This window comes from Novosphingobium sp. BAM6, assembly GCF_057784955.1.
Map to the genome: position 1 here is coordinate 1 of NZ_JBYNTR010000004.1, position 112,569 is coordinate 112,569.

Genomic DNA, 112,569 nt, shown 5'->3' on the forward strand with positions numbered 1-112,569 from the left:
TCGAGCGCAGTCGAGACACGGTAGCGCGGGGTGTCTCGACTGCGCTCGACACGAACGGACCGGGGAAGCGATAAGGTCCTACGAAAAAGGGCGCGCCGTTAGGCACGCCCTTCTTTTAATCCGGTATCGGTAAGGATCAGCGCGGTAGTTCGCTCGCGCCGACCAGCGCCTCGTCGACCGCGCGGGCGCACTGGCGGCCTTCGCGGATCGCCCAGACCACCAGCGACTGGCCCCGGCGCATGTCGCCACAGGACCAGATCTTGTCGTCGCTGGTGCGATAGTCGTTGGTGTCGGCCTTGACGTTGCCGCGCGCATCGAGCGCGACGCCCGACTGGTCGATCATCCCGGCCTTGCGGGGGCCGACGAAGCCCATGGCGAGGAAGATGAGGTCGGCCTTGAGCGTGAACTCGCTGCCCTCGACCTCGACCATCTTGCCGTCCTTCCACTCGACGCGGACGCATTCGAGGCCGGTGACGTCGTTGTCGCCCAGCACGCGCTTGGTCAGCACGGCCCAGTCACGCTCGGCGCCTTCCTCGTGGCTCGACGAGGTGCGCAGCTTGAGCGGCCAGAACGGCCAGCTCATCGCCTTGTTCTCGTGCAGCGGCGGCTTGGGCATGATTTCCAGCTGCGTCACCGAAGCGGCGCCCTGACGGTTCGAGGTGCCCACGCAGTCCGAGCCGGTGTCGCCACCGCCGATGACGATGACGTGCTTGCCGGTGGCGGTCAGCGAACCGCGCGGCGCGGCGCGCACTTCGTCGTCGCCCGCGTTGCGCTTGTTCTGCTGGGTCAGGAACTCCATCGCGAAGCGCACGCCGGGCAGCTCGAAGCCGGGGATGTTGAGCGGGCGCGGATCTTCCGCACCGCCCGAGAACACCACCGCGTCGAAGTTTTCCTTGAGCGAGGCCACCGACACCGAGACGCCGACTTCGACCGAGGTGCGGAACTCCACGCCTTCGGCCATCATCTGCACCATGCGGCGGTTGATGAGGTGCTTCTCCATCTTGAAGTCGGGGATGCCGTAGCGCATCAGCCCGCCGACGCGATCGTTCTTCTCGAACACCGTCACCGAGTGGCCGGCGCGTGCCAGCTGCTGCGCGCAGGCGAGGCCTGCCGGGCCCGAGCCGACCACGGCCACCGACTTGCCGGTCTTCTTGGTGGCGGGGCGCGGCGTGATCCAGCCTTCCTGCCAGCCCTTGTCGACAATGGCGCATTCCACCGACTTGATGGTCACGGGCTGGTCGATGATGTTCAGCGTGCAGGCCGCCTCGCACGGGGCGGGGCAGATGCGGCCAGTGAACTCGGGGAAGTTGTTGGTCGAGTGGAGCACTTCCAGCGCGCTGCGGAAGTCATCCTCGTAGACCAGGTGGTTCCAGTCCGGGATGATGTTGTTCACGGGGCAGCCCGTGTGGCAGTGCGGCACGCCGCAGTTCATGCAGCGCGAGGCCTGCGCCTTGAGCGTCTCCGCAGGAAGCGGAACGACGAACTCCTTGTAGTTCTTGAGACGACCCTCGACCGGACCGTACGTGCGGTCCTGGCGGTCGAGTTCGAGGAAGCCGGTTTCCTTGCCCATAGTCTTGTCTTCCTAAATCTTATTCTGCTGCGACCGAGGCGGCTTCGAGGCGTTCGGCCTCCTGCTGGCGCAGGGCCTTCGCATAGTCGCGCGGCATGACCTTGATGAACTTGCCCAGAGCATTGCCCCAGTCGTCGAGGAGCGCGCGGGCGCGCTTCGAGCCGGAATGCAGGTGGTGGCGTTCGAGCAGGATCTTGAGGCGTTCGGCGTCGTGGCGCAGCATGTCGCCCATGCCGAGGTCGGTGACGCCGTTGGTGCGCTGCTGCGGACGACCGGCACCCTCGTCCTCGTCGGCTTCTGCCGAGATCGGCAGCAGATCGACCATCGAGGTGTTGCACAGCTTCGCGAACAGGCCGTCCTCGTCATAGACGTAGGCGACGCCGCCCGACATGCCGGCCGCGAAGTTGCGCCCGGTGCGGCCGAGCACCACCACGGTGCCGCCGGTCATGTATTCGCAGCCGTGATCGCCGCAGCCTTCGACCACCGCGATGGCGCCCGAGTTGCGGACCGCGAAACGCTCGCCGCCCACGCCGTTGAAGAACGCCTCGCCGCTCACTGCGCCGTAGAGCACGGTGTTGCCGACGATGATGTTCTCGGTCGGCTCGCGATCGACGTGGCCGGGCTGGCGCACGATCACGCGGCCGCCCGACAGGCCCTTGCCGACATAGTCGTTGGCATCGCCGGTCAGGTCGAGGGTGACGCCGTGGGCCAGCCAGGCGCCGAAGCTCTGTCCGGCAACGCCCGTCAGCTTCACGCTGATGGTGTTGTCGGGCAGACCCGCATGGCCATAGCGCTTGGCGACTTCGCCCGAGAGCATCGCGCCGACCGTGCGGTTGACGTTGATGATCGGACGCTCGATGCGAACTGCCTCGCGGTTTTCCAGCGCAGCCGAAGCGGCGGCGATGAGATCGTTGTCGAGCGCGAGTTCGAGGCCGTGGTCCTGCGTCTCGCTCCAGTTGAGCGAGGGGCCGTCACCCAGCGGTGCCTGATAGAGCACCTTGGAGAGATCGACGCCCTTGGCCTTCCAGTGCGAGATCGCCTTCTTCATGTTCAGGCGATCGACGCGACCCACCATCTCGGCGATGGTGCGGAAGCCCAGCTCGGCCATGATCGCGCGCAGCTCTTCGGCGACGAAGAAGAAGTAGTTCACCACGTGCTCGGGCTGGCCGGTGAAGCGCGAACGCAGCACCGGGTCTTGCGTTGCGACGCCGACCGGGCAGGTGTTGAGGTGGCACTTGCGCATCATGATGCAGCCCGCGGCGATCAGCGGCGCGGTGGCGAAACCGAACTCGTCGGCGCCGAGCAGCGCGGCAATCGCCACGTCACGCCCGGTGCGCAGGCCGCCGTCGGCCTGCACCGCCACGCGGCTGCGCAGGTTGTTGAGCAGCAGCGTCTGCTGGGTTTCGGCCAGACCGATTTCCCAAGGCGAACCCGCGTGCGTCAGCGAGGTCAGCGGCGAAGCGCCGGTGCCGCCCTCGTAGCCCGAGACGGTGATGTGGTCCGCGCGCGCCTTCGAGACGCCCGCCGCGACCGTGCCCACGCCCACTTCGGACACCAGCTTGACCGAGACGCGGCTGGTCGGGTTCACGTTCTTGAGATCGTGAATGAGCTGCGCGAGATCCTCGATCGAGTAGATGTCGTGGTGCGGCGGCGGCGAGATCAGGCCGACGCCCGGCGTCGAGTGACGGGTCTTGCCGATGGTCTTGTCCACCTTGTCACCCGGCAGCTGGCCGCCTTCGCCGGGCTTTGCGCCCTGCGCCATCTTGATCTGGATGTCGTCGGCATTGACGAGGTACTCGGTGGTGACGCCGAAGCGGCCCGACGCGACCTGCTTGATCGACGAGCGCATCGAATCGCCGTTTTCCAGCGGCGTAAAGCGGACAGGGTCCTCTCCGCCTTCGCCGGTGTTCGACTTGCCACCGATGCGGTTCATCGCCAGCGCCAGCGTGGTGTGCGCCTCCCACGAGATCGAGCCGTAGCTCATCGCGCCGGTGGCGAAGCGCTTGACGATATCGGCCGCCGTCTCGACCTCGTCGAGCGGAACCGACTGGCCGGGCACGAAGTCCATCAGGCCACGGATCGTGAGCATGCGCTCCGACTGGTCGTTGATGGTCTGCGCGAATTCGCGGTACTTTTCGGGCACGTTGCCGCGCACGGCGTGCTGGAGCAGGCCGATGTTCGTGCTGGTCCAGGCGTGTTCCTCGCCGCGCACACGCGCGCCGTAGATGCCGCCGACGTCGAGCATGTTGGCGTAGATCGGGTTGTCGCTGTACGCCGCCGTGTGGCGACGCACGGTCTCTTCCGCGATCTCGGCCAGACCCGCACCCTCGATAGAGGTCGCGGTGCCGCTGAAGTAGGCGTTCACGAAGGCGGTCGACAGGCCCACCGCGTCGAAGATCTGCGCGCCGCAGTACGACTGGTAGGTCGAGATGCCCATCTTGGACATGACCTTACGGATGCCCTTGCCGATGGCGTAGATGTAGTTCTTCGCCGCCTGCTCCGCCGAAACGGGCAGGTTTTTGCGCACCCGGATTGCCTCGATGGTCTCGAAGGCGAGGTAGGGGTTGATCGCTTCGGCGCCGAAGCCCGCCAGCGCGCAGAAGTGGTGCACTTCGCGAGCCTCGCCGGTCTCGACCACCAGGCCGGTCTGCATGCGCAGACCCTGACGGACGAGGTGCTGGTGAACGGCAGCGGTCGCCAGCAGTGCGGGCATGGCGATGCGGTCCGGGCCGACGGCGCGGTCGGACAGGATCAGGATGTTCTTGTCTGCCAGCACCGCTTCGGTCGCGGCCCAGCACATTTCCTTGATCGCCATTTCGAGACCATCGGCCCCGGTCGCGGCGTCCCAGGTCATGTCGATCGTGCCGGTGCGGAAGGCACCGTCGAGCGCGGCCTCGACCGAGCGGATCTTGGCAAGGCCGGTGTCCGTCAGGATCGGCTGGGCGACTTCGAGGCGCTTGTGCGTGCCCGCGTCATGGCCGAGCAGGTTCGGGCGCGGGCCGATCATCGAGACCAGGCTCATCACCAGTTCCTCGCGGATCGGGTCGATCGGCGGGTTCGTGACCTGCGCGAAGTTCTGCTTGAAGTAGTCGTAGAGCAGGCGCGACTTGTTCGACAGCACCGGGATCGGCGTGTCCGTGCCCATCGAGCCGAGCGGATCGTCGGCATTGACGGCCATCGGCTCGAGGAAGCGCTGGGTGTCTTCCTGTGTGTAGCCGAACGCCTGCTGGCGATCGAGCAGCGTGCCGGTGGGGTTGGGCAGTTCGGCCAGTTCCGGCTCGATCACGTCGAGGTCGGCCAGCTTGTACTGCGCCTGCTGCAGCCACTTCTCGTAAGGCTCTTCCTTGGCCAGCTTGGCCTTGATCTCGCCGTCCTCGATGATGCGACCTTCCTCGAAGTCGATCAGCAGCATCTTGCCGGGCTGGAGGCGCCACTTGCGCACGATGTTGTCTTCCTTGATCGGCAGGACGCCGCTTTCGGAAGCCATCACGCAGATGTCGTCGTCGGTCACGAGGAAGCGCGCGGGGCGCAGGCCGTTGCGGTCCAGCGTGGCGCCGATCTGGCGGCCATCGGTGAAGGCGACGGCGGCGGGGCCGTCCCACGGCTCCATCAGCGCGGCGTGATATTCATAGAACGCGCGGCGCTCGGCATCCATCAGCGGATCGCCGGCCCAGGCCTCGGGGATGAGCATCATCATCGCGTGGACGAGGCTGTAGCCACCGGCCAGCAGCAGCTCCAGCGCGTTATCGAGGCAGGCGGTGTCCGACTGGCCGTGCGGGATGATCGGCCACATCTTGTCGAGATCGGCGCCGAGCAGCTCGCTTTCCATGGTGCGGCGGCGGGCGTTCATCCAGTTCACGTTGCCGCGAACCGTGTTGATCTCGCCGTTGTGCGCCATGAAGCGGTACGGGTGGGCCAGCTTCCAGCTGGGGAAGGTGTTGGTCGAGAAGCGCTGGTGCACGAGGCCGAGCGCCGAAACGCACGCGGGATCGCGCAGGTCGTCGTAGAACGAGCCGACCTGCGTCGCCAGCAGCAGGCCCTTGTAGACCACGGTGCGGCTGGAGAAGCTGGGCATGTACAGCTCGGTCAGGCCGGGCAGGTCATGCTTCACCGAAAGCGCTTCGAGCGGGTTCTGGGTCTGCTTGCGGATCGCCAGGATCTTGCGTTCGAACGCGTCCTGATCGGCGCAGTTGTCGCCGCGGCCGACGAAGCACTGGCGGATAACCGGCATCGATTCGAGCACGGTCTTGCCAAGGCCGTCCAGCGTCAGCGGCACGTCGCGCCAGCCGAGGAGGATCTGCCCTTCCTTCTTCACGAATTTCTCGAAGGCCGAGACCACGAAGTCGCGTGCGGCCTCGTCCTGCGGCAGGAAGCACATGGCAACGCCGTAGTGGCCCGGCTGCGGCAGTTCGATACCCGCGCCCTCGGCCCAGCCACGATAGAGCTGGTCGGGGATCTGGATCAGGATGCCCGCGCCGTCACCCAGCAGTGGGTCTGCGCCCACCGCACCGCGGTGGTCGATGTTTTTCAGAATCTCCAGGGCCTGACTAATGATCGCGTGGCTTTTCTGGCCCTTGATATGGGCGACGAAGCCCACACCGCAGGCATCGTGTTCATTGCGCGCATCGTAAAGGCCTTGGGGTTCAGGAAATCCCATCGATAGTATCCGTCCTGTCAGTTTTGTCGGGGGACCACCGCTCATCGCATCGATATGCACGAATCGTGCATCTGCGATCTGCGAAGAGGTGGGTCCTGCGGCCCCCATGACGACAGACGGGCGAATTTGCAACTAGGAAGGCAAATGTCGCGTCAGAAAATTTGCTATTCGGACTTCAAGAAGTCATTTTGTTGCGAGTGATGCGCGTTTAATGGCCGCCGATGCCGTCTTGGAAACCGTTTGGAAATTCGCGAAATGCGAATTTCGCGGCACCGGCCCCATTTTGCTTTTGGGCCCCCACCCTACCACCCGCAGGATACTACCGTTGGGTGGTAGGGTGGGGGCGTGGGCCGGTGCCGCTACGAAAATGCCCTTTACGGCATTTTCCAGACAGACTCTTACGGGATCAGCGGCCAATGACGCGTATCAGGCCGTGCCGCTCATCCGCTGGAGCGTAGCGAGCGCGGCGCGCAGGGCGCGTTCGGTCTCTTCCGGGTCGGCATGACCGCCGGCGCCGAGCGTGCGCGGGGCATCGAACGGGCGTGGTGTCGAGGCTGCCGGAGGCGTTGTCGAGAGCGCTTCGTCAGGTTCACCCGAATGAACCGGTTCAAACGGTCCCTCGAAAGGCGCCGGTTTCGAAGGCTGCTCATGGCCGGGAAAAACGACTGCGGGCAGGGGCTCCAGCGCCTCCGTTTCGCTGTCTTCGATCCGCACGAACGCGCGGGGAGCACGCGCAGGGCGCGAGAGGTTGAGAAGCGAGGAGTAGCCGTCCTCCAGAACCGCGTCTTCCGCCTCGTGGCTTTCTGGCGCCGTTCCCTCGGCCATCTGCCCGGTCATGGCATGGGGCATGCCGAATGGTGCGGGAGACATATCCTCGGTGAGGCCGGTGCCAGCGAGAGAGGCGGTGTGCGGCCATTCGGATGGAACCGAGTGGAGCGGCGGAAAGCTTGCGAGCGGCGTAGCCTCGTCGTCCTGCCCTGTCTCCTCGATGGGGTCGAGAGTGACCGGACGCAGTGCCGTGGGAATACGGGTGATCGGCATAGGAGCATCGCCGGCGAAGACGGGCGCCTGCGGTTCATCGTCGCGCTGCTCGACCGCAAAGTGAGAGACTGGGGCGGGAAAGGCCGGGGACGGAGAAGCCGGGGTGGTTTCCGCAGCGTGCCATTCGGGGGCAACAGCCTCGGCACCGCTCTCCTCCTCGGCATGCCAGGCCGAGGTGTTCGACGGATAGCTGACGAAGCCGGGGCGGGTGAAGTCGCTCGAAGATGCCGGTTCGATGCGCTGGGTGCTGACGTGGAAATCGGCTTCCGGTGGGGTCGGTTCGGATTGCGGCGCGACCGGTGCCACTGGCGGAGGGACGAATGCCGTCACGATCTGCATGACGGGCGGGGCAGGCTGCGGCGTGGATTGCACCGGTGCGAGACGGGCTGCAGCCGCCTCGGCGACGCGGGCCTGGGCTTGCGCCTTGCGCTGCTCATCCATCGCCATGGCGAGGCGTTCGAGCAGTTCGACCGGCGAAAGGTCATCGAGATCGCTGGCGGCGATGCGCGTGGCGGCGCTACCTGCAACAGTGGGGGCGGCAAAAGCAGGGGCCGGCACGATATCGGCGGCAAACGGATCGACAGGCGCGCCATCGTGGTGTTCCGACAGGTCGCCCTTTGCGTGGGCATTTTCGTTCACGCGGTTTTCGTTCGCCAGTTCCTCGGTCGGCAAGGTGAACGGAGGGACAACGAAGCGGTCGGCATCCTCGTCCGCGCCGGGCAGCAGCGAGAAGCCTGCTTCCGGTTCGGGCGGCAGGGCGATGCTTTCCGCCGCGGGGGGAGCTCCCGCGGTGACGAAGCTGGCGAACAGGCGGTTGGTCTCGCGATGTTCGGTCATCTCGGGTGCTGCCGGCCCGTGGTCCGCCGTTGCCTGTTCCGGTGCGGGTTCGGCTTCGACTTCGGGTTCGACGGGCGAGAAATCGGCATGCAGGGATGCGCCGGGGGCCTCGAACGGTTCGATCGGCGTTGCCATGGCGCTGGCGGTGAAGATCTGGAACGGATTGGCGCCGGAGGTGTCGACGCGATGTTCGCCCAGCATGTCATCGTCGAAAGCCGCATCCTCGCGACCGATGGTGATCGGCGCGGGCAGGTCTTCGGGATGGTGGGCATCGAAAGCGGTCAGCGCATGGGCTTCGCTCTGGAAATCGTCGCTGACGATGATGTGATCGTCATGGACCGAGACGAAGTGGGATTCGGCTTCGACCTCTTCCGTATGAGGCGCGGTTTCTTCGAGCGCTTCAAATGGCGCGGTTTCAACCGTGCTTTCGGTTTCATGCTGGAAGAAAGGCGCGGCAGGCACGTCTTCGTTCTGCATCGGCTCTGCCACAGGTTCGATATCGCTGAGCGCAAGCGCGCGGCGACGGCGCTGGACCGGCATGTCGAGCGGCGGCGCGAAGGCGGGGCGGCTGATCTCATCGGCAGCGGATTCGGAGAAATCCCCCTCGATCGCGGGCTCGTCGAAGAACGATTCGGGCAGAACCTCGTTGGCGGCGGCAGTCGCCTGTCCGCGACGGGACAAGGGACGACGGCCCGGCGTGGCAACCACCGGCGGCACGATGCGGCGCGCCAGCACGAACCCGATCAGGCCGCCGAGGCAGGTCAGCCCCAGAGCTACCAGAATGCGGGCGGTGGCACCGAGCGGCGGCGCGGCCTTCGGAATCACCGTGTCGAGATGGGTCGCCAAGACTGCGTGCTCCACCACCGTGACCGGCAGCACCAGACTGCCCACGCCGAAGGCGGCTGCGCACCACAGGGCGACGATCGCCGGAAACAGCGGGTGCCGGGTGATGGGCTGGCCGTTGGGCTGGCTTGTGCCCGAGGAATTGCGCCCCGAGGAATTGCCTGTGGAATCCGCCACGATTATGTTTCCCGTTCAGTGGTCGCGAATCGGATGCGTCCTTCAGATGGTCACATTCGGCTCTGCGTGAGCATCGCTTGTAAGAATGTTTTGGTAAACTGTTTGATAACGCCGAACGTTGCGTGCCCAGTCGTGCGCTTCGGCAACATGCCGATGCCCGGCGGCACGCAGGGCGGGCCAGCGGTCGCGCTGTTCGAGCAGGTCAGCTAACGTGGCTGCCGTGGCCGCCGGATTGTCGGCGGCGAACAGCGCGCCGGTCACGCCATCGGTGACGAGTTCGCGATGGCCGCCGACATCGCTGGCGGCGACGATCTTGTCCTGCGCCATGGCTTCCAGCGGCTTGAGAGGGGTGACGAGATCGGTCAGGCGGCTGCGTTTGCGCGGATAGGCCATGACGTCGCACAGCGCATAATAGCGCTCCACCTCGTGATGCGGCACCCGGCCGATGAAGCGGATCGCATGGGCCGCGCTGGAGGCTTCGGCCTGCGCGCGCAAGGCCTCGGCACGCGGGCCGCCGCCGACCATCAGCAGGCGCGCATCGGGCTGGCGGGCAAGCAATGCGGGCATCGCCGCAATCAGATCGTCGAGGCCTTCGTAATCGTAGAAGCTGCCGATGAAGCCGATCACCGGACAGGATGAGCCGTTGGCCTTCACGAAGCCGAGGTCACGCGCCAGCACCTCGTCGCGCGGCGCCGGGTCGCCGAACAGCGAGAGATCGACGCCGTTGGGCGAGATGCTGATTCGCGCCGGATCGTTGCCGCGCGCGATCAGATCGTCGCGCAGCCCTGCGCAGATGGTGACGACGGCATCGGCCTGCTTCACGACGCGATCCTCCAGCCAGCGGGTGAGGCGGTACTTGAGCGAGCCTTCGCGTCCGGTGCCGTTGCCGACGGCGGCATCTTCCCAGAAGGCGCGGATCTCGTAGACCAGCGGAATCCCGTGGCGACGGGCTACCTTCAAAGCAGCGTGGCCGCACAGCGCAGGCGAGTGGGCGTGGAGGATATCGGGCTTCCACTTGGCCACAGCAGCCTCGATGCCTTGCGCGAACAGGGCGATCTCGCGCCATTCGCGAAGGCCGGGCGGGCCGGACACGGTGCCGGGCGTGCGATGGAAGATCAGGCCTTCCTGAAGCTCGCCATCGGCCTCGTTGTTCACCTTGAAGTCCGCGCCCGAGGCGCTCTGGCGCGGCCCGGTGACGCCGCGCACCTCGTAGCCCAGGCCCTGCTGCGCTTTCAGGATCGAGCGGGTGCGAAAGGTGTAGCCGCTGTGGATCGGCAACGAATGGTCGAGGACGTGCAGGATGCGGGTCATGAGGGCACACCTATCGCAGAACGCTTAACGCCCGATCAACCCATGGCTATTAGGAGAAACAGCCATGGTCGATCTCCTCGCACTTTCCCTCAGCCACGCGCTGCTGGCCTTTGCCTTGTGGCAACTGCTGCGCCGGGGCGATCTCGATGTGGAATCGACCGTTCGCACGGAGCGCGATGATGTGGAAGCCGGGGCACCGGTTTCGGCACGTCAGCCCGTGCGTCGCGGCGTGGTCTGGCCCGGTGGTCAGGGCGAGGGCGGGGCTGCCGAACAGGATGCTTAACCTCGCGCTCACCGGGTTCCTCGCCTGCTTCCTGATCGTCGGCTTCCAGCGCCCGTTCCTGTGGGTGCTGTGCTATCTTTATGTCGATATCGTTCAGCCGCAGCTGCTGACCTGGGGCTTCCTCAGCCATATCCCGATCTCGCTGCTGACGTTCGTGGCGGCGTTCGGCGGCTGGCTGGCCTTCGACGACAAGCGCGATTCGCGCTTCACCTTCCGGCAGGGGCTGATGGTGCTGCTGCTGGCCTATTGCGCGGTCAGCACGCTGCGTGCGGACTACCCGGCAGAAGCGCTGGAGAAGTGGGCCTGGGTGTGGAAGGCGCTGGTCTTCGCGATCTTCCTGCCGCTGACGCTGCGCACGCGGCTGCGAATCGAGGCTGCGGCCCTGACGATGGTGCTGGCGGCCAGCGCACTGATCGTCGACGGCGGCCTCAAGACCGTGGGCGGCGGTGGCGGCTACGGCGAACTGCATATCTTCATCGAGAGCAACACCGGCCTGTTCGAGGGCTCGATCCTGTCGTGCGTGGCCGTGGCGATCATTCCGCTGGTGATCTGGCTGGCGAAGCACGGCACGATCATGCCCAAGACGCCGCTGGTCTGGGTCTATGTGGCGGGACTGATCTTTGCCTGCGCACTGATCCCGGTGGGCACGCAGGCGCGCACCGGCCTTGTCTGTCTGGGCATCCTGTGCGTCTTCTATCTGCGCACCGCCAAGCACCGCGTACTGATCGGCGCCGGCATGGCGCTGGCCTGCATGATCGCGGTGCCGTTCCTGCCGCAGTCGTATCTCGCACGCATGAACACGATCGAGGATCACCAGGCCGACCAGTCGGCCAGTACCCGCCTGGGCGTGTGGAAATGGACCTGGGGCTATGTGAAACAGCACCCGCTGGGCGGTGGTTTCGAGGTCTATCTGTCCAGCAAGGTTGCTTACGATACCGTGGTGGCCGATACGACCGGCGGCGTGACCACGATGACCTATACCCCGGTGGTCGAACAGGGGCGCGCATTCCATTCCAGCTACTTCGAGATGCTGGGCGAACAGGGCTTCCCCGGTTTCGCGCTGTGGATACTCCTCCAGATCTCGGGCATCGTCCAGATGGAGATGATTCGCCGCCGCTGGACGAGGCATGGCGGGCCGGACGACTCGTGGGTGGGGCCGCTGGCGGTATCCCTCCAGCTTGCGCATGTGGTCTATATGATCGGTTCGCTCTTCGTGGGAATCGCGTTCCAGCCCTTTATCCTGATGCTGATCGGCATCCAGTGCGGTTTGTGGAGCTATCTCAAGCGGATCGGTCTTCCGGCCCGGCAAGTTCACGCGAATCGCCGGAATCCGGAGCTTGCAAGCCGCCCGGCTGCTCTTGCATCGATGAAAGTCGCACGGGAAACCCCCTAAAGGTTAACGCCGAGAGGCGTTCGGTCTCTCGCATTTACGGCAAATTAACCTTTATCGTTCATTCCTCCTATGGTTAATACTTGGCACGAAGCGATGTGCGCTACCGGCGCCGTGCGGCCAAAGGGCGAAGAAGGGGACCACCCAAATGCGAGTGCTGTTGATCGAGGACGAACCGACCACCGCACGGGCGATCGAGCTCATGCTGACGGCGGAAGGATTCAATGTCTATTCGACGGATCTGGGCGAGGAAGGCCTCGATCTGGGCAAGCTGTATGATTACGACATCATCCTGCTCGACCTGAACCTGCCCGACATGCATGGTTACGACGTGCTCAAGAAATTGCGCGTCGCCAAGGTGCAGACCCCGGTGCTGATCCTTAGCGGCATTTCGGAAATGGACAGCAAGGTGCGCTCGTTCGGCTTCGGCGCCGACGATTACGTGACCAAGCCCTTCCACCGCGAAGAGCTGATCGCCCGTATTCACGCTGTGGTGCGCCGCTCGAAGGGCCATTCGCAGTCGGTCATCCGCACCGGCAAGCTGATCGTCAACCTCGACGCCAAGACGGTCGAGGTCGATACCGCCCGCGTGCACCTGACCGGCAAGGAATACGCGATGCTGGAGCTGCTCTCGCTGCGCAAGGGCACCACGCTGACCAAGGAAATGTTCCTCAACCACCTCTACGGCGGGATGGACGAGCCTGAACTCAAGATCATCGACGTGTTCATCTGCAAGCTGCGCAAGAAGCTGGCGCATGCCTGCGGCGGATCGAACTACATCGAGACCGTGTGGGGCCGTGGCTACGTGCTGCGCGATCCCGAAGAAGTGGTCGAGGCGGCCTGATCTTTCAGGCCTCCTGTTACGGAAACGAAACGCGGCTCGCCTTGCAGGCGGGCCGTTTTCGTATCTGGACGATTGACCGCGCGGCGGCTTGCTGTCAGGGGCGCGCGCCATGACGGCACATAAATCCGGCGATCCCACGACTCTCAACCGCCTCTACGGCCGCTCCAAGGGCAAGCCCTTGCGCGCGGGCCAGCAGGGGCTGGTCGACAATCTCCTGCCGCAGATCGCGGTTCCGCTCGAAGGCGAGGTGACGTCGGCGGGGTTGTTCGGCGACGATCGCCCGCTTCATTTCGAGATCGGCTTCGGCGGCGGCGAGCATATGGCCTACCGCGCCGACATGCTGCCCGATCACGGCTTCATCGGTGCCGAGCCCTTCGTCAACGGCGTGGCGCAGGCGCTGCTGCATGTCTCGGGCGATAACGGCGAACACGCGCCGATCCCCAACGTGCGCATCCATCACGGCGATGCGCTGGAAGTGCTGGCGCGCATTCCCGACGGCTCGCTCTCGTTCGTGTACCTGCTGCACCCCGATCCCTGGCCCAAGGCCCGCCACGCCAAGCGCCGGATGATGAACGACGGCCCGGTCGACATGATCGCGGCCAAGCTCAAGCCCGGCGGCGAATTCCGCTTCGGCACCGATCACGCGATCTACGTGCGTCACGCACTGATGGTGATGCAGCGCCACACCCACCAGTTCGACTGGCTGTGCGAAAAGCCCGGCGACTTCCAGGTCCGCCCCGGCGGCTGGCCGGAAACGCGCTACGAGCACAAGGCCCGCACCGTCTACGGGCACGAGGTCTGGTACTTCCGCTATCGCCGCAAGGCGGACTGAACTTATACCAAGGCGCTGAGATGCTGACGCATCACGCCTTGGACATGTTCAAGCGCCACACGGGCTTTGGGCTCAATCGGCCTTGGCGCGGGCGCTCTTGCGGGCGTCGCGCTGGATCGAGGTGGCGATCTGGTTCGTCTTGCTGGCGGCCTTCAGATCGGCAGCGCCGCTGTAGAAGGCTTTGAGATAGCTGCGGTCGAACGGGGTCATCGCGCCGGGTGGCGTAGTGCCCGGCTGGAACAGCGTCAGGATCGTGCCATCCTGTTCGGATACCGGCGGTCTGGCCCCGCCCAGCACGCGCATCGCGGCATAGTCGGCGATCTGGTCGATGCCCAGCCCCACCAGCGCCTCGCGGTCGATCAGGATCACGGCGTACTGCACCTCCCGCTTGGTTTCGGCGCGCAGGCGCGAATTGGTCTGGATCGAGAGCATTGCCGGATCGGTGGCCGAGCCGGGCTGAAGCGGCTTGCCGTCGCTGCTGCGCACCTGCGTGATCCACCAGGTGTGGACCGGGCCGGGCTCGCGGACGATCGCGCGGATGTCTTCAGGCTTGAGATTGCCGAACAGGCGGCTGCCGTGAAGGCGCAGGCCTTTCAGATCGGTCGCCCCGTGATCGACGAAGAGCACGGCGACGTTTGGCTGGCAGTCCTTCCCCGCGAGCACGATCCCGGCGTCCTTGGCATCGTCGACCATGCGATTTGCGATGGTGACGAGCATGTCCTGTGGCAAACCTGCCGACAGGAAGCACACCGGATCGGCGAAGCGCGCCAGCGGATCGCGGTAGTCTGCCCTGGCCGTCACCGCGTGCGAGAGGCTGACGATCCGGTCACGATCGGGATAGGCGCCGCCGGTCACGACGATATCGCTGCCGGATGCCGGTTCGGCTGCGACGGTGCATGATGGCCACCACGCCACAACCATCGTCAGGGCGAGGATGTGCGGCAACTTGAGGCTCGGCATCAGGTTCCTCCGGATCGAGCAATGCAGGATGCACGCAAACGACCGGAATGCCGATTAAAATTTCGTCATGTTCGGTAGAACGCAAGAGGGCCGGCGTTGCCGCCGACCCTCCCGTGTTCATCGAGGTGCAGTCGCTCAGCCCAGCACGCCTGCCGCCGCCAGCACCGCGCTGGTCAGCACGTCGGGCACCGCAGCGGTCATCGGCAGCACCTGCACCGGCTTTTCCATGCCGATCAGCATCGGGCCGATGGTGGTGGTCCCGCCGATCTCGCGCAGCAGCTTGGCCGAGATGTTGGCCGACTGCAGGCCGGGCATGATCAGCACGTTGGCCGGGCCGCTCAGGCGGCAGAACGGATACTGTGCCATGACCTTGGGATTGAGCGCGGCATCGGGGGCCATCTCGCCTTCGTACTCGAAGCCGACATCGCCCATCCCGTCGAGCAGGTGGACGGCATCGCGAGTGGCATCGAGCCACTTGCCCGAAGGATTGCCGAAAGTCGCATAGCTCAGGAACGCGACGCGCGGTTCATGGCCGAGACGACGCGCCACGGCGGCGGTCTCCTGTGCGATGACCACCAGTTCCTCGGCGCTCGGACGCTCGTTGATGGTGGTGTCGGCCATGAACACCGTGTGGTTCTTGCCCACCATCATGTGGATGCCGAACGGCAGCTTGCCGCTGGCCGGGTCGAGCACGCGGCGGATTTCCTTCATCGACTGCGCGAAGGGGCGCGTCACGCCCGTCACCATCGCATCGCCGACGCCCAGCTTGAGCAGGCCCGAGGCGAAGACGTTGCGATCGGTGTTGACCATGCGCACCACATCGCGCTGCAGGAAGCCGCGACGCTCCAGACGTTTGTAGAGCATCTCCACCATCGGGCCGACATGCGGCGAGACGGCGGAATTCTCGATCTGGTAGCTCTCGGGATCGTGGACGCCCAGGTTCGCCATCGTCTCGTGGATCGCCTGGGTGCGACCGACGAGAACCGGCTCGCCATAGCCGAACTCGCGATACTGGATCGCGGCGCGCAGCACCACTTCGTCCTCCGCTTCGGCGAAGATCATCCGCTGCGGATTGGCCTTCACTTCGGCATAGACCTTGGTCAGCGCCGAGGTGGTCGGGTTGAGGCGGGCCTTCAACTGGTGGCGATAGGCGTCGAAGTCCTCGATCGGGCGCTGGGCAACACCCGAATCCATCGCCGCCTTGGCGACGGCGGAAGAGACGACTTCCATCAGGCGCGGATCAAACGGCGCAGGGATGATGTACTCACGCCCGAAGGTCTGCGTGGCGCCATAGGCTGCCGCGACTTCCTCGGGCACCTGTTCGCGCGCCAGTTCGGCGATGGCCTGTGCGGCAGCGATCTTCATCTCTTCGGTGATCGCGGTGGCCGATACGTCGAGCGCGCCGCGGAAGATGAAGGGGAAGCCGAGCACGTTGTTGACCTGGTTCGGATAGTCCGAACGGCCGGTGGCGATGATCGCGTCGGGGCGCACCGCCTTGGCCTCGTCCGGGGTGATTTCCGGGTCGGGGTTGGCCATCGCGAAGATGATCGGTTCGGGCGCCATGGCCTTGACCATCTCTGGCGTCAGCGCGCCCTTGGCTGAGAGGCCGAGGAACACGTCTGCGCCCACCAGCGCTTCGGTGAGCGTGCGCTTGTCGGTGGTGACGGCATGGGCCGACTTGAACTGGTCCACGCGCTCGCGGCCGGGATAGATCACGCCGCGCGTATCGCATACCAGCACGTTTTCGTGGCGCACGCCCAGCGACTTGATCAGCGCGGTGCAGGCCAGCGCCGAGGCACCGGCGCCGTTCACCACGACCTTGATCTCTTCCAGCTTGCGCCCGGTCAGGTGGCAGGCGTTGATGAGACCGGCGGCGGCGATGATCGCGGTGCCATGCTGGTCGTCATGCATCACCGGAATGTTCATGCGCTCGCGCAGGGCCTGCTCGATGATGAAGCATTCGGGCGCCTTGATATCCTCAAGGTTGATGCCGCCGAAGCTCGGCTCCATCATCGCGATCGCTTCGATCAGCGCGTCGGTGTCTTCGCTGGCCAACTCGATGTCGATCGAGTCCACGTCGGCGAAGCGCTTGAACAGCACGGACTTGCCTTCCATCACCGGCTTGGAGGCCAGCGCACCCAGGTTCCCCATGCCCAGGATTGCCGTGCCGTTCGAGATCACCGCGACGAGGTTGCCCTTGGCGGTGTAGTCGTAGGCGGCCTGCGGATCGTCGGCGATGGCCTGCACCGGCACCGCGACGCCGGGCGAGTAGGCGAGGCTGAGATCGCGCTGCGTCGCCATCGGCTTGGAGGCGATGATCTCGATCTTACCGGGGCGGCCCGTGTTGTGATAGAAAAGCGCCTCGCGCTCGGTGAACTGGATCTTGGGTTTATCGGACAAACGTAATCTCCCGGCTGTCGCGGCTCGGCCTAACCAATATGGTCGTCGCATGGTAGGGGAAAGCGTGCGGCCTTGCGCTTTTCCTATGGCCGGTACGCGGCTATCGCCTTGCCCCATGGTTTCCGCGACTGCTTCTGGTTCTTCTGCGCCTTCTGCGCCCACGCCGATGATGGCGCAGTACCTCACCTTGCGGGAGGAAGCGGGCGACTGCCTGCTGTTCTATCGCATGGGCGATTTCTTCGAGCTGTTCTTCGAGGACGCGAAGACCGCGAGCAGCATTCTCGATATCGCGCTGACCACGCGCGGCGAGCATCTGGGCCAGCCGATCCCGATGTGCGGCGTGCCGGTGCATTCGTCCGAGGCATACCTCGCACGGCTGATCAAGGCGGGCTGCCGCGTCGCCATCGCCGAGCAGACCGAGACGCCTGCCGAGGCCAAGGAGCGCGCGCGCAAGGAAGGCCGGGCGTCGAAGTCGCTGGTGGCACGTGGTATCGTGCGCTTCGTGACGGCAGGCACGCTGACCGAGGAAGCGCTGCTGGAGCCGCGCCGCGCCAATGTGCTCGCCGCCGCCTGCGACCTTCGCGGCACGATCGGGCTGGCCGCCTGCGATATCTCGACGGGGCGCATGGTGCTGGAGGAATGCCCGGCGGACGGTCTTCCCGCCGCGCTCGCGCGCCTGGGCGCCAGCGAGCTGGTGGTGCCCGATGGCTGGGAACTGGCCCCCGAAGGCGCGATCGGGCGTTCGGGTCACGAGTTCTCGTCCGAAGGCGGCGAGGCGCGGTTGAAGGGCATCCATGCCGTCGCCACGCTCGATGGCTTCGGGGCGTTCACCCGCGCGATGCTGGCGGCGGCTTCCGGGCTGATCGCCTATCTCGATCATGTGGGCCGGGGCGCACTGCCGCTGCTGCTCCCGCCCGAGGCGCGTGCGGGCAATGCCGCGTTGGCGATGGACGAGGCGACGCGGGCCAGCCTCGAAATCCTCGAATCAAGTCAGGGCATGCGCAAGGGCAGCCTGATCGACGCGGTGGACCGCTGCGTGACCGGCGCCGGGGCGCGCCAGCTGGCCGAAGACCTTTCCGCGCCGCTGACCGACCGCATGGCGATTGCTGAGCGCCTCGAACTGGTCGGCTGGCTGCATGAGGATGCGCTGCTGCGCGAGGATCTGCGTGCGGCGCTGCGCCAGTTGCCCGACATCGGTCGCGCGCTGGGGCGTGTCGTCGCCGGGCGCGGCAGCCCGCGCGATCTCGGGCAGATCCGCGATGGTCTGGCGGGGGCACGCACCCTGTCCGAGCGCTTTGCCGCGCGTGAGGTGCCGGGTCTGCTCGCGGCCCTGCTGCCGCTGCTCTCGGGCCATGCGGCGCTGGTCGACCACTTCGCACAGGCGCTGGTCGCCACGCCGCCGACCGAGCGCGGACAGGGCGGCTATATCGCGTCGGGCTACGATGCGGCGCTTGACGAACTGCGTGTGACCTCGGGTAACGCTCGCCGCGCGATTGCCGCGCTGGAGGCGAAATATCGCGAGGAAACCGGCGTTTCCGCGCTCAAGATCAAGCACAACAACGTGCTGGGCTATTTCATCGAGGTGCCCCAGCGCCATGCCGACCGGCTGCTGGAGCCCGAAAGCGGCTTCACCCATCGCCAGACGATGGCAGGCGCGATGCGCTTCAATGCGCTGGCGCTGCACGAGGAGGCGAGCCGGATCACCGAGGCGGGCGCCCATGCCCTCGCTGCCGAGGAGGCGCATTTCGAGGGGCTGGTGGCCGAGGCCGTCGCCGCCCGCCGCGAGATCGCCGCGACCGCTGCGGCGCTCGCCCGCATCGACGTCTCTGCCGGGCAGGCCGAGCGCGCGGCAGAAGGTGGCTGGAGCCGTCCCGAAGTGGTCGAGGGCCTCTCGCTGGATATCGAGCAGGGCCGCCATCCGGTGGTTGAGGCGGCTCTCGCGGTGCGCGGCGAGCGCTTCGTCGCCAACGACTGCCAGCTGGCCAGCCATGACCGGCTGTGGCTGATCGGCGGCCCGAACATGGGCGGTAAGTCGACGTTCCTGCGGCAGAATGCGCTGATCGTGCTCTTGGCGCAGGCGGGCGGTTTCGTGCCCGCGAAGGCAGCGCGGATCGGCATGGTCGATCGCCTCTTCAGCCGCGTCGGCGCGTCCGACAACCTCGCGCGCGGACGTTCGACCTTCATGGTCGAGATGGTGGAAACCGCCGCGATTCTCTCACAGGCGACCGAGCGCAGCTTCGTGATCCTTGACGAAGTGGGGCGCGGCACCTCCACCTACGATGGCCTCGCGCTCGCCTGGGCGGTGGCCGAGGCGGTGCACGAGACCAACCGCTGCCGCTGCCTGTTCGCCACGCACTATCACGAGCTTTCGCGCCTTGCCGAAACCTGCGAGGCGCTCTCGCTGCACCATGTCCGGGCGCGCGAGTGGAAGGGCGATCTGGTGCTGCTGCACGAACTGGCGACCGGCCCTGCCGACCGCAGCTATGGTCTGGCCGTGGCGCGGCTGGCCGGAGTTTCGCCCAAGGTCATCAGCCGCGCGAAGTCGGTGCTCGACAAGCTGGAGAAGGGTCGGGCGGAGACCGGAGGGCTGGCCGCAGGCCTCGGAGAACTGCCGCTTTTCGCCGCCGTCGAGGCCCATGCGGAAGCGCCGAAGGACACCCTTCGCGACACCCTGCGCACGATGGATATCGACGCGATGAGCCCGCGCGATGCGCTGGAAGTGCTCTACGATCTCCAGCGCGAGGCGGGTACGGATAGTTAAGGATTGAGGCGTAGCAGGGCTGCATGTTCGGCCCCAAGATCAGAACCGTCTTTCGCAGCCGCTGGAACGCGCTGTTCTGGTCGGCCAGCGTGCTGCTGACCGCCTATTGCTCGATCCCCTCGCCTGACCAGACCTCTGATTCGTCGGCGAAATCCGATGCGGCGGACGCCCGGAAGGTCGCGGCCGCTGTACAGGGTACGAGCTTCGATGCCGGGCCGGATTCGGATACGAAATCAGGTTCCGACAACACCAACCCCTGGGCTGTCAGCACGGACAAGCCCCCGCCGGTAAAGGTTCAGGGCGAGTAAGGCCGAAACCGGCTCAACGGGGGCTAAAGGGCGACAGAGACGGGCTAGAGGCAGGCTAAACCCGATCTGGCAGAGCTAGGGGCCTAGCTGTCGTCGTCCGAGAAATCCTCGTCGGCCACTTGCGCGCGGCCATAGCGGTTTTCGAGATCGTCCATCGTCTCCTCGCCGCGATAGGCGCTCATGTCGACGGTGCCGCTGCGGTCCATCTGGACCATGTGGTCGACCAGATCTTCTTCATCCTCGTCAACCACCGCGCCGCGATTGGAGGGGCTCTTCTCGCTGTCCTCGTCGAGCGCGGCGTTGGTCGGTTCGCGACCGCGTGCCTCTTCGGACACGGCCTGCGCTTGGGTGTCCTGCTCGTCCTGTTCGGTGTTGGTGTTCTCGTGCGCGAGATCGTCGTTCGGGTTGGCCATCGCATATCTCCTTCAGAAGAGACAACGGCCATCCCGGCAAGGGAGTTCCGATCCTTTACCGGGTTGGAACCGGCACCTCGCCTGCATAGTCGTAGAACCCGCGCCCGCTCTTGCGGCCCAGCCATCCGGCCTCGACATATTTGCGCAGCAGCGGGGCGGGGCGATATTTCGGATCGCCGGTGCTTTCGACCAGCACGTTCATGATCTCCAGCAGCGTGTCGAGGCCGATGAAGTCCGCCAGCGTCAGCGGGCCCATCGGGTGGTTGGCGCCCAGCTTCATCGCCGCGTCGATATCCGCGATAGAGGCGGTGCCCGCGCCCAGCACGCCGATCGCCTCGTTCAGCATCGGGCACAGCACGCGGTTGACCACGAAGCCCGCCTCGTCGCCGCACAGCACCACCGTCTTGCCCAGCGACTCTCCGAAGGCCTTCATCTGCGCGACCGTCTCCTCGCTGGTGGCAAGGCCGGGGATCACCTCCACCAGCCCCATCAGCGGCACCGGGTTGAAGAAGTGCAGCCCGCAGAAGCGCGCCGGATCGGGCGAGACGGCCGCCATGCGGGTGATCGGGATCGAGGAGGTGTTCGAGGCGAGGATCGCGTCTGCCGCCAGCACCTTGCCCACGCTCTCGAAGATACGCGCCTTGATGTCCTCGCGCTCGGTCGCGGCCTCGATCACGAGATCGCAATCGGCCATCGCGGCGGTATCGCCCACGGGGGAAATCTTCGTGAGCAGCGCATCGGCATCGCCCTGCGTTACCTTCTCCTTCGCCACCAGCTTGCCGAGCCCTTTGGCGATCCCGGCCTTGCCCGCTTCTGCGCGCTCTGCCGAAATGTCGGCGAGCACCACCTCGATCCCCTTGCCCGCCACCGTCTGGGCAATGCCGGACCCCATGATCCCGGCCCCGATGATTCCGACCTTGCGCATGTAAGTATCCTTTTCCCGAGTAAGCCTCCTGCATCCGCAGAAGGCTTGCGGCACCGGCCCACGCCCCCACCCACCACCCGACGAGAGTATCCTGAACGGGTGGTGGGTGGGGGCGTGGGCCGGTGCCGCACCGTACAAGCTCTTTCCAGCTTGTACGAAGACAATTCACCGGTTCGCGCCGGGCACCCAGAGCACGTCGGCGCGGCCCTGATCGTTGGCGACGCGGGCGAGCACGAAGAGCAGGTCCGACAGGCGGTTGAGATAGGCGATCGCGGCGGGATTGACCGCCAGTTCCTTGGCCAGCGCAGTGGCGCTGCGTTCGGCGGCGCGCACGCTGGCACGGGCGACGTGGACGCGCGCGGCCGCCTCGCTTCCGCCCGGCAGCACGAAGCTGCGCAGCGGTTCGAGCGCCTCGTTCAGCGCGTCGATCTGCGCCTCCAGCCATGCGACCTGCGCCATGGTCACGCGCAGCACCATTTCGGAGGGCGCGAAATCGTCGCCGGGAGCCGCAGGCGTGGCAAGATCAGCGCCCAGGTCGAACATGTCGTTCTGGATGCGGGTGAGGATTGCGGCCCCACCTGCAACATCCCCGGTATCGAGTTCGCGCACCGCCATGCCGATCGCGCAGTTCGCCTCGTCCACCCGGCCGATGGCGTCCATGCGCGGGTGATGCTTGGGCAGGCGCGATCCGTCGACAAGGCCGGTGGTGCCGGTATCGCCGGTGCGGGTGTAGATGCGGTTCAGTCGGACCAAGGGAAATCCCGTGAGCTGGGGAGGAAAGGAGCGATCAGCGCGCCATCGCCAGCAGCAGCGCAACGACGACAACCGCCGCCGCCTGATACTTGATCCGCGCGAACATCATGCGGTTCTGGTGCAACTGGTTGGGAGAAGGCTGGCCGGCAGGAGTGGGATGCTCCAGCTCCTCGCGCGAGGCGCGCAGGAACGCCACGATACCGCGCACCAGACTGACCACCGTCAGCACGACCAGAACGATCAGCACGGGCACGAGCAGCATACGCATGAGGGGAGTGTACGCCTGTGGGCAGGGGATGGCTAGGCAGGGCGGACAAATTTGACGCCTGCGAAGCTGCCGTCGCGCAAGGCTTGGGAACGCAGTGACCTGGCCGGACGGGGTGGGTGAACAGCAATGTCTGTTATAGGTGGGGAGTGGACGTTCTCATAATGCCGTCATCCCAGCGAAAGCTGGGATCGCTCTCGGTCAAACGAGACGGTCGAACAGATCGCACCATCCGGGATTGTGCTTTTCGATGAGTTCGATTTTCCACTCACGCTTCCATGCCTTCATTGCCTTCTCTCGGGCAATGGCGGCAATTATCTCGGCGTGTTCCTCCACCAACACCAAGCGTGTAACGCCATACTTCCGGCAAAATGCTGATCCGCTTCCGGCACGGTGCTGCATCATCCGCAACGCTAGATTGCTGGTCACTCCGATGTACAGAACGCCGTGCGGCTTGTTTGCAAGAATGTAGGTCCAGCCTCCCATCCCGCTATCGTTACATAATGCCGAAAGCGATCCCAGCTTTCGCTGGGATGACGACAGGATTTTAACGGCGGCTACGGGGCGTCTCCAGACCATTCGAATTTGTCCGTCCAGCCTGGTGCATGCTCCCGTGAGCTCATTCCGCATTTCGGCAAGCCATCGGGTGTGCGATCCTGTCTTGCCCAAGCTGGAGGGACGGCTAAGGGAGGCGATGCAAATTGCGGCTGTGTCTGGCGGCGATGCGCGCCTGTTGATAGGGAAATAGCCGGTCTGTGATGCCTTTTTCTGCTTCTGCCATCCGGTACTGGCTGCTGTGTCTGGTCGTCTGCATGGCCGTGTCGGGGGTCGCGTTCGTACATTTCGATCTGGCGATCGAGCGGTATTTCCACCATGTCTCCAAGAGCGTGAAGGGGCTGGAATCGGGTCTCGCCGGGACCGTGCTGATGGCTCTCGAATTCGCGATGATCGCCGCGATGCTGGGGCTGCGCCTGTTCCGGCACCGGTCCTCGAACTTCGAGAAGGCGGTGATCCTGGCCTGCGTGACCTCGATCCTTGCCTACGACGTCAATTCCAACATCCTGAAAGTGGTGTTCGGCGTCCCCAATCCCGCCGATGTGCTGCACGGGGCATGGCACGGCTTCTACTGGTTCGCAGGATCGGAGCATAGCAGCTTTCCGTCGGGACACATGGCGCTGGCCGGGGCTTTCGCGGGTGTGTTCATGCAGCGCTATCGGTGGAGCGCGTGGCCGCTGGGTGCTCTGTTGGCGATCGCCGCGGTCACGCTGGTGGTCGGAGGATGGCACTTCGTGAGCGATGTTCTCGTTGGGACGTTCGTTGGTGTGACGGCGGGTCTGGTGGCCGCAGTCGGCGCGAGCCGCTATCGGTTTCTGGCGCCGACGGGAACGCCTGAGTAGTCAGATACCGCCAGCCCTTCCGGCAACCTTCCTGCTCTCAGCGCCTCGGCCAGCGCGGGGCCGTCTTCCCCTGTGGCGCGGCGGTCGGCCAGCGCTGGAGAGCCGCGCCGCTTGGCCAGTTTGCGGCCATCGGGTTCGACCAGCAGCGGGTGATGGTGCCAGACCGGCACCGGCAGATCGAGCAGCGCCTGCAACAGGCGGTGGATGTGGCTGGCGGCGAACAGGTCCATCCCGCGCGTAACCAGCGTGATGCCGTCCGCCGCATCGTCGAGCGTCGCGGCGAGGTGGTAGCTGGCGGGCAGATCCTTGCGCAGCAGCACGACGTCTCCGAACATCTGCGGCGTGGCGATCTGCGGCCCGGCGACCTCGTCGATCCATTCGAGCTGTCCGGTGAGCGCGACGGCGCGGGCCATGTCGAGGCGCCATGCCGCGCCTTCGGGCGACACCTCGCGGTGGCGGCAGGTGCCGGGGTAGATCGGGCCATCGGGGCCGAGGATGGCGCCCTGTTCGGCAATCGCGGCGGCGATCTCGGCGCGGGTGCAGGTGCAGGGATAGAGCAGTCCCATCGCCTTCAGGCGCTCGCCCGCCTCGGCAAAGCGGGTCAGGTGCGCGGACTGGCGGATCACCGGGCCGTCCCACGAAAGGCCCAGCCATGTCAGGTCGGCAAGGATGTCGGCCACGAAGTCCTCGCGGCTGCGGGCGCCGTCGATATCCTCGATCCGCAGCTGGAACGCGCCGCCGCGCGCCCGCGCCAGATCGTGCGCGACCACGGCGGCATAAGCGTGGCCGAGGTGCAACTGGCCGTTGGGACTGGGGGCAAAGCGGGTGCGGATCACCCGTGCGGGCCTAGCGCGCGGGGGGGAATGGGGGAAGGGGCCTCGCACGCAGCCTTGCCTGTGGATTGTAATCGCGGCGTCATCGCGGTTCGGCTTGACGTGGAGTCCGCCAAGTGCTGGAAAGTGTGCATGCACTGCCATCATACAGTCATAGCGGTCTGCGACAGGAGGCCATGCTCAGATCGGAGCTGATAGAGCGCGCGGCCCGGTTCCGCAGCGCGGAGGATGATCCCTCCCGAAGTCTTTCCGACTGTCCTGCCCTCGTTCTCAATGCGGATTACACGCCGCTCTCGTATTATCCTTTAAGTCTCTGGCCCTGGCAGACCACGATAAAGGCGGTGGTCCTCGAAAGGGTCGATATCGTTTCCAGTTACGACCGGGCGGTGCGCAGCCCCAACTGGACCATGCAGATCCCTTCGGTGATCGCCTTGCGCGAATATGTGAAACCTTCGGAATTTCCGGCCTTTACCCGCTTCAACCTGTTCCTGCGCGATCGCTTTTCGTGCCAGTACTGCGGGTCTCCCCATAATCTGACCTTCGACCATGTGGTGCCGCGCCGGCTGGGCGGGCGCACCAGCTGGGAGAATATCCTCACCGCCTGTGCGCCTTGCAACCTGAAGAAGGGTGGGCGCACGCCACGGCAGGCGCATATGCCGCCGCTGGTCCAGCCGATCCGGCCGACCAACTGGCAGTTGCAGGAACGCGGCCGCGCCTTCCCGCCGAACTACCTCCACGAAACCTGGCGCGACTGGCTTTACTGGGACGTCGAACTGGAAGCGTGAGACGGGAGAGGCCGGGCGATCCGGCGCTCCCCCATCCGAACTCACCCCAGCCCGAAACTTACCCCAATAAGGCTTTCGCCCAGTCCTCGATGGCATCGCCGCTGCCCATCTTCGCATCGATCAGTCCGTCGAGCATGAAGGTGGGCGAGACGTGGATGCCGTTCTGCCGTGCATACTTGCAGTGCCACTTGATCGCCTTCTGGAGATCGGGCTCGGCGAAGGCCTCGGTCACCCGCACGCCGGAATAGGCCTCGATCCGGGCGATGATGTCGTCCGGCGTCGCCTGACGGTTGGGGCCGGTGGCGTGGTGCTCGAACTCGAATTCCTCGCGGTGGTCGGCAACCGCCTGCATCACCTTCTTCGCGGCGGCCTTGCCCTCGGGCAATGTCGAGGCGGCGAGGATGCAGCGCACGATCACGCCCGAGAACATGTGCCAGGGCTGCGATTGCAGGCGGATCTTCACCGTCGCCTTGTCCTCGCCCACCAGCGCCAGGAACGCGTCGAGCTTGTTGAACGCGCGCACCGAGAACGGGCAGGTGGGTTCGAGGAACACCTCGAACGTATGCGGGCCATGGCCCCATTCGAGCGGATCGGCGACGGGCGAAGCGGTCATGCGGGAAGTCTCCTGTGAAGGTCTCCCCATGAGATAAGCATCACCGCGCGAATACAACCCTTTGGTTTAGGGGTATTATGCTTGTGAAAATGCCGGATGGCATTTTCAATTCGGCACCGGCCCACTCCCCCACCCACCATCCGGTCAGGATACTCTCGTCGGGGGGTGGGTGGGGGAGTGGGCTGGCGCCGCAAAATTCGCCTCAGCGAATTTTCAGACAAGCCTCATATCCCCAGCATGTCCGGGCGGAACAGGTGGCGGCGCGAGACGCGCTTGCCCGAGAGCATGAACTCGCCGTCGCCCACGTAGTGTGCGTATTCCGGGGCTCTGGGATGTTCGCGCGCGTCGATGTGCAGCACTTCGAGGATGAACAGGTTGTAGCGCTCCGCCGCGCGATCGTCATGGATACGGCATTCAAGGCTGGCGTGGCACTGCGGCAGCGACGGTGCGGCGACCTTCTGCGAGGTGCTGCGCTCCAGCCGGAAGCGCTCGAACTTGTCGCCTTCCGCGCCGGACACGTTGCCGACGCCGACCACGGTATCGAGCATGTCGGCGGTGGGCACATTGATGACGCATTCGCCGCTGGCGCGCAGCATCTCGTGGCTCCGGTTGCCCTTGGCGACCACGCAGCTGACCAGCGAGGGGGTGAATTCCAGCACCTGATGCCAGCCCATGGTCATCACGTTGTCAGCCCCGCCTGCATGCGTGGTGAGCATCACGACGGGGCCGGGTTCGAGGAACTGGCGGGCATGCGAGGCGGGAACAGCGGTGCGGGTGGCAGTGGTCATAGGGGCGGGATCTCCTGTCCGGGAAGCACCCGGTTCAAGCGATCGCGACGGCACCGGTTTCGCAGGGCAGCGGCCAGCCGGTAGGAGAGCAGGGCGATCCGAATCGGCGCGGTCGCCAGTGCCTTTCAGTGTCCCATTTCAGTGCACCTTCACGTTTCAGTGCACCGTTTCGGGACGTACTTCCCCGCTCTCGCCTTCACCGTCGTTCACGCCGCGGTCGATGGCGGCGGTGATCGCGGTGTCCATCGTCACGTTGCCGACGGTGCGCATGATGTCGGGCAGCATCTCCACCGCCACCAGAATGCCCAGCGGCCACAGCGGCACGCCCATCGCGGCGGCGACCGGCGCGATGTTGAGAATATAGGTGATCGTGCCCGGCAGCGAAACCGATCCGAACGTGGTGATGAAGGCGACGACGACGCCTGCCGCCAGAGCGCCCGCCGAAAGGTGGACGCCCGCGATATGGGCAGCGAACACGGCGGCGCCGACGTTCATCGCCGGGCTGGTCGCGCGGAACAGCGTGACGGCCAGCGGCAGCACGAACTCGGCACTGGTCGCGCGCAGCTCCAGTCGGCGGCACGCGGCGAGCATCGCGGGCAGGCTGGCGAGCGAGGACTGGGTGGAGATCGCCACCACTTGCGCAGGCAGCACGGCAGCGGCAAAGGCGCCCAGCCGCTTGCGCCCTGCCACCATCGCCACCGGATAGGCCAGCAGCAGCATGACAAGGCCGCAACTGGCGACCAGCACGATATACTGCGCCAGCGCGCCGATCGCCTGCATCCCGCTGTTCGCCGCGAGCGTCAGCCCCAGCGCGAAGACGCCGAGGGGCGCCAGCCACAGCACCCAGCCGATCACCACCATCATGGCGCCGGCAATGCCTTCGAACAGCAGTGCTAGCTGGCGGCGCGGCGCTTCGGCCAGACGGGTGGAGGCCAGCGCGAACAGCGCGACGAAGATGATCACGGGCAGCATCGCGTCGTTCGCGGCGGAAGAGACCACGTTGGTCGGCACGATGGTTCGGAAGAAGTCGGCCATGCCCGGCACCTGCTGGGGCACCGTGGAATGGGCAGGCTGGACGAAACTGCGCGGCGGATCGAACGTGGCAACAAGCCCGGTCATCACGCTGGCGCCCACGACGGACGACAGCGCCAGCGTGCCGACGATCCAGCTGAGGGTGCGCCGGGCGATGGCGCCGGTGCTGGCCGCGGCGGCGGTCTCGACGATGCCGGTGAACAGCATGCCCGCCACCAGCGGCAGGATCGTCATCTGCAGGCCCTGCAGCCACAGCGCACCGATGGGCGCGGCGATGGCGGCCAGAGGCGCGATCAGGCTGGTCTTCGCCAGCGCGAGACCGAGTACGAGGCCTGCGGCCAGGCCCGCCAGCGTCAGCAGGCCGGGCACCTTGATCTCCGGCATGCGCCCCGCACTGTTGGAGACGTCCCCGTTCGAGGTGGCGCCGTTCGAGGTCGCGCCATTTTGCGTCGCACTGGTATCGGCGGTCATGCTGGTCCTTCAGGTGCGGTAAACGATCGGTCTGCTTGAGGCCGCCAGCGCATTCTTGGCATCAAGGGGCCCCGTCCCTGCACGGCAACCTTAGCAAGCTTGCGCGCATTGGCAATTTGCCTGAAGGGGCAAGTTGATAGACAGGGGCTATGGACCATCGAAGCGCGTGCCGTTTCGGTGCGCAGGGGCTCTGGCGAGGATCGGGAAGGCGCAAGGTATGGCAAAGCAGTTCTTCGGCACCGACGGCATCCGCGGCCGCACCAACAAGGGTGCGATGACCGCAGCCACCGCGATGAAAGTGGGACAGGCGGCGGGCAAGCGCTTCCTGCGCGGCGCCCATCGCCACCGCGTGGTGATCGGCAAGGACACCCGCCTGTCCGGCTACATGATCGAGAACGCTATGGTCGCGGGCTTTACCAGCGTCGGCATGGACGTGGTGCTGCTGGGGCCGATGCCGACGCCCGGCGTCGCGCTGCTGACGCGCGAGCTGCGCGCCGATGTGGGCGTGATGATCTCGGCCAGCCACAACCCTTACGAGGACAACGGCATCAAGCTGTTCGGACCTGACGGCTTCAAGCTCTCCGACGAGGATGAGTTCGCCATCGAGGCGATGCTGGGGCAGGAACTGGCGCTGGCCGAGAGCGAGGAGATCGGCCGGGCCCGCCGCATCGACGACGCGCGCGGGCGCTATATCCACGCGGTCAAGCGCTCGCTGCCCGAACAGATCCGCCTCGATGGCCTGAAGATCGCGGTCGATTGCGCCAATGGTGCGGCCTATCAGGTCGCCCCTTCGGCGCTGTGGGAGCTGGGCGCGGAGATCGTCGCGGTTGGCGTCAATCCCAACGGCAAGAACATCAACAAGGCCTGCGGCTCGACCCACCCCTCGCTGCTGCAGGAGACGGTGGTGTCCTCGGGCGCGGATATCGGCATCGCGCTCGATGGCGATGCGGATCGCCTGATCGTGGTCGATGAAAAGGGCAAGGTGGTCGACGGCGACCAGATCATGGCGCTGATCGGCAGCCAGTGGGCGATGCAGGGCCGCCTGCGCGGCGGCGGCGTGGTGGCGACGATCATGTCGAACCTCGGCCTCGAACGCTTCCTCAATGGACAGGGCCTGACGCTGGAGCGGACCGCCGTGGGCGACCGCCATGTGCTGGAGCGCATGCGCAAGTCGCAGTTCAATGTCGGCGGCGAGCAGTCCGGGCACATGATCCTGCTCGACCATGCGACCACCGGCGACGGCACCGTGGCGGCGCTGCAGGTGTTGGCGGCACTGGTGCAGAGCGGCAAGCGCGCGAGCGAACTGCTCCACTTGTTCGATCCGGTGCCGCAGCTGCTGCGCAATGTGCGCTTCTCGGGCGGCAAGCCGCTGGAGGCCGAAAGCGTGAAGGCCGCGATCGCCGATGTCGAGGCATCGCTCGCCGGGCGCGGGCGTCTGGTGATCCGTCCCTCGGGCACCGAGCCGGTGATCCGCGTCATGGCTGAGGGCGACGATGCCGCGCAGGTCGAGGCGGCGGTCGCGCAGGTCTGTTCGGCGGTGGAGCAGGCGGCGGCCTGACCGGACACGACCTGAAACGCGCCAGCCGCGCGGGCTACCTGTTGCCCAATGTCCCGCCCCGGCCCGAAAACGTCAGGCCGGGGCAGAGGCTGCGGCTTGCCTCTGGCATAATCGCGAACAATCCGGCAAAAGCGCGCGCTCATGGGCTGCTGCGAGCCTTGACGTGCCGGAGTGCCCTGATGCTGGAAATGAGACCCGATTGCGAACGCTGCGGCACGGCGCTGCCGGCCGAGGCGCCGGGCGCGTTCATTTGCAGCTTCGAATGCACCTACTGCACCGAATGCGCCGATGCGCTGGACGATCTTTGCCCCAACTGCGGGGGTGAACTGGTCGATCGGCCGACGCGTGCGAAGCGGCATCATGATTCGGCGCCGCCGTCAAAGGAGCGTCGTTTCAAGGGGTAAGCTGCTTTCTGCATTGCGTGCGAAAGGTCCGATACGGTCTTTCGCACCAGGCAGGACTATACCTGAGGCTCATGTTGCCATAAAAGTTTCACGGCTGGTCGTACCCGGAAGGGTGCCGTTCAGATTTCCCGTTTTAATGGTTTTTGCCTTGTAGTGTGTTTCGACCGGTTTCGCCGCGGTGGTGGACCGGCCATGATCCTGGCCTTTCCCGACCGCAGGAAAGGGCGGAAGTATCTGTAGAGAGCGGTGTTTCGAGGTCACGCGTGCCTGCCGTCAGTCCCTTCTCTCCTCCTCCGCTCAAGAATGACCCGTCCGAGCCGCCGCGTCTTTCCCTCGTCGTCGCCGAGCCGCGCGAGATCCAGATGATCTCCTCGCGCATGGTGCTGTCGCTGCTGGCGGGCGGTTGCGTGCTGCTGGCGCTGCTGCTTCATGCCGCCGACGTGGAGATCGCCGCCAGGGCGCCCGGAACTCTGCTGTATACCGCGATTTTCGCGGTGCTCGGCCTGTTCCGCTGGCGTACGCGCGGGACCACGCACCGCATCCTGCGGCCGCTGGGCGACATGGTGGAATATGCGGCGCTGTTCATGGTCGTCACGCTGACTTGCGCGATCGCGAGCTATCCGGTCGCGGCGCTCAGCCGTGGCTTTGCCGATGCCGCGCTCCAGCGTGCCGACATGGCGCTCCATTTCGACTGGCTGGCCTGGTATCGCATGGTCGCCGCGCATCCGCTGCTGCAGGACGTCAGCCGCAGCGCCTATGCGATGATCTACGTATCCCCGGCGATCCTGCTCGGCTGGCTGGCCTGGACCGGCCAGCGGCGCGTGGCGCATGACTTCATCGTGGCCGTGTGCCTCGCCGCGTGGATCACGCTGTTCGCCTTCTGGTTCATGCCCGCCGTCGGCCCGTTCGCCTATCTGTGGCACGGGGCGATCCCCTATCTGCCGGTGAGCGACCTGTGGCAGCCGCAGGTGATCCCGCAACTGCGCGCGCATGTCTTCACCGAAGTCGATCCCGGCCATCTCGTAGGCCTCGTTTCCGCACCCAGCTTTCATGCGGCGGCAGCGACGCTGCTGATCACGTTCGCGGCGCGCCAGAAGGTGATCCGCTGGCCGCTGATCGCGATCAACCTGGCGATGCTGCTGTCCACGCCGGTCGAGGGCACGCACTATCTCACCGACATGATCCTGGGCGCGGTCGTCGCCGGGATCGCGCTGCAATTGACCGTGCTGCTGCGCGAATGGGTGGGGGTGCGCGTGCGGATCGGCACGCAGGCCCGAAAGTCCGGCGCGCTGGCGTGAGTGTCGGGGGCGTGAGCGTTCGGGCATGACCGTTCCCCGCGTCCTCTCGATTGCCGGGTCCGACAGTTCGGGCGGCGCTGGTATTCAGGCCGATATCCGCACGATCACGATGCTGGGCGGCTATGCGATGACCGCGATCACCGCGCTGACCGCGCAGAACTCGCTGGGCGTGAGCGCGGTCGAGGTGATGCCTGCCGATTTCGTGATCGCGCAGGCCCGCGCCTGTATCGACGATATCGGCGTGGACGCGGTGAAGATCGGCATGCTGGGCAGCGCCGACATCGCCCACGCCGTGGCCGATCTGCTGGAGCGGACAAGCGTGCCGGTGGTGTTCGATCCGGTGATGATCGCCACCAGCGGGGCGGTTCTGGCCGATGCCGATACCGTCGCCGCGTTTAACCGGCTGATGGCGCGGGCTACGCTGACGACGCCGAACTACAACGAACTGGCCGCCCTCGGCGGCGCACAGACGCTGGTCGCGCGAGGTGTTACTTTCCTTGCCAAGGGTGGTGATGCGCCCGGCGACGTGGTGGAGGACCGACTGGAACGCCCCGGTTTGCCGGCAAAATGCTGGCAGGCGCCGCGTATCGAGACGCGCCATACCCACGGCACCGGCTGCACGATGGCCAGCGCCATCGCCACCGGACTGGGGCAGGGGACGGCGCTGGACGTGGCGATCGAACAGGCGCGCGCTTTCGTTCGTGCCGCGCTGCTGGCCGCGCCCGGCTTTGGCGCCGGGCACGGCCCGCTGGGGCATCAGGCGGTGCGGGGCGTCTCGAACTTGATGTCGTAGAAGTCGCAGACGCGCTTCCAGCCGTCTTCGGCGGTCTCGCACCAGGTGAACAGGTTGAGGTCCGCCTTGTTGATGACGCCTTCCTCGGCCAGTGCCTCGAAGTTGACCACGCGCTCCCAGAACTCGCGCCCGTAGAGCAGGATCGGGATCGGTTTCATCTTACCGGTCTGGATCAGCGTCAGCAGTTCGAAGAACTCATCGAACGTGCCGAAGCCGCCGGGGAACACCGCCACGGCGCGGGCGCGCAGCAGGAAGTGCATCTTGCGCAGCGCGAAGTAGTGGAACTGGAAGGCCAGGCGCGGGGTGACGTAATGGTTGGGCGCCTGCTCGTGCGGGAGCACGATGTTCAGGCCCAGCGATTCCGCGCCGACATCGCTGGCGCCGCGGTTGGCCGCTTCCATGATCGACGGGCCGCCGCCCGAGCAAACCACGAACTGGCGCATGCCCTTCTCGACGATGGCGCGCTGGCTGGCGAACTGGGCGAGGCGGCGTGCCTCGTCGTAATACTTGGCCTTGGCGGCGAGCTTTTCGGCCACCACGCGGCGTTCGTCGCTGTCGGCGGCGGCGACCAGCGCCTCGGAAGTTTCGGGGGAGGGGATGCGGGCAGAGCCGTACATCACCAGCGTGGAGCCGATGTTGGCCTCTTCCAGCAGCATCTCGGGCTTGAGCAGTTCCAGCTGGAAACGCACCGGGCGCAGTTCGTCGCGCAGCAGGAACTCGGTGTCCTGGAAGGCGAGGCGGTAGGCGGGGTTGCGGGTCTGGATCGTACCGCTCTGGGCATCGGCAAAGCCGGCTTCCTGTTCGGCCTTGTAGAAGCGGCGGTTGGACAGGCTCTGCTGTTCGTCTTCGGTCATCGTCTTTTTAGTCATTACCCCTTCATGGCCTTTCCCCGGCGGTTTGCAAATACATCTTTGGCGGTTCGTGAAAGGCGCAGCGGAAATAGGGGCTCGCACGAAGGATGGTCGCTCGTTAGGCTGCTGCCGTCATGACCTTTTCCGCGCTCCCCCGCCGTTCCGCCCTCGGGCTTCTTGCTGCCGCGCCTGTGATGATCGGTGCGCGCGGACTGGCCCGTGCGGCCTCGACGCCTTCGTCGCCGTCTTCGCTGCCCCGCCCGCCGCTGCGCAAGCCCAGGGCGTTGAAGGCGGGCGATACGCTGGGGCTGGTCGCACCCGCAGGGTTCATTGCCGACCGCTTCGGGCTGGAGGAGATCATGGAGGCGGTGCGCGCGATGGGGCTGGAACCCAAGCCTGCCGCGCACATGCTCGACCGCAACGGCTATCTGGCAGGCTCCGACAAGGACCGTGCCGACGACCTCATGAAGATGTTTCGCGACGATGGCGTGGATGCGATCATGTCGGTGCGCGGGGGCTGGGGATGTGCCCGCATCCTGCCGCTGCTCGACTATGCCGAGATCGCCCGCCATCCCAAGATCTTCTGCGGTTTCAGCGACAACACCGCGCTGCATCTGGCCTTCGCGGCGTATACCGGGGTGCCGAGCGTGCATGGCCCGAACGCCTCGGCATCGTGGCCGCAGGATGCCTGGGATTCGTTCCATGCGCTGGCCTTCGAGGGCGCGACGCCCACCTACAAGGTGCCCGCCAATGTCGGCACCAGCCTGTCCGCGCAGACCAACCCGGTGCGCACCTTCCATCCCGGCACTGCGCGCGGGCGGCTGCTGGGCGGCAATCTCACCGTGCTTTCGGCGCTGGTCGGCACGCCCTACCTGCCCGATTTCACCGGCGCGATCCTGTTTATTGAGGATACCAACGAGTCCGAATACCGGATCGACCGGATGCTGACGCAGCTCTCCTTGGCCGGGATCTTCGACAAGGTGGCGGGCATCGTGTTCGGGCAGTGTACCAACTGCGTCAACCCGGATGGCGGCTGGGGCAACTTCACGATCTACGAAGTGCTCGACCGCCAGTTCGCTTCGCTGGGCAAGCCCGCGTTCCAGGGCGCGGCGATCGGGCATATCGCCCATCAGGACAGCATTCCGGTCGGTATCCCGGCCGAGATCGATTCGAGTGCAGGCACGATTCGCGTGCTGGAGTCGCTGACGGCCTGATCTGTGCCGTGAAACCGGTGCCGTCCGGTTACGGTTTCGGAAAAACGCCAACTGCCTGCACTTAGGCTTTGCCCTTTCTTACGGAAAAGCTAGGGTTTTATACCGGGGTCGCGGGGGCGCGAAACCTGTCGTTAACCATTGTCTGCGATCCAGAGTTAGAAACATGGTTCGTAGAAATACGGAAAATACGGAAGGGTTTTGCGATGCGCGTCGATGCCAAGGCTCTGCTCGACCGGTTGGGCAAGCAGGAATTCGGCTACAAGGAGTTTGCCGATCGCTTCAGCGAACTGGAGCTGTGGCCGCTGTTCGAGGCGCTGCTGAAAGATCCGCGCCTCGCCAGTCTCGACGATTCCGGCGAGACGATCAGTGCCGAGGAGATCGAGGCGGCAGCAGCCATGGCGGCTTCCGCTGCACCGGCGATGCCGGCCTTCGCGACGGCGGCGCCAGCGGCTCCTTCTGCCCCTGCGCTCAGCGCTGCGCAGAACGAGGCATTCAGTTCCCTGTTCGCGCGCTACGAAAACCCCGAAGCGGCTCGTGCCGCATCCTCTGTCCCCGCGCCCGCGCCGCAACGCCCCAAGCAGGACGTGCGGGCGATGCTGCGCGAACTCTCGCAACTCAACCAGAGCGGCAAGCTCTGATGAGGCGAAGCGACCGATTCGGAGCGAAAACCCCGTTTCGCGACCTGTTTCCGGCAAGGGTGTCGCAAACGATTTTAGGAGGCGCTTCTGCGCTCGTGCAGCCGTGCCGGGATGCAGGGGGCTTCACGGTAACGTCATACTGCAATCAGATTAGCATTCTGCGACAAGGCAAAGGCAGTGCAGGACATAGTTTCCGGCGCGATTCCGGTAACTTGCGGAAGGCGATTGGGGTCTGTCCCGTTAAGGAACGTTTCCGCAATGCAGCAAAACTGGATCTACCTACGTATTCTAGGAAATTCGTATCGATAGTACACGGCGGGAAGAAAGTTCCGGGGGAACTTCTCGTTAACCATTATCTGCGAGATATTTCGTAGAAATACGGAGAAACTGCCGTGCGCGTCGATGCCAAGAAACTGCTGGCCAGAATGGGCAAGACCGACTTTGCCTATCAGGCATTTACCGATCGCTTCAGCGAGCTGGAGCTGTGGCCGCTGTTCGAGCAGGTGCTCGGCGATCCGGCGATGGCGCAGCTTGCCGAGGAACCCGCCCACGATGTGGCCGAGGCATTGTCGACGCAAGCAACGGAAGCTGCCAACGCATCGCAGCATGGCGCTCCGATCCATGCGCTCTTCGCGCAATACGCCGCACTGCCCGTGCAGAGCGGCGATGTCATCGCATCCGCGAACCTTTTCAGGGACAGGTCCGCGCTGAACGGTGTCTCCCGTCCCACTCTGCACGGAGCCGGATAATGGCCCTTATCGTCTGTCATTCGCCCAAGGGCGGCACCGGCACCACTTTCGTTGCCGCACACCTCGCCCAGGGTCTCGTCGCGCAGGGAGCGGAAGTCACTGTGCTGACCACCGCAACCTTCGATCCGCTGCCGCTGCACTTCGCGCTGCCGCCGACCACGCGCTTGCCCTCGCTGCTGGCGCCCGCCGACCAGGCGGTGGTGGTCAACGGCATCGATCTGCGCAAGATGACCCGCGCCGAACACGAGCCCGATTTCGCGGCGATGATCGGCGATCTGGGCTTTCTGGAAGCGGGTAACGAGCGGGTGATGATCGTCGATGCGCCCTCGGGTCAGCTCGGCTTCGCGCGCTCGCTGCTGGAGATCGCGCAACTGCACCTGTGCACGCTGACCGCCGCACCGGAATGTCTCTCGATGATCCCGCGCCTGATCGATGGCGAGGATGGCGTGTGGGGCGCGCAGAGCATGCTCGTGCTCAACCGGCTTGACGAAACCCGGCGCCTGTCGCGCCATTCGGCCGCGTTCCTGCGCGAACTTGCCGGATCGCGCCTGCTGGGCCGTGTACGTCTGGACGAAGCGGTTCCCGAGGCGGGCGCCATGCTCCAGCCGCTGGACCGTTATGCGCCCACCAGCGCAGCGTTGACGGACCTTGTGCAGATCGCCCAGGCGGTCGGCGTGCGTCTCGAAGCAGAGGGCGTGGCGTTCGATACTTCCGCCGTCGACACGTCTGCGGTCGATACGAGACAAGGCGCGGCGGACGTGCGTCAGCCTGCTAAGCAGAGCCGCGTCGCATGAAGGATCGCCTGCTCTCTCCCGGTATCATGCGCCTTGTGGCGGTGGTGCCGATTGTGCTTATGGCTGCGCTCGTCATTGGCGTGCCGCTGGACAACAAGGCACAGTGGGTGTTTGCAGGCGTCACCATCGCCGGCTGTCTGGTGCTCAAGCGCTGGAAAGGCCAGAAGGGCTCGCTTGCCCTTGGCATTCTCGCGGTCATCGTCTCGACGCGCTACATGTTCTGGCGCACGACCGAGACGCTGTCGTTCTCGACCCTGCCCGAATTCCTGTTCGGTTCGTGCCTCTACATCGCCGAGGCCTATGCCTGGATCATCCTGATCCTGGGTTTTATCCAGACCAGCTGGCCGCTCAACCGGCCTGTCGTGGAACCGATCGGGCCCTCGGACGTGTGGCCCACGGTCGATATTTACATTCCAACCTACAACGAAAGCCTCGAGATCGTGCGGAACACGGTCTTTGCGGCGATGGACGTCGATTATCCGGCGGACCGTGTGCGGGTGTTCATTCTCGACGACGGCAAGCGCCCGGATTTCCGTGCTTTCGCCAAGGAAGCGGGCTGCGGTTACATCACGCGTGACAATAACCTGCACGCCAAGGCCGGCAACCTCAATGCGGCGATGAAGAAGACCGATGGCGAACTGATCGCCATCTTCGACTGCGATCACGTGCCGACCCGCGCCTTCCTGCAGCTGACCGTCGGCTGGTTCCAGCGCGACCCGCGTCTCGCGCTGCTGCAGACGCCGCACCACATGTATTCGCCCGATCCCGTCCAGCGCAACCTCGCCTCGACGATGGGCGATATGCCGGGCGAGGGCGATCTGTTCTATGGCGCGGTGCAGGGCGGCAACGACCTGTGGAACGCCACCTTCTTCTGCGGCTCCTGCGCGATCATCCGCCGCGAGGCGCTGATGGAGACCAACGGTTTCGCGGGCGAGACCGTGACCGAGGACGCGCATACCGCGCTCAAGCTGCAGCGCACCGGCTGGAACACCGCCTATATCTCGGCGCGTCTTTCGGCAGGCCTCGCGACCGAGCGTCTGGTCCTGCATGTCGGCCAGCGCATCCGCTGGGCGCGCGGCATGACGCAGATCCTGCGCATCGACAATCCGCTGCTGGGCCGGGGCCTCACGATCCAGCAGCGCCTCTGCTACCTGAACGCGATGCTGCACTTCCAGTATCCGCTGCCGCGTCTGGTCTTCCTGACCAGCCCGCTGGCGTATCTGATCTTCGGGCAGAACATCATCCAGGCTTCGGCGGGGCTGATCTTCTCTTATGCCGCGCCGCATCTGTTCTGCTCGTCGGTCGCCAACGAGCGCACGCAGGGCGGAGAGCGCCGTCCGTTCTGGGGCGAGGTCTACGAGACGATCCTGGCCTTCCACCTCGTGAAGCCCACCGTCGCTACCTGGTTCCAGCCCCGCAAAGGCAAGTTCAACGTGACCGACAAGGGGCAGTTGCTCGACCGGACCTTTTTCGACTGGGGCATCGTGCGCCCGCACCTGATCTGTATCGGCGTGATCGTCGCCGGCATCACGATGGGTATCGTGAAGCGCGTGTTCTTCCCTTACATGTTCAACATCCAGACCGACTCGCTGGTGCTGAACGTCGCCTGGGCCAGCTTCAGCCTTGCGATCCTGCTTGCCGCCGTCTCGGTCGCCCGAGAGACGCGCCAGGCCCGCCAGGACATCCGCGTGCCGGTGCAGCTGCCCGTTACCGCCTATCTCGAAAGCGGCCACACCGTGCCTGCGCGCACCATCGACATCTCGATGGGCGGCGCGGGTATCCAGTTGCCCGCAGAACTGCCGACCAAGGACCGTACCCTGCGACACATTACCATGGCGATGGGCGATGAAGTGCTCTCGATTCCGGTGGAAACGGTGCGCGTTGCCAACGGCAATGCCTTCGTGCGCTTCCTTGAACTCGATACGCTGGCCGCACGCCATCTCGTTCGGGCGGTGATGGGCCGTGCCGATGCATGGGAGCCGACCGGCAAGCCCAGGCCGGTCAGCGGTCTGCGCTCGCTGGCTGACATCATCCGCGTCGATATGGTGACGATCCGCCGTCTGATCGGCCTCAACCGCGCCGAGCGCCGCCGTATCCGCGAGATCGAGGGCGAGGCGATGGCCCGCGTCAAGGCGGAGAAGGAAGCGGCTGCCAAGCATACCGCCGACCGCCGCTCGCTGGCCAAGGCGGCCGCGCTGATCGGTGCAGCTGCATTGACGGCGGCCTTGCTCGCCTCGGGGGCGATCCCTGCTTTCGCCGCCCCCGCCCCGCGCGCGGCACAAGTTGCGGCTGCCGATCCGGCAGCACCCGCCGAAGACGCCGCCGCAGCGCCCTCGCAGGCCAGCACCGTGCGCGAGCGTCTGACGCTCAAGGATCTGCGTGTCAGCCAGCCGATCCGGTTGCAGGGCACTCACGGCGAGATCGGCATCCCGTTCGGCATGCGCCAGGACCGCGTGGTTACATCCGCCACCATGACGCTGCGCATGGCCTGGTCGCCGGCGCTGCTCGAAGGGCTGAGCCAGATCGTGGTGCTGGTGAACGGCGAGGTCGTGCAGACGATCCCGCTGACCCGTGCGATGTCGGGTGGCCAGTCGCTGACCATCCCGGTCAACCCGGCGTTGTTCCTGCCTGGCGACAACCGGCTGAACCTGCGCCTGATCGGCCATTATACCCGCGATTGCGAGGATCCGTTCCATTCCTCGTTGTGGGCCAACATCTCGAATACCGGCAGCTATCTGGATGTCAGCTACGCACCGCTCGGCTTCAGCCGCGATCTTTCGCGTCTGCCGCTGCCGTTCTTCGACAAGGGCCAGAACCTGCCGCTGAACATGCCGTTCGTCTTTGCGGGACAGCCGCACAAGGGCGAGCTGGAAGCGGCTGCCAGCGTCGCGTCGTGGCTGGGTGCGCTCGCCAGCTATCGCGGTTATGATTTCAAGCCGGTCTACGGTTCGCTGCCGCGTGGCAATGCCATCGTCTTCCTGAAGACCGGGCAGTCCATCCCCGGCCTCAATGTCGACACCTCGGGCGGGCCGTCGGCAGCCGTGGTTGCCAACCCGATCGATCCCGACGGGACGCTGCTGGTACTCACTGGCGGGAATGACGGCGATCTGCGGCTTGCCGCTGCGGCCGTTTCGCTGGGTCGCGGTGTGTTCGGCGGCGCGCGCATGACTTTCGACGGCGTGCGCATTCCCACCTGGGCGCCTTACAGTGCGCCGCGCTGGATCAGCACCGAAAAGGCCGTGAAGCTGGGCGATATCATGCCCGACTACGCGTTGCAGGGGATGGGTATTCCGCCCGGACCGTTGACTGCCGCGTTCCGCGTCGCGCCCGATCTGTTCTTCTGGCCGCGCCAGGGTGGCAGCCTCAGCCTGGGCTATCGCTATCCGGTGGCTGACTGGCTCGACAAGCGCGCCTCGCGTCTCGATGTCTCGATCAACGGGCAGTACCTGCGCAGCCTGCCGCTGGGCGGTGGCCTGTGGCAGCGCCTGTTCGGCTGGGGCGGCGTGAGCACGGCGGATTCTAGCGCTACCGTCACGCTGCCGCGCTACAACCTGTTCGGCCAGAACCAGCTGGCGATGGACTACAACCTGGTCCTCGCCGACAAGAAGAAGTGCACTGGCACGCTGCCCGACAATGTGCGCGTGGCGATCGATCCCAACAGCACGATCGACCTGACGCATGCCTATCACGCGCTGCGGATGCCCGATCTGGCGACCTTCGCAGGCGCGGGCTTCCCCTTCACGGTCAATCCCGACCTTGCCGGCACTACCGTTATCATGGCGCCGGATCCGCAGCCTGCAACGGTCGAGGCGTTCCTGATGCTGATGGGCCGCTTCGGCGATTCAACGGGGGCACCGGCGACGGCCGTTACCGTGGCCTCGTCTGCGGATGCCGATCAGTTGCGCGATCAGGATGTGCTGGTGATCGGGCCGTCTTCCCTCGCCGGGGACGATGCGCTGTTCGCAGGCGCCCCTGTCCACTTCGAAAATGGCCGCCTGCGGGTGGCGGAGCGTACCGCGCTGCAGAACGTTACGGCGCTGTTCGGCGGCACCGACACCGATGATCCGGACGATGCGGCACCGGTGGTCTACAACGCACGCGGCTTTGCCGGGATCGTCAGCTTCCGTTCGCCGTTTGCATCCAAGCATACAGTGGTCGCCGTGCTGGCCGATGACCGCGCGGCTCTGCCCGGCATCGTTTCGGGCATGGCCGACACCAAGATCAATGCCACCATCCAGGGGGATCTTTCGGTGACGGACGGCGACGGGATGACCAGCTTCCTACTCGGCAACACCTATTGGGTGGGTTCGCTGCCCGCGTGGATGAAGATTGCCTACTGGTTTTCGGGCCGTCCGCTGCTGATGGGGCTGGCCACATTGCTATTGGCTGTCGTACTGGCTGGACCTGCGTATTTCTACTTCCGCCGACAGGCGGAGCGCCGTCTCGCCAACAAGGACGGTGTCAACAAGGACGGCCATTGATGAACGACTGCCCTGCGCCCCGTAACCGTCGCCGCGCCCGCCTTGGGTTGACGCTGCTGCTGGCGGGGGCAGCCTGTTCGGTGGTGCCGACGGCACCGGCCCTTGCCGCCGATCCGGCGGTGGCGGCGCTGCTCAAGCAGGTGCAGTACTGGCGTTCCAAGGGACGTGAGGATCTGGCGCAGCAGGCGCTGCGTCGCGCCCGTGCATTGGCGCCGAACGATCCGGCGGTGAAGGGAGCGACGAACGCCCCTGCCCCCAAGCCCGCCCCTGCCCCCAAGCCGCAGCCGGCACCCAGAGCCCAGCCTGCCTCCCGTCCTGCTGCTGTGCGGGAAAGCGCGCCGATGCCTGCGCCCCGACAGGCCCCCGCCCCGGCACGACCAGCACCGGCCGCGCCTGCTCCGGTTACTGCCGCCAACCGGGCGGGCACGGCGCGCGTGGCGGGCTTCGATGCGCTGGACGACAACGATCTGGCGAAGGCGGGGGCGCAGTTCCAGCGCGCGCTCGATGTGAACGCACACGATGGCGATGCGCTGGGTGGCCTTGGTCTCGTGCGTCTGCGCCAGAGCCGTTTTGCCGAAGCGGCGGACCTGCTCGAGCAGGCCTCGCGCTACGGCAAGGCGGCGCAGTGGTCGCAGGGGCTGGCCTCGGCGCGCTTCTTTGCCGGGCTCGACGATGCGCGCTCGTTGCAGAAGCAGGGGCGGCTCTCCGATGCGCAGGCCGAGACAGAGGCGCTGGTGCGTTCGGGCTATCCCGATCCCGCGCCCGCTGTCGAGCTGCTGGCCGATATCTATGACGCGCAAGGCCGCCATGCCGACGCGGCGGACCTCTATGCGCAGGCCGCCAACGGAGACAAGGGCGGAGCGCAGGACGAGAACCGCCTGCAACTGCGCGCCATCCGCAGTCGCGCGCTGGCTGCCGCTGCCAATGGCGATGACATGACCGCGCAGCGCGAGTTCCAGACCGGGCTCGTCGCCGATCCCAACGATCCGTGGATCCGCTACGAATTCGCGCGTTACATGATTTCGCGCGGGCGCGTGCCCGAAGCGGAATCGTTGCTGCGTTCGCTGGAGAGTACGGGGCGTGCGGATTCGCTTTATGCCGCCGCGCTGATCGACAACGAACTGGGTCGGGTGACTGCTGCCGATCAGCTGGTCGATCGCATTCCCGAAGCACAGCGTACCCCGCAGATGCGGGCGTTCTCGCTCGGCGTGAAGACCGATGCGGCGATCGTGCGCGCGCAGTACATGGCCAAGAGCGGGCAGAAGGCGCAAGGTATCGCCGCGCTCCAGCAGATCGGCTCGATCCCGAACCTTCCGGCGGGCAAGAAGGCCGCCGTCGCCACCGCGCTGATCGACCTTGGCGATACGCAGGACGCGCTGCAACTGGCGCAGTCGACGATGGCGGGCAACATCACCGAGGTCGGCGATTACGAAGGCCTGATCGGCGTGTTTACGCGCGCAGGGCGCGATGATCTGGCGCAGCAGGCGCTTCAGCGCGCAAGCCAGATGGTGGGCACCTCGCCCGATGGCCAGAAGGCCTATGCCCGCATGAATGCGCAGCTGATGATCGGACAGGCCGATCGCGAGCGTCTTTCGGGCCAGTATGCGCAAGCCTTCGACACGCTCCAGTCGGCGTGGAACGCCGCGCCGGATAACGTGGAAATCCTTGCCGGGCTCGCGCGGCTCTATCAGGGCGGCAATATGCCCGGCCGTGCGGCGCAGACCTGGCAGCTCTATCTCCAGAAGAAGCCGGGCGACCGCGATGCGCTGCTGGGCCTTGCCGAAACAGCGCAGGCGGCTGGCGACAAGCAGCTTTCGCAGCAGGCCGAGGATCAGGTGCTGCGCGGTTTCGCGCAGGACTATCAGGTCTACCTGACGCTGGCCCGCGTGGAGCAGGCGCGCGGCAATCAGGGGTCGGCGGTGCATATGCTGAAGGAAGCGCGCGAGCTTTACGCCCGCAGCGCCGGGCTCGGCGGTCTTTCCGGCAACAACCCCTTCGCGACGATGCAGGGCAATGCGGGCAATCCGTTCGCATCGCAGCAGGTCGCCATGGCGCCCGCACCGGTCAATCCTTTCGCGCTGGGCAACGGTGCGCGGGTGCCGTCGAACGGCGGCTATGCGCCGGTTCAGGGCGGTTATGCCCAGGGAAGCTATGGCCAAGGAAGCTACGGCCAGAGCGGCGCGACGGGCTATGCCGCGCCGGTCGCCTACAACGCCAATATGGGGGGCAATGCCGGAGGCAACTTCGGTGGCGGCTTTGGCGGTGGCAGCCAGGTGCCCGCCGCCTCGGCAGCGTCTTCCGGCGCTTTCGGTGCGCCGTCCTATCCGACGCAGGCGCCACAGAGCTTTGGCGGCGGCATGCAGGCTTCTCCCATGCAGGGCAATGCCATGCAGGGAACTGCAGCCTTCACCGACGCTGCCCAGACCGCGCCAGTCGGCGCGGGCTATTCCGCCGATCCGGTGATGGCGCAGATCCAGTCGCAGATCGCCCAGCTTTCCAGCGACAATGCCCCGCAGGCCGAAGTCACCACCGATTTCCGCCAGCGCGCGGGCGAGACGGGCCTCAGCAAGCTCTCGGCAATCAAGGGCTCGGCCAAGCTTTCAACCGGCGTGCTGAAAGGCCGGGCTTATGTTCGGGCGGATGCCACGGTGATCGACGCCGGGCGCCCGACCGGATCGGCGCTGGCACGCTTTGGTTACAACGCAACCGCCGAAGCGGAAGGCATCGTTGCGGCGGAGCCTTCAGCGCTCACCAACGCGCAGACGCAGAACGATTCGGGCGTCGCCTTCGCGGCGGGCTATGAAAGCGATGCGGCCAAGGCGGAGATCGGCACCACGCCGATCGGCATGGGACAGACCAAGCTCACCTTCCATGCCGAGGCGAACCCCAAGGTCAGTCAGGACGTGCGCCTGAGCGCCATGGTCGAGCGCCAGCCGGTGACGGACTCGATTGTTTCCTACGCCGGCACGCTCGATCCGGTGACGGGGGAGCGCTGGGGCCAGGTGATGCGCACGGCGGGCGGCGCGGGCTTTTCGTACGATCACGAAGGCACCGGCGTCTACGTGCAGGGCCGCTATTACAGCTTCCGCGGCGACAACACGCCCAACAACAGCGGCTATGAGGGTAATGTAGGTGGCTACGTGCGCGCCTATCGCGATTCCCATTCGTCGCTGACGGTGGGTCTGAACGTCAATTATCAGTCCTACGACAAGAGCCAGAACTACTTCACGTTCGGCAATGGTGGCTATTTCAGCCCGCAGCGCTTCATCTCGGTCGGCTTCCCGATCAACTACAAGTACAACAACGACAAGTTCGACGTGTCCGCCTCGCTGACGCCCGGCTTCCAGAGCTACAGCCAGGACGAGAGCGCGTTGTACCCCACCGATGTCACCGCGCAGGCCGCGCTTGAGGCATTGAAGGCGCAGGATAACGACGTTCGTGCCGACTACGACAGCCTGTCTAGCACCGGCTTCGCGCTGTCGGCGGCGGGTTCGATTTATTACCGCGTCAGCCCGAACACCCGCATCGGCGGCGAGGCGAGCTACAACACCTTCGGCAGCTATGACGAATTCCGCAGCATGCTGGGCGTTCGCCAGAGCTTCGGGAGTTCGAGCAAATGAAGGTGAGCGCCTTTCCCAGCCCCCCCGACGACCCGGACAGCGACAGCATGGCGGGATTTGCCGCCTTTGCCCTCGCCACGGTGAACGAGGCGTTCAACGCGGTTCCCGAAGCACAGGCCCGTGGTTTTTTCCGCAGCGTGGGCAAGCGGCTGGCGGGCATGGAACATCTCGATGGCGTCAACGATGTTTCAGGGCTCAGCGTGCGGGTCAATGCGCTGTGGCAGCGGCTGGGCTGGGGCGAGGCCGACTTTGCGGTCGGACGCGAGGCGATCATCGTGCGCCATCGCGATGCGCCGCTGGTCGCCGATGATCCCGAAGACGATCCCAACTGGCGCATTGCGCTCGGCGCGGTGCTGGAAGGCGCGTACGATGCGTGGTTCCGGATGCTGGGTTCCGGCCCGGTGCTGAAGACCGAAAGCCACTGGACCGCCTCTACCCTCGAATTGCGACACGGCCGCTGACATGATGAACCTCAATCGTCGCACGTTCTCGATCGGCATGCTGCTGGCGATGACCGCCGCCTGCAACACCGGCACCCAGAGCCATGCCGAGGGGCGCCCGTTCACCGGCTCGCTCGCAGGCAACTGGTGGCCGCTCTATCGCCAGCGCTTTCTCGCGCCCGAAGGTCGCATCGTCGACAATGGCAACGGCGGGATCAGCCATAGCGAAGGTCAGGGCTACGGGATGGTGCTCGCCGCGCTGGCGGGAGACCGTGCCTCGTTCGCCAAAATGGCGGACTGGGCGGACCGCACGCTGCTGCGCAAGGACATGGCGCTCTATTCCTGGCGCTACGATCCCAAGCTGGCGAACCCGGTCAGCGATCCCAACAACGCCACCGACGGCGACGTGCTGATTGCCTGGGCGCTTTCCATCGCGGCGGCGCGCTGGGGCAATTCGGCGTGGCGCCTTCGCTCGGCCGCCGTGCGCGCCGATATTCGCGCCAAGTGCGTGGCGACGCGCTATGGCCGCGAAATCCTTGTCCCCGGTATCGCCGGTTTCGTCGAGATGAACGGCATCACCATCAATCCCAGCTACTTCATCTGGAGCGCGATGGAAGCCTTCGCGAAACTGGATGGCGAGGCGGCGTGGCGCGGGATCATCAACGATGCCGATGCATTGCTGCGGCTCTCGCGCTTCGGCGCGCATGGGTTGCCGAGCGACTGGATTCTCGTCAGCGGCCGCGATCAGGTCGCTCCGGCGCCCGACAAGCCGCCGCGCTTCGGCTTCGATGCGATCCGCGTGCCGCTCTATGCGACGATGGCGGGCCGCACGGGCCTCACCGACAATATCGCCGCCTACTGGCGCGGCTGTCTGGCGCAAGGGCGCCCGATCCCGGCGTGGGTGGACGTGATGACGGGCGAGGAGGCGAACTATGCGGTGTCCGAAGGCGGCGCGGCGATCGTCTCGCGCCTGCTGAATACGGTGGCCCCTTCGCAACTCTCGAACGACTATTTCGCGGCCTCGCTCCAGATGCTGGCGCAGGCGCGGCCCTGATTACCCCCGATGACGCGGCAGGGCGAATCCACAGCGGATCGCCCCGCCGCGCAGCAGGAAGCCTGCTGCCGTCGCGGTGAGCGAGGCGGCGGTGTTCGACAGGCCAAGCCCCGTTAGCCCGACGTAGGTTCCGGCGGCCAGCACGGCGGCGGTGATATACAGTTCGTTGCGCAGCAGGATCGAGGGCGCACCTGCCACCACGTCGCGGATCACGCCGCCCATGCAGGCGGTGACGACGCCCATCACGGCGGCGGGCAGCGGCGGGATGCCGTAGTTCATCGCCTTGCCCGCGCCGAACACGGCGTAAGCCGAAAGTCCTGCCGCATCGAACCAGTCCAGCGCGCGTTCGGGCCAGAAACGCGGCGGCACCAGCCAGACGACGACAGCAACGCCAAGGCAGATCGCCAGCGGTGCGGGCGCGCGCATCCAGAACACCGGGGCGCCGATCAGCAGGTCGCGCATGGTGCCGCCGCCGGTCGCGGTGACGATGGCGAAGAAGGCGGCGGCGATCAGGTCCAGCCGCTGCCGCGCCGCCCGGATCGCGCCCGAGACGGCGAAGACCGAAAGCCCGGCAATGTCCAGCCAGCGCAGGATCGGTTGCAGCGTCGTCAGCGTGAGATGTTCGTGCATCGCGCTAATCCCCTGACCTGCCGCGCCTTGTCGAACCTATGCGGCGAAATCCGGGGGCCGGTCAATCATCCGGGGGGCGGCAATCCGCAGACAGGCTCTCGATGGCAATGCTCTCGCCGCACAGCGCCAGTGGCGCCGGGCGGTGCGAGACCAGCAGCAGGCCGGTGCCGGTGGCATCGAGCCAGGCCTCCAGTGCCGTCACCAGCGCGCTTTCCGTCGCGGTGTCCAGCCCTTCGGTGGGCTCGTCGAGCAGCAGCCACGCGCGGCCCGCCAGCAGCGCGCGGGCGAGCGACAGGCGCTTGCGCTCGCCGCCAGACAGGGTGCCGCCGCTTTCGCCGAGCAGGGTGTCGAGCCCGGCGGGCATGCGCTCCACCCGCTGGCGAAGCTGCGCGACGTCCAGCGCCTGCCACATCTGCGCGTCGGTCAGGCCGGGGCGGCCGATCCGCAGGTTGTCGGCAATCGTGCCGACCAGCATTGCGGCGTCCTGCGGCGAGAGCGCGAACTGCGCGCGCAAGGCATCGGCGGCGTGCCGATCCAGCGCCATGCCGTCCAGCGCCAGTGCGACGTGTGCCGGATGAACCCCTGCGAAAGCATCGAGCACGCGGGTCTTGCCCGATCCCGAGGCGCCGGTCAGCGCTATGCGGCTGCCGGGCGCGAAAGTGCGCGTGCCCAGCGTGATCGCGGCGGGGGTGGCCGGTGCGGGTGTCGGCTCGGGCGTGCCCTCCAGCGCATGCAGGATGCTCAGCCGCTCGATCCCGGCGTTCAGCGAGGCGCGGCGCAGCAGGCTGCGCGAAAAGCCGCCCATCGCCTCGATGGCGGAGGCGGTCGCCAGCATCGCCAGCGCCACCATCGGCGCATGGGCGTGGCCCGAGGGGGCGAGCAGCAGCACGCCTGCCACGGCGAGCGCGCCGTAGATCGAGAGCAGCGCGCCTTGCAGCGCTTCGGCGCGGACCAGCCGGGCGCGGGCCGCGTTCAGGCGCGTGATCAGCGGGGCGAGTTCGGCCTCGGCCTGCGGGGCCAGACCATAGGCCGCGATCTCGGCGCGGGCGGCGGCCAGTTCGATCCAGCCGCTGCGAAGGTCTCCCAGCGCCTCTGCCAGATCGTGTGCCGGTACGGTGGTCAGGCGCTTGGAAACGCGGGTGAAAATCACCGGGAGAGCGGCCATCACGGCGACCAGCCAGAGTACGGGCAGAGCGCCGCAGAACGCGACCAGAAGCACGCTGACCAGCGCCGAGGCGATGGCGGCATGCCTGGCGGGCTGGCGGATCACCAGATCCTCCAACGCCTGCACATCGTCGATCAGGCGGCCTGCCGCTTCGCCGGGCGAGGTGTCCGGCGCGCGGCGGCTGTCCTGCGCGGAGAGCCTGTCGAACAGCCCGCCGCGAAACTCTGCCATGCCTTCCAGCGCGACCTTGTGGCCGACGATCCGCTCGCCATAGCGCGCCAGCGTGCGCACGATCGCCATCAGGCGGATCAGCGCGCTGGGGATCAGGTAGTTGAAGGCGCTGGCGGTGGCGAAGCCGCCTGCCCCTGCGATGGCCGCGCCGGTCAGGAACCAGCCCGAGACGCCCAGCAGGCCGATGGCGGCGATGGCGGCAGCGACCGCGCACAGGCTCGCCCAGAGCAGGCGCCTGCGGCCCAGTCCGGCAATGTCGAGGATACCTGTGCTCCCGTTGTTGGCCTTCACAGCGCAATCTCCCGGTCGGCGGCAGCGACCAGCGCGGCATCGTGGGTGGCGACCAGCAGGCAGCGCTCCTGTGCCAGTTCGACGAGCAGCGCGGTGACTGTGGCGGCGCTGTCGGCGTCGAGATCGGCGGTGGGCTCGTCGCAGAGCATCAGCGGGCGGCCGGAGAGGATCGCGCGGGCCAGGCCGATGCGGCGACGCTCTCCGCCCGACAGGCCCGATCCGGCGTGATCGAGGTGGAGGTCCAGCCCGCCGCGCGCGTCCAGCAGCGGGCCGAGGCCGACGCGTTGCGCCGTGGCGAGGATCGTTGCCTCGTCAGCGTCCGGCGCTGCAAGGGCGAGATTGCGGCGCAGGCTGCCGGTCAGCAGCAGCGGGCGCTGCGCGGCCCAGGCGATCAGGCCGGGGGCAAGCGGCTGGCCCTGCGCGTCCGTGACCGTGCCCTGCGCCAGCGCGATCTGTCCGGCGATGGCGGCGAGGGTCGAGGTCTTGCCGCTGCCGGTCGGTCCGGTCAGCGCGCCGAAATCGTGGGGCGCCATCGTGAAGCTCAGCGGGCCGATCGCGGTGCCGGGAAGATCGAGGTGCAGGCCGTCGGCGACGAGGCCGGTGAAGGTCGCCTGCGGCATCTGCACCGGCGGTTCGGGCGTTTCCTCCCACGGTTCGAGCGCGGCCTCGGCGGCCTCGCCCAGCTGCTTTTCGTGATAGGCGGCGGCAAGGCGGCGCATCGGCAGGTAGAATTCAGGCGCCATCGCCAGTACGAAGAACGCGCGCTCCAGCGTCAGGTGCTCGGGCGCCGGGAAGGGCAGCAGGCCGAGCAGCGAGAACCCGCAGTAGACCGCGACGAGCGCGATCGCGAGCGCGGAGAAGAACTCCAGCACCGCGCTCGACAGGAAGGCGGCGCGCAGGACGGTGACGGTGCGCGCGGCGACTTCGCTGGTCGCCTGCCGGACCTGCTTGGAAAGCCGCTGTTCGGCGCCGAAGTGGCGGATCAGCGGCAGGTGCGTCACCCGGTCGACGAACAGGCCCGACAGCGCCGCGAGCGCGGCCAGCTGGCGGTCCGAGGCGCGGCGCGCGGCGGTGCCCGCCAGGATCATGCCGACCACGAAGAACACCAGCGTTGCCAGCATGATCGCGCTGGCGACCCAGCTGGCAGGCGCAATCAGCAGCGCCACCACCAGCGGGCCGATCCCGGCGGCCATGCGCACCGGCTGGAAACGCAGGTCGCGGTTCTCGATCGCGCCGACATGGTCGATGGCGAGCGTGGCACTGGTGCCGCTGGCGAGCGGGGCGGGGAGAAGGCCGCCCAGCAGGCGCGGCCAGAGCGAGGCGCGCAAGGTGCCTGCTGCGGCCTGCGCGTCGATCACCGCCACCCGGTCCACCGCATAGGTGCCGAGTGCGCGCAGCAGCGCGCCGCCCACGATCATCGCTGCCGGGCCGAGCAGCTCGAAAGCGTCAGCCCGCGCGGGTGCGAAAGGCGTGTGGGCCAGTGCGTGGCGGGCGAACGTGGCGACGGCAAGGGCGATGCCGAACGAGAAAAGCGCAGCGCCGGCAAGATCCAGCAGCCAGCAGCCCAGGTATTTGATGCGTGTCAAATCGCGATGCCGAGCAGGAGTATATGGCCAGCCGCAAGGGCCGGGACTCGGCGCGACCCTTACGTTTTCAACCTTGCCGGCGCAACCTTTGAGGGCGCGCCGACCCCGACACCAGAGCAGGATCGAACATGATCGACATGGCCGTGGTGGAGTTATCCCGCCTGCAGTTCGCCTTGACGGCGCTGTACCACTTTCTTTTCGTGCCGCTGACGCTCGGCCTTTCCTTCATGCTGGTCATCATGGAGAGCGTCTATGTGATGACCGACAGGCCCATCTGGCGGGACGTCACCCGCTTCTGGGGCAAGCTGTTCGGCATCAACTTCGTCCTCGGCGTCTCGACCGGCCTGACCATGGAGTTCGAGTTCGGCACCAACTGGGCCTATTACTCGCACTACGTGGGCGACATCTTCGGCGCGCCGCTCGCCATCGAGGGGCTGATGGCCTTCTTCCTCGAAGCGACCTTCGTGGGCGTGATGTTCTTCGGCTGGGATCGCCTGTCGAAGCGCAAGCACCTGTTTGTCACCTTCATGGTAGCGCTGGGCACGAACCTGTCGGCACTGTGGATTCTGGTCGCCAACGGCTGGATGCAGCACCCGACGGGCGCGAAGTTCGACCCCGCGACGATGCGCATGGAAGTGACCAACTTCGCCGACGTGATCTTCAACCCGGTGGCGCAGGCCAAGTTCGTTCACACCGTCAGCGCCGGGTACGTCTGCGCCAGCGTGTTCGTGCTGGGCGTCTCGGCGTTCTATCTGCTCAAGGGTCGTCATATCGAACTGGCCAAGCGCAGCTTCACCGTGGCTGCCGCGTTCGGTCTGGCCGCCTCGCTTTCGGCGGTCGTGCTGGGTGACGAGAGCGGTTACACGCTGACCGACAACCAGCAGATGAAGCTGGCCGCCATCGAAGGCGCGTGGGAAACCGCCAAGGCGCCTGCCGGGATCGCCGTGTTCGGCCTGCCCTCGGTCGCCGAGCACAAGACCAAGTACGAGATCGAAGTGCCTTACGTACTGGGCCTGATCGCCACGCGAAGCCTGACGGGTCAGGTCAACGGCATCCTGCCGCTGGTCGCCAGAGCGGAGGATCGCATCGAGCACGGCATCGTCGCCTATGATGCGGTCGAGAAGCTGAAGGTCAACGAGAACGATCCCGTCGCGCGCGAAGCGTTCGAGCGCAACAAGGACGATCTGGGCTATGCGCTGCTGCTCAAGAAGTACGTGGCAGACCCGCGCAAGGCCGATGCGGCGACGATCCAGAAGGCGGCATGGGATACCGTTCCCAATGTGCCGGTGCTGTTCTGGCTGTTCCGCGTGATGGCCTTCATCGGCTTCTTCCTCGTCGCCTTCTTCGCCACCGCGCTGTTCTTCTCGGTCAACCGCCGGTTCGACAAAAAGGCCTTCCTGCGCCTTGCCCTGTTCGCGATGCCGCTGCCGTGGATCGCGATCGAGTTTGGCTGGGCGGTGGCCGAGCTGGGACGCCAGCCCTGGGCGGTCGACGGTGTGCTGCCGACGTTCCTGGGCGCCTCCAGCCTCACCGTGCCGCAGATCTGGGCGACCATCGCCGGTTTCACCGCGATCTATGGCGTCATGGCCGTGATCGAGGTGCGCCTGATGCTGTCGGCGATCAGCCATGGTCCCGAACCCTACGTCGAATGGCGCGGCAAGGAAGAGGCGAGCGACGAGGCCGCCCACTTCACTGCCGTACCGGCCGAATAAAGCCCTCCACCGAAAGGCATTTCCAATGTCCATTCCCTTAGACTACGAGACGCTGCGGGTGATCTGGTGGGCGCTGCTCGGCGTGCTGCTGATCGGTTTCGCGCTGACCGACGGTTTCGACCTCGGCTCCGCAGCGCTGCTGCCCTTCGCCGGGCGCACCGATGCCGAGCGCCGCATGGTGATCAACGCCATCGGCCCCACCTGGGAAGGCAACCAGGTGTGGTTCATCCTGGGCGGCGGTGCGATCTTCGCCGCCTGGCCCTTCGTCTATGCCGTCAGCTTCTCGGGCTTCTACCTCGCGATGTTCCTGGTGCTCGCCTCGTTCATCCTGCGGCCCGTGGGCTTCAAGTACCGCTCCAAGCGGCCCGACCCCAAGTGGCGCAAGCGCTGGGACTGGGCGCTGTTCGTCGGCGGCTTCGTGCCTGCGCTGGTGTTCGGCGTCGCGGTCGGCAATGTCCTTCAGGGCATTCCCTTCCGCCTCGATAGCGACCTTCGCTCGTTCTACGAAGGCTCGCTGCTGGGCCTGTTCAGCCCCTTCGCGCTGCTGGCGGGGCTGGTCTCGGTCTCGATGCTGGTGCTGCACGGCGCGGGTTGGCTGACGATCAAGCTGGAGGACGGCCCGGTGCGCCAGCGCGCGCAGGCCTATGGACAGGTCGCCGCCGTGCTGGCGCTGGTGCTCTATGCCATCGGCGGGATCTGGCTGGCCAAGGGCGGCATCGGCTATCACATGGTGAGCGCCGCCGATCCCTTCGGCCCGTCGAACCCGCGCCTGACCGAGACGGTGCGCGCGGGCGGCGCCTGGATGGACAACTACGGCGCCCATCCCTGGATGCTGATCGCACCGCTGCTGGGCCTTGCCGGGCCGGTGCTCGCCTTCCTCGGTATCCGCACCAAGGCGGACAAGCTGGTCATCACCGGATCGGCGCTGACCAACGTGGGCGTGATCGCCAGCGTGGGCCTTTCGATGTTCCCCTACATCCTGCCCAGCTCGATCGACCCGGCTTCCAGCCTCACCGCGTGGAACGCCTCGTCCAGCCACGGCACGCTGTTCACGATGCTGATCGCCACCGTGATCTTCCTGCCGCTGATCCTGCTCTACACCGCCTGGGTCTACAAGGTGATGTTCGGCCGGGTGACGATGCGCGAAGTCACGCTCAACCCCGATTTCTACTGAGGAGATAACGCCATGTGGTACTTCGCCTGGATTCTGGGGACCGGCCTCGCCGTGGGCTTCGGCATCATCAACGGCGTGTGGCACGAGTTCCACACCGACCCCAGCGAGGAACGCACCGTCCTCGACTGACACCCCGACGGGTCGCACCTGAAGGAAACCCCGGCGCTGGCAGGAAGCTGGCGTCGGGGTTTGGTGTTTGGGAAGTAGAGATAAGTTAAAGGCAGGGGAGCTAAGCCCCCCTGCACCCCCTTAATGTCTCCCGACGCAGGCGTTGGAGCGTGGGGAGAGGCTGTCTCGCATCCAGCCGTATGGACACGAAGTGCGTTGGCCTCGGTTAGAAGGTTAGCGCCGGAAAGACGTAACGGGGTCTGGGGCCTCTGGCCCCGGAATCCTCCCCTTTCAAACCTTCAAGCCTACCTCAAACCCCCGCAACGCCCATATTGTCGATCAGCCGCGCCTTGCCGATCCGTGCCGCGACCAGCAGCCGCATCGGCGCATTCCCGCGCTCTGAAAGCACCTCAAGGCTCTCGGCATCGCGCAGTTCGGCGTAGTCGACCGAGGCGAAACCGGCATCGACCAGCGCGTGGGCGAGGAGGTCGAGCGTTGCGGGCACCGGGGCGCCGCTCTCGATCGCGCCGATGGCGTGCTTCATTGCTTCGGGCAGTGCGGCGGCGCGGCTGCGGTCGTCTGCGGAGAGGTAGGCGTTGCGCGAGGAGCGGGCGAGGCCGTCCGCCTCGCGCACGGTCGGCACGCCGAGGATGGAATCCACGTGCGGCAAGGTCAGGTCAAGATCACGCGCCATGCGGCGGATGACGGCGAGCTGCTGCCAGTCCTTCTCGCCGAACAGGGCGATGTCGGGCTGCACCTGATTGAACAGCTTGCAGACCACGGTGGCAACGCCGTCGAAGTGGCCAGGGCGCGAACCCCCGCACAGCCCTTCGCTGACGCCTGATACGCTGATGTTGGTGGCAAAGCCTGCCGGGTACATCGCCTCGACCGAGGGTGCCCAGACGAGCGCGGCGCCCGCGCCTTCCACCAGTTCGCAATCGCGCGCGAGGGTGCGGGGATAGGCGTCGAGATCCTCGCCGGGGCCGAACTGGCGCGGGTTGACGAAGATCGAGACGACGACGTGATCGGCGCGCTTTTTCGCCTCGCGCACCAGCGTCAGGTGGCCTTCGTGCAGCGCGCCCATGGTGGGCACCAGCGCGATGGTGCCGCTCTGGCGCAAGTGGGCCACTGCACGCCGCAGTGGATCAGTCTCGTGGAGAGTTTGCATTGCCTCTGCGTGCTCCGGTATGAAGGGCCATGTCCAGCCCACGGATGCGGCCTTTAGCCGGGTGCCGGGGGATGGGGCAAACGCTTTGCAAACCGATCGTTTCGTCAACCTTGAAAGAGCCGCGACCCGTGACTGCGCATCGTATCGTCTTCGCCAACGAAAAGGGCGGCACCGGCAAGTCCACCACGGCGGTCCACGTCGCCATCGCGCTTGCCTATCAGGGCGCCAGGGTCGCCGCGATCGACCTCGACCCGCGCCAGCGCACGTTCTACCGTTACATGGAGAACCGGCTGGAAACCGAGCGTCGCCGCGAGATCGCGCTGCCCGGCACGCGCTTTGCGGTCTATGACGGCAACGAGACCGCCGAACTCGACGACATGGCCGAGGCCATCGCCGAGGATTACGACTTCCTGATCTTCGACACGCCGGGGCGTGACGACGATTTCGCCCGCCACGTCGCCACCACGGCGGACACGCTGGTGACGCCGCTGAACGACAGCTTCATCGACTTCGACCTGATCGGTCAGGTCGATTCCGAGAGCTTCAAGGTGAAGCGCCTGTCGTTCTATGCCGAGCTGATGTGGGAAACCCGCAAGAAGCGCTCGATGGCGACGATCCAGCAGGGGCGCCGCGAACTGGACTGGGTGGTGGTGCGCAACCGCGTCCAGCATGTCGAGGCACGCAACATGCGCCGCATCAACGAGGCGTTGCAGGAGCTGTCCAAGCGCGTCGGCTTCCGCATCTCGCCCGGCCTGTCCGAGCGCGTGATCTATCGCGAACTGTTCCCCTCGGGACTGACGCTGCTCGACAAGGGCCATCTGGGCGAGCTGGGCACCAGCCATCTGGTGGCGCGGCAGGAACTGCGCGGCCTCGTCGCCGGGCTGAATCTCCCGATGCCTGCCGCGCGCCCCACCGATTCGGCCCCCGATTTCGAGTTCGCGGCCGGCGCATGAGCAAGCTGATCCTGATCGCGGTGCTGGCCTGCGTCGTGTGGAAGATGGTGTCGGGCCGCTGGCCGTGGGAAAAGAAGGCACTGCCCCCGCGCGGCGGCGATGCGGCGAATGGGCAGGGCGCTTTCGCGCTGGCGCAGGCCCGCGCGCTGCTGGGCGTGCCCGACAGCGCCGGTCGCAAGGACATCCTCGACGCGCACCGCCGCAAGCTGGCCGAGGTCCACCCGGACCGGGGCGGCAGCAACGAGCAGGTCCACGCCGCCAACGCCGCGCGCGATACGCTGCTCGCCGCGCTGGAGCCGGGCGCGCAGGGCTGATCCCGATGGCCAGACCACGGTCCGACCTGTGGGTGCTGACCGCCATCTGGATTGCCGGATTGCTGATATCCGGCTGGCACCCTTTCGACCGCACGACGTGGGCGATGGAAGTCGCCCCTGCGGTGATCGCGCTGCCGGTGCTCTGGGCCACGGCACGGCGCTTCCCGCTGACCCGCCTGGCGCTGGTGCTGATTGCCGTTCACGGGCTGATCCTGATGCTGGGAGGGGCCTATACCTATGAGCGGGTGCCGCTGGGGTATGTGCTGGAGCAGTCGCTTGGCCTTGCCCGCAACCCCTACGACCGCATCGGCCATTTCGCTCAGGGCTTCGTTCCCGCGGTCGTGTTCCGCGAAATCCTGATCCGGCTGGGGCGCCTGCCGCGCGGGTTGCTGTTGACCGGGCTGACGCTCGCCTGCTGCCTTGCCGTCAGTGCGCTGTACGAACTGATCGAGTTCGGCGCGGCAATGGCGATGGGGCAGGGCGCCGAGGCGTTTCTCGGCATGCAGGGAGATCCGTGGGATACCCAGTGGGACATGCTCACCTGCCTGATTGGCGCGGTGGTGAGCGTGCTCGTGCTTGGCGGTGTGCACGACCGGGCTCTGGCACGAGCGGGCTTTCGGGTGGCATCGTAACCCTTGTCGCGCGATATCTGCTACCGGGAGATTGCAGCCGGGAGATTGCAGCTTTTCGCCGGGTGCGTAGTCTTGCCGTCATGAAGGCCGCCGTCCCCTTGCGAGATCGTCTGCTCCGGCAGGATACCCGGATTCTGACCAACACGCTGCGCGCGACGTTCTCGCGGTGGCACGATCGCGCGATTGCCGTGCTGATGCTTCTCGCGGCGGTGGTGGCGATCAGGGCGTGGCTCGCAGACCATGGCTGGGTCATCGCGGCGTGGGCGGTGCTGGGCATCGGCATCGCCGTCGGCTTTGCCGCAGATCGGACGATCAGGGAGCGTCTGGCGTTCCATGCCCTGCATGGTCTGCTGGCCGCCGATGCCCTGCAGGGGCCAATGCGCAAGCGATACGCGATGGCGTGGCATGGCATCGCCATGGTCGTGCTGTCCGGCGTGATTGCGATTGCCAGACCATCGCTGCTGCCGGTCGCCTTGGGAGGCTATCTTGTCGGAGCGCTGGCTGCGCGCCTGACGGACGGCGCCGGTACGGGGCTGGGACTGGGGCTGGGACTGGCGATTACCGAAAGGGTGAACCCTGGCCGTGTGCTGCGGCTCTGGCTGGCGCGGCCTCTGGCTGGAGGGGCCTTCGCGATACTTCTGCTGCTGGCCGAACTCTTGCTGCGCGGGCTGGAGGCGAATGCGCAGATGGCGATTGCGGGAGGGGCGGGCATCCTGCTCGGCCTGATGTTGACCCGGGTCGATGCCGATACGTGCCGCTTCATGGCCATCGCCGGGCAAGGCGCACTGCGCACGGTGTGGCATCATGCCAGAGCGGTGCTGACGTTTGCCGCCATCGCGGTGCCGGTAAGCTGGATCGCGTCGGGCGCAGGAGTGGGCAGTATCGTTGCCGCCGTGTCGGCAGGACTCCTGTTCCTGCTCTCGCTTCGCGTTCTGGCCTATCGAACCCATGGTCGGCGATTTGCCGATCTGCTCGTTTCCATTTTCACGGGGGTGTTGATTTTGACCGCGGTCTCGTTGCCTCCAGCCCTGCCGTTCGTCGCCATCGCCATCGTCTGGCAGTCGTATCGCCGGGCGCAGGCATCGTCATGGCTGCTGGCATGACGAACCCGGCTGTCCGGCTTGCCGGTGCGGTGGTCGAACGGGGCAGGCAAGCCGTGGTCCGGGGTGTCGATCTGGAGGTTTCGCAAGGGGCCTGGTTCGGTCTGATCGGTGCGAATGGCTCGGGCAAGACCAGCCTGCTGCGCGCGCTGGCAGGCCGTCTGCCCTTCGCTGCCGGGGCCTGCCGGATCGCCGGAGAGGATCTGGAAGCCGATCGCGCCGGACGGGCGCAGCGTTTAGGCTTCGCACCGCCAGCCGATATGCTGCCCGATGCCCTGCGAGGACGCGATATCCTGGAGCTTGTCGGCGGGGATGTGGACGCATTCCGTACCACTTACGCCGGGTTGCATGCCGCACTGGGACTGGAGCCCTTGCTGGATCGCTGGGTCGGGGACTGTTCGGCCGGGATGCGGCAACGGATCGCGATTGCTGCGGCCTTTGCGGACGGCAAGCCGATCGTGATCCTGGACGAGCCGTTCAACTGGCTGGACCCGGTCGCCATCTTCGACTTACGCGAAACATTGCGGGCGATGGTCGATGCAGGTCTTACGCTGATCACGGCGCTGCACGACCTCGGCACGCTGGCGTCGGTTTGCGATGCGGGCCTGATGCTGGCAGAGGGCAAAGTCGCGCTGGACCTCGACGAAGGGATGCTGCGAACCGCCTCGCGCGATCCCCTCGCCTTCGAGCGGCGCACGATCGACCTCCTTCGATCCTGAAACGGCGCTTTCGGGCGATGCGCGGTTTCAGGCGATCCTGGCGCCGGTGATGCTGGCTCCTTCACGCACGGCTTGCTATCGTATCGGCCACGACCTTTCGCTCCAGCGTGGGCGGGCGGCACGTGATGGAGCGGTTGCACAGCGTCATCCCGGGCCTGTCTCTGTCCGCGCCTCTTTATCCTACGCGCTTCCCGATGCCGCCAGACCGGAGACTTTCCCGATGTTGCGCCGTGCCTTCCTGCTTGCCGCTCCGTTGCTTGCCATCGCTGCTCCGGCCCATGCCGAGAACGCGGAGAGCATCGACATTTACGCGATCCCGTCGCAACCGATCATCGATACGGTGGCAAAAGTCAGCGATGATCTGACTGCGCAGGGCATGACGACGTTCTACCGGCAGGGCCATGCGGTCCATGCCACGCTCTATCTCACACGCTATCCGGTCAGCGCCGAGCCGGCGCTCAAGGCGGCGATCCGCAAGTTGGCGAGAGGGCGCCAGGCGTTTCCGCTCACGGTCGAAGGCCTGCAAGTCACGCCCAGCAACTGGCTGTTCCTCGGCGTGGACCGCTCGGCCGACCTTCAGCGTCTGGCCGATCTGGTGACGGTGACAGCCGAGCCTTTGCGCGACCATGACGTGAAGGCGCCGACGTGGATGTCCGCCTATCCGGCCAAGCTGCCTGCGTTTCAGCGTTATGGTTCGCCCAACGTCTTCATGCAGTTCGATCCGCATCTGACCTTGCTGGCGAACGAGACCAACCCGAAGCTGGCCGATTTCGTCGCGAGCGCCTCGGCCACCCCGCCAGCAGCCGGCGGAACGGTGGAGGGAATTGGTATGGCCGTGGTCGACGAGAACGGCCAGATCGTGAAGACGCTGGCGGAATATCGTTTTGCGGGCCTGCGCCACGGACATTGAGTTGGGTGGGCGATCGAGCGTGAGCGTGAGCGTGTCATGAATCCGATCGCAGCACCTGTGAATGTCGAGTGACCGACCGGTCATGTCCGGGTTCAGCATCGGGCCGATAGGAGCGATGATTTCCAAGCCTGGAGGACGCTTGTGAGCCTGCCAAGAACCGTCGCTTTCGCGCTGGGCGCCGGGCTTCTTGCCCTGCCGGGCGCGGCAGCTGCGCACGTACCGTCAAAAGCCGGTTCTCCGGCTCAGCGGGTGATCGATCTGCCGCTCGGGGCCGGTATGCAGCGTGTCCTCTATGTCGCGCCGCCCCGCCCCCGCGCCACGCTTGTCATGCTGCCGGGAGGAACGGGAGAAGTCGGTATCGAGCGCGATGGCGGGCTGCGTCATGGCGACAATTTCGTTGTGCGAACGCGACTGGCCTGGGTGACGAGAGGCTATGCCGTCCTGATCCCGGACAGCATCGACCAGGCCAATATGCGCGGCGCGCGAAGCGCTGCGGCTTATGGCAGGCTGGTGGACGATCTGGCGCGCTATGCGCGCAGGCAGGCGGACGCGCCGGTGTTTCTGCTCGGCACGAGCCAGGGCACGATTGCCGCAACGAACGCGGCATCGCGCGCAGAGCCGGGCCTGCTTTCCGGGCTTGTCCTGACCGAAAGCGTCGCCGTTCCGGGGCGGCGAAGCACGGAAACCGTGTTCGATGCCGATCCGGGCAAAGTACGGGTTCCCGTTCTGGTGGTGGCCAACAGGGATGACGTTTGCGATGTCGCTCCCCCTGCGTTGGCGCCGCAAATCGCAGCTGCAATGGTACACGCACCAGGCGCTCGGGTCTTGACGGTCAGGGGCGGTGTGCAGCGTTCACCGCAGGCCTGCGGGTCGCTGTCGCCGCATGGCTATTATGGCATCGAGGCACAGGTCATCTCGAGAATCGCGGCCTGGATGCATCAGCACGGGGGATGACGTGATCGAATGAGGCTTGCCCGCTCCCTCGAACCCGCCTCTCTGGAACGTGGCTGGCGGCTTCGCGCCAGATAAGGGGGCAGGGTGGCGATATGCATCTGCCCGATATGGGAAGGCGCACATCGACGCCTTGCCCTTGCCCTTGCCCGAACGGGCAAATGATGGAACGGATCGGGCCATGACCGGACACAGTTTTCACCCGACCCTTCTTCGCGAATACGATGTGCGTGGCGTAGTCGGCGAGACGCTTCACGAGGCCGATGCATGGGTGCTGGGGCGTGCTTTTGCAGTTATGGTGGCCGAGGCGGGGCTCTCCAACGGCAAGATCGCCGTGTGTCGCGATGGCCGTCTCAGTTCACCGATGCTGGAGGCGGCGCTGGTGGAGGGCTTATGCGCCGGCGGGATCGATGTGGTGCGCATCGGCATGGGGCCGACGCCGATGCTCTATTTCGCCGAAGCCTCAACGCAGGAGGTGGTAGGCGGCATTCAGGTAACTGGCAGCCACAATCCCAAGGATCACAACGGTTTCAAGATAGTACTTGCGGGAAGACCGGTCTTCGGGGCCGATCTCCAGCGGATCGGTGAAATCGCGGCTTGCGGCTTCGGCATGGCGGCCTTCGGGGGTGCCGGGCAGCGGCTCGAATGCGCCGGGGGCTGTGTAAGCGAGGATATTCTCCCACGCTGGATCGAAGCGATCCTGAGGCGCCTCGGCCCCATGGAGCGCGAGGCCATGGCGGAGCTGCGGATCGGCTGGGATACCGGAAATGGCGCAGCCGGCCCCGCCATCGAGCTTCTGACCAGTCAGCTTCCCGGTGAACATCATCTGCTTTTCACCTCTGTCGATGGGACTTTCCCGAACCATCACCCGGACCCTTCCGAGGTGGAAAATCTGGCAGACCTGCAGGCGCTCGTCGTGGCCAAGAGCCTCCATTTCGGCTGCGCTTTCGATGGCGATGCCGATCGGCTGGGTGTGGTGGATGCTGCCGGGCGCTCGCTGGCAGGGGATCAGCTGCTGGCGATCTATGCGCTCGACCTGCTGCGGCGGCATCCCGGTGCGCAGATCGTCGCCGATATCAAGAGTTCTGCCGGGCTGGAGAGCCTGATCCGACAGGCCGGCGGACGCCTTGACCTGTGGAAGGCAGGTCATTCGCACATCAAATCCAGAATGAAGGCAACCGGCGCATTGCTGGGAGGAGAGACGACCGGGCACGTCTTTCTGGTCGAGAACTGGTACGGCTTCGACGACGGCGTTTGTGCAGCGGTGGAGCTTATCGCGGCACAGGCGCGGCTGGGGGAGAGCCTGACGCAGCTTCACGATGCGATGCCCATCAGCTTCGCGACGCCCGAGATCCGCGTACCGGTAACGGCCAGCCGAAAGTTCGCCATCGTTGACGAGGTTCGCGCGCGGCTGGAAGCCGGCGATACCGCGATGGTCGCGATCGACGGTGTGCGTGTGAACCGTGGCACGGGATGGTGGCTGCTGCGCGCCTCGAATACGCAGGAAGTCCTGTCTTTGCGGGCCGAGGCGACAGCGCCTGAAGGGCTGGAGGCGTTGCTCGCGGAAATCGAGGACCAGCTGGCGCTGTCCGGCTTGGCCGTAAATCTGCCGCGTATTTGATGTAAAAAGGGGAGCCGCAGGGGGCTCCCCCTTCTGCCGTCGTCACGATAGCGGTGGCGACAAGACCGGTATGATCAGGCGCCTACAGTAGTACTGCCGCCCGTACCGCCTGTCGCCACGCGCAGATTGTTCTGCACGTGCTTCACGCCTGAGACGTTGTCGATCACGTCTTCGGCGCGTCGCTTGGCCTGACGGCTCTCGACCGTACCGCTGAGCGTCACCTCGCCTTCGGCCACCGCCAGCGCGATGTTGCTGGCATCGAGCATCCAATCATGGGTGAGCGCATCGTTGGCATCTTCGCGGATGCGTTCGTCGGAGCGGGTATAGTCCGAGGGGCCGCGCCCCCTGTGATTGATGCTCTGGTCGGCTCTCTGGTCGCTGCGGTGGTCCTGCTGGCGCCGGGCGGCGGCATCGCGATCACCGAACCAGCTGGCGATCTCGTCACCCGCCCGCTCGAAAAAGCCGCGCTGCTCGCCATAACGCCGCCAGGAGCCATAGCCTTCATCGTTATCGTCGCGCGCCGAGCCGTAGTAGTCGCTGCGCATCAGACCGCCGCCGTAGTCGGGGCCGTAGGTGGGCCGGTAGCTGTAGCTGGGTGAGGCGCCGCCGACCGGGCGGCGCGAGGCGTAGAAATCGCGCCCGCCGTAATCTTCGCTGGTGAAGTCCCGGAACTCGTTGCCGAATCCGGCATCGTAATTGCGCATCGGATATACGGGCTCGCGGCGCGATGCTGTGTCTTCGGGCTCTGACCAGCGATCGCGGTGCGATTCTTCGCGGATCAGGCGATATTCGCCATCGCGCGGGTTGCTCAGGCTTTCGCTGCGGGTCTCGCGCGAGGGCGGCAGGTCGGGCGAGGCGCTGCCCTGACCCCAGCCGCCACCGGCCTGACGTTCTCCGGCCTGTCGTTCTCCCGCCTGTCGTTCACCGCCGGAGTGCAGCTGGTTGGCCTGTCGCGGGCTGTCATAGCCTTCGCTCTGGTTGCCGGCGCTTCCGGCGTAGGACTGATGGCTGCGGAAACGGCTGTCGATGTCGCGTCGGTTCATGACTCTCTCTCCACGTTTCGAGATTGGCTGATCGGAGCCGGTGCCCTCGAAAGGGCTCTTGCGGCCCCCCATGCTGTTTCAACGTGAAGGACCGCGAAGCGATCCACGGCTCGCCGCGTGCCGATGAAGGTTGAGCGCAAGGGCAGCGCTTCGGCAGGCTCTTGTCTTGCCCCGGAGGGCTTGCCACTTTCCCTGTGATGACCGATCCCGCGATCCTGTCTCCGGAAATTGCCGACTGGTTCGCCGCAAGAGGCTGGCAGCCGCGCCGTCACCAGACCGGCGTGCTGAAGGCTGAAGCAGCCGGACGCCACGCGCTGGTCATGGCCGATACCGGCGCAGGCAAGACACTGGCGGGATTCCTGCCGACACTGGCGGCGTTTTGCCCCTCGATGCTCGGCGATGCCGGACGCCCGGAAGGCCTGCACACGCTCTACGTGTCGCCGCTCAAGGCGCTGGCCCATGACGTCCAGCGCAACCTGCTGACGCCTGTCGCCGAAATGGGGCTCGACATGCGGATCGAGGCGCGCAGCGGCGACACGCCGAGCGAACGCAAGGCCCGCCAGCGTGCCCGCCCGCCGCATGTCCTGCTGACCACGCCCGAATCGCTCTCGCTGCTGCTGACCTATCCCGAGGCGCCGGAGCTGTTCGCGGGCCTCAAGCGCGTGGTGATCGACGAGATCCATGCCTTCGCCACGGGCAAGCGCGGCGATCTTCTCGCGCTCGCGCTCGGGCGTTTGCAGGCGCTGTCGCCTGACCTGTTGCGGGTCGGGCTGTCGGCGACGCTGGCCGATCCCGAAGGCTATCGCGGCTGGCTGGCGCCGTGGGGCGATATCGACACGGTGCAACTGGTCGAGGGTGACAGCGGCGCGCCGCCCGAGGTCGAGATCCTGCTGCCCGAGGAGGCGCGCATCCCGTGGAGCGGCCATGCCGCGACCTGGGCGATCCCGCAACTCTACCGGCAGATCCGCGATCACCGCACCACGCTGCTCTTCACCAACACGCGCTTTCTCGCCGAATATATCTTCCAGTCCTTGTGGGACGCCAACGACGATAACCTGCCGATCGCCATCCATCACGGTTCGCTCTCCAAGGAGGCGCGGCGCAAGGTGGAAGGGGCGATGGCGCGCGGTGAGCTGCGGGCGCTGGTCTGTACCGCCAGCCTCGATCTGGGCGTGGACTGGGGCGATATCGATCTGGTGGTGCAGATGGGCGCCCCCAAAGGTTCGTCGCGGCTGCTCCAGCGGATAGGGCGCGCCAATCACCGGCTCGACCAGCCGAGCCGGGCGCTGCTGGTGCCGGGCAACCGTTTCGAGTTCCTGGAGGCCTTCGCGGCGCAGGCGGCGGTCCATGCCGGGCAGCGCGATGGCGAGGGATTCCGGCCCGGTGGTCTCGACGTGCTCGCCCAGCACGTGATGGGCTGCATCTGCGCCGGGCCGCAGCGCGAGGGAGACCTGCTGGCCGAAGTCCGCTCGACGCTGGCCTATGCCTGGGTGGACGAGGGCGTGCTGGCGCGGGTGCTCGATTTCGTGGCCACCGGTGGCTATGCGCTGCGCGCCTATGATCGCTTTCGCCGGATCGTGCGGGAGCGGGGAGGGGATGGGGGAGAGGCCGTCTGGCGTCTTACCCATCCGGACCATGCCGCGCGACATCGCCTGAACGCGGGCATCATCGTCGATGCCGAAATGCTCGACGTGCGGTTTCGCAACGGGCGCTCGCTCGGCAAGGTCGAGGAAAATTTCGGGGCCAGCCTGAAGCCGGGTGATACCTTCCGGTTCGCCGGGCTCGATCTGGAAGTGGAAAGCCTGCGCGATCTCGAACTGGTGGTGCGTGCGGCAAAGCGCTCCGCGACGATCCCCAGCTACATGGGCGCGCGCATGCCGATCTCCACGCATCTGGCCGATCGCGTCCGGGCGATGCTGGCCGACCGGGCGGGCTGGGCACGCTTCCCCGACGATGTGCGCGAGTGGCTGGAAGTGCAGGACTGGCGCTCGCACCTGCCGGCACCGGGGCGCCTGCTGGTGGAGAGTTTCCCCCATCGCGGCCTTGCCTATACGACCTACTACACGTTCGAGGGCTGGAACGCGAACCAGTCGCTGGGGATGTTGATTACCCGGCGGATGGAGGATCGGGGGCTGGGACCGCTGGGCTTCGTCGCGACCGACTATGCGCTGTCGGTCTGGAGCCTGCACGTGGTCGACGATCCGGCCGCGCTGCTGTCGCCGGACATCCTGACGCACGAGTTCGTCGACTGGGTGCAGCAGTCGCACCTGTTGCGGCGGGCGTTCCGCGAGGTGGCGGTGATCTCCGGCCTCGTCGAGCGCCAGCAACCCGGCGCACGCAAGTCCGGGCGACAGGTGACGTTCTCGACCGACCTGATCTTCGATGTGCTCCAGCGGCACGAGCCCGATCATCTGCTGATCGAGGCGGCCTGGGCCGATGCCCGCCTGCGGATGACCGACGTGGCGCGCGTGGCGGACGTTCTCGACCGGGCGGCGCGCGAGGTCGATCATATCACGCTGGAGCGGATCAGTCCGCTGTCGGTGCCGGTACTCTCGATGATCGGGCGCGAGACGCTGCCGTCGGGCGCGGCGGATGAGGATCTGCTGATGGAGGCGGAAACGCTGGCCGGACTGGCGATGCGGATCGATCCTGTGGAGGTGCCGGAGGAGGGGTGAACCTCGGAGACGGTGGCCACCCCTGCGAAAGAAAAGGGGCGGATCGCTCCGCCCCCCTCCCACCTTGGACAAAGAAAAAGGGGCGGATCGCTCCGCCCCCCTCCCGCCTTGGACAAAGAAAAAGGGGCGGATCGCTCCGCCCCTTGATCTGCTTTCCGAAAGAAAAGCGCCGGATCGTTCGGCTTACTTGCCGAAGACCTGGTACTGTTCGTTACCCACGAAGCCGAACTTCGTGACGCCCGAAGCCTTGATGACCTGCAGCGTCTTGGCCGACAGATCGTAGCTGGCTTCTGCTTCCGGCTGGTACTGGAGCTCGGGCTCCGGGTCCATCCGGGTGGTGTCCGCCAGCGTCTTGGCGAGGGTGGGGCCGTCGATCGGGGTGCCGTTCCAGAGGATACGGTCGTCCTGGGTCAGAACGATCTTGTTCTTCACCGGGTTGATCGGCGGGGGGGTCGTCGTCTGGGAATTGACCGGGAGATCGATGTTGATCGAGTTGGTCGCAACCGGGATGGTGATGATGAACATGATGAGGAGCACGAGCATGACGTCGATCAACGGCGTCGTGTTCATGTCCATCATCGGCGATCCATCATCCTTGCCGCCTGACATTGCCATGAGATGTTACTCCTGTTCCGTCCTGCGGGGTCAGCCGTTCGGATCGACGGGGTTCGAAACGAAGCCGACGGTCGGATAACCGGCGAGCTGAACGTTGTAGATCGCACCTGCGACGCAGCGCCAGGGGGCCTGTACGTCGCCGCGGATCTGAACCTGCGGGATCCGTTCCGGATCATCCTTGAGGGCTTCGGGGCCGCCAGCGGCCTTGACGATGGCATCGAGGCGATCGAACGCCTGCTTCTGCAGCTCGTCCGAAGTCACCGGAACGATGTTGTTGATGTAGACGCGGCACTGGCCGTTGCGCGATGCACCCTCGAAACCGGGGTCGCTTGCGCTGCGACCGGAGTCGTCCGTGGTCGATACCGTCAGCAGCAGATTCTCGTTCTTGTCCTTCGATTCGACGGACTTGATGATCGGAATGTGCAGCTTCTGGATGGTCTGAATCGCGACCGGAACGGCGATGAGGAAGATGATCAGAAGCACCAGCATGACGTCAACGAGTGGCGTCGTGTTGATGTCGGACATCGGTGTTTCGGCACCGCCCCCGCCCGTGGAAATCGCCATAGTCTTATCCTAATCCTTGCGTTGCCTCGGGGAGAGGGCGACGGCTCCGCATGCATGGAGAGCCGTCGCTTCCTTCCCGTGGGGCCGGTTTGCGGAGCCTTGCTCCATCCCCGGCCCCCGGGTCGGCCTTACGACTTTGCCGGGGTCGAACCGGGCTTCGCCGGAGCCGCTGCGGGCTTCGGAGCAACCTTCGCCGGAGCAGCCGGGAGGGTCGGCTTGACGACGCCCTTCGAGGTGATGTTCGCGAGCACGTCGGTCGAGAAGCCGGTCAGCAGCTCGGCGATGCGCTTGTTGCGGCTCTGCAGGTAGTTGTACGCAAGAACGGCAGGAACGGCGACGATCAGGCCGAGTGCGGTCATGATCAGCGATTCACCGACGGGGCCGGCAACCTTGTCGATCGAGGCCGAACCGGCGAGACCGATGGCGATCAGCGCGCGGTAGATGCCGACGACGGTACCGAACAGACCGATGAACGGTGCGGTCGCGCCGACGGTGGCGAGGAAGGGCAGGCCGCCAGCGAGGCGAGCGTTGATCGAGGCTTCCGAACGGGCCAGCGAGCCGTGCAGCCACTCATGACCTTCAAGGGCGTCGGTCATCTTCGAGTGCTGGTCTTCAGCAGCGATGCCGTCCTCGACGATCTGACGCCAGGCGGTGTTCTTCTCCATCTTGGTCACGCCTTCGCGCAGCGTGGGCGCACGCCAGAACGAGCTGCGGACTTCGCGGTACTGGCGCATGATCTTGCCCTGCTCGAACCACTTGGTGAACAGGATGTAGAACGAGCCGAACGACATCACGCCCATGATGATGACGGTGGCGTACGAGATGAAGCCACCGGCCTGGACAGCTTCGACGAAACCGAACTTGTTCTGCGGCGCGGCCTCTCCGGCAGCGGCAAGAATATCCACGATAAGCATGCGATTTACCTCTCAAGAAGAATGCAGGGTGTGGTCCGGTTACAATCCCTTGGATGCCCGGACCCGGTAAACTTGGGTAACTTACTGGAGCTTGTAGACGATGGCCGTCGAATAGCCGCCCGAGGTCGGGCTGCCGGCATCGTCAAGCGCGGGGTTGAAGCGCGCATAGCGGCTCATACCGTCGCAAGCTGCCGAATCGAGATCCGGGCTGCCGCTCGAAGCCGTTACCGTACAGGACGACACACGACCGTCCGCTCCGATGGTAACCTTCAGGCCGACGCGGCCTTCGCGCTCTTCACGCGCTGCACGCGGCGGATAGGCATCCTGAATGCGCGCGGCCCAGCTGCTCTGACCCTTGGGGGTCGCGCCGCGGGCCTTGGAAGGCGCGGGCGGAGCCGGAGGTGCGGGCGGTCCCGGAGGAGCCGCGATCACGCTGACCGGCGCCGGGGGCGGGGCCTTGGCGACGACGGCCACCGGAGGAGGCGTCGGCGCGATGTTGATCGGCGGCGGCGGTGCCACGATCGGCGGAGCCGTCGGCGGCGGCGGTGTCTTCGGCTGCTCCTTGGGCGGCGGCGGTGGCGGCGGAGGCGGCGGAGGCGGCTCCGAAATATCCACGGCCGTCACCTTCTGGGCGACCTTCTGCAGCGCCGTATAGGCAAGCCCCGTGACGAGGGCATACCCTACGAGCACGTGGATCAGCGCCACAATGACAAGCGCGGTAACCTTGCTACCGCTCATTTGCTGGTCAGCGTAAGCCATTCAAACGCATCACTCCATTAACCATGCCCCGGACAAGCCGAGGGCGTCCACGGACACTCGCACAGACGAGCGCCATGACGAAACTCATTTTACCCACCCTGACGGCTGAACAGTCTGCCCCTCCAAAGATGCGAAGCCATGGTGAGGCGAACCGCGGGGCAATTGTTGTATTTCCACCCCGTTTGGCACAATTCTTAGCGAGGATGCCCCATGCGCGCAACGCCTTATCCACAGAGGGGCTGTTAACGTGCGATTCAGGTCGCCAAGCAAGGACTTGACGGGGTTTTCCGGTGCGCGCAGGCCGTGTGCGACGGTCTGTAGAATACTCAAGGAGTTTGATTAAGATGCCCTCCAACATGCGCTGTCTGCCGCGAGGCGCAAGCCGTCTGATTCTGCCGAATCTCATCGCCCTTGGGCTGGGATTGACAGTAACCGGCGGTGCCCTTCAGGCCCAGACGGTCGGCGCGCCCGAATCCGCTATCGCAGCATCGGGGCCGACATTCGCGGATGTCGCCGGGCTTGCCGATTCGGCCGGGATGGTCGTGCATGTGCAGGTGCGCAAGATCGCGCGGGTGGACGCTGCGCAGGCACCGGGCCTCGCGCCGGGATATGGCCGTTTCTATGTGCAGGCGCAGACGGTGGCGCTGCTGGTCGGTTCCGCGCCGCTGGGCGCGCAGGTCGCCTATCTGGTCGACCTGCCGCTCAACGAGCGCGGCAAGCCGGACAACATCAAGAAGCGCGACGTGCTGCTGTTCGCCCGCGCGGTGCCGGGGCGTCCGGGCGAACTCCAGCTGGTGACGCCGACCGCCCAGCAGATGTGGAGCCCGGAGGCGGATGCCCGCGTTCGCCAGATCCTGACGACGCTGGTCTCTCCCAACGCCCCGGTGAAGATCGAGGGCGTGCGCGAGATCATGTACGTGCCGGGCAACCTTGGCGGGCAGGGCGAGACGCAGATGTTCCTCAAGACGGCGAACAATTCGGCGGCCTCGATCACAGTCCACCACGAGCCGGGCGTCCCCGCCAGCTGGGGTGTCTCGTTCTCGGAACTGACCGCCGACCTCAGTCACCCCCCGCAGCCCGAGACGGTGGAATGGTATCGTCTCGCTTGTTTCCTGCCGCGCACGCTGGCACCGGGCGTCAATGTGTCGGACCCCGGCGATGCGCAGGCGCAGGCCGATGCCGACTATCGCTTCGTGTTGCAGCAGCTTGGACCGTGCCGTCGCAACCTGCATTGATCGCAACGCACAGGATGCGGTGCAGAGCATGAATCTTGCTCTGCATGCGTTGCCTCTGGAATTTTGCGGCTGTCTCGCCTAGGCGCGCAGCCGAAAGGGTTATTCATGTCAGAACCGTTGCATATCGCGCTGGCCGGGCTCGGCACTGTCGGGGCCGGAGTCGTCCGTCTCATCGAGACCAATGCCGATCTCATTTCGCGGCGCGCCCGCAGGCCGATTCGCATTACCGCCGTCAGCGCGCGCGACCGTACCAAGGATCGCGGCGTCGATCTGTCCTCCTATGAATGGGTCGACGATTCGGCGGCGCTGGCCGCGCGCGACGACGTGGACGTGGTGGTCGAGATGGTTGGCGGCTCGGATGGCCCGGCGCTCAGCCTGGCGCGTCAGGCGATCGCGGCGGGCAAGTCGCTGGTGACGGCGAACAAGGCGATGATCGCGCATCACGGTCTTGAGCTGGCCTCCGCTGCCGAGGCGAAGGGCGTCGCGCTCAAGTTCGAGGCGGCGGTCGCAGGCGGTATCCCGGTCATCAAGGGGCTGAGCGAAGGCGCCGCCGCCAACGAGATCGAGCGCGTCTACGGCATTCTCAACGGCACCTGCAATTACATCCTCTCGACCATGGAGGACACCGGGCGCAGCTTTGCCGAAGTGCTCGGCGAGGCGCAGAAGCTGGGCTATGCCGAAGCCGACCCGACTTTCGATGTCGAGGGGATCGATGCCGCGCACAAGCTCTCGATCCTGGCGGCGATCGCCTTCGGGTCGCGGCTGCGCTTCGATGCGGTGGAGACCATGGGCATTTCGCGCGTGCGCCCGGCCGACATCGCGCAGGCGCATTCGCTCGGCTATGTCATCCGCCTGATCGGCATGGCCGAACTGGACGCGACCGGCGGCACGCCGCGCCTGTTCCAGCGCGTGCGTCCGCATCTGGTCCCGCTCGACCACCCGCTGGCCCACGTCGACGGGGCGACCAATGCGGTTGTCGCCGAGGGCAACTTCATGGGCCGTCTGCTGTTTCAGGGCGCCGGTGCCGGTGACGGGCCGACCGCGAGCGCGGTGGTTGCCGACATCATCGATATCGCACGCGGCGAGAAGGGCGCGGCGTTCTCGATGCCGGCAGGTGAGCTGGGAGCGATGGATCCCGCCGATTCCGGCCACCGGCAGGGCCGCTCGTACATCCGCTTCACTGTGCCGGATCGTCCGGGCGTGCTGGCCGACATCACGGCAGCGATGCGCGATGCCGGTGTCTCGATCGAGAGCCTGATCCAGCAGAACCGTTCCGATGCGGGCGAGGTGCTGATCGCCATCGTCACGCACGAAGGGCCGGAGAGCGCCGTGAACGAGGCGCTGCGCATTCTCGATGGCTCGGACAGCCTGAGCGGCAAGCCGCTGGTGATGCAGATCGTCGGCTGATCGCTGCACACTCAGGGAATGGAAAAGGGGCGCGAGGTCTTGAGATCTCGCGCCCCTTTTCGTTTTCTGGATGGCCGCAGTCTTCAGGGCACTTTCATCTCGCCCCGGGCGATCTTGTCGGCATCGGAATCCGCAGGGGCCTGAGGGATGGATTTCAGATCTATCATGTAGACCGGTTCGGGCGTCTTGCCGATGCCGATGCAGGAGCCCCGCTTGCTGCAATCGGGAAGGCCGCTGACGTTGGGCGCGTGAAGTTGCCCGTCATCTGTGCCTTTCTTGCCGGTCGGATCCTCGTCCGTCGTCGAGGGAATGCGGTACTTATCCTTATCCGGCGCACACACGATGATCTCGCCGGGGCGCCCCGGATCGGCGCAGCGTTCGCGCGAGGTCTTGGGGACGAGCGACCCGCTCAGCAAATTCTGGGCAACGGCGCTATCGGTCTGCTGGACGGTCTGGTTTTCCTGCCCGAACGCGGGCTGGATCATCGTTGCGACCACCAGTGCGGCAGCCCCCAGATAAGCGGTGCTTCGTCTCGACAACTACACGTCCTCTGTTTAAGTCACACCCACCCTGTTTCCATGGCATAAACTGGAGAGAACATGCCCGGCAACCCGGCTTCTGCAAGTCCCGACACGTCGGTTGCTGCCAGTAACGTGCTGGACCGCGTTCTGGTTCTCGAAATGGTGCGGGTAACGGAAGCTGCAGCCATTGCTGCTTCCGGACTTATCGGCCGAGGAGACGAGCGGGCTGCCGATGCTGCCGCCGCCGAAGCCATGCGGGGCGCGCTCGACGATCTTTATATGGATGGCACCGTTGTTATCGGTGAGGGCGCACAGGGCGAAACGCCCGTGCTCTACGTCGGCGAGAAGGTGGGGGCAGCACCCGGCAAGGGGCCGAAGATCGATATCGCGCTCGATCCGCTGGAAGGCACGACGATCGCGGCGAAATCGGGGCCGAATTCGCTGGCGGTGCTGGCTGCGACGGAGGAAGGGGGGCTGCTCAACGCGCCCGACGTCTATATGGAGAAGATCGCAGTGGGGCCCGGCTACCCGGAAGGTGTCGTCAGCCTCAGCCGTACGCCGACCGAGAACGTGCGCGCGCTTGCGGAGGCTAAAGGGGTGCCTGCCGAAGAGATTCTGGTCTGCGTGCTCGATCGCCCCCGGCACGAGGCGTTGATCGCCGAACTGCGCGAAGTGGGCTGCGGGGTCCAGCTGATCCCCGATGGCGATATCGCCGGGGTGATCGCCGTGACCGACGAGGAAACAACGGTCGACATGTACATGGGCAGCGGCGGTGCGCCCGAAGGGGTGCTGGCGGCGGCGGCATTGCGCTGTGTCGGCGGGCAGATGGAAGGCCGGTTGCTGTTCCGCAACGAGGACGAGCGTCTCCGCGCGCGACAGTCCGGTATCGAGGATCTCGACCGGATCTATGCACTGACCGATCTGGCGCGCGGGGACTGCATCTTCGCCGCGACCGGCGTGACCCACGGCTCTCTGCTGGGCGGGGTCAAGCGCCTGAAAGGTGGGAAGATGACGACACAGAGCGTGGTCATGCGCGCCAGTTCGGGCACGGTTCGCTGGATCCGGGGCGAGCACCGCTACTGAGCGGGGGCGGAGGCGTTCGCCCGCCTCCCACCATCGAAAAACCGCGGGTTCACTATTGCAATCCCGTGACTCATGGCTAGAGGCGTGCGCGTCCGGCGGGCGGTCGGGCCTGGAGCCGTTTCCGATCCGACTGCGTCGGCTCAACTGCTCTACGATTTTGGTTTATCGCATTTTCCGAGTCATCAGGTGATTTCCGCCTGATTAGAAAATGCTCTAGTCGGGGAATCGCCATGAAGATCATGTCAGGCAACAGCAACCTGCCGCTCGCGCGCGCGATCGCGGCCTATCTGGAACTGCCGTTGACCGATGCCAGCGTGCGTCGCTTCGCCGACGAGGAAGTCTTCGTCGAAATCCACGAGAACGTGCGTGGCGAGGACGTGTTCATCGTCCAGCCGACGAACTACCCCGCCAACGACAACCTGATGGAACTGCTGATCTGCATCGACGCGCTGCGCCGGGCCTCGGCGCGCCGCATCACTGCTGTCGTGCCGTACTTCGGCTATGCCCGTCAGGATCGCAAGCCGGGGCCGCGCACGCCGATCTCGGCCAAGCTGGTCGCCAACCTGATCACCGAGGCGGGTGCCGACCGCGTCCTGTCGGCCGATCTGCATGCCGGCCAGATCCAGGGCTTCTTCGATATCCCGACCGACAACCTGTTCGCAGCCCCTGTCATGGCAGCCGACATCCAGGCCCGCTATGGCGACCAGTCGCTGATGGTGGTCTCGCCCGACGTCGGCGGTGTGGTTCGCGCCCGTGCCCTCGCCAAGCGCCTCGACAACGCCCCGCTGGCGATCGTCGACAAGCGCCGCGACAAGCCCGGCCAGTCGGAAGTCATGAACATCATCGGCGATGTGAAAGGCCGCGCTTGCATCCTGATCGACGACATCATCGATTCGGGCGGCACGCTGTGCAACGCGGCGCAGGCGCTGATGGACGAGGGCGCCGCCAGCGTCACCGCCTACATCACCCATGGCGTGCTTTCGGGCGCTGCAGTCAGCCGCGTCACCAACTCGGCGCTCAAGGAACTGGTCATCACCGACTCGATCCAGGCGACCGATGCGGTCAAGGCTTCGGACAAGATCCGCGTGCTGACCATCGCGCCGCTGATCGGCGAGGCGATCCGCCGTATCGCCGACGAAAGCTCGGTCTCCAGCCTGTTCGACTGATTCCATTCCGCCTCTGGGAGCGCGCTCAGCGTTCCCAGGGACGACTTTCGCCCGGTTGCAGGCGCTTGAGCGCTTCCAGCCGGTGCGCCTGCCGGGATTCGAGACCCAGCGTCATGATCGGCTGCGGTGTGACCACGAACTGGCGCGGCGACATGCCGAACAGCTCGGTGAACTCGCGGATCAGGTGGCTTTCATCGTAATAGCGCAGTACGATGGCCTCGCCCTCGGCCTTGTCGGCGACGCCGCGCAAGTGGCTCGCCATGTCGAGCGCGCGGGCACGGCGCAGCACCTTCTTGGGTGACAGCCCGAAATCGCGCGCGACGACCCGCTCCAGCTTGCGTCGCTCCACCCCGCAGCGTGCGGCGGCTTCGGCGACCGTCATCGTCGGGTTGACGAAGGCCATTTCCTCGAAAGCGACGGTAACCGGATCGGGCAGCTTGCCGCCTGCCCGCGCAACGGCCTTGCGCAGATGGTTCTCGATCGTGGTGATCCAGTCCTCGGGCGAGCCATCCGGCGTCAGCGCGGCGATGATCGCTTCGGGGTCTACCGTCGAGGCATCGGTCGAACGGATGCGGTCCAGCGTGTCTGGCGGCAGGGGCGTGCCCAGCGCGGCGCAGGCGCCGGGGCGAAGATGGATGCCTACGCTGATGAAGCTGCCGGTGACGCTGATCGGCATCTTGCGGCGCTGCGGGCCGAAGAACATCGCCTCGCGTCGGGCGGTCAGCGGGCCATCGGCGGTTTCCGCCGCCCAGTTGCCCGCGAGCTGGATGCGCACGCAGGACACGTCGTTGAGCAGGCCGCAGGACAGCGTGTAATCGGCCGGCATATCGACCTTGGTCACGTAGAAGCGCCCGACGTAGGGCTCAAGGTCGGGCGCCGGGGCCCGGTTATAGGAGATCGGCTGGCCGTCTCGCGTAACTCCTTGAACGGGCTCGATCTGGCTATCGAGCGCCGGTGAGCGCTTATGCTGCATTCCCCTGATTCCGTCTTTTGCGACCCGCTATGTTACCGCGGAACACATAAGATAGAAAACCCTTTCCTTGCGGGCAATTAGGGAAATGTGCCGAGAAGCATTGGTTGCGGCTGCATTTTCTTACAGGTTCGATGGTAAATCTCGCTTTGGCGCCATCTGCCGTAGGGCCATCTGCCGTAGGGGTTGACCATGGCGTGGTGTCCGGCGCAGAGCACAGGGCATGAAGATCGACGCCGAACTCGCCCTCGCCCGCCGCCTTGCCGATGCTGCCGGCGATGCGATTCGCCCGCATTTCCGCAACAGCGTTCCGATCGAGACCAAGGGCGATGCCTCGCCGGTCACGCTGGCGGACCGCGCTGCCGAAGAGGCTATGCGCCGGATCATCAAGGCCGAGTTTCCGCGCGATGGCATCATCGGCGAGGAGTTCGGCACGGAGGAGGGCACCTCGGGCCGGACCTGGGTGCTTGATCCCATCGACGGCACCGTTTCGTTCATCGCCGGGCGGCCGATCTTCGGCACGCTGATCGCATTGCTCGTCGATGGCTGGCCGGTGATGGGGGTAATCGACCAGCCGATCCTGCGCGAACGCTGGATCGGCGCCACCGGGCGCGAGACGACCTTCAACGATCGCCCGATCCGCACGCGGCCCTGCCGCGAACTGTCGCAGGCGATGCTGGCGACCACCGGGCCGCACTATTTCGACAATCATCAGGGTGAGCACTTCATGGCGCTGGCCGCCAAGACCGATCACAAGCGCATGGTGATGGGCGGTGACTGCTATAACTACGGGTTGCTGGCGAGCGGTCATCTAGACGTGGTCTGCGAAGCCGGGCTCAAGCTGCACGATTGGGCGGCGCTGGTGCCGGTGGTCGAAGGCGCGGGCGGCACGATGTGCGATTGGAACGGCGAGCCGCTCAACGCCGACAGCGACGGCCATGTGCTGGCGATGGGCGATCCGGCGCGTCTGGAAGACGTGGTCGAGGCGCTGGTCTGCCACCACCACTGAGGCCGTTTCGGCGTGCCCCGGCGACGGCTCTTCGTCTATGGCACGCTGCAGCCGCAAGCCGGTACGCCGATGGCGCGCTGGCTGGCCGGGCGGACGATCGAGAGCGTCGCAGCCACCGTGCCGGGGCGACTATATGTAATCCCCGATCCTCGCGGCTGGTATCCGGCCGGGGTTGCCGCTGCCGAAGCCGAGATTGCCGGAGCGCTGTTGACGCTCGATCTCGCCGCAAGCGATCTTGCCCGTCTCGATCGCTACGAGGGGCGCGATTATCGCCGGACCATGGTGCGGGCGAAGGGCGCAGGGCTCGTCGCCGCGCAGGCGTGGCGATGGGATCGCGCACTGCCTGCGAGAGCAAGGCCGGTGCCGGGCGGCGATTTCCTGCGCTGGCTCGATCTGACCGGGCATCGTGCGTTCCGCTGATTGCCGTGCCGACAATCGCCGTGCTCCAGCGAATCTCTTGCTTTTGCCCGCAGACCACCTTATGGGCGCGCCCTTCATAGACACGCAATTCATGGCCCGCCTGGCGAAAAGGGCTGCCAGGGCTGGTTGGACGTGTCCCTGAACAGGAGACAAAAATGCCCAAGCTGAAGACCAAGAGCGGCGTCAAGAAGCGCTTCAAGCTCACTGCCACTGGCAAGATCAAGCATGGTGTGGCTGGCAAGCGCCACCGCCTCATGAGCCATAACGGCAAGTACATCCGCCAGAATCGCGGCACCGACGTCATTTCCGACGCCGATGCAAAGACGATCAAGAAGTGGGCGCCCTACGGGCTGAACTGAGGAGCGCTAGACTATGAGCCGTATCAAGAGGGGTGTAACCACCCGCGCCAAGCACAAGCGTATTCTGGACCAGGCCAAGGGTTACCGTGGCCGTCGCAAGAATACCATCCGCGTTGCCCGTCAGGCCGTCGAAAAGGCCGGCCAGTACGCCTATCGCGACCGCAAGGTTAAGAAGCGCACCTTCCGCGCCCTGTGGATCCAGCGCATCAACGCTGCCGTTCGCAACGAAGGCCTGACCTACTCGCAGTTCATGCACGGCGTTAAGCTGGCCGGCATCGAGCTCGACCGCAAGACCATGGCGGACCTCGCCATGAACGAAGGCGGCGTGTTCTCGACTGTGATTGCACAGGCGAAGGCTGCTCTTCCGGCCTGAACCGGCCGAACGGTTGAAGTGCTGGTTACAGGACTTTAATCGATACTCGGGGCTTGCTCCCGAGTACATGAGCGAAATAGATTAAGGCGTCAGAGGTCCTCTCTGGCGCCTTTTTCATTGTCAAAACAAGAAATATCACCATATCTTCCTGAAAGATAAGGGGAATAACGGGGATGACGGTCGCGCCCGATTACCGGGTCAGTATTCGCAGCTTTCCAGGCCCTGCGAGCCTGCGACCGTTCGTGGCCGAATTCGTGCTGTCCGACGTCGTTGTCGAGGGCGGCGGCATGATCGAGGATGTGCTGTTTCCCGACCTTGCGACGCTGCGCTTCAATCGCGGTCTTCGCGGTGAAGGCTGGATGCGCAATGGCGGCCATCTGGCCGATGGCGATTTCGTCGTGGTCGGCCCGCTGATGAACGACGTGCGATTCCGCATCGGCAGCTATCGCCAGTGGACCGTCGCGCTGACGCCGCTTGGCTGGGCGAGCTTCGTCGGGGTCTCTGCAGCGGACTATGCCAACCGCATGGCCGATGGCATGGCCGATCCGGTCTTTGCCCCTTTCCGCCCGCTGCGCTCCGCGATCTACGGACAGGCCTCGGATGCGCCGGGAGAACTGGAGCGCATCGTCACTTTCTTCGAGACCATGGCGCAGCAGAGCGAACCGCAGGCCGGGGCGATCGAGGCGATGCAGGCCGCGCTTGCCGATCCGGCGGTGGACAGCGTGGACATGCTGGCCGAGCGGCTGGGAATCGCCAAGCGCAGCATCGAGCGGCTGGCGCTGCGCTGTTTCGGTTTTCCGCCCAAGATGCTGCTGCGCCGGGCCCGTTTCGTACGCAGCCTGATCGACTTTTCGGGCGACCCTTCCGGTCGCTGGATCGGCGCGATCGATGCGGCCTATCACGATCAGGCCCACTTCGTGCGCGACTTCCGCGAATTCATGGGCATGACCCCGCGTGAATATGCCCAGCAGCCACATCCGATCAGCGGCGCGGTACTGCGTGAGCGGGCGCGGCTGGCGGCGCGGTTCTGATCGGGCGCTGCGCTGCTGACAGGGCTTCGCAAACACGTCTTGCCGTTTGCGCTTTGGCGGCATCCTTTCTAAGGACCGGCCTTCCGATCCTTTTGAACAACCAGCCAGGCAGACACCCATGGATTACGCAGCAACCGGCCAGGAGGCGATCGCGCGCATCGTCGCGGCCACCGATCTCGAAACGCTCGAGGCGCTGCGGGTGGAGTTTCTGGGCAAGCAGGGTTCGATCTCGGGCCTGCTCAAGACGCTGGGCAAGCTCGATCCCGAGGCCCGCAAGGTCGAAGGCCCCAAGATCCAGGGCCTGCGCGAAGATGTCAGCAATGCACTGACCGCCCGCAAGGACGCGCTGGAGAGCGCCGCGCTCGAAGCGCGCCTGGCGGCCGAGACGGTGGACCTTTCGCTGCCCGCGCCCGAAGCCCCGCGCGGTTCGGTCCACCCCATCGCGCAGGTGATGGACGAACTGGCCGAAATCTTCGCCGACATGGGCTTTGCCGTCGCCTCCGGTCCCGAAATCGAGGACGACTGGCACAACTTCACCGCGCTGAACATGCCCGAAAGCCATCCGGCGCGCGCGATGCACGACACTTTCTATTTCCCGGATCGCGACGAGGCGGGCCGCGAGATGCTGCTGCGCACGCACACCTCGCCGGTGCAGATGCGCACCATGCTCCAGCAGGGTGCTCCGCTTCGCATCATTGCGCCGGGCCGCGTCTATCGCTCGGACAGCGATGCCACGCACACGCCGATGTTCCATCAGGTCGAAGGTCTGGTGATCGACAAGGACGTGCATCTCGGCCACCTGAAGTGGACGCTGGAGACCTTCCTCAAGGCCTTCTTCGAGCGCGAGGATATCGTCCTGCGCCTGCGTCCCAGCTACTTCCCGTTCACCGAGCCCTCGATCGAGGTCGACATCGGCTATACGCTGATCAACGGCAAGCGCGTGGTCGGCGGCGATCCGTCCAAGGGTGAGGGCGGCTGGATGGAAGTGCTCGGCAGCGGCATGGTCAATCGCCGCGTCGTCGAGTTCGGCGGGCTTGACCCCGATCAGTGGCAGGGCTTCGCCTTCGGCATCGGCGTCGATCGCCTCGCCATGCTGAAATACGGCATGGACGATCTGCGCGCCTTCTTCGACGGCGATCATCGCTGGCTCAACCACTACGGTTTCTCCGCGCTCGACGTGCCGACCCTCTCGGGCGGTGTCGGCACCCCGGCCTGACGCGCGACAAGGATACGACGGACATGAAATTCTCTCTCTCGTGGCTCGCGCGCTACCTCGATACCGAGGCGGGCCTGCAGCAGATCTGCGACACGCTCAACGCCATCGGCCTCGAAGTCGAAGGCGTGGAAGACCCTGCCGCCAAGCTCGAAGGCTTCCGCATCGCCCGCGTGCTCACCGCCGCGCGCCATCCTGATGCGGACAAGCTGCAGGTGCTCAGCGTCGATACCGGTGAGGGCGCGCCCTTGCAGGTCGTCTGCGGTGCGCCCAATGCGCGTGCGGGCCTTGTCGGCGTGCTCGGCCTGCCGGGCGCCAGCGTGCCCGCCAACGGCATGGTGCTGCGCAAGAGCGCGATTCGCGGTGTCGAATCGAACGGCATGATGTGCTCGACCCGCGAACTGGAACTGGGCGAGGATCACGACGGCATCATCGAATTGCCCGAGGACGCGCCCGTCGGCACGCCCTTCGCACAGTATCACGGCGCCAGCCCGGTGATCGAAGTGGCGATCACGCCCAACCGCCCGGACTGCATGGGCGTCTACGGCATCGCCCGCGACCTTGCGGCGGCAGGCCTCGGCACGTTGAAGCCCATCGCCTTCGCGCCGGTTTCGGCGAGCTTCACCAGCCCCGTCGAAGTGCGTACCGAGGACGCCGAAGGCGCGCCCGCGCTCTATGGCCGGGTCGTGCGCGGCGTCACCAACGGCGCTTCGCCGCAGTGGCTGCAGGATGCGCTGATCGCTGCCGGACAGCGCCCGATCTCGGCGCTGGTGGACGTGACCAACTACCTCTCGCTCGGCTACGGTCGCCCGGCCCATGCCTATGACCTTGCCAAGCTGACCGGCGCGCTGGTCGCCCGCCGCGCCCGCGATGGCGAGAGTGCGACGCTGCTGAACGAGAAGACCTACACGCTCGACGGCGAGATCACCGTCATTGCCGATGATGCCGAGATCCACGGCGTGGCGGGCGTGATGGGCGGCGAGCACTCGGGCTGTTCGGCCGAGACGCGCGACGTGCTGCTGGAGATCGCCTACTTCGATCCCGAGCGCATCGCCAAGGCGGGCCGCAAGCTCAACCTGACGTCCGACGCGCGCGGCCGTTTTGAGCGCGGCGTCGATCCGGCGTTCCTCGACACCGCGATGGACCTGCTGACCGCGCTGGTCGTGGAGACCTGCGGCGGCGAGGCGTCCGAAGTCGTCCGCGCTGGCGCCGCACCCGCAACCCCGAAGATCGTCCACTTCGACCCGGCGCTGACGCAGCGTCTGGGCGGCGTGACCGTCGCCCCGGCGGAGCAGCAGCGCATTCTCGAATCGCTGGGCTTCTCGGTCGTGGCGAGCGAGGCCGGTTTCGACAGCGACTGGGCCGTTACCGTGCCGGGCTGGCGTCCTGATGTGGACGGCGCGCCCGATCTGGTCGAGGAAGTCGTGCGCATTCATGGCCTCGACAAGGTGGAAAGCGTGGCCCTGCCGCGCGCCGATGGCGTGGCGCGTCCCACCGCGACGCCTGCACAGATGCTGGAGCGCCGCCTGCGCCGTGCCGCCGCTGCGCGCGGGCTGAACGAGGCCGTCACCTGGTCGTTCCTGCCCGTGGCCGAGGCCGAGGCGTTCCAGGGCGAGGATGCGCTCTGGGTGCTGGCCAACCCGATCAGCGAGGACCTGAAGGCGATGCGCCCTTCGCTGCTGCCGGGGCTGCTGTCCGCCGCGCGCCGCAATCTCGATCGCGGGGCCTCCAGCCTGCGCCTGTTCGAGCTGGGCCGCCGTTACTTGCGCGGCAAGGGTGGGGCGAGCGACGAGCGCGTGACGCTGGGCGTCGTGCTGGCGGGCGAGAAGACGCCGCGCGGCTGGGCGACCGGCAAGGCCGTTGCTTTCGATGCCTTCGATGCCAAGGCCGAGGCGCTCGCGCTGCTGGCCGAGGCAGGTGCGCCGGTCGATCGCCTGATGGTGATGGGCGAGGCAGGGGCGCAGTTCCACCCCGGCCAGTCGGCAACCCTGCGCCTCGGGCCGAAGTCGGTGCTGGCGCGCTTCGGCATGCTGCACCCGGCGACTGCCAAGCTGTTCGACATCGACGGTCCGGTGGCCATGGTCGAGGTGTTCCTCGATGCGATCCCGGCGAAGAAGGGGGCTGCTACGTTCGCCCGTACCGCCTATGCGCCGCCTGCACTTCAGGCGGTGACGCGCGACTTTGCGTTCCTCGCGCCGGTCGCTCTGGCGGCAGGCGATCTGGTGCGCGCGGTGCAGGGCGCCGACAAGACGAACATCGTCGCCGCGCGTCTGTTCGATGATTTCCGTGGGGCAGGCGTGCCTGAGGGGCACAAGTCGCTGGCGCTCGAAGTCACGCTCCAGCCGGTCGAGAAGACCTACAAGGACGAGGATATAAAGGTCGTGTCCGACAAGGTCGTGGCCGCTGCCGCCAAGCTGGGAGCCAGCTTGCGGGGTTGAGCTGAATGCCGTTCTGGAAATGGAGACGATCGCCGGTGACTGACAAGGACTTCGTGACCATCACCTCCGGCGATCTTTCCGCCCGGATCAATCCCCAGGGTGCCGAACTGTGGTCGCTCACCGACCGGCAGGGCTGTGAGTACATGACCGATGCGGACCCGGCGTTCTGGACCGGACACGCGCCGGTGCTGTTTCCCATCGTCGGTGCGCTGAACGGCAACCGCTACCGGCTCGACGGGCAGGAATACGGCCTTTCCAAGCACGGCTTCGCGCGCCATTCGCGCTTCGAGGTGATCGAGGCGGGTGAGAGCATCGCACGCTTCCGCCTGTCCGACAGTGCCGAGACGCGGCGGGTCTATCCCTTCGCCTTCGCGCTGGAGATGGCCTTCGAACTCGACGGCGTCCGCCTGTCGATGACCGGGACGGTGACCAATCCCGGCGAGGACGCGCTGCCGTTCAGCTTCGGTTTCCACCCCGCTTTCGCGTGGCCGTTGCCCGGGGGCGCCGCCAAGGCCGATCACGCGATTGCCTTCGACCAGAGCGAGCCGCAGCCGATCCGCGCGGTCGATTTGAAATCCGGCCTGTTGCTGTCCGAGACCATTCCCACGCCTGTCGAAGGCCATACCTTCACGCCGACGTCCGAGCTGTTTGAAGCCGACGCACTGATCTGGGACGATCTAGCCAGCCGCGCGCTGACGTTCGGGGCGCCGGGCGGCACGCAACTCGCCATCGCTTTCCCCGATACGCCGATGCTGGGCATCTGGCAGAAGCCGGGCGCGGCCTATCTTTGCGTCGAGCCCTGGCAGGGCCATGCCGATCCGGTCGACTTCGCGGGCGATTTCCGCGAGAAGCCGGGCGTGGTCGAACTCGCACCGGGTGCCTCGCGCCGCTTCCGCATGGACGTGACGGTGCTGCCCGCCGACTGATCCCCGGCGCGCCATTCATTCCTATTCGCAAACTAGCCAAGGAGATTGCCCATGAAGACCGCACTTGTGACCGGCGGAACCGCCGGAATCGGCGAAGCCTGCGTGCGTGCATTCGTGAAGGCGGGCTGGCGTGTCGTCACCACCGGCCGCCGCGCAGAGCGGCTTGAGGCGCTGGTCGCCGAACTGGGCGCCGACAAGGTCCATGGCCTTGCCTTCGACGTGCGCGATGAAGCCGCGCGCGATGCCGCGCTGGCGTCGCTCCCCGCCGATTTCGCCGCGATCGATTGTCTGGTGAACAATGCCGGGCTCGCGCTCGGCACCGAACCGGCGCAGCAGGCGAACCTCGACAGCTGGAAGACGATGATCGACACCAACGTCACGGCGCTGGTCTCGCTCACCCACAAGTTGCTGCCCGGCCTGATCGAACGCAAGGGCGCGATCGTCAATCTGGCGTCGGTGGCCTCGACCTATCCCTATACCGGCGGCAATGTCTACGGCGGCACCAAGGCCTTCGTGCGCCAGTTCTCGCTGGGCCTGCGTTCCGACCTTTCGGGCACCGGCGTTCGCGTCACCTCGATCGAGCCGGGCATGGTCGAGACCGAGTTCACGCTGATCCGCACCGGCGGCAATCAGGCGGCTTCGGATGCACTCTATGGCGGTTCGAACCCGATGACGGGTGACGATATCGCCGAGACGATCCTGTGGGTGGCGACGCTTCCGCCGCATCTCAACATCAACACGCTGGAACTGATGCCGGTTAGCCAGTCGTTCGCGGGCTTCCAGGTCGCGCGCGAAGGCTGATTCTCAACAGGGGCGCGCGGGGGAGGCTGTCTCTCCTGCGCCCCAACAACAGGCTATGAAATCGTCGCGCGCGCCGGTAATGCGCGCCGATGACCAATTCCCGTCGCACATTCGCGATCATCTCGCACCCGGACGCGGGCAAGACTACGCTGACCGAGAAGCTGCTGTTGCAGGGCGGCGCCATCCACCTGGCCGGACAGGTCAAGGCGCGAGGCGCGGCCCGGCGCGCGCGCTCGGACTGGATGAAGATCGAGCAGCAGCGCGGCATCTCCGTGACCAGCTCGGTCATGACCTTCGAGAAGACCAACGCCGACGGTTCGACCGTGACGTTCAACCTGCTCGATACGCCGGGCCACGAGGACTTCTCGGAAGACACCTATCGCACGCTGACCGCCGTCGATTCGGCGATCATGGTGATCGACGCGGCCAAGGGCATCGAGCCGCAGACGCGCAAGCTGTTCGAGGTCTGCCGTCTGCGCTCGCTGCCGATCATCACCTTCATCAACAAGGTCGACCGCGAAGGCCGCGCCTGCTTCGACATTCTGGACGAAGTGGCGGACAAGCTCGCGCTCGACGTGTGCCCGATGTCCTGGCCGGTCGGCATGGGCGGCATTTTCGAGGGCATTCTCGATATCGCCTCGGGCCGGGTCAGCCGCCCGGAAGGCGCCTCGAAGGAGTTTCTCGGCAAGGTGGACGAAGGCGCGGCGCTGCCCGCCGAAGTGGCCGATGAGCTGGAACTGGCGCAGGCGGGCTATCCCGAGTTCGATCTCGACGCCTATCTCGGCGGCGATCTGACGCCGGTCTATTTTGGCTCCGCGCTCAAGAACTTCGGCGTGGCCGAGCTGATCGACGCGATTTCGAAGTTTTCGCCGCCGCCGCGCGCGCAGCCCAGCGATACAGGTCCGGTCGAGCCCGAGGAGAAGGAAGTCACCGGCTTCATCTTCAAGGTGCAGGCCAATATGGACCCGATGCACCGGGACCGTATCGCCTTCATGCGGCTGGTCTCTGGCACCTTCAAGCGCGGCATGAAGCTGACGCCCTCGGGGCTGGGCAAGCCGATCGCGGTCCACTCGCCGATCCTGTTCTTCGCGCAGGACCGCGAGATCGCCGACAATGCCGAGCCCGGCGATATCATCGGCATTCCCAACCACGGCACCCTGCGCGTGGGCGATACCCTGTCGGAAAAGAACCAGGTCCGCTTCACCGGCCTGCCCAACTTCGCCCCGGAAATCCTGCGCCGCGTGCAGCTCAAGGATCCGACCAAGACCAAGCAGCTTCGCAAGGCGCTCGACGATCTTTCCGAAGAGGGCGTGATCCAGGTATTCTACCCGGAGATCGGCTCGCAGTGGGTGGTCGGCGTGGTCGGCCAGCTCCAGCTCGATGTGCTGATCTCGCGGCTTGAGGCGGAGTACAAGGTCGAGGCGGTGCTCGAAGCCTCGCCGTTCGATACCGCGCGCTGGCTCAAGGGCGACGACAAGGCGCTCAAGGACTTCGCCGAGTTCAACAAGATGAACCTCGCGCGCGATCGCGATGGCGATCCGGTGTTCATGGCCCGCTCGGCCTGGGACGTCAGCTATCAGCAGGAGCGCAATCCTGACCTCGCCTTCAGCGCCACCAAGGAACGCTGAGGCCGACTGGACGGCGCGGCAAAGGGGGGCAGAGAGCGACAGAGGGAACCGGAGCGGCATTCGGGGTTTGCTCTGGCAGGGGCATCTCCGTCCCGTCCTCTCCACCCCGCCGGGCTGCCATGCAGATCACTTTCGCCAGCTACAATATCCACAAGGCGGTCGGCGTTGACCGGCGCCGCGATCCCGAACGTATCCTCTCGATCCTGCGCGAGATCGACGCCGATGTCGTGGCGCTGCAGGAGGTCGACCGGCGCTATGGCCGGCGCATGAGCGTGCTGCCGCTCGACATGATCCACGCGACTACGCCCTATGAGCCGGTGCCGCTGTCGATGAAGCCTGACAGCCTTGGCTGGCACGGCAACGCGATTCTCGTGCGGCGGGGTATCACCCTGATCGAGGCGCAGGCGGTGCCGCTGCCGGTGCTGGAGCCGCGCGGGGCGATCTGTGCCGAGCTTGAGAAGGACGGGCGCCGGTTTCGCGCCGTGGGCATGCATCTCGATCTGTCGGGCCTGCGTCGCCGTCACCAGATCCGCAGCGTGCTGGCGCATGTCGACGGCTGCGTTGCCCGCTGCCCCACCGTGATGATGGGCGATCTCAACGAGTGGTCGCAGGCGGGAGGCTCGCTGCGGGAATTTGCCGCGCCGTGGCAGGTGCTGGCGCCGGGGCGCAGCTTTCCGTCGCGCCGCCCGATGGCCCAGCTCGATCGCATCATTATTTCGCCGGAATGGGGTTTGGTGACAACGAACGTTCACAGAACGGCGCTATCGGCGACAGGATCGGACCACTTGCCCGTCCACGTGACACTTTCGTTGCCTAAAAAATAGGCAGTGTGCTTGCGAATCGGGCGATGAATTGAGTTTTTAGCGCGACCGGATGCGGGAACTTTGTCCGAATCCTCCGTATCCTTACCGGTTTGTAAATTGGCACGCTGTTTGCATTCCTCAATTCGACCGACGCTGGGGTCGGTTCTTCATGGGGGAATGGGATGAAGTTCATCATCGCCATCATCAAGCCCTTCAAGCTCGACGAGGTCCGAGAGGCCCTGGGCGCGATCGGCGTAGCGGGTATGACGGTCTCCGAGGTCAAGGGCTTCGGGCGTCAGAAGGGGCAGACGGAAATCTATCGCGGAGCGGAATACTCCACGAACATGCTGCCCAAGGTGAAGATCGAGGTCGCCGCGCCGGACGATCTGGCACCCAAGATCGTCGAGACGATCCAGCAGGTCGCCAGCACCGAAGCCATCGGCGATGGCAAGATCTTTGTCCTCGACCTCGCCTCGGCCGTGCGCATCCGCACCGGCGAGTCGGGCGACACCGCGCTCTGATCCGCGCTTTCGGAGGGATTTCCACGATGTTTCGCAAGCTTCTGAGCGGCGCCGGCGCACTGGGTGCGTCTCTGGCTGTCGCCATGCCCGCCTCGGCGCAGGCCGCCGCGACGCCGACCATCAACAGCGGTGATACCGCCTGGATGATGACGTCGACGCTCCTCGTTCTCATGATGATCGTCCCCGGTCTCGCCCTGTTCTACGGCGGTCTGACCCGCTCGAAGAACATGCTCTCGACGATGACGCAGATCGGCGCCGTGGCGTGTTTCGCCATGCTGATCTGGGTGATCTACGGCTATTCGATGGCTTTCGGTGACGGCGGCAACGCCTTCGTCGCGGGCTTCGGCAAGGCCTTCATGAAGGGTGTCACGCCGGACTCGGTTTCGGGCACGATCCCCGAATATGTCTTCGCCTGCTTCCAGATGACTTTCGCCGCGATCACCATCGCGCTGGTTCTGGGTTCGACTGTCGAGCGCATGAAGTTCTCGGCCGTCATGGTCTTCGCGCTGGTCTGGCTGACCATCGTCTACTTCCCGATCGCGCACATGGTCTGGGCACCGACCGGCTACTTCTTCGGCCTTGGCGCGCTTGACTACGCCGGTGGTACGGTCGTTCACATCAACGCCGGTGTCTCGGCGCTGGTCGCCGCGATCATGCTCGGCAAGCGCAAGGGCTACCCGCATGAGCCGATGGCGCCGCACTCGCTGACGCTGACCGGTGTCGGCACCGGTCTGCTGTGGGTGGGCTGGTTCGGCTTCAACGCCGGCTCGGCACTTGCCGCCAACGGCGCTGCCAGCCTCGCGATGATCAACACCTTCGTCGCCACTGCCTCTGCCGGTCTGTTCTGGATGCTCGCCGAGCGTCTGGCGGGCCATAAGGGTTCGGCTCTCGGCCTGTGCTCGGGTATCGTGGCCGGTCTCGTCGCCGTCACCCCCGCCGCTGGCAACTCGGGTCCGTTCGGCGCGATCATCCTGGGCGCTGTCGCCTCGATCGTCTGCTTCTTCGCGGTCAGCAAGCTCAAGCCCAAGCTCGGCTATGACGATGCGCTCGACGCTTTCGGTGTCCACGGCATCGGCGGCATGATCGGCGCAGTCGGCACCGGCATTGTCTACGCCCCGATGTTCGGCGGCCCGGGCAAGCCGGACTTCGTGATCGGCCACCAGCTGCTGGTGCAGGTCGAAGCCGTCGTCGCCACCATCGTCATCTCGACCATCGGCACCGTGATCGCGATCACCATTGCCAAGCTCATCACTGGCCTGCGCGTCAGCGCAGAGGTCGAGCTTGAAGGTCTCGACATCGGCGAGCACGGCGAGCGCGCCTACAACTAAGATTTTACCGAATTGGCGGGGGCAAGGGTTTCCTCTCTCCTCTTCTCCCAACGGTTCCCGCCAAACCATGTTCCTCCTGCGAACACAGACTTATCGGGCCGAGGCGCAAGCTTCGGCCCTTTTTTCTTGGGCCGTGCTTTTTTCTCGGGCATGCGGGAAGTATGAGAGTGTCGCGAGCATAAAAAAGCCTCCGGACATACTCTGTCGGGAGGCTTTCGGGGGTGCAGCGATCAGGCGTTCAGACGGGAGTGTCCCTCTGATGTATCTGTTTCGCCCGGTCGATTACCCGTGGCCCGCCGCGAGCATATCGATCAGCGCGCGAATCGGGGTGACGTCGTACCCGGCCTCAGCGGCCCGGGCGGCAATCGCGTCCGGCTGATCGCCCGCGCGGGCCGAGGCCAATGCCCAGAGCAGGGTCGAACGGGTGCCGGACCGGCAATAGGCCAGTACCGGCCCTTCCGCATCGAGCGCGGCATCCATGGCTTCGACCTGACCCTGGCTAAAGCCGGAATGGCCAACCGGAATCGCGACGTAATCGATCCCGGCGGCGCGGGCGGCAGCTTCGATCGCGTCGCCCGGCGTCTGGTCTTCGCTTTCGCCTTCAGGGCGGTTGTTAATGATTCGCACGATCCCGAGTCGGCTGGCTTCGGCTACCGCATCGACATCGATCTGCGGACTGGCGAAGACGGAATCGGTGATTTTGCGGAACATGGGCGACCCTTCGGTGCTGCGCCAAAAGCACGATGGAAGGTGCCATTGGCAGGTTGTGTCGCGGTAGAAGACCTTCCGGCAAGATCAGGCAAGTGCAAAATGGAATGATCGCAACTGAATCTCGCCGATTCCGCTGATGTCCTGCGTATTTGTGTTCGCCAACGGACTTTGAGTGGTGTAAGGTCGCGAATTGAAGGACTGTCTGCTGCGCTTTTGGCGTGGCGCAGTGCTGTGCCCGACGCGCCACGTCCACGCGCTCGGGGGAATGAATCTGGGGCGGAGCGAAGGTACGTTCGTAGACATGAGTTTTGACAAAGGTCGTCGCGGAAGGGGACGCGATAAACGAGATCAGTTTGGAGAGAACGAGTTCGATCCGTTCTATGCCGGACAGGATCGCTTCGGCGGCGGTGGTGACCGTTTCGGGGGCGGTGGTGATCGCTTCGGCGGCGGTGGCGGCTTCGGCGGTGGTGGCGGCGGCTTCGGCGGCGGCTCGCGCGGTGGCGGCTTCGGCGGTGGCGGCGGCTTCGGCGGCGGCTCGCGCGGTGGCGGCTTCGGCGGCGGTCCACGTGGCGGCGGCGGCGGTGGCGGCATGCCCGGTCAGGTCGTCGGCGAAGGTACTGGCGTCGTCAAGTTCTTCAACGCAGCCAAGGGCTTCGGTTTCATCCAGCGCGATGAAGGTGGCGACGATGTGTTCGTTCACATCAGCGCGGTCGAGCGTGCAGGCCTCGAAGGTCTGGCCGAAGGTCAGCAGCTGCAGTTCCAGCTCGTCGATCGCGGCGGCAAGATTTCGGCGGCCGAGCTTTCGGTCGTTGGCGAAGTCATCGCCGTCGAGAAGCGCGAGCCTGCTCCGCAGCGTCAGCTCACCGGTGAGCGTGCCAGCGGCACGGTCAAGTTCTTCAATTCCATGAAGGGCTTCGGCTTCATCACCCGTGATGACGGCCAGCCGGACGCATTCGTTCACATCAGCGCTGTCGAGCGTTCGGGCCTGCCGGGTCTGAACGAAGGCGACCGTGTGGAGTTCGACATCGAGGTCGATCGACGAGGCAAGTACTCGGCGGTCAACCTTTCGTCGCTTCAGGGTTGATCTGACCCGCCTTGTCCCCGGCGGTTTGACCGGGGGAAGGCAACAGACTAGAAGCACGCAGATGGCGGCCCTTCCGGGGCCGCCATTTGTCGTTTGCAGTGCAAGAGTTTCATTTCACCGATTTGTTTCATCAAGGAATTCGTCATGTCGATCACACCGCTGATGCCCGTTTACCCCCGGTGCGACGTGCGTCCCGTTCGCGGGGAGCACTGCCATCTGATCAGCGAAGACGGCCGCCGATTCCTTGATTTCGCCAGCGGTATCGCGGTGAACCTGCTCGGCCACTCGCACCCCGGTCTGGTCGGTGCGATCCAGAAGCAGGCCGCCACGCTGATGCACGTCTCGAACCTCTACGGCAGCCCGCAAGGCGAAGCCGTCGCCAAGCGGCTGACCGAGCTGACCTTTGCCGACACGGTGTTCTTCACCAATTCGGGCGCCGAGGCAGTGGAGTGCGCGATCAAGACCGCGCGCGCCTATCACCAGTATCAGGGCGATACAACGCGCTATGAACTGATCACCTTCAAGAACGCCTTCCACGGTCGCACGATGGGCGCCATCGCTGCGTCCAACCAGGAGAAGATGCACAAGGGCTTCGAGCCCATGCTGCCCGGCTTCAAGTACGTCGAGTTCAACGACCTCGAAGCCGCGCGTGCGGCGATTGGCCCGAACACGGCAGGCTTCCTGGTCGAGCCGATCCAGGGCGAGGGCGGCATCCGCATTGGCACCGAAGAGTTCATCAAGGGCCTGCGCCAGATTTGCGACGAGCAGGATCTGATGCTGGTCTTCGACGAGGTGCAGAGCGGCGTCGGCCGTGCCGGTACGCTGTTCGCCTATGAACAGTACGGCGTGATCCCCGATGTGATGTCGATCGCCAAGGGCATCGGCGGCGGCTTCCCGGTCGGCGCCTGCCTCGCCACCGAAAAGGCGGCGCGCGGCATGACCTTTGGCACCCATGGCTCGACCTACGGCGGCAACCCGTTCGCGATGGCGGCCATCGACGCGGTGCTCGACGCCGTAACCGAAGAGGGCTTCCTCGCCGAAGTGCGCGCCAAGGGCGAGCGGATCATGTCGCGCCTCGAACAGTTCATCGGCAACTATCCCGAGCTGTTCGAATCGGTGCATGGTCGCGGCCTGTTCATCGGCGTGAAGATGAAGGTCGAGCCGCGGGCATTCGTGGCGCACATGCGCGATCACCATGGCCTCCTCACCGTTTCGGCGGGCGACAACGTGGTTCGCGTCCTGCCGCCGCTGGTCATCGAGGACGCGCATATCGACGAGTTCATGGAGAAGCTGTCTGCCGCTGCGGCGGACTATCAGGTGACGGAGACGGCGTGATGGGGCGGCATTTCCTGAATATCGCCGATGCCGGCAGCGAGGCGCTGCGGCGGATGCTCGGTGATGCCCACGCGCGCAAGGCAGCGCGGCTGGGCAAGCCCAAGGGCGGCGCCGATGCCGACGCACCGCTCGCCGGGCACACGCTGGCGATGATCTTCGAGAAGAACTCGACGCGTACGCGTGTCTCGTTCGACATGGCGATGCGCCAGCTCGGCGGCACGGCGCTGATCATGGAGGCGGGCAGCACGCAGATCGGTCGCGGCGAGACGATCGCCGACACCGCGCGCGTGCTCAGCCGCATGGTTGATGCGATCATGATCCGCACCGACGATCATGCCAAGATCGAGGAACTGGCGCATTACGCCGACGTGCCGGTGATCAACGGCCTGACCGACCTGTCGCATCCGTGTCAAATCGTCGCCGACCTGCTGACGCTGCATGAGCGCGGCGTCACGCTGGAAGGCATGGTCATGGCGTGGCTTGGTGACGGCAACAACGTCACCAATTCGCTGATCGAGGCGGCGGGGCTGCTCAAGTTCACGATCCGCATCGGTGGCCCGGCAGGGTATGAGCCTGACGCCGGCTTCATCGCGCGGGCCCGGGCCGCGGGTGCCCAGGTGGTGCTGACCAACGATGCGGCCGAGGCGGTCGCAGGGGCGCAGGTCGTCGTCACCGACACCTGGGTCTCGATGGGGCAGGCGGGCGGCGAGGTCCATATCGCCGCGATGCAGCCCTATCAGGTCGACGCGGCGCTGATGGCCAAGGCTGATCCCGCCGCGCTGTTCCTGCACTGCCTGCCCGCGCACCGCGAGGAGGAAGTGACCGGCGAGGTGATTGACGGGCCGCAGTCGGTGGTCTGGGACGAGGCGGAAAACCGCATCCATGCGCAGAAGTCGGTCCTGCTCTGGGCACTCGGCAAGCTGTGATCGAAGACGACCTGCCTGCGGGCGATACCGGTTTCGATCGCGTTCTGTCCTTCAGCGTCCCCGCGCGCAGCGCGCGGGGACGTCTGGTCCGTCTCGGCCCGGTGCTGGAGACGGTGCTCTCCGCCCACGACTATCCGGTGGTCGCCAAGCATCTGCTCGCCGAAGCGCTGGTGCTGACGGCGCTGATGGGATCGCTCCTCAAGGATGACGAGGCGCAACTGACGTTTCAGGCGCAGGCCGAGGGCGGGGCGATCGACCTGCTGGTCTGCGATTACCGGGCGGGCGAAGTGCGCGGCTATCTGCGCCACAACGCCGCGTTGATGGCCGACCTCGGTCCGGAGGCGCCGCTGGAGGCGCTGTTCGGCAAGGGCTATCTGGCGATCACTTTCGATCTCGCGACATCGGGCGAGCGTTATCAGGGGGTTGTCCCGCTGGAAGGGCGTTCGCTGGCGCACGCGTGTGAGCAGTATTTCGCCCTGTCGGAGCAGATTCCGACACTGATCCGCATCTCGGTGCGTTCGAACGGTGCGCGCTGCTGTGCAGGCGGCCTGCTGGTGCAGCATCTGCCCGATGGCGAGGAAGGCCGCGAGCGTCTGCACACCAAGGACGATCATCCCGACTGGGAGCATGTCTCGATCCTGGCGGGGAGCATCACTCCTGAGGAGCTGGTCGACCCGGTGCTGACGCTGGAAGACCTGACCTGGCGCCTGTTCCACGAGGAAGAGGAAGTGCGCGTCGATCCGTTGCGGCACCTGCAGCGCGGTTGCCGTTGCTCGGTGGCACATTACCAGTCAGTGCTTGGCCGCTTCCCAGAGGATCAACTGGCCGAAATGCGCGATCCTGACGGAACGGTCCCGGTCGATTGCGCGTTCTGTTCGAAGATCATCCGGGTCGAGGTCTGAGCTTCAGGCCGGATCGCAAGGTGCAGCCTATCTTCGTATGGCTCGATTTCGGTCTGAATTTCGCCCGATTTGCCATGCAGCATGGCAAAATGCGGGAACAATCCCGATATGCCGTTTTGTAGTATCGACGAATTGCGGATTGAAACGATGACTTTGGGTAGACTGGCAGCGTTGGGAAGCGTTTGCGCCGTCATGGCTGGCTCGGCATTGGTCGCGGCGGTTCCGGCCGGGGCCATGCTTGATGAGCTGACCTCGGGGAACTGGGAACTGCGGGAGCGCGGTGCTTCGGCCCCGGCTCGTCAGCTGTGTCTCGATAGCGGGCGCGAGCTGATCCAGATGCGCCATGCCGGGATGGCCTGCAGTCGCACGGTCGTGCAGGACACGCCCCAGGACGTGACAGTGCAATATACCTGTCCGGGGCAAGGCTATGGCCGCACGCATATCCGGCGCGAGAGCAACAGCCTGATCCAGATCGACAGCCAGGGTATCGCCAAAGGGCAGCCCTTCTCCTTTACCATGGAAGGGCGCCGCACGGGCGATTGCGCCAAGTGACCGGAGGGGTGATCGGGGACGCAAGGTTGAGTTGGCGTCGTTGTCGGGTTAGCGCGGGATCATGACTGATATTTCTTCCGAACCCCTGCGTGATGCGGTCGTCCTGCTTTCGGGCGGGCTTGATTCCATGGTTTCTGCGGCGATCGCTCTGGAGCAGGGCTATCGCGTCAATGCCCTGACCATCGACTACAATCAGCGCCATCGCCGTGAACTGGATGCCGCGCGCGAGATCGCTCGTACACTGGGGGCTGCGCGCCATGTCGTACTGCCGCTGGACTTGCGCAAGTTCGGCGGATCGGCACTGACCGACGACATCGACGTTCCCAAGGACGGGGTCAGCGCCGATGACATCCCGGTAACCTATGTTCCGGCGCGAAATCTGGTGTTCCTGTCGCTGACGCTGGCCTGGGCCGAGGCGATCGGGGCGCAGGACATCTTCATCGGCGTCAATGCGCTCGATTATTCGGGCTACCCGGACTGTCGGCCGGAGTTCATCTCGGCTTTCGAGAATGTCGCCACGCTGGCGACGAAGGCAGGGGACGGGGGCAAGGCCTTCCATATCCGCGCGCCGCTGCAGTTCATGAGTAAGGCCGACATTGCGCGCGAGGCGGCGCGTCTGGGGCTGGAGACTGGAATGAGCTGGTCGTGCTACGATCCGCAACCGGACGGCAAGGCCTGTGGCCTGTGCGACAGTTGCCGCCTGCGCAAGGGCGGGTTCGAGGAAGCAGGGCTTACCGACGCGACGCCTTACGCCGCCTGATTCTCAAGCCTCTGAACAGGCGCCTGCGCGTCTGTTGACGACACGAAAAAGGCCGCCCGCGGATATATCGCAGGCGGCCTTTTTCGTGTCCGCGCCGGCGAGGCGCTTATCAAACCCACACCTTGGCCCGAAGCAAGGCAACGGACCTGAGGTCTCCCCGTTTGCAGCAGGCAAAAGAAAAGGGGGCCGGATTTCTCCAGCCCCCCGATCCTGTACCGTTGCCGGTTCGCTTACTGGCCCGAACCCGGACCGTAAGTGATCTCGACGCGACGGTTCTGCAGCTCGCGCACGCCATCCGCGGTCGGAACGCGCGGGTTGGCTTCGCCGAATGCCTGGCTCGAGATCGAGCCGTCGGGGATGCCGTGGCTGGTGAGGTACGCACGGACCGAAGCGTTGCGACGCTCCGAAAGGCCCATGTTGTACTTCGGCGTACCCGAACGGTCGGTGTAGCCTGCCAGCATGATCGGAACGTTGTCGCAGTTGCCGTAGGCGCTGATCGCGCTGTCCAGGATGCTCGACGCTTCCGGCGTGATGTCCGACTTATCCCAGTCGAAGAACACGATGTACGGACCCTTGTTGCAGACCGGAGCCGGCGGCGGGGGCGGCGGGGGCGGCGGGGGCGGCGGCGGGGGCGGCGGGGGCGGCGGCGGAGCCGCTTCCTCTACCTTCTTGCCACCGAAGTTGTAGGCCAGCGTGCCCATGATCGAGTGCGAGCGCCAGCGGGTGCGGACGTCGTCACCCGCACCGTCGACGAGGTCAACGTTGCTGACGTTCTGGAAGCGGTACTTCAGACCCACGTCGATATGGTCGGTGATCGGGGCGCGAATGCCCGCGATGACCTGCCAGGCGAAGCCGGTGTCCGAGTCGCCGATCGTGGTCGACTTGACGCGAGCGACGCCCGCACCACCGCCGACATAGCCCTGAAGGCCGTCGTCGGGACCGAAGTCAACGAGGCCATTGACCATGAACGACAGGTTCTGGCCCTTGCCGCCGAGGTCCTTGACGTCAGCCTGGCGATAGCTGGCTTCGGTTTCGAGACGGAACGGACCGAAGTCGTAACCAAGCTCTGCACCACCGTCGAAGCCGGTGTGGTAGTTGATGTCACCTTCATTGACACCGTTCACGTGAACGGCTGCATCTTCGACGATCATCGCGCCGAAGTCCATCTGAAGATACCACGAATTATCTCGTGCGAATGCGGGAGTGGCGATGGCAGTCGATGCCATGGCCAGTCCAAGGACGAGTTTCCTCATACGTTTCCCCTACTAAGAAATTGGAGCCACCGAGTGCTGCGGTGTCTAGCTCCTCCCATAAGTGCACGCAAGCGCACAATCGAAGGACCTGTGGCAAGAATGCCGCACTAGACAGGTCGCCGAGAATTGCTCGTACGACCCAAAGCCGGACACCTGCATTTCGTGACCCCTGTTGTTGCGGTTTTCACACCGACGGTAAGACACCCAAGGCTTGCAAAGCGGAAATCAGGGCATTGATCGCCGCTCGAGCCTCCCCATCAACTACGGAGCCGCCTAGTGGTTCCTGCGGAGTGGCGGGTTTTTGCCAATTTTCGAAAAAAAGCATGTCACTGGCCGTGGCGAGGTTGAAGATTCGCATCCCTTTGCACGGCGAAATGAAAACCCAGCTGCCCTGCTGGAAGCAGGCGATGGCATCGTCCTGACCCGCAAAATCTCCGCTTGCATCGCTTGCAACGATCCAGGAGTCGCCCTCCTGCATCGCTTCGGGTGGCGCGGATGCAACGCCTTTGACCGTGCAATGCAGCAGGGCATCCGTCCGCGCGAGGCTTTCGTTCACGAAGACTTCCTTTTGCGCCTGACCGGAGAGCGTGGCTGTGCTGGGGGCCGCGCAGCGATTCGGGTTCGGCGGCGGAATAGAGCATGGCTTGCGCGCCGCTCGGCCATGTCAGCCGCCGCAGCGAGGATTCGTAGAGCGGGCGCTGCTCGCGCGGGCCGACCGAAAGCAGTCCGCTCTCGCCCTCGACCATCACCGCGCGCACTTCGCCAAGGCTCGCGCCGACAAGGGCGATGCGCGCCGCAGGATCGCTCTCGGCGATCTGGCGGACCCACTCGGCGCCGCTGCGGGTCTTGCCGAAGCCGCGTCCGGCCATGATCAGCCACAGGCGCCAGTCGCCCGCCGGGGCAAGCTGGGCGGGGCGCGCCCAGAGCTTCCAGTGCCAGCGCCAGGCGCGCTGCTCGGCGCGCGAGAACGAGGCGACAAGAGCGTCGATCTCGGTCGCCTCGGCCCCGGCCATCCAGTCGAGCGGGTCTGCCTCAGCCATCTGCGGGATCTCCGTTAGGGTTCGCGGCGGCAAGGCGGCGGGCCTCCACCTGCTGGCGCAGATGCTCCAGCTTGGCATCGATCGAGGCGCGCACGGCGGCGACATCCTCGTCCTCGCGCAGGGCCCGCTCGCGCGCCACGGTGTCGCGGTGGAGGCCGAGCAGGCGCAGCGCGGCGGCGTTGTCGAAGCGCACGGCATCGTCCTTGCCCTCGCCGAAGCGCAGGCGCTGGAGCACTTCCATTTCGAGGTTCTCGTAGCCTTCGAGCAGCGCGGCGTACCACAGGCGGGCGAATTCCGGCTCCTCGCGGCGCACCTTGTAGGGGCGGCTGGGGGGGACTGTGGCTGCTGCCGCCGCAGCCGTGACGTTTGATGTTTCGGCCAGCGCGGCCAGAAACACGCCGCGCCAGTGCGCGTTGGGCTTGGCGTTGTCTGCCGCCGCATCGTTGGTGGAGGCCTCGACCTCGGCGGCTGGGGTCTTCGTCTTGCGGCGACGCGCGGCGCCACCGGGCGAAGCCGGGTTCGGCTTTTCCATGGGGTATCCTGCATTGCGGAAAGGGAACGAAACGAGGGGGGCGAGTTTCGGGAAAGGCCGCGATCCGATTCGGTCAGCAGGAGCGGCAATGTTCCTGTTATGTACCAATTCGTCTGCCTGATGTCAAGGTGAAATAACCAAATGGGTTCCCTCTGTGCGATCCCTTGTGAGCCGGACCATTCCCCTCTAGGCACGGCGCCGGGATTTTTTGCGGGATGATACGTCGAATGCTTCGTCGCCTTTACGACTGGACCATGGCCAAGGCGGCGCATCGCCACGCAGGCTGGTGGCTGGCGCTGTTCGCGTTCATGGAGGCGAGCTTCTTCCCGGTCCCGCCGCATCCGCTGCTGGGCCTGATGTGTCTGGCCGAACCGAAAAAGGCGATCCGCTACGCCGCGATCGCCACGCTGGCCTCTGTCACGGGCGGGCTGCTCGGCTATGCCATCGGCCACTTCGCCTATGCCGCGTTCGGCCACGCGCTGCTGCACCTGCTCCATCTGGAGCAGAGCTTCCCGACTGCCGCCTGCTATCTGCGGACCTACGGCGCGGAGATCATCATCGTGAAGGGGGCGACGCCGATCCCCTTCAAGCTGATTACCATCACCGCCGGGTTCATCGGCATGAACCTGTGGGTGTTCCTGGGTGCCAGCATTGTTTCGCGCTCGATCAGCTTCATGATTGTGGGCGTGCTGTTCCGCCTGTTTGGTGCGCCGATCAAGGCGGTGATCGACAAGCATCTGGGCAAGGTGACGGTGGCCTTCGTCGCCGCAGTGCTGGTCGGTTTCCTGGCGGTCTCGCTGCTTGGCGGCGGTTCGAAGCAGGCCGATGCCAAGTGCGCGCACGCCACGCTGGACATGCCTGCCTGAAGAATTAGCTCAAGGCGAAATCGACCGCCGCTGCGGCATGCAGCGCGGTCGTGTCGAACACCGGCACGGCGCTGTCCTGCGGCCCGACCAGCAGCATGATCTCGGTGCAGCCCAGGATCACCGCTTCGGCCCCTGCCGCGACCAGACGGGCGATCACCGCGCGATAGGCCTCGCGCGATTCGGGGCGCACCTTGCCCGCCACCAGTTCCTCGTAGATCACCCGGTGGACCGTCTCGCGGTCTGCCGCCTCGGGGATCAGCACGTCGAGCCCGTGGCGCTCGGCCAGACGGCCCTTGTAGAAGTCCTGCTCCATCGTGAAGGCGGTGCCGATCAGGCCGACCTTCTTGAGGCCCGCCGCCTTGATCCGCTCCGCCGTGGGATCGGCGATGTGGAGCAGGGGGATGCCGACGGCGGCCTCCACCGCAGGCGCCATGCGATGCATCGTGTTGGTGCAGATCAGCAGCACGTCCGCGCCGCCGCCCTCCAGCCGCCGGGCGGCATCGACCATGCGTTCGGTCAACGCAGCCCAGTCGCCTGCGTGCTGCAAGGCCTCGATCTCGGAGAAATCGAACGACCACATCAGGCATCTGGCGGAAGCCGTCGGTCCGCGCCGGTCGCGAATGCCTTCGTTGAGGATGCGGTAGTATTCGGCCGAGCTTTCCCAGCTCATGCCGCCGATCAGGCCGATTGTCCGCAAGCTGTCACGCCTTTCGTGCGAAAGTGAAGTGCGGCAGGTCTACCGCGCCGCGATGTTTTGTGAAACGTTCGGGGCGTTCGCAACCTCCAGGGAGATCTGCATGGCCTATCGTATCGCCGTCATCGTCGGCAGCCTGCGCGCCGAATCGTTCAACCGTCAGCTGGGCGAGGCGCTGACGAAGCTGCCCGCGGCGGCAGGGCATCATTTCGTGTTCCCCGATATCGGCACGCTGCCGCTCTACGATCAGGATGCCGATGGCGATCCGGCGGCCGAAGTGACAGCGTTCAAGCAGGTCGTGGCGAGCGCCGATGCGGTGATCTTCGTGACGCCGGAATACAACCGCTCGATCCCGGGCGTGCTCAAGAACGCGCTCGATCAGGGCTCGCGCCCTTACGGAAAGAGCGTGTGGGGCGGCAAGGTCGCAGGCGTGATCGGCACCTCACCGGGCAAGGTGGCGACGGCGCTGGCGCAGCAGCACTTGCGCAACGTGCTGGCCTATCTGGATATGCCCACGCTGGGCCAGCCCGAGGCCTTCGTGCAGTGGAGCGATACCCTGCTCGACGACAGCGGCGCGGTGGGCGAGGGCTCGGCAGGCTTCCTCGACGGCTGGATGAAGGCGTTCCTCGCGCTGGTGGACGCGCATGTGAGCTGAGCCCAGATACGAAAACGCCGCCGCGTCCCGGTGGGGAGGCGGCGGCGTTTTTGCGTTATCGCGCAAGGCCGGATCAGATGATGCCGACAGCCTTGCCCGCGCGGGTGAACATGCCGATGATCGTCTGCACCTGCTCGGCCGAATGCTCGGCGCACAGCGAGCAGCGCAGCAGCGTCATGTTCGCAGGGGTCGCCGGCGGACGCGCGAGGTTCACGTAGAGACCTTCGTGCAGCAGCGCTTCCCACATCATCGCGCCGCGCTCCAGATCGGGCATGACGACGGCGATGATCGCGCTCTGCGGCTCGGCGGTGCCCAGCTGGAAACCGGCATCGGTCAGGCCCTTGTGCAGCACCTTGGAGTTCGCCCACAGGTGCGCGCGCTTGTCGCCCGCGTTCATCAGCTTGCGCACCGAGGTCGCGGCGGTGGCGACGACGCTGGGCGGCAGACTGGCGGTGAACACGTAAGGGCGGCAGACCAGACGCATGATCTCGAACTTGGGGTGGTTCGAGACGCAGAAGCCGCCGACCGTGCCGACCGACTTCGAGAACGTGCCGATCACGAAATCGACGTCATCGAGACAGCCCTGATCCTCGGCCACGCCGCGACCGTTGGGGCCGATGAAGCCCATCGAGTGGGCTTCGTCCACCAGCACCATCGCGCCGTACTTCTTGGCGACCGCGATCATCTCCTTGAGCGGGGCGATATCGCCCAGCATCGAGTAGACGCCTTCGAGGATCACCAGCTTGCCCGCGCCTTCGGGAATGCGCTTGAGGCGCTTTTCCATGGCGTCGATGTCGTTGTGCTTGAACGGCACGATCTCGGCATCGCCCAGCTTGCAGCCGTCCCAGATCGAGGCGTGGCTGTCGATGTCGAGGACGATGTAGTCGCCCTTGCCCGCGATGGTCGAGATGATGCCCAGGTTCGCCTGGTAGCCGGTGGAGAACACCATGGCATGGTCCATGGCGTAGAACTCGCAAAGCGCCTGTTCGACCGCCTTGTGGCCCGCATAAGTGCCGTTGAGCACGCGGCTGCCGGTGGTGCCCGCGCCGAAATCGTCGAGCGCGGCCTTGCCGGCGGCGATCACGTCCGCATCGAACGTCATGCCCATGTAGTTGTAGGTGCCCAGCAGGATCGTCTCGCGTCCGTTGCACATGGCGACGGTGGGGGAGACGACGCGCTCCATGACGAGGCCGAACGGATCGGTGACGCCGGTGGAGAGCAGGTCGGTCCGCATCTGGATCAGCGGATCGAACTTGCTGAACAGGTCCTTGGATTCAGTGGTCTCGGTGGTCTCGGTCATCGCGAAATCAACCCTGCAGCTTGACCACGGCGTCGACGAGCTGGCCGTAGTTCTCGATCTCGGCCTGCTGGTTCATCGAGATGATGATGTCGAACTCGTCCTCGATCGCGGCGACGAAGTCCATCACGGTCAGGCTGTCGAATTCGAGATCGTCGGTGAAGCGGGTCGCGTCGGTCACGGTGACGCCCTTCTTGTTGAAGGGCTCGATCAGCGCGGCAATGCGCTCTGAGGTCTCTGCGCGGTCCATGGTCTCAAAAACTCCGAAAGGGTCTAGTCGGCTCTCTGGCCGCGAATTGCGGCGCAAAAGCGGCGCGGCGTCGCAAAGTCAAGCGCCGGTGGGCTGAGGGGAGAAAGAGGGAATGGGATGGAGTGCATCACAGGAGCGCCCGGATGGCCTGCATGAACGGCCCGATCGAGATCGGCTTGGCCAGATACCCCTCGGCGCCTGCCTCGCGGATGCGCTCCTCGTCGCCCTTGCCCGCATAGGCGGTGACGGCGAGCACCGGGATCGTGCGCAGCACCGGGTCTTTCTTGGCTGCCTCGATCAGGTCCAGCCCGGAGACATTGGGCAGCTGGATGTCCATGATGACGAGGTTGGGCACGAAGCGGCGGGCGGCGTCCAGCGCCTCCAGCCCGTCCGCCACCGGCTCCACGGCGAAGCCTTGTGCGCGAAGAACGTCGCAAAACAGCCTGCGGTTGAGATCGTTGTCCTCGACAACGAGGATTCGCTTTGCCATTCGACGCCCGGACACCATCTAGAGTTGTACGGACAGCTCTATGCCAGAGAATCGAGGCTGACAATTCTTCGCGAGCCGCCACAACCCGCCCCCGACGCTCAGGCGCTGGCGCTCAACGCGCTCGGCTGGGTGCTGGGCGATGCCGACCGGGCCGGGCGGTTCCTTAGCATGACCGGGCTGACGCCCGATTCGCTGCGCGAATCGCTGGGCGAACCGGCGACGCTGGAGGCCGTGCTCGACTTCCTGTGCGCCTACGAAGCCGATCTGGTGGCAGCGGCAAAGGCGCTGGGCGTGCCGCCTGCGCAACTGGCCGCCGCGCGCGGGAGATTGGGAGCATGAGCCGTCCGCTGATCATCACCGATTGCGACGAAGTGCTGCTGCACATGGTCGCGCACTTCCGCGACTGGCTGGCCGAATCGCAGGGCGTCGAGTTCCGGATGAAGCATAACGATTTCACCGATTCGATGACGTGGATCGACGGCGGGGGTACGGTTCCTGCGGCAGACGTCTGGCGCCTGCTCAACGCCTTCTTCGATACCGAGATGGCGCGGCAGACCGCCGTGAAGGGCGCGATCGAGGGGATCACCGAGCTGCAGCGCCATGCCGACGTGGTGGTGCTGACCAACCTGCTCGATTTCCGCCGCGATTCTCGCAAGGCGCAGCTGGCGGCCTTCGGGCTCGACTTGCCGATCTATACGAATCAGGGGCCGAAAGGCCCGGCGCTCAAGGCGATTCTGGACGAGTACCAGCCCGAGCGTGCGATCTTCATCGACGACCTTTCGCAGCATCATGGCTCGGTCGCCGAAGTGACGCCCCATGTCACCCGGCTGCACTTGTGCGCCGAACCGGTGCTCGCTCCCCACATCGCCTGCGCTTTCAAGGCAGGCCATGCCCACGCCCGGATCGATGACTGGGCCGAGGCGTTACCCTGGCTTCTCGCGAAGCTGAACGACGACCAGAAGGACTTTGCAGACTCATGAGTGACATCGACGCCCGCCTTGCCGAACTCGGCCTGACCCTTCCCGTCGCCGCCGCGCCGGTCGCCGCCTATGTCGCGGTGGTCGAATCGAACGGCCTTGCCCATGTCTCGGGCCAACTGCCCTTCGTCGAGGGCAAGCTCGTCACCGGCCGTCTGGGCGAGGACGTCTCGCTGGAGCAGGGCGTCGAGGCTGCGCAGGCCTGCGGCGTGATGCTGCTGGCCCAGCTCAAGGCCGCTCTGGGTTCGCTCGACCGGGTTGAGCGCGTCGTCAAGCTGGGTGTGTTCATCAACTCGGCAGGCGATTTCACGCAGCAGCCGCAGGTCGCCAACGGCGCCTCGGAACTGATGGTCGCGGTGTTCGGCGATGCCGGCAAGCACGCCCGCAGCGCCGTGGGCGTGCCGGTGCTGCCGCTGGGCGCCGCGGTCGAAGTGGATGCCGTCATTGCCGTTCGCCCTGCTTGATCGCTGGCTTGCGCCGGTCCCGCCGCCTTCGCGGGTGGACTGGATCGGTGCGCAGGACTTCGCGCATCGCGGCCTGCACGACGCGGGAGTTCCCGAGAACTCCCGCGCCGCCTTCGCGCGTGCCGTTTCGGCGGGCGTGGGCATCGAACTCGATGTCCAGCGCTCCAGCGACGGGCGCGCGGTGGTGTTTCACGACGATACGCTGGAGCGGCTGACCGGTGCTTCGGGTCGCGCTTCGCGCCGTACCGCGCAGCAGCTTGGCGCGCTGACGCTGGCGGGGACGTCCGAGACGATCCCGACCCTGCGCGATGTGCTGGCCGAAGTGGCCGGCCGTGTGCCGGTGCTGATCGAGGTCAAGGTCGGCCCGCAGCAGCGCGTCGCCGCGATCTGCCTTGCCGTGCGTCGGGTGCTTGAGGGGTATGTCGGAGAGCACGCGGTGATGAGCTTCGATCCGCGCGTTTGCGCATGGTTCCGCCGCCATTCGCCACATAGCGTGCGCGGGCTGATCGTCTCGGAAGGCGATGATCGCGCGCTTGCAGGCAAGGTCCGCCGCCGCCTTTCGCTGTGGCATGCGCGCCCCGATTTCCTCGCCTACGATATCCGCGACCTGCCGAGCCGCTTTGCTGCCGGTCAGCGTCGCCGGGGCATGTTGCTCGCGACCTGGACGGTGCGCACGCCGGACCATCGCGATCGCGCGCTCGACCATGCCGATACCGACATCTTCGAGGGCGAGATCGTCCGCCGGCAGGAGGTCGGCGTGACGGCGTGAGCGGGACGGACGTCATCGCCCGGATCCATGATTCGGTCGCGGCGCTGCCTGCCGGGGAGTGGGACGCGCTGACCGATGGCGGCAATCCCTTCGTCTCGCACGATTTCTTGAGCGCCATGGAGACCTCGCGCAGCGTCGGTGGGCGCAGCGGCTGGATTCCGGTGCCGCTGACCATCGCCGAACCCGATGGTGCGCTCGTCGCGGCCATGCCTGCCTATCTCAAGGAGCATAGCCAGGGCGAATACGTGTTCGACCATGCCTGGGCCGATGCCTGGGAGCGTGCGGGCGGGCAGTATTATCCCAAGCTCCAGATCGCGGTGCCGTTTACCCCGGCCACTGGCCCGCGCGTGCTGTCGCGCCGCGACGACCTGCTGCTGCCGATGCTGCGTGCTGCCGAATCGCTGTGCGACCAGAACGGGCTGTCTTCCGCCCACGCGACCTTCATCGAGCCCGATCAGGTGCCGGTGTTCGAGCAGGCGGGCTGGCTGCTGCGCGAGGATATCCAGTTCCACTGGGAGAACCGGGGCTATGCCGACTTCGATGGCTTTCTGGCCGCGCTGTCCTCCCGCAAGCGCAAGGATATCCGCAAGGAACGCGAGAAGGCGCAGGAAGGCGTCACGATCGAGCACCTTTCCGGCGCGGACCTGCGCGAGGAGCACTGGGATGCGTTCTGGGAATTCTATCAGGATACCGGTGCGCGCAAGTGGGGCCATCCCTACCTGACCCGCGCGGCATTCTCGCTGCTGGGCGAGACGATGGCGGACCGCATCCTGCTGGTGCTCGCCCGGATCGGCGGGGAGCCGGTAGCGGGCGCGCTGAACTTCATTGGCGCCGATGCGCTCTACGGTCGCTACTGGGGCGCCCGCATCGACAAGCCGTTCCTGCACTTCGAGCTGTGCTATTATCAGGCGATCGACGCGGCTATCGCGCGGGGCCTCTCGCGCGTCGAGGCAGGCGCCCAAGGTGGGCACAAGCTGGCGCGCGGCTACGAGCCTGTCCGCACGGTCTCGGCGCATTACATCGCCCATCCGGGTTTGCGCAGCGCGATCGCGGACTATCTGGAGCAGGAGCGGGCAGGCGTTGCCAGCGACCAGCTACGCCTTGGAGACCATACGCCGTTCCGGCGGGATTGAGACCAAAGTTCGATGAGCTTGCCTCATCGCAGCTTTGGTTAAGCCCGTGTGGCGTTTGAACATGTCCAAGGCGTGATGCGTCAGCATCTCAGCGCCTTGATCTAAGACGCTCAGGCCGCCTTGCGTGCCGACGTTGCGCGCAACCATTCGCGGGCGCGACGCTGGGCTTCGGCGATTTCGCGCGCGGTCATTTCGTCCGCGACCTCGGCGCGGCAGCCGGCGGCGTCCTCATGTTCCGAGAGCGCGGCGAGGTTGAACCACTTGTGCGCCTCGACCAGATCGCAGGCCATGCCGTGCGAGCCGGTGGAGAAGGTCACGCCCAGATCGAAGCAGGCATCGGCATCGCCAAGCGCGGCCGCGGCGAGGCTGTTCGCGATGAAGCGGTTTTCGGCCTGAACGGCGAGAGCGCCAAGCGGTGAAGCGTCGGTCTGGTTAATGATCGCGAATTCCATGGTGGCAACGTCCCCTGTTCGTGCGTTGCGACCTGTGGCGTCGGCTCCGCACCATTCCTTGCATCTGTCGTCCCGGAAGGTGCCGCAGGTTCGATCAATAAATGGTTAACGTGAATTTGGGCAAAGGCTCGGATACGCCGTGTGTCCGGCGCGGTGCTGGTGGCGGGTTGAACTGTTTTACGGTCAAGGCATCCAGAACGGATGCAATCCGGACAGAAAACCCGGAATTTTTGTGGATCATTTCGTTAAGGCGCTTGTGCAGGGCAAAGCAGCGACTTATAGGCCCCGGAACTGCGGATTGCTGGGGAGCCACTGGAAAAATCCGGGGCTGCAGGGCGCCGGTGGTCCACGGGGAATTGTGCGGAGATTCTCTAGTAATGGCAACGGCCCTGACTGACGACATTGACGTCCTCGCCACCGCGAAGCGGAATATCGGCGGAGGATATGTTCCTGCCGACGACGAACCTTACATGTCCGATGCGCAGCTGGATTATTTCCGGCGACTGCTCCAGGCATGGAAGCGCTCCATCCTTGATGCTTCCGCCGGAACGCTCCAGCAGTTGCAGGACGGCCCCTTGCGGGAGCCCGACCTCAACGACCGCGCGTCCAGCGAAACCGACTGGGGCATCGAACTGCGCACCCGCGACCGTCAGCGCAAGCTGATCGCCAAGATCGATTCGGCCATCCGCCGGATCGAGGAAGGCGAATACGGATATTGCGAAGTGACCGGCGAGCCGATCGGCATCGGCCGCCTCCAGGCCCGCCCGATCGCGACCATGACGGTCGAGGCGCAGGAAGCGCATGAGCGTCGCGAGAAGGTTTCACGCGACGACTGACCTGCGCCTTTATCCTGTGGTATGGTGCAACCGATCTTGGCGCCGGACCGATAGCGGAGTTAAGTTTCCGTTAGTCGGTCCGGCGTAAAGAGTTTGGAGTGGACATGCGTGTGTCTGCTCTTGCAGATGCACGTATGCGATAGTGGAGGCCATCTCGACGGTTTCCATTGGAAGCAGGATCGAAGACAGCGGACGACCCGATGCAGCAAGGCGATAACAGACAGATCGCGCGAGACAGCCTGTTCCTGATGGCGGACCTTCGCCTGAAGGGGCGCGATGGCGAGCACCGTGTGCGGGTGCGCAATCTCTCGCCGGGCGGGATGATGGGCGAAGGTGCGGTCGATGTGCTGCGCGGCACGTTGATCGAAGTGAAACTGCGCAATATTGGCTGGGTATCCGGTGCGGTCGCCTGGGTACAGGAAAGCCGTTTCGGTATTGCTTTCGAGACCGAGATCGACCCCAAGCTGGCTCGTGCTCCCACGACGGCAGGCACGGAAGAGCCCGGCACCATGCGGTTCGTCCAGCACTACGAAGCACAATACAATCCCGAGACCACGAATCTGCGCAAGATCTGAGGACTGGCCTTTCAGCGTCTTTTCGGGGCGCGTCACGATTTTTGCGGCACGCGATTGCACCGCACGGCAAATGGGCTACCCCTTGATGGCCATGCCCTTGCCCCGCTTCCTCCTTCTTGGCCTGACCGCCGCTTTTACGCTGATGCTGGGCGCCTGCCACAAGAGCGACGGTTCGGCGTTGGGCGTTGCCGTCATCGGACAGAGCGAAGACCCTTTCTCGAAGGGTGACGATCTGCCGCCCGCGCGCCGCCTGCTGCTGGCAGCGACAGCGGAAGGGCTGGTCTCGTTCGACGAACAGGGCCGTGTCGTTCCCGCGCTGGCGGATCGCTGGATCGTTACCGACGATGGGCTCAGCTACATTTTCCGCCTGCGCGATGGCGACTGGAGCAATGGCGATCCGATCACGGCGCGTTCGGGGCGCATAGCCTTGCAGGCAGCGTTGAGGGCGCAGCGCGACGAGCCCCTTGGGCGTGATCTGGCTGTCATCGACGAGGTACGCGCCATGGCTAGCCGGGTGATCGAGATCCGCCTGTCGCGCCCCTCGCCCTACCTTCTGCAACTGCTCGCCCAGCCCGAACTTGGCCTGTTTCACGAGGATCGCGGAAGCGGTCCGATGACGGCGGTGCGCAAGGGGCGGCTGGCAGTGCTGGCGCCAGTGGACCCTTCCAGCCTGGGGCAGCCCGAAGTGGACGATTGGGCCAGTCGTGCCCGTAAGGTCGATCTGGTGGCGATGCCCGCGGTAGAGGCCGTCGAACGGTTCAATGCAGGCGAGGTCGATCTGGTGCAGGGCGGCAGGCTGGCCGATTTCCCGCTGACGCGCTCGGTCGGTATCCTGCGCGGCACGATCCAGATCGATCCGGTCATCGGGCTGCTGGGTTTGCAGGTGATGGACGACAAGGGCTTTCTGGCGACGCCGCAGAACCGCGAGGCGCTGGCCATGGCGATCGACCGGGGCAAGCTGATGGGCGTGTTCGGGTTCGGCGGCTGGCAGCCGACCAGTCGGGTGGTGGCGCCGGGGCTTGATGGCGACCCCGGCACTATCGGGGATCGCTGGCAGCAGCAGACCATCGATGAGCGCCGCGCGATGGCCAGCCAACGCGTGCATCAGTGGATGGCGGCGCAATCCGCGGCACCGCCGGTCTCGGCGCCGGTCCCGAAGGCGCATGCCGCACCTAAATCGCCACCGGAATCTTCACCAGTGACACCGCCGACTTCCGCGCCGCCCGCCCACGGCCCGCATCTCTCGCTCTGGCTCGTTCCGGGGCAGGGCTCGGACATGCTGTTCGACGGCCTCGCTGCCGACCTTGCCACCATCGGTGTCACGTTGGAGCGGGCGCAGGAGGAGAACGGCGCCGACCTCGTGCTTGTCGATACCGTGGCGCGCTATCCGCAGGCGCAGTGGTTTCTCGACCGGCTTTCGTGCAAGGCCTCGCAAGGTCTGTGCGCCCCTGCGGCGGATGCCCTGGTGGAGCAGGCCGATGCGGCGACCGATCCTGCCCAGCGCGTGGCGTTCCTGACGCAGGCCGAAGGCGAACTGACCGGGGCCAACGTCTATATCCCGTTCGGGGCGCCGATTCGCTGGTCGCTGGTGCGTGGCAGCGTCAACGGCTTTGCCCCCAATGCCTGGGGCTGGCACCCCTTGTTGCCGCTGGCCTGGCTTCCCAAATAATCCAAGGACGAGCCGCGCCATTCGGGCCTGCTCGCGTTGGGAGCGACCCGTTCATGGTTTCCGGTTCCGGTTCGGCGCGTCGGATGCCGTTCGATTTTCCGACCGGGCGCGATCCCGCCTCTGTCCGGCGGCGGATCGAGGCGATGGAGTTCCTGCTCGAAAACAGCATCCGCATTCCGGGCCTGCGCCGCGCCGTCGGGCTCGATGCCGTGGTCGGCGTGGTGCCGGTGGCGGGAGACGTGATCTCGGCACTGCTCGGGCTCTATCTGGTCTGGGAGGCGCGCAGCCTTGGCATGTCGCGCTGGAAGCTGGCGCGCATGGTCGGCAATGTCGGCATCGATACCGCGATCGGCGCGATTCCCTTCGCGGGCGACGTGTTCGACTTCCTGTTCCGCTCGAATACCCGTAACCTCAAGATGATCCGCCGTCATCTTGACCGGCACCATCCCGAAACGAGGATCATCGAGGCGTGAAAGCAGGATATGCGGCGCTGGCAGGCGTGCTGGTGCTGGCCGGGTGCAGCAAGCCCGACAATGCGCCGGGGCCGGGCGGGGTGACGATGGGCGAGGCTCGCGCGCTCGACGATGCTGCGGCGATGCTCGATTCGCGAAAGCCGCCGCCGGCCGAAGACGCGACGGCAGCGCCGCAGGATATACCTTCCGCGCAGGCCGAAACGGCCCCGATCCATTAATCCATCTGCACCCGGCCGCGCCCGGCCTTGACCGAACTGCGCAGTTTCTTGCCTTTCAGCCGCTCGGTCTTGCCGACCCGGTTGAGGCGCGATTTCGCGCGCTTTTCGGGCAGCTTGTGCGCTTCGATCAGCAGTTCGGCGAGCCGTTCGCGCGCGTCGGCGCGGTTGGCTTCCTGCGTGCGGAAGCGCCGCGCGGTCAGCACCAGTTCCCCGCGCGAGGTCATGCGGCTGCCCGCCAGTTCCTTCACGCGCTGGAACACCGGCTGGGTGAGGCGCAGGGCATAGATGTCGACGCGCAACTGCACCGCCGTCGCCACCTTGTTGACGTTCTGGCCGCCCGGCCCGGTCGATGCGATGAAGCTCTCGCTTGCGAGAGCCTGCGCGCGCTCGACCACGGCATCGGCGGACATGCCATTGGTAGACACGGGGTGGCTCAGTCCTCGCTGAAGCCGAGCGCGAGGAAATCGGCGGGCAGCGGGCTGACCGCGACGATAGGCGGCTTTTCGCCGCGCGCGATCGTCAGACCGGCGGCGTGGAGCAGCGTGCGCGGCGCGCCCTTCTTCGAGCCGTAGACCGGATCGCCCAGCAGCGGCATGCCAAGGCCCGAGGCGGCATGGACGCGGATCTGGTGGGTGCGGCCGGTTTCCGGGCGGAACTCGATCAGGCTCACGCCGTTGCGGCTGGCAAGGCGGCGCCAATGGGTGATCGCGGGCTTGCCCTTGCGCGCCAGGATCATGCGCCAGCCGTCCTTCTCGGTGCTGACCTTGGAGAGCGACAGCGCGATGGTGCCTTCCTCTTCCTCGGGCACGCCATCGACAATGCCGAGATAGCGCTTTTCGACCTGTCGTTCCTCGAAGGCGGCGGAAAAGCGCTTCAGCGCCTTGGGGTTGCGCGCCAGCAGCAGGCAGCCCGAGGTGTCGCGGTCGAGCCGGTGGACCGGCTGGGGCAGGCGCTGGAAGCCGAGCGTCAGCTGCTCAAGATAGTCTTCCAGCGCGGGGCCACCGGCGCGGGGGCGATCGAGCGGAAGCCCTGCGGGCTTGTCTATGACGAGGGCTTCGCCGTCTTCGAAGAGGATGTCGAATTTCATATTCTGGATGTCCGTTATGCGGGGGGCTCGGCAAGTGCGCCTGCGATCCGTCGCAGTGCCTCGGCGAGCACGGCCTCGTCGGCCGCGAAACTGATGCGGAAGCCGTCGCGCCCGCCGAAGGCGGAGGCGGGAACGATGGCCACGCCGTGATCGAGCAGGTGCAGCGCCAGCGCGGTGTCATCGCCGAAGCGCGCCATCAGCGGCGCGGCATCGACCATGCAGTAGAACGCGCCGTCCGGCGTCGGGGTGAAGAGGCCGGGGATCGCGTTGATCGCGGCGACCACGGCATCGCGGCGGGCGCGGAACCGCTCTCGCCAGCCGATCAGGAACTCTTGCGGGCCTTCGAAGGCGGCGACGGCGGCGGCCTGGCTGATCGAGCAGGGATTGCCTGAAGAGTGCGACTGGAGCTTTTCCATCGCCGCGATCAGCCATTCCGGGCCTGCGGCAACGCCGATGCGAAAGCCGGTCATCGCGTGGCTTTTCGAAACGCCCGAGATCGTCAGCACCCGGTCGGCAAGGTCCGGGCAGAGGTTCGCCAGTGTCGCGTGCGCCTCTCCGGTATAGCCGAGCGGGGCGTAGATATCGTCGCTCATCACCATCACGCGCGGGTGACGGCGCAGCACTTCGCCAATGCCCAGCAGCAGGTCCGCCGGGTAATAGGCGCCGGTCGGGTTGCCGGGGCTGTTGAGCAGCAGCCACAGCGTGTTCGGGCCGATCTGCGCTTCGAGATCGGCGGGCGTGAAGCGGAAGTTGTCCTTCGCATGGGTGGTGAGCGGCACCACCTTGCCCCCTGCAAAGCGCACGATCTCGGGATAGCTGACCCACCAGGGCGAGGGCACGATCACTTCGTCGCCCTCGCTGATCGTGGCGAGCAGGGCATGGAAGATCGCCTGCTTGCCCCCGGCGCTGACGGTGATCTGCGAGGTCGGCACATCGATGCCCAGATCGCGCCGGAAATGCAGCGCGGCGGCTTTTTTCGCCTGCGCGCTGCCGCCAACGGCAGTGTACTTGGTCTGCCCGGCATCGAGCGCGGCCTTGGCTGCATCGAGCACATGGGCAGGCGTCGCGAAGTCCGGCTCGCCCACCGAGAGCGAGATGATGTCGACACCCTGTTCGCGCAGGGCAAAGGCGCGGTCGGTCATCGCCGTGGTCTGCGAGGGCGAGATGCGCGAAAGCGAGCGGGAGACGTGGATCATGCCAGAAGCCTTGCCGGGAGCAGGCCACGCAGCGCGTTGCCCACGAAGAAGCCGTCGGTCAGGTCGTCGAGACGAAGCTCTGCCTCCACCGCGCGACCCGAAGCCAGCAGCGAGGCGCGCAGCACGCCCGGCAGCAGGCCCAATGTGGCGGGCGGGGTCAGCAGAACGCCGTCTCGCTCGACGAAGATATTGGTGAAGGTGCCCTCGGTCAGCAGGCCGTCGTCGCGCAGGAACAGCGCCTCGTGCGCCCCGGCCTCGCGCGCCACCGCCAGCCCTGCTGCGTAGAAGCCGCGGTCGCTGGTCTTGTGGGCAAGACGCCAGTCACCGGCATCGACCGGCAGCGGCAGCACGCCGCAGATCAGCGGTTCGGGTAAGGTTTCGGGTAAGTCCGAGAGTTCGAGCGCATAGGCACCGGTGCGGCCCAGCACCAGACGCAGGCGCGAGGGCACGTCCGCCTCGAAGCACAGCGCCTGGATGGCATTGCGCACGGCGTGGCGATCGAACGCGAAGCCCAGCGCCAGCGCGCTGGCGCCGATCCGGGCGATATGCCCTTCGAGCAGCGCGATGCCCTCGTCGGGCGTGAACCGCATCGTCTCGATCAGATCGAGGCGCGCGGGCGCCTCCGGCCCTGCCGACTTTCGCACGAAACCCCCTTTGACCAGACACTCCCGCCATTCGGGAAGCGCTTGCGAATCGGCGACCACCGCCGAGCCCACTCCCAGCACCGCCCGGCCCCCGCTTGTCGGGCTGTCGGTCAGGCTGAGGGTGCGGATTGCCACATTGAAGGCTGCATCGCCAGAGGGTTCTACGAAACCGATGGCCCCGCAGTAGGCGCCGCGCGCGAAGCGTTCGGTTTGCGCGATCAGTTCCATCGCCCGGATTTTCGGCGCGCCGGTGATCGATCCGCAGGGAAACAGCGCGCGCAGGGCATCGAAGGCGCCAAGGCCGGGCTGCATCGTCGCGTTCACGGTGGAGACCATCTGGTGGACGGTGGGATAGCTCTCGATAGCGAAGGGCGCCTCGGCGATCACGCTGCCCGCCTGCGCCACGCGCGAGAGGTCGTTGCGCAACAGGTCGAGGATCATCAGGTTTTCCGAGCGATCCTTGGCACTGGCGCGGAGTTCGGCGGCAAGCGCCGCATCCTCGGCCTCGTCGCGACCGCGCGGACGGGTGCCTTTCATCGGACGCACGGTGATCGTTTCGCCGGACAGCGCGAAGAACAGCTCGGGCGAGAAGCTGAGCCACCATTCGCTGCCATCGTGCAGCAGGGCGCCGTATCCCGCCTCGGCATGGGCGCGGAGCCCCGCATAGAGCGCGACCGGATCGCCGCTCCACGGACCTGCCAGCGGGAAGGTCAGGTTCGCCTGATAGATGTCGCCCGCGTGGATCGCCTCCTGAATGGCAGCGAAGGCGCGGGCATAGTCGCCGGTGGAGATCTGCGGCTCCAGCGGTCCGATGGACGGACGGCCCGTTCCCGCGTGCGCGGCGAGCCATGCGGGAACATCCGAGGGTGCGATGGTCTCGCAGGTCTCGAAGGCGCCGAACCACAGCAGCGGCTGGGCCGTGCCCGCACGCTGTTCGAGCAGCGGTACGGTACGCGGCTCCAGCATCAGCCCGGCTTCGTAGGACAGCATCCCCGCCACATGCAGGCCCTGCTTCGAGAGCGCTTCCAGCCGGGCGATGGCGGGCAGCACGTCTGCCCCCTCCTGCGCGACCACGACTTCGACCGGGGCGCGATAGAGGCGCGCTGTGCGGCTCGCATCGGGGCGGGCATCGTCGAGCAGGAGGAAGGGATCGGGCATGGTCGCTGGGTTCTCGGTAGCAGGCGCGCGCCTTAGCGTTGTCTTGTCACGGTTGCAAAATACCGCTCGCCGCAGCCGCAACGGCACCCTATCCTCCCGCTGCTAGGGCAAGAAGCAGACG

107 protein-coding genes and 1 pseudogene are annotated in these 112,569 nt (G+C 65.9%); 67 read left to right on the top strand and 41 right to left on the bottom strand.

Features of this window, described 5'->3' with window-relative positions:
- Positions 1–136: 136 nt before the first annotated feature.
- From AC3EC3_RS13160 to AC3EC3_RS13175, 4 genes are all read right to left on the bottom strand, one after another.
- Entirely contained in the window at positions 137–1,570 is a 1,434-nt protein-coding gene (locus AC3EC3_RS13160) for a glutamate synthase subunit beta (RefSeq protein ID WP_488490074.1), read from the bottom strand.
- Between the two features lie 19 nt (positions 1,571–1,589).
- On the bottom strand, positions 1,590–6,227 hold the full coding sequence (gltB, locus tag AC3EC3_RS13165) for a glutamate synthase large subunit (protein ID WP_488490075.1): 4,638 nt from the start codon (positions 6,225–6,227) through the stop codon (positions 1,590–1,592).
- 426 nt (positions 6,228–6,653) lie between these two features.
- Positions 6,654–9,125, bottom strand: coding sequence for a hypothetical protein (locus AC3EC3_RS13170; RefSeq protein WP_488490076.1), 2,472 nt, complete (start codon positions 9,123–9,125; stop codon positions 6,654–6,656).
- A gap of 42 nt (positions 9,126–9,167) precedes the next feature.
- Positions 9,168–10,436, bottom strand: coding sequence for a TIGR04063 family PEP-CTERM/XrtA system glycosyltransferase (locus AC3EC3_RS13175; RefSeq protein ID WP_488490077.1), 1,269 nt, complete (start codon positions 10,434–10,436; stop codon positions 9,168–9,170).
- A gap of 64 nt (positions 10,437–10,500) precedes the next feature.
- On the opposite strand from AC3EC3_RS13175, the gene AC3EC3_RS13180 reads away from it, so the two are divergent.
- From AC3EC3_RS13180 to trmB, 4 genes are all read left to right on the top strand, one after another.
- On the top strand, positions 10,501–10,719 hold the full coding sequence (locus AC3EC3_RS13180) for a hypothetical protein (protein WP_488490078.1): 219 nt from the start codon (positions 10,501–10,503) through the stop codon (positions 10,717–10,719).
- Positions 10,712–12,112 carry a putative O-glycosylation ligase, exosortase A system-associated gene (locus AC3EC3_RS13185; protein WP_488490079.1) on the top strand — a complete coding sequence of 467 codons (1,401 nt, stop codon included), beginning with the start codon at positions 10,712–10,714 and terminating at the stop codon, positions 12,110–12,112. Before AC3EC3_RS13180 ends, AC3EC3_RS13185 begins: the two co-directional genes overlap by 8 nt.
- A gap of 145 nt (positions 12,113–12,257) precedes the next feature.
- Positions 12,258–12,953: a response regulator transcription factor CtrA gene (gene ctrA / locus AC3EC3_RS13190; RefSeq protein ID WP_260928702.1), complete on the top strand. Its 696-nt coding sequence runs from the start codon at positions 12,258–12,260 to the stop codon at positions 12,951–12,953.
- A gap of 109 nt (positions 12,954–13,062) precedes the next feature.
- Entirely contained in the window at positions 13,063–13,785 is a 723-nt protein-coding gene (gene trmB, locus AC3EC3_RS13195) for a tRNA (guanine(46)-N(7))-methyltransferase TrmB (RefSeq protein ID WP_260928701.1), read from the top strand.
- A 72-nt stretch (positions 13,786–13,857) separates the two neighbouring features.
- On the opposite strand, the gene AC3EC3_RS13200 is transcribed toward trmB, so the two are convergent.
- The gene (locus tag AC3EC3_RS13200) at positions 13,858–14,745 is read right to left on the bottom strand and encodes a hypothetical protein (RefSeq protein WP_488490080.1); all 888 of its coding nucleotides are present in this window, start codon (positions 14,743–14,745) and stop codon (positions 13,858–13,860) included.
- Positions 14,746–14,880: 135 nt separating this feature from the next.
- On the bottom strand, positions 14,881–17,145 hold the full coding sequence (locus AC3EC3_RS13205) for an NADP-dependent malic enzyme (protein ID WP_488490081.1): 2,265 nt from the start codon (positions 17,143–17,145) through the stop codon (positions 14,881–14,883).
- A gap of 115 nt (positions 17,146–17,260) precedes the next feature.
- Between AC3EC3_RS13205 and mutS the strand changes: the two genes are divergently transcribed.
- Positions 17,261–19,906: a DNA mismatch repair protein MutS gene (gene mutS / locus AC3EC3_RS13210; protein WP_488490082.1), complete on the top strand. Its 2,646-nt coding sequence runs from the start codon at positions 17,261–17,263 to the stop codon at positions 19,904–19,906.
- A 23-nt stretch (positions 19,907–19,929) separates the two neighbouring features.
- Entirely contained in the window at positions 19,930–20,214 is a 285-nt protein-coding gene (locus AC3EC3_RS13215; RefSeq protein ID WP_488490083.1) for a hypothetical protein, read from the top strand.
- A gap of 83 nt (positions 20,215–20,297) precedes the next feature.
- Here AC3EC3_RS13215 and AC3EC3_RS13220 read toward each other — a convergent pair whose 3' ends face one another.
- The 5 genes from AC3EC3_RS13220 to AC3EC3_RS13240 form a co-directional block, all read right to left on the bottom strand.
- Entirely contained in the window at positions 20,298–20,627 is a 330-nt protein-coding gene (locus tag AC3EC3_RS13220; protein ID WP_488490084.1) for a hypothetical protein, read from the bottom strand.
- A gap of 55 nt (positions 20,628–20,682) precedes the next feature.
- Complete coding sequence (locus AC3EC3_RS13225) at positions 20,683–21,552, bottom strand: 3-hydroxyacyl-CoA dehydrogenase family protein (protein ID WP_488490085.1); 870 nt, start codon at positions 21,550–21,552, stop codon at positions 20,683–20,685.
- A gap of 165 nt (positions 21,553–21,717) precedes the next feature.
- On the bottom strand, positions 21,718–22,305 hold the full coding sequence (locus AC3EC3_RS13230; RefSeq protein WP_488490086.1) for a cob(I)yrinic acid a,c-diamide adenosyltransferase: 588 nt from the start codon (positions 22,303–22,305) through the stop codon (positions 21,718–21,720).
- A 34-nt stretch (positions 22,306–22,339) separates the two neighbouring features.
- Positions 22,340–22,573 (bottom strand): twin transmembrane helix small protein, encoded by a 234-nt coding sequence (locus AC3EC3_RS13235; RefSeq protein ID WP_260928687.1) that lies wholly within the window; start codon positions 22,571–22,573, stop codon positions 22,340–22,342.
- Positions 22,574–22,771: 198 nt separating this feature from the next.
- A complete protein-coding gene (locus AC3EC3_RS13240; RefSeq protein WP_488488223.1) occupies positions 22,772–23,056 on the bottom strand; it encodes a GIY-YIG nuclease family protein in 285 nt (94 codons plus the stop codon).
- A 272-nt stretch (positions 23,057–23,328) separates the two neighbouring features.
- Here AC3EC3_RS13240 and AC3EC3_RS13245 point away from each other — a divergent pair, with 272 nt between their 5' ends.
- On the top strand, positions 23,329–23,967 hold the full coding sequence (locus AC3EC3_RS13245; RefSeq protein WP_488490087.1) for a phosphatase PAP2 family protein: 639 nt from the start codon (positions 23,329–23,331) through the stop codon (positions 23,965–23,967).
- On the opposite strand, the gene gluQRS is transcribed toward AC3EC3_RS13245, so the two are convergent.
- A complete protein-coding gene (gene gluQRS, locus AC3EC3_RS13250; RefSeq protein ID WP_488490088.1) occupies positions 23,931–24,803 on the bottom strand; it encodes a tRNA glutamyl-Q(34) synthetase GluQRS in 873 nt (290 codons plus the stop codon). The two genes, AC3EC3_RS13245 and gluQRS, sit on opposite strands and share 37 nt — an antisense overlap.
- A 173-nt stretch (positions 24,804–24,976) precedes the next feature.
- Between gluQRS and AC3EC3_RS13255 the strand changes: the two genes are divergently transcribed.
- Entirely contained in the window at positions 24,977–25,585 is a 609-nt protein-coding gene (locus AC3EC3_RS13255; protein ID WP_260926342.1) for an HNH endonuclease, read from the top strand.
- Between the two features lie 58 nt (positions 25,586–25,643).
- Here AC3EC3_RS13255 and AC3EC3_RS13260 read toward each other — a convergent pair whose 3' ends face one another.
- From AC3EC3_RS13260 to AC3EC3_RS13270, 3 genes are all read right to left on the bottom strand, one after another.
- The gene (locus AC3EC3_RS13260) at positions 25,644–26,198 is read right to left on the bottom strand and encodes a DsbA family protein (RefSeq protein WP_488490089.1); all 555 of its coding nucleotides are present in this window, start codon (positions 26,196–26,198) and stop codon (positions 25,644–25,646) included.
- Between the two features lie 224 nt (positions 26,199–26,422).
- Entirely contained in the window at positions 26,423–26,986 is a 564-nt protein-coding gene (locus AC3EC3_RS13265; protein ID WP_488490090.1) for a flavin reductase family protein, read from the bottom strand.
- Between the two features lie 156 nt (positions 26,987–27,142).
- The gene (locus tag AC3EC3_RS13270) at positions 27,143–28,489 is read right to left on the bottom strand and encodes a dicarboxylate/amino acid:cation symporter (RefSeq protein WP_488490091.1); all 1,347 of its coding nucleotides are present in this window, start codon (positions 28,487–28,489) and stop codon (positions 27,143–27,145) included.
- Between the two features lie 217 nt (positions 28,490–28,706).
- Here AC3EC3_RS13270 and glmM point away from each other — a divergent pair, with 217 nt between their 5' ends.
- The 4 genes from glmM (at position 28,707) to thiD (ending at position 32,542) form a co-directional block, all read left to right on the top strand.
- Positions 28,707–30,047: a phosphoglucosamine mutase gene (glmM, locus tag AC3EC3_RS13275; protein WP_488490092.1), complete on the top strand. Its 1,341-nt coding sequence runs from the start codon at positions 28,707–28,709 to the stop codon at positions 30,045–30,047.
- 179 nt (positions 30,048–30,226) lie between these two features.
- Positions 30,227–30,451: a DUF1272 domain-containing protein gene (locus AC3EC3_RS13280; protein ID WP_260926349.1), complete on the top strand. Its 225-nt coding sequence runs from the start codon at positions 30,227–30,229 to the stop codon at positions 30,449–30,451.
- Between the two features lie 263 nt (positions 30,452–30,714).
- Entirely contained in the window at positions 30,715–31,749 is a 1,035-nt protein-coding gene (locus AC3EC3_RS13285; protein WP_488490093.1) for a phosphatase PAP2 family protein, read from the top strand.
- Positions 31,750–31,774: 25 nt separating this feature from the next.
- Entirely contained in the window at positions 31,775–32,542 is a 768-nt protein-coding gene (gene thiD / locus AC3EC3_RS13290; RefSeq protein WP_488490094.1) for a bifunctional hydroxymethylpyrimidine kinase/phosphomethylpyrimidine kinase, read from the top strand.
- Here thiD and AC3EC3_RS13295 read toward each other — a convergent pair.
- A complete protein-coding gene (locus AC3EC3_RS13295) occupies positions 32,506–33,396 on the bottom strand; it encodes an LOG family protein (protein WP_488490254.1) in 891 nt (296 codons plus the stop codon). The two genes, thiD and AC3EC3_RS13295, sit on opposite strands and share 37 nt — an antisense overlap.
- A 131-nt stretch (positions 33,397–33,527) precedes the next feature.
- Between AC3EC3_RS13295 and AC3EC3_RS13300 the strand changes: the two genes are divergently transcribed.
- The 8 genes from AC3EC3_RS13300 to AC3EC3_RS13335 all read left to right on the top strand — a co-directional run bounded on the left by AC3EC3_RS13300 (position 33,528) and on the right by AC3EC3_RS13335 (position 46,383).
- Positions 33,528–34,607: a S66 peptidase family protein gene (locus tag AC3EC3_RS13300; protein WP_488490095.1), complete on the top strand. Its 1,080-nt coding sequence runs from the start codon at positions 33,528–33,530 to the stop codon at positions 34,605–34,607.
- A 203-nt stretch (positions 34,608–34,810) separates the two neighbouring features.
- Entirely contained in the window at positions 34,811–35,245 is a 435-nt protein-coding gene (locus tag AC3EC3_RS13305) for a hypothetical protein (RefSeq protein WP_488490096.1), read from the top strand.
- 392 nt (positions 35,246–35,637) lie between these two features.
- Entirely contained in the window at positions 35,638–35,994 is a 357-nt protein-coding gene (locus tag AC3EC3_RS13310; protein WP_488490097.1) for a hypothetical protein, read from the top strand.
- Complete coding sequence (locus AC3EC3_RS13315; RefSeq protein ID WP_488490098.1) at positions 35,994–36,788, top strand: cellulose synthase operon protein YhjQ/BcsQ; 795 nt, start codon at positions 35,994–35,996, stop codon at positions 36,786–36,788. Before AC3EC3_RS13310 ends, AC3EC3_RS13315 begins: the two co-directional genes overlap by 1 nt.
- Positions 36,785–41,269: a UDP-forming cellulose synthase catalytic subunit gene (bcsA, locus tag AC3EC3_RS13320; RefSeq protein ID WP_488490099.1), complete on the top strand. Its 4,485-nt coding sequence runs from the start codon at positions 36,785–36,787 to the stop codon at positions 41,267–41,269. The genes AC3EC3_RS13315 and bcsA overlap by 4 nt, the downstream gene beginning before the upstream one ends.
- Positions 41,269–44,889 carry a cellulose biosynthesis protein BcsC gene (locus tag AC3EC3_RS13325; protein ID WP_488490100.1) on the top strand — a complete coding sequence of 1,207 codons (3,621 nt, stop codon included), beginning with the start codon at positions 41,269–41,271 and terminating at the stop codon, positions 44,887–44,889. The genes bcsA and AC3EC3_RS13325 overlap by 1 nt, the downstream gene beginning before the upstream one ends.
- The gene (gene bcsD / locus AC3EC3_RS13330) at positions 44,886–45,350 is read left to right on the top strand and encodes a cellulose biosynthesis protein BcsD (RefSeq protein ID WP_488490101.1); all 465 of its coding nucleotides are present in this window, start codon (positions 44,886–44,888) and stop codon (positions 45,348–45,350) included. Before AC3EC3_RS13325 ends, bcsD begins: the two co-directional genes overlap by 4 nt.
- A 1-nt stretch (position 45,351) precedes the next feature.
- Positions 45,352–46,383 (top strand): family 8 glycosyl hydrolase, encoded by a 1,032-nt coding sequence (locus tag AC3EC3_RS13335; protein ID WP_488490102.1) that lies wholly within the window; start codon positions 45,352–45,354, stop codon positions 46,381–46,383.
- Here AC3EC3_RS13335 and AC3EC3_RS13340 read toward each other — a convergent pair whose 3' ends face one another.
- The 3 genes from AC3EC3_RS13340 to AC3EC3_RS13350 all read right to left on the bottom strand — a co-directional run bounded on the left by AC3EC3_RS13340 (position 46,384) and on the right by AC3EC3_RS13350 (position 50,286).
- Entirely contained in the window at positions 46,384–47,013 is a 630-nt protein-coding gene (locus AC3EC3_RS13340; protein ID WP_488490103.1) for a trimeric intracellular cation channel family protein, read from the bottom strand.
- Positions 47,014–47,074: 61 nt separating this feature from the next.
- On the bottom strand, positions 47,075–48,700 hold the full coding sequence (locus AC3EC3_RS13345) for an amino acid ABC transporter ATP-binding/permease protein (protein ID WP_488490104.1): 1,626 nt from the start codon (positions 48,698–48,700) through the stop codon (positions 47,075–47,077).
- Positions 48,697–50,286: an ABC transporter ATP-binding protein/permease gene (locus AC3EC3_RS13350; RefSeq protein ID WP_488490105.1), complete on the bottom strand. Its 1,590-nt coding sequence runs from the start codon at positions 50,284–50,286 to the stop codon at positions 48,697–48,699. The genes AC3EC3_RS13345 and AC3EC3_RS13350 overlap by 4 nt, the downstream gene beginning before the upstream one ends.
- Before the next feature lie 131 nt (positions 50,287–50,417).
- Between AC3EC3_RS13350 and AC3EC3_RS13355 the strand changes: the two genes are divergently transcribed.
- Genes AC3EC3_RS13355 through cydX form a run of 3 tightly spaced genes read left to right on the top strand, consistent with a single transcriptional unit; the run spans position 50,418 to position 53,301 of the window.
- Positions 50,418–51,998: a cytochrome ubiquinol oxidase subunit I gene (locus tag AC3EC3_RS13355; protein ID WP_488490255.1), complete on the top strand. Its 1,581-nt coding sequence runs from the start codon at positions 50,418–50,420 to the stop codon at positions 51,996–51,998.
- 25 nt (positions 51,999–52,023) lie between these two features.
- Positions 52,024–53,172, top strand: a complete 1,149-nt coding sequence (gene cydB / locus AC3EC3_RS13360; protein ID WP_488490106.1) for a cytochrome d ubiquinol oxidase subunit II — start codon at positions 52,024–52,026, stop codon at positions 53,170–53,172.
- A gap of 12 nt (positions 53,173–53,184) precedes the next feature.
- Positions 53,185–53,301 carry a cytochrome bd-I oxidase subunit CydX gene (gene cydX / locus AC3EC3_RS13365; protein WP_260926387.1) on the top strand — a complete coding sequence of 39 codons (117 nt, stop codon included), beginning with the start codon at positions 53,185–53,187 and terminating at the stop codon, positions 53,299–53,301.
- Positions 53,302–53,590: 289 nt separating this feature from the next.
- On the opposite strand, the gene panC is transcribed toward cydX, so the two are convergent.
- A complete protein-coding gene (gene panC, locus AC3EC3_RS13370) occupies positions 53,591–54,448 on the bottom strand; it encodes a pantoate--beta-alanine ligase (protein ID WP_488490107.1) in 858 nt (285 codons plus the stop codon).
- A gap of 128 nt (positions 54,449–54,576) precedes the next feature.
- Between panC and AC3EC3_RS13375 the strand changes: the two genes are divergently transcribed.
- From AC3EC3_RS13375 to pgmG, 8 genes are all read left to right on the top strand, one after another.
- Entirely contained in the window at positions 54,577–55,401 is an 825-nt protein-coding gene (locus tag AC3EC3_RS13375) for a division plane positioning ATPase MipZ (protein ID WP_488490108.1), read from the top strand.
- Positions 55,398–55,715, top strand: coding sequence for a J domain-containing protein (locus tag AC3EC3_RS13380; protein WP_488490109.1), 318 nt, complete (start codon positions 55,398–55,400; stop codon positions 55,713–55,715). The genes AC3EC3_RS13375 and AC3EC3_RS13380 overlap by 4 nt, the downstream gene beginning before the upstream one ends.
- A gap of 5 nt (positions 55,716–55,720) precedes the next feature.
- On the top strand, positions 55,721–56,347 hold the full coding sequence (locus tag AC3EC3_RS13385) for a DUF2238 domain-containing protein (RefSeq protein WP_488490110.1): 627 nt from the start codon (positions 55,721–55,723) through the stop codon (positions 56,345–56,347).
- A gap of 80 nt (positions 56,348–56,427) precedes the next feature.
- Complete coding sequence (locus tag AC3EC3_RS13390) at positions 56,428–57,450, top strand: hypothetical protein (protein WP_488490111.1); 1,023 nt, start codon at positions 56,428–56,430, stop codon at positions 57,448–57,450.
- On the top strand, positions 57,447–58,166 hold the full coding sequence (locus AC3EC3_RS13395) for an ATP-binding cassette domain-containing protein (RefSeq protein WP_488490112.1): 720 nt from the start codon (positions 57,447–57,449) through the stop codon (positions 58,164–58,166). The genes AC3EC3_RS13390 and AC3EC3_RS13395 overlap by 4 nt, the downstream gene beginning before the upstream one ends.
- Positions 58,167–58,386: 220 nt before the next feature.
- Positions 58,387–59,076, top strand: coding sequence for a 2'-5' RNA ligase family protein (locus tag AC3EC3_RS13400; RefSeq protein WP_488490113.1), 690 nt, complete (start codon positions 58,387–58,389; stop codon positions 59,074–59,076).
- Between the two features lie 141 nt (positions 59,077–59,217).
- Complete coding sequence (locus AC3EC3_RS13405) at positions 59,218–60,030, top strand: alpha/beta hydrolase (protein ID WP_488490114.1); 813 nt, start codon at positions 59,218–59,220, stop codon at positions 60,028–60,030.
- A 178-nt stretch (positions 60,031–60,208) separates the two neighbouring features.
- Entirely contained in the window at positions 60,209–61,648 is a 1,440-nt protein-coding gene (pgmG, locus tag AC3EC3_RS13410) for a phosphoglucomutase/phosphomannomutase PgmG (protein WP_488490115.1), read from the top strand.
- Between the two features lie 74 nt (positions 61,649–61,722).
- On the opposite strand, the gene AC3EC3_RS13415 is transcribed toward pgmG, so the two are convergent.
- On the bottom strand, positions 61,723–62,691 hold the full coding sequence (locus tag AC3EC3_RS13415) for a BON domain-containing protein (protein ID WP_488490116.1): 969 nt from the start codon (positions 62,689–62,691) through the stop codon (positions 61,723–61,725).
- Positions 62,692–62,888: 197 nt separating this feature from the next.
- Between AC3EC3_RS13415 and AC3EC3_RS13420 the strand changes: the two genes are divergently transcribed.
- The gene (locus AC3EC3_RS13420; RefSeq protein WP_488490117.1) at positions 62,889–65,366 is read left to right on the top strand and encodes a ligase-associated DNA damage response DEXH box helicase; all 2,478 of its coding nucleotides are present in this window, start codon (positions 62,889–62,891) and stop codon (positions 65,364–65,366) included.
- A gap of 183 nt (positions 65,367–65,549) precedes the next feature.
- Here the strand turns inward: AC3EC3_RS13420 and AC3EC3_RS13425 are convergent, their stop codons facing one another.
- The 4 genes from AC3EC3_RS13425 to AC3EC3_RS13440 form a co-directional block, all read right to left on the bottom strand.
- Positions 65,550–65,981 (bottom strand): ExbD/TolR family protein, encoded by a 432-nt coding sequence (locus tag AC3EC3_RS13425; protein ID WP_260926411.1) that lies wholly within the window; start codon positions 65,979–65,981, stop codon positions 65,550–65,552.
- 30 nt (positions 65,982–66,011) lie between these two features.
- Positions 66,012–66,545 (bottom strand): ExbD/TolR family protein, encoded by a 534-nt coding sequence (locus AC3EC3_RS13430; RefSeq protein ID WP_488490118.1) that lies wholly within the window; start codon positions 66,543–66,545, stop codon positions 66,012–66,014.
- Between the two features lie 128 nt (positions 66,546–66,673).
- Positions 66,674–67,459, bottom strand: a complete 786-nt coding sequence (locus AC3EC3_RS13435; RefSeq protein ID WP_488490119.1) for a MotA/TolQ/ExbB proton channel family protein — start codon at positions 67,457–67,459, stop codon at positions 66,674–66,676.
- Between the two features lie 81 nt (positions 67,460–67,540).
- Positions 67,541–68,218, bottom strand: coding sequence for an energy transducer TonB (locus tag AC3EC3_RS13440; protein ID WP_488490120.1), 678 nt, complete (start codon positions 68,216–68,218; stop codon positions 67,541–67,543).
- A 344-nt stretch (positions 68,219–68,562) separates the two neighbouring features.
- On the opposite strand from AC3EC3_RS13440, the gene AC3EC3_RS13445 reads away from it, so the two are divergent.
- The gene (locus tag AC3EC3_RS13445) at positions 68,563–69,453 is read left to right on the top strand and encodes a hypothetical protein (RefSeq protein ID WP_488490121.1); all 891 of its coding nucleotides are present in this window, start codon (positions 68,563–68,565) and stop codon (positions 69,451–69,453) included.
- 105 nt (positions 69,454–69,558) lie between these two features.
- Positions 69,559–70,860: a homoserine dehydrogenase gene (locus tag AC3EC3_RS13450; RefSeq protein WP_488490122.1), complete on the top strand. Its 1,302-nt coding sequence runs from the start codon at positions 69,559–69,561 to the stop codon at positions 70,858–70,860.
- An 83-nt stretch (positions 70,861–70,943) separates the two neighbouring features.
- Here the strand turns inward: AC3EC3_RS13450 and AC3EC3_RS13455 are convergent, their stop codons facing one another.
- Positions 70,944–71,399 carry a hypothetical protein gene (locus tag AC3EC3_RS13455; protein ID WP_488490123.1) on the bottom strand — a complete coding sequence of 152 codons (456 nt, stop codon included), beginning with the start codon at positions 71,397–71,399 and terminating at the stop codon, positions 70,944–70,946.
- Positions 71,400–71,459: 60 nt separating this feature from the next.
- Here AC3EC3_RS13455 and glpX point away from each other — a divergent pair, with 60 nt between their 5' ends.
- Positions 71,460–72,464, top strand: coding sequence for a class II fructose-bisphosphatase (gene glpX, locus AC3EC3_RS13460; protein WP_488490124.1), 1,005 nt, complete (start codon positions 71,460–71,462; stop codon positions 72,462–72,464).
- A gap of 230 nt (positions 72,465–72,694) precedes the next feature.
- Positions 72,695–73,630 carry a ribose-phosphate pyrophosphokinase gene (locus AC3EC3_RS13465; RefSeq protein ID WP_260926424.1) on the top strand — a complete coding sequence of 312 codons (936 nt, stop codon included), beginning with the start codon at positions 72,695–72,697 and terminating at the stop codon, positions 73,628–73,630.
- Positions 73,631–73,655: 25 nt separating this feature from the next.
- Here AC3EC3_RS13465 and AC3EC3_RS13470 read toward each other — a convergent pair whose 3' ends face one another.
- Positions 73,656–74,603: a helix-turn-helix domain-containing protein gene (locus AC3EC3_RS13470; RefSeq protein WP_488490125.1), complete on the bottom strand. Its 948-nt coding sequence runs from the start codon at positions 74,601–74,603 to the stop codon at positions 73,656–73,658.
- A 220-nt stretch (positions 74,604–74,823) separates the two neighbouring features.
- On the opposite strand from AC3EC3_RS13470, the gene hisN reads away from it, so the two are divergent.
- The 13 genes from hisN (at position 74,824) to AC3EC3_RS13535 (ending at position 87,450) form a co-directional block, all read left to right on the top strand.
- Positions 74,824–75,609 (top strand): histidinol-phosphatase, encoded by a 786-nt coding sequence (gene hisN, locus AC3EC3_RS13475; protein ID WP_488490126.1) that lies wholly within the window; start codon positions 74,824–74,826, stop codon positions 75,607–75,609.
- 12 nt (positions 75,610–75,621) lie between these two features.
- A complete protein-coding gene (locus AC3EC3_RS13480; protein ID WP_488490127.1) occupies positions 75,622–76,029 on the top strand; it encodes a gamma-glutamylcyclotransferase family protein in 408 nt (135 codons plus the stop codon).
- Between the two features lie 155 nt (positions 76,030–76,184).
- Entirely contained in the window at positions 76,185–76,388 is a 204-nt protein-coding gene (rpmI, locus tag AC3EC3_RS13485; RefSeq protein ID WP_260926429.1) for a 50S ribosomal protein L35, read from the top strand.
- Between the two features lie 13 nt (positions 76,389–76,401).
- Positions 76,402–76,761, top strand: a complete 360-nt coding sequence (gene rplT, locus AC3EC3_RS13490; RefSeq protein WP_260926430.1) for a 50S ribosomal protein L20 — start codon at positions 76,402–76,404, stop codon at positions 76,759–76,761.
- Positions 76,762–76,934: 173 nt separating this feature from the next.
- On the top strand, positions 76,935–77,792 hold the full coding sequence (locus tag AC3EC3_RS13495) for an AraC family transcriptional regulator (protein ID WP_488490128.1): 858 nt from the start codon (positions 76,935–76,937) through the stop codon (positions 77,790–77,792).
- 118 nt (positions 77,793–77,910) lie between these two features.
- Positions 77,911–79,008, top strand: coding sequence for a phenylalanine--tRNA ligase subunit alpha (gene pheS, locus AC3EC3_RS13500; protein ID WP_488490129.1), 1,098 nt, complete (start codon positions 77,911–77,913; stop codon positions 79,006–79,008).
- Positions 79,009–79,031: 23 nt separating this feature from the next.
- A complete protein-coding gene (pheT, locus tag AC3EC3_RS13505; RefSeq protein WP_488490130.1) occupies positions 79,032–81,443 on the top strand; it encodes a phenylalanine--tRNA ligase subunit beta in 2,412 nt (803 codons plus the stop codon).
- Positions 81,444–81,448: 5 nt separating this feature from the next.
- Positions 81,449–82,369, top strand: a complete 921-nt coding sequence (locus tag AC3EC3_RS13510) for an aldose 1-epimerase family protein (protein WP_488490131.1) — start codon at positions 81,449–81,451, stop codon at positions 82,367–82,369.
- A gap of 51 nt (positions 82,370–82,420) precedes the next feature.
- Positions 82,421–83,170 (top strand): SDR family NAD(P)-dependent oxidoreductase, encoded by a 750-nt coding sequence (locus AC3EC3_RS13515; protein ID WP_488490132.1) that lies wholly within the window; start codon positions 82,421–82,423, stop codon positions 83,168–83,170.
- A gap of 89 nt (positions 83,171–83,259) precedes the next feature.
- The gene (locus AC3EC3_RS13520; protein WP_488490133.1) at positions 83,260–84,798 is read left to right on the top strand and encodes a peptide chain release factor 3; all 1,539 of its coding nucleotides are present in this window, start codon (positions 83,260–83,262) and stop codon (positions 84,796–84,798) included.
- 119 nt (positions 84,799–84,917) lie between these two features.
- On the top strand, positions 84,918–85,622 hold the full coding sequence (locus AC3EC3_RS13525) for an endonuclease/exonuclease/phosphatase family protein (RefSeq protein WP_488490134.1): 705 nt from the start codon (positions 84,918–84,920) through the stop codon (positions 85,620–85,622).
- Positions 85,623–85,783: 161 nt separating this feature from the next.
- A complete protein-coding gene (locus AC3EC3_RS13530) occupies positions 85,784–86,122 on the top strand; it encodes a P-II family nitrogen regulator (RefSeq protein ID WP_054442177.1) in 339 nt (112 codons plus the stop codon).
- A gap of 26 nt (positions 86,123–86,148) precedes the next feature.
- A complete protein-coding gene (locus tag AC3EC3_RS13535) occupies positions 86,149–87,450 on the top strand; it encodes an ammonium transporter (protein WP_488490135.1) in 1,302 nt (433 codons plus the stop codon).
- Positions 87,451–87,732: 282 nt separating this feature from the next.
- On the opposite strand, the gene AC3EC3_RS13540 is transcribed toward AC3EC3_RS13535, so the two are convergent.
- Positions 87,733–88,161 carry a protein tyrosine phosphatase family protein gene (locus AC3EC3_RS13540; protein ID WP_488490136.1) on the bottom strand — a complete coding sequence of 143 codons (429 nt, stop codon included), beginning with the start codon at positions 88,159–88,161 and terminating at the stop codon, positions 87,733–87,735.
- A gap of 301 nt (positions 88,162–88,462) precedes the next feature.
- On the opposite strand from AC3EC3_RS13540, the gene AC3EC3_RS13545 reads away from it, so the two are divergent.
- From AC3EC3_RS13545 to queC, 6 genes are all read left to right on the top strand, one after another.
- Entirely contained in the window at positions 88,463–89,245 is a 783-nt protein-coding gene (locus tag AC3EC3_RS13545) for a cold-shock protein (protein ID WP_488490137.1), read from the top strand.
- Between the two features lie 144 nt (positions 89,246–89,389).
- A complete protein-coding gene (locus tag AC3EC3_RS13550) occupies positions 89,390–90,580 on the top strand; it encodes an acetylornithine transaminase (protein ID WP_488490138.1) in 1,191 nt (396 codons plus the stop codon).
- Positions 90,580–91,506, top strand: a complete 927-nt coding sequence (gene argF / locus AC3EC3_RS13555; RefSeq protein ID WP_488490139.1) for an ornithine carbamoyltransferase — start codon at positions 90,580–90,582, stop codon at positions 91,504–91,506. The genes AC3EC3_RS13550 and argF overlap by 1 nt, the downstream gene beginning before the upstream one ends.
- Complete coding sequence (hslO, locus tag AC3EC3_RS13560; protein WP_488490140.1) at positions 91,503–92,408, top strand: Hsp33 family molecular chaperone HslO; 906 nt, start codon at positions 91,503–91,505, stop codon at positions 92,406–92,408. The genes argF and hslO overlap by 4 nt, the downstream gene beginning before the upstream one ends.
- Positions 92,409–92,555: 147 nt before the next feature.
- Entirely contained in the window at positions 92,556–92,960 is a 405-nt protein-coding gene (locus AC3EC3_RS13565; protein ID WP_488490141.1) for a DUF3617 domain-containing protein, read from the top strand.
- 61 nt (positions 92,961–93,021) lie between these two features.
- Positions 93,022–93,720 carry a 7-cyano-7-deazaguanine synthase QueC gene (gene queC / locus AC3EC3_RS13570; protein ID WP_488490142.1) on the top strand — a complete coding sequence of 233 codons (699 nt, stop codon included), beginning with the start codon at positions 93,022–93,024 and terminating at the stop codon, positions 93,718–93,720.
- Between the two features lie 230 nt (positions 93,721–93,950).
- Here the strand turns inward: queC and AC3EC3_RS13575 are convergent, their stop codons facing one another.
- From AC3EC3_RS13575 to AC3EC3_RS13590, 4 genes and pseudogenes are all read right to left on the bottom strand, one after another.
- The gene (locus tag AC3EC3_RS13575) at positions 93,951–94,973 is read right to left on the bottom strand and encodes an OmpA family protein (RefSeq protein WP_488490143.1); all 1,023 of its coding nucleotides are present in this window, start codon (positions 94,971–94,973) and stop codon (positions 93,951–93,953) included.
- A gap of 184 nt (positions 94,974–95,157) precedes the next feature.
- Positions 95,158–95,529, bottom strand: coding sequence for a DUF2793 domain-containing protein (locus tag AC3EC3_RS13580; protein WP_488490144.1), 372 nt, complete (start codon positions 95,527–95,529; stop codon positions 95,158–95,160).
- Between the two features lie 28 nt (positions 95,530–95,557).
- Positions 95,558–95,986 (bottom strand): annotated as a pseudogene (locus AC3EC3_RS13585) (terminase large subunit domain-containing protein); the annotation flags it as partial.
- 19 nt (positions 95,987–96,005) lie between these two features.
- Positions 96,006–96,545 carry a hypothetical protein gene (locus AC3EC3_RS13590; RefSeq protein WP_488490145.1) on the bottom strand — a complete coding sequence of 180 codons (540 nt, stop codon included), beginning with the start codon at positions 96,543–96,545 and terminating at the stop codon, positions 96,006–96,008.
- 227 nt (positions 96,546–96,772) lie between these two features.
- Between AC3EC3_RS13590 and AC3EC3_RS13595 the strand changes: the two genes are divergently transcribed.
- Complete coding sequence (locus tag AC3EC3_RS13595) at positions 96,773–97,411, top strand: YqaA family protein (RefSeq protein ID WP_488490146.1); 639 nt, start codon at positions 96,773–96,775, stop codon at positions 97,409–97,411.
- Between the two features lie 4 nt (positions 97,412–97,415).
- On the opposite strand, the gene AC3EC3_RS13600 is transcribed toward AC3EC3_RS13595, so the two are convergent.
- Positions 97,416–98,108 carry an aspartate/glutamate racemase family protein gene (locus AC3EC3_RS13600; protein ID WP_488490147.1) on the bottom strand — a complete coding sequence of 231 codons (693 nt, stop codon included), beginning with the start codon at positions 98,106–98,108 and terminating at the stop codon, positions 97,416–97,418.
- Between the two features lie 100 nt (positions 98,109–98,208).
- On the opposite strand from AC3EC3_RS13600, the gene AC3EC3_RS13605 reads away from it, so the two are divergent.
- A complete protein-coding gene (locus AC3EC3_RS13605; RefSeq protein WP_488490148.1) occupies positions 98,209–98,760 on the top strand; it encodes an NADPH-dependent FMN reductase in 552 nt (183 codons plus the stop codon).
- Between the two features lie 73 nt (positions 98,761–98,833).
- Here AC3EC3_RS13605 and spt read toward each other — a convergent pair whose 3' ends face one another.
- The 3 genes from spt to AC3EC3_RS13620 form a co-directional block, all read right to left on the bottom strand.
- A complete protein-coding gene (spt, locus tag AC3EC3_RS13610; protein ID WP_488490149.1) occupies positions 98,834–100,060 on the bottom strand; it encodes a serine palmitoyltransferase in 1,227 nt (408 codons plus the stop codon).
- Between the two features lie 7 nt (positions 100,061–100,067).
- A complete protein-coding gene (locus tag AC3EC3_RS13615; RefSeq protein WP_260926507.1) occupies positions 100,068–100,307 on the bottom strand; it encodes an acyl carrier protein in 240 nt (79 codons plus the stop codon).
- Positions 100,308–100,434: 127 nt separating this feature from the next.
- Positions 100,435–100,797, bottom strand: a complete 363-nt coding sequence (locus tag AC3EC3_RS13620) for a response regulator (protein WP_260926509.1) — start codon at positions 100,795–100,797, stop codon at positions 100,435–100,437.
- A 24-nt stretch (positions 100,798–100,821) separates the two neighbouring features.
- On the opposite strand from AC3EC3_RS13620, the gene AC3EC3_RS13625 reads away from it, so the two are divergent.
- From AC3EC3_RS13625 to AC3EC3_RS13645, 5 genes are read left to right on the top strand one after another with little or no spacing between them, the layout of a single operon-like run.
- The gene (locus AC3EC3_RS13625; RefSeq protein ID WP_488490150.1) at positions 100,822–101,136 is read left to right on the top strand and encodes a DUF3572 domain-containing protein; all 315 of its coding nucleotides are present in this window, start codon (positions 100,822–100,824) and stop codon (positions 101,134–101,136) included.
- Positions 101,133–101,777 (top strand): HAD family hydrolase, encoded by a 645-nt coding sequence (locus AC3EC3_RS13630; protein WP_488490151.1) that lies wholly within the window; start codon positions 101,133–101,135, stop codon positions 101,775–101,777. The genes AC3EC3_RS13625 and AC3EC3_RS13630 overlap by 4 nt, the downstream gene beginning before the upstream one ends.
- A complete protein-coding gene (locus tag AC3EC3_RS13635; RefSeq protein ID WP_260926517.1) occupies positions 101,774–102,238 on the top strand; it encodes a RidA family protein in 465 nt (154 codons plus the stop codon). The genes AC3EC3_RS13630 and AC3EC3_RS13635 overlap by 4 nt, the downstream gene beginning before the upstream one ends.
- Positions 102,210–103,007 carry a glycerophosphodiester phosphodiesterase family protein gene (locus AC3EC3_RS13640; protein WP_488490152.1) on the top strand — a complete coding sequence of 266 codons (798 nt, stop codon included), beginning with the start codon at positions 102,210–102,212 and terminating at the stop codon, positions 103,005–103,007. The genes AC3EC3_RS13635 and AC3EC3_RS13640 overlap by 29 nt, the downstream gene beginning before the upstream one ends.
- Positions 103,004–104,140: a GNAT family N-acetyltransferase gene (locus AC3EC3_RS13645; protein ID WP_488490153.1), complete on the top strand. Its 1,137-nt coding sequence runs from the start codon at positions 103,004–103,006 to the stop codon at positions 104,138–104,140. The genes AC3EC3_RS13640 and AC3EC3_RS13645 overlap by 4 nt, the downstream gene beginning before the upstream one ends.
- 110 nt (positions 104,141–104,250) lie before the next feature.
- Here AC3EC3_RS13645 and AC3EC3_RS13650 read toward each other — a convergent pair whose 3' ends face one another.
- On the bottom strand, positions 104,251–104,592 hold the full coding sequence (locus AC3EC3_RS13650; protein WP_488490154.1) for an SEL1-like repeat protein: 342 nt from the start codon (positions 104,590–104,592) through the stop codon (positions 104,251–104,253).
- A 377-nt stretch (positions 104,593–104,969) separates the two neighbouring features.
- Here AC3EC3_RS13650 and dksA point away from each other — a divergent pair, with 377 nt between their 5' ends.
- The 5 genes from dksA to AC3EC3_RS13675 all read left to right on the top strand — a co-directional run bounded on the left by dksA (position 104,970) and on the right by AC3EC3_RS13675 (position 108,363).
- Complete coding sequence (dksA, locus tag AC3EC3_RS13655) at positions 104,970–105,428, top strand: RNA polymerase-binding protein DksA (RefSeq protein WP_488490155.1); 459 nt, start codon at positions 104,970–104,972, stop codon at positions 105,426–105,428.
- Between the two features lie 200 nt (positions 105,429–105,628).
- Positions 105,629–106,003 (top strand): PilZ domain-containing protein, encoded by a 375-nt coding sequence (locus AC3EC3_RS13660; protein ID WP_488490156.1) that lies wholly within the window; start codon positions 105,629–105,631, stop codon positions 106,001–106,003.
- A 91-nt stretch (positions 106,004–106,094) separates the two neighbouring features.
- Positions 106,095–107,672: an ABC transporter substrate-binding protein gene (locus tag AC3EC3_RS13665; protein WP_488490157.1), complete on the top strand. Its 1,578-nt coding sequence runs from the start codon at positions 106,095–106,097 to the stop codon at positions 107,670–107,672.
- 53 nt (positions 107,673–107,725) lie between these two features.
- Complete coding sequence (locus AC3EC3_RS13670) at positions 107,726–108,145, top strand: DUF4112 domain-containing protein (RefSeq protein ID WP_488490158.1); 420 nt, start codon at positions 107,726–107,728, stop codon at positions 108,143–108,145.
- Positions 108,142–108,363 carry a hypothetical protein gene (locus AC3EC3_RS13675; RefSeq protein WP_488490159.1) on the top strand — a complete coding sequence of 74 codons (222 nt, stop codon included), beginning with the start codon at positions 108,142–108,144 and terminating at the stop codon, positions 108,361–108,363. The genes AC3EC3_RS13670 and AC3EC3_RS13675 overlap by 4 nt, the downstream gene beginning before the upstream one ends.
- Here the strand turns inward: AC3EC3_RS13675 and arfB are convergent.
- The 4 genes from arfB to pabB are packed head-to-tail and all read right to left on the bottom strand — an operon-like array spanning position 108,360 to position 112,448.
- On the bottom strand, positions 108,360–108,773 hold the full coding sequence (gene arfB, locus AC3EC3_RS13680) for an alternative ribosome rescue aminoacyl-tRNA hydrolase ArfB (protein ID WP_488490256.1): 414 nt from the start codon (positions 108,771–108,773) through the stop codon (positions 108,360–108,362). The genes AC3EC3_RS13675 and arfB overlap by 4 nt on opposite strands.
- 23 nt (positions 108,774–108,796) lie before the next feature.
- Positions 108,797–109,450: an RluA family pseudouridine synthase gene (locus AC3EC3_RS13685; protein WP_260926550.1), complete on the bottom strand. Its 654-nt coding sequence runs from the start codon at positions 109,448–109,450 to the stop codon at positions 108,797–108,799.
- A 14-nt stretch (positions 109,451–109,464) separates the two neighbouring features.
- The gene (locus AC3EC3_RS13690; protein WP_488490257.1) at positions 109,465–110,643 is read right to left on the bottom strand and encodes a pyridoxal phosphate-dependent aminotransferase; all 1,179 of its coding nucleotides are present in this window, start codon (positions 110,641–110,643) and stop codon (positions 109,465–109,467) included.
- The gene (gene pabB / locus AC3EC3_RS13695) at positions 110,643–112,448 is read right to left on the bottom strand and encodes an aminodeoxychorismate synthase component I (protein WP_488490160.1); all 1,806 of its coding nucleotides are present in this window, start codon (positions 112,446–112,448) and stop codon (positions 110,643–110,645) included. The genes AC3EC3_RS13690 and pabB overlap by 1 nt, the downstream gene beginning before the upstream one ends.
- Positions 112,449–112,569: the final 121 nt, after the last annotated feature.

Excerpts from the sequence above, each read along its gene's own strand:
- AC3EC3_RS13300 (WP_488490095.1), top strand. The coding sequence starts at position 33,528 with ATGACCTTTTCCGCGCTCCCCCGCCGTTCCGCCCTCGGGCTTCTTGCT.
- AC3EC3_RS13335 (WP_488490102.1), top strand. The coding sequence starts at position 45,352 with ATGATGAACCTCAATCGTCGCACGTTCTCGATCGGCATGCTGCTGGCG.
- AC3EC3_RS13450 (WP_488490122.1), top strand. The coding sequence starts at position 69,559 with ATGTCAGAACCGTTGCATATCGCGCTGGCCGGGCTCGGCACTGTCGGG.
- AC3EC3_RS13575 (WP_488490143.1), bottom strand. The coding sequence starts at position 94,973 with ATGAGGAAACTCGTCCTTGGACTGGCCATGGCATCGACTGCCATCGCC.
- AC3EC3_RS13215 (WP_488490083.1), top strand. The coding sequence starts at position 19,930 with ATGTTCGGCCCCAAGATCAGAACCGTCTTTCGCAGCCGCTGGAACGCG.
- AC3EC3_RS13545 (WP_488490137.1), top strand. The coding sequence starts at position 88,463 with ATGAGTTTTGACAAAGGTCGTCGCGGAAGGGGACGCGATAAACGAGAT.
- AC3EC3_RS13220 (WP_488490084.1), bottom strand. The coding sequence starts at position 20,627 with ATGGCCAACCCGAACGACGATCTCGCGCACGAGAACACCAACACCGAA.
- pabB (WP_488490160.1), bottom strand. The coding sequence starts at position 112,448 with ATGCCCGATCCCTTCCTCCTGCTCGACGATGCCCGCCCCGATGCGAGC.
- AC3EC3_RS13280 (WP_260926349.1), top strand. The coding sequence starts at position 30,227 with ATGCTGGAAATGAGACCCGATTGCGAACGCTGCGGCACGGCGCTGCCG.
- AC3EC3_RS13260 (WP_488490089.1), bottom strand. The coding sequence starts at position 26,198 with ATGACCGCTTCGCCCGTCGCCGATCCGCTCGAATGGGGCCATGGCCCG.
- hisN (WP_488490126.1), top strand. The coding sequence starts at position 74,824 with ATGAAGATCGACGCCGAACTCGCCCTCGCCCGCCGCCTTGCCGATGCT.
- AC3EC3_RS13305 (WP_488490096.1), top strand. The coding sequence starts at position 34,811 with ATGCGCGTCGATGCCAAGGCTCTGCTCGACCGGTTGGGCAAGCAGGAA.
- AC3EC3_RS13445 (WP_488490121.1), top strand. The coding sequence starts at position 68,563 with ATGCCCTCCAACATGCGCTGTCTGCCGCGAGGCGCAAGCCGTCTGATT.
- AC3EC3_RS13255 (WP_260926342.1), top strand. The coding sequence starts at position 24,977 with ATGCTCAGATCGGAGCTGATAGAGCGCGCGGCCCGGTTCCGCAGCGCG.
- AC3EC3_RS13670 (WP_488490158.1), top strand. The coding sequence starts at position 107,726 with ATGGTTTCCGGTTCCGGTTCGGCGCGTCGGATGCCGTTCGATTTTCCG.
- thiD (WP_488490094.1), top strand. The coding sequence starts at position 31,775 with ATGACCGTTCCCCGCGTCCTCTCGATTGCCGGGTCCGACAGTTCGGGC.
- glpX (WP_488490124.1), top strand. The coding sequence starts at position 71,460 with ATGCCCGGCAACCCGGCTTCTGCAAGTCCCGACACGTCGGTTGCTGCC.
- AC3EC3_RS13160 (WP_488490074.1), bottom strand. The coding sequence starts at position 1,570 with ATGGGCAAGGAAACCGGCTTCCTCGAACTCGACCGCCAGGACCGCACG.
- AC3EC3_RS13295 (WP_488490254.1), bottom strand. The coding sequence starts at position 33,396 with ATGACCGAAGACGAACAGCAGAGCCTGTCCAACCGCCGCTTCTACAAG.
- AC3EC3_RS13235 (WP_260928687.1), bottom strand. The coding sequence starts at position 22,573 with ATGCGTATGCTGCTCGTGCCCGTGCTGATCGTTCTGGTCGTGCTGACG.
- trmB (WP_260928701.1), top strand. The coding sequence starts at position 13,063 with ATGACGGCACATAAATCCGGCGATCCCACGACTCTCAACCGCCTCTAC.
- AC3EC3_RS13520 (WP_488490133.1), top strand. The coding sequence starts at position 83,260 with ATGACCAATTCCCGTCGCACATTCGCGATCATCTCGCACCCGGACGCG.
- AC3EC3_RS13615 (WP_260926507.1), bottom strand. The coding sequence starts at position 100,307 with ATGGACCGCGCAGAGACCTCAGAGCGCATTGCCGCGCTGATCGAGCCC.
- AC3EC3_RS13525 (WP_488490134.1), top strand. The coding sequence starts at position 84,918 with ATGCAGATCACTTTCGCCAGCTACAATATCCACAAGGCGGTCGGCGTT.
- AC3EC3_RS13385 (WP_488490110.1), top strand. The coding sequence starts at position 55,721 with ATGGCCAGACCACGGTCCGACCTGTGGGTGCTGACCGCCATCTGGATT.
- pgmG (WP_488490115.1), top strand. The coding sequence starts at position 60,209 with ATGACCGGACACAGTTTTCACCCGACCCTTCTTCGCGAATACGATGTG.
- AC3EC3_RS13270 (WP_488490091.1), bottom strand. The coding sequence starts at position 28,489 with ATGACCGCCGATACCAGTGCGACGCAAAATGGCGCGACCTCGAACGGC.
- AC3EC3_RS13465 (WP_260926424.1), top strand. The coding sequence starts at position 72,695 with ATGAAGATCATGTCAGGCAACAGCAACCTGCCGCTCGCGCGCGCGATC.
- AC3EC3_RS13530 (WP_054442177.1), top strand. The coding sequence starts at position 85,784 with ATGAAGTTCATCATCGCCATCATCAAGCCCTTCAAGCTCGACGAGGTC.
- AC3EC3_RS13395 (WP_488490112.1), top strand. The coding sequence starts at position 57,447 with ATGACGAACCCGGCTGTCCGGCTTGCCGGTGCGGTGGTCGAACGGGGC.
- AC3EC3_RS13315 (WP_488490098.1), top strand. The coding sequence starts at position 35,994 with ATGGCCCTTATCGTCTGTCATTCGCCCAAGGGCGGCACCGGCACCACT.
- pheT (WP_488490130.1), top strand. The coding sequence starts at position 79,032 with ATGAAATTCTCTCTCTCGTGGCTCGCGCGCTACCTCGATACCGAGGCG.
- AC3EC3_RS13415 (WP_488490116.1), bottom strand. The coding sequence starts at position 62,691 with ATGAACCGACGCGACATCGACAGCCGTTTCCGCAGCCATCAGTCCTAC.
- AC3EC3_RS13620 (WP_260926509.1), bottom strand. The coding sequence starts at position 100,797 with ATGGCAAAGCGAATCCTCGTTGTCGAGGACAACGATCTCAACCGCAGG.
- AC3EC3_RS13595 (WP_488490146.1), top strand. The coding sequence starts at position 96,773 with ATGCTTCGTCGCCTTTACGACTGGACCATGGCCAAGGCGGCGCATCGC.
- queC (WP_488490142.1), top strand. The coding sequence starts at position 93,022 with ATGACTGATATTTCTTCCGAACCCCTGCGTGATGCGGTCGTCCTGCTT.
- AC3EC3_RS13540 (WP_488490136.1), bottom strand. The coding sequence starts at position 88,161 with ATGTTCCGCAAAATCACCGATTCCGTCTTCGCCAGTCCGCAGATCGAT.
- AC3EC3_RS13650 (WP_488490154.1), bottom strand. The coding sequence starts at position 104,592 with ATGGAATTCGCGATCATTAACCAGACCGACGCTTCACCGCTTGGCGCT.
- AC3EC3_RS13435 (WP_488490119.1), bottom strand. The coding sequence starts at position 67,459 with ATGCTTATCGTGGATATTCTTGCCGCTGCCGGAGAGGCCGCGCCGCAG.
- AC3EC3_RS13325 (WP_488490100.1), top strand. The coding sequence starts at position 41,269 with ATGAACGACTGCCCTGCGCCCCGTAACCGTCGCCGCGCCCGCCTTGGG.
- AC3EC3_RS13550 (WP_488490138.1), top strand. The coding sequence starts at position 89,390 with ATGTCGATCACACCGCTGATGCCCGTTTACCCCCGGTGCGACGTGCGT.
- bcsA (WP_488490099.1), top strand. The coding sequence starts at position 36,785 with ATGAAGGATCGCCTGCTCTCTCCCGGTATCATGCGCCTTGTGGCGGTG.
- AC3EC3_RS13605 (WP_488490148.1), top strand. The coding sequence starts at position 98,209 with ATGGCCTATCGTATCGCCGTCATCGTCGGCAGCCTGCGCGCCGAATCG.
- pheS (WP_488490129.1), top strand. The coding sequence starts at position 77,911 with ATGGATTACGCAGCAACCGGCCAGGAGGCGATCGCGCGCATCGTCGCG.
- AC3EC3_RS13425 (WP_260926411.1), bottom strand. The coding sequence starts at position 65,981 with ATGGCAATGTCAGGCGGCAAGGATGATGGATCGCCGATGATGGACATG.
- AC3EC3_RS13225 (WP_488490085.1), bottom strand. The coding sequence starts at position 21,552 with ATGCGCAAGGTCGGAATCATCGGGGCCGGGATCATGGGGTCCGGCATT.
- gltB (WP_488490075.1), bottom strand. The coding sequence starts at position 6,227 with ATGGGATTTCCTGAACCCCAAGGCCTTTACGATGCGCGCAATGAACAC.
- AC3EC3_RS13185 (WP_488490079.1), top strand. The coding sequence starts at position 10,712 with ATGCTTAACCTCGCGCTCACCGGGTTCCTCGCCTGCTTCCTGATCGTC.
- mutS (WP_488490082.1), top strand. The coding sequence starts at position 17,261 with ATGGTTTCCGCGACTGCTTCTGGTTCTTCTGCGCCTTCTGCGCCCACG.
- cydX (WP_260926387.1), top strand. The coding sequence starts at position 53,185 with ATGTGGTACTTCGCCTGGATTCTGGGGACCGGCCTCGCCGTGGGCTTC.
- AC3EC3_RS13240 (WP_488488223.1), bottom strand. The coding sequence starts at position 23,056 with ATGGGAGGCTGGACCTACATTCTTGCAAACAAGCCGCACGGCGTTCTG.
- AC3EC3_RS13340 (WP_488490103.1), bottom strand. The coding sequence starts at position 47,013 with ATGCACGAACATCTCACGCTGACGACGCTGCAACCGATCCTGCGCTGG.
- AC3EC3_RS13175 (WP_488490077.1), bottom strand. The coding sequence starts at position 10,436 with ATGACCCGCATCCTGCACGTCCTCGACCATTCGTTGCCGATCCACAGC.
- AC3EC3_RS13400 (WP_488490113.1), top strand. The coding sequence starts at position 58,387 with ATGTTGCGCCGTGCCTTCCTGCTTGCCGCTCCGTTGCTTGCCATCGCT.
- AC3EC3_RS13390 (WP_488490111.1), top strand. The coding sequence starts at position 56,428 with ATGAAGGCCGCCGTCCCCTTGCGAGATCGTCTGCTCCGGCAGGATACC.
- AC3EC3_RS13640 (WP_488490152.1), top strand. The coding sequence starts at position 102,210 with ATGCCGTCATTGCCGTTCGCCCTGCTTGATCGCTGGCTTGCGCCGGTC.
- AC3EC3_RS13470 (WP_488490125.1), bottom strand. The coding sequence starts at position 74,603 with ATGCAGCATAAGCGCTCACCGGCGCTCGATAGCCAGATCGAGCCCGTT.
- AC3EC3_RS13430 (WP_488490118.1), bottom strand. The coding sequence starts at position 66,545 with ATGGCGATTTCCACGGGCGGGGGCGGTGCCGAAACACCGATGTCCGAC.
- AC3EC3_RS13535 (WP_488490135.1), top strand. The coding sequence starts at position 86,149 with ATGTTTCGCAAGCTTCTGAGCGGCGCCGGCGCACTGGGTGCGTCTCTG.
- AC3EC3_RS13665 (WP_488490157.1), top strand. The coding sequence starts at position 106,095 with ATGCCCTTGCCCCGCTTCCTCCTTCTTGGCCTGACCGCCGCTTTTACG.
- AC3EC3_RS13380 (WP_488490109.1), top strand. The coding sequence starts at position 55,398 with ATGAGCAAGCTGATCCTGATCGCGGTGCTGGCCTGCGTCGTGTGGAAG.
- dksA (WP_488490155.1), top strand. The coding sequence starts at position 104,970 with ATGGCAACGGCCCTGACTGACGACATTGACGTCCTCGCCACCGCGAAG.
- AC3EC3_RS13565 (WP_488490141.1), top strand. The coding sequence starts at position 92,556 with ATGACTTTGGGTAGACTGGCAGCGTTGGGAAGCGTTTGCGCCGTCATG.
- argF (WP_488490139.1), top strand. The coding sequence starts at position 90,580 with ATGGGGCGGCATTTCCTGAATATCGCCGATGCCGGCAGCGAGGCGCTG.
- rplT (WP_260926430.1), top strand. The coding sequence starts at position 76,402 with ATGAGCCGTATCAAGAGGGGTGTAACCACCCGCGCCAAGCACAAGCGT.
- AC3EC3_RS13660 (WP_488490156.1), top strand. The coding sequence starts at position 105,629 with ATGCAGCAAGGCGATAACAGACAGATCGCGCGAGACAGCCTGTTCCTG.
- AC3EC3_RS13200 (WP_488490080.1), bottom strand. The coding sequence starts at position 14,745 with ATGCCGAGCCTCAAGTTGCCGCACATCCTCGCCCTGACGATGGTTGTG.
- AC3EC3_RS13635 (WP_260926517.1), top strand. The coding sequence starts at position 101,774 with ATGAGTGACATCGACGCCCGCCTTGCCGAACTCGGCCTGACCCTTCCC.
- AC3EC3_RS13495 (WP_488490128.1), top strand. The coding sequence starts at position 76,935 with ATGACGGTCGCGCCCGATTACCGGGTCAGTATTCGCAGCTTTCCAGGC.
- AC3EC3_RS13265 (WP_488490090.1), bottom strand. The coding sequence starts at position 26,986 with ATGACCACTGCCACCCGCACCGCTGTTCCCGCCTCGCATGCCCGCCAG.
- ctrA (WP_260928702.1), top strand. The coding sequence starts at position 12,258 with ATGCGAGTGCTGTTGATCGAGGACGAACCGACCACCGCACGGGCGATC.
- AC3EC3_RS13180 (WP_488490078.1), top strand. The coding sequence starts at position 10,501 with ATGGTCGATCTCCTCGCACTTTCCCTCAGCCACGCGCTGCTGGCCTTT.
- AC3EC3_RS13685 (WP_260926550.1), bottom strand. The coding sequence starts at position 109,450 with ATGAAATTCGACATCCTCTTCGAAGACGGCGAAGCCCTCGTCATAGAC.
- panC (WP_488490107.1), bottom strand. The coding sequence starts at position 54,448 with ATGCAAACTCTCCACGAGACTGATCCACTGCGGCGTGCAGTGGCCCAC.
- AC3EC3_RS13590 (WP_488490145.1), bottom strand. The coding sequence starts at position 96,545 with ATGGAAAAGCCGAACCCGGCTTCGCCCGGTGGCGCCGCGCGTCGCCGC.
- AC3EC3_RS13245 (WP_488490087.1), top strand. The coding sequence starts at position 23,329 with ATGCCTTTTTCTGCTTCTGCCATCCGGTACTGGCTGCTGTGTCTGGTC.
- AC3EC3_RS13440 (WP_488490120.1), bottom strand. The coding sequence starts at position 68,218 with ATGGCTTACGCTGACCAGCAAATGAGCGGTAGCAAGGTTACCGCGCTT.
- cydB (WP_488490106.1), top strand. The coding sequence starts at position 52,024 with ATGTCCATTCCCTTAGACTACGAGACGCTGCGGGTGATCTGGTGGGCG.
- arfB (WP_488490256.1), bottom strand. The coding sequence starts at position 108,773 with ATGTCCGCCGATGCCGTGGTCGAGCGCGCGCAGGCTCTCGCAAGCGAG.
- AC3EC3_RS13515 (WP_488490132.1), top strand. The coding sequence starts at position 82,421 with ATGAAGACCGCACTTGTGACCGGCGGAACCGCCGGAATCGGCGAAGCC.
- AC3EC3_RS13510 (WP_488490131.1), top strand. The coding sequence starts at position 81,449 with ATGCCGTTCTGGAAATGGAGACGATCGCCGGTGACTGACAAGGACTTC.
- AC3EC3_RS13420 (WP_488490117.1), top strand. The coding sequence starts at position 62,889 with ATGACCGATCCCGCGATCCTGTCTCCGGAAATTGCCGACTGGTTCGCC.
- glmM (WP_488490092.1), top strand. The coding sequence starts at position 28,707 with ATGGCAAAGCAGTTCTTCGGCACCGACGGCATCCGCGGCCGCACCAAC.
- spt (WP_488490149.1), bottom strand. The coding sequence starts at position 100,060 with ATGACCGAGACCACCGAGACCACTGAATCCAAGGACCTGTTCAGCAAG.
- bcsD (WP_488490101.1), top strand. The coding sequence starts at position 44,886 with ATGAAGGTGAGCGCCTTTCCCAGCCCCCCCGACGACCCGGACAGCGAC.
- AC3EC3_RS13630 (WP_488490151.1), top strand. The coding sequence starts at position 101,133 with ATGAGCCGTCCGCTGATCATCACCGATTGCGACGAAGTGCTGCTGCAC.
- rpmI (WP_260926429.1), top strand. The coding sequence starts at position 76,185 with ATGCCCAAGCTGAAGACCAAGAGCGGCGTCAAGAAGCGCTTCAAGCTC.